The organism is Cerasicoccus frondis (assembly GCA_031296915.1).
Lineage (GTDB): Bacteria > Verrucomicrobiota > Verrucomicrobiia > Opitutales > Cerasicoccaceae > Cerasicoccus > Cerasicoccus frondis.
The window spans coordinates 56833-156626 of the sequence record JAVDPC010000016.1 but is presented as its reverse complement, the minus strand read 5'-3'; the positions used below and the strand labels follow the sequence as shown (position 1 = coordinate 156626).

Sequence of the window (99794 nt, the reverse complement as noted above, 5' to 3'; positions counted from 1 at the left end):
CATGCAAAAGAGCATGAATGGGCTCTCCGAAAAAGTACAGCTTATTTTGAGATAAACTTCGCTGACACCACACTAGGTAGTGTTTTCAAAAGAATCGATTTTATCGCCGTAAACTGTTGACTGATAATGATATATTTAGATTATTGAGGGGTGAAGCAACGCTATCGTCCGACGTTAACCGATGAGGCTTGGGCAGCCCTAAAAAAATTAATGAACATCGGCTGATTGGCAGCAGTACCAAGCAGCGCAATGCAGGCCGTAAGCGACGGCGGGATCGCCTGTTTGTGGAGGCAATATTTTGGATTTTGCGCACGGGTTCGCCTTGGCGTGATTTACCCGATTGTTTTCCACCTTGGCAGAGCGTCTATTCGCGCTTTCGCCGTTGGAATCAGCAAGGTTTGTGGAAGCGCATTCTGGCCAGTTTTCACGATCAAGCAGACACCGAGTTTGTGATGGTCGATGGCACAATCGTGCGTGCGCATCAACATGCCAACTGCGCCCGCCACGAGCAAGATGCGCAGGCGCTAGGCCGCTCCAGAGGAGGCTTGAGCACCAAGTTACACTGGCTGTGCGACTCGCTCGGCTATCCACTGGCCGTTATTGCTACAGCCGGACAACGAGGCGAAGCGACTCAGGCAGACGGACTAATCAACCAATGTCGCAAACCCTTTGAATACCTGCTGGCCGATGCGGGATATGACAGCGATGACATCCGTTTGAGTGTGAAGCAACGCGGAGCCATCGCCGTCATTAAACCCAACCCTAATCGCTCACAAAAGCCCCCCTTCGACAAGCACATTTACAAAGAAAGACACCGCATCGAGAACCTCATGGCAAAACTCAAAAACTCCAGAAGACTCGCCACCAGATATGATAAATCTGCAAAAACCTACCTCGCTTTTACAAGGCTCGCCGCGATCAAAGTATGGATGCTAGCTTAATTTGAAAACACTACCTAGCGCGATTCAGCGTTCTTCGCGAGCCAACCTACACTTTAATTTTTAATTTGCTCACTTTAACAGACACACCCCTACTTCGTCTTCATCACGAAAACGCCATCCCATTTTTCGCCGGGAGGTTCTTCGAGGTAGTAGAGGCAGCGGGCCAGGAGCACATCGCTTGGGGTGGTGGGCGCTTCGGGGTTTTTATCTGAGCGGTTGGGCTCGAGCTCCACGGATTGTTCGAAGAATTCGATAGCGCCGTTGAAGTCCTGTTCAAGGTAGCGGTCAATGCCCTTTTGGTAAATTTCCAGACAACGTTCGGTCTCGTAGTCGAGGTCCTCGAGAAGGCAGACAAGCTCATACATTTCAGCAGGTTTGCTCCGACCTTTGACGAGGATCTTATCCAGATAACGGAAGACACAAGCCTCACTGACCGCCATGCAAGCCTGCCGCGTTTCACCCGTGACCATGATGTAGACGCCATAAGATTTCGCACCGGACTCACTGCGCGCGGCAAGGTTCACAGTGTCGCCCATCATGGTGTAGTTAAAGCGTGACTCCGAACCCATGTTGCCCACGACTGCGAGGCCCGTATTGAGGCCGATGCGCGTCTGCATCTTGGAAACAATTTCAGGCCAGTCATCGCCTTCACTCGCCCACTTTTCGCGAAGATCCAGTTGACGCTTTTGGATGCGCGCCGCCGCCATGCAACCGCGCAAAGCATGATTCTCCACATGGATGGGCGCATTGAACATCGCAACCATGGCGTCGCCAATGTACTTATCGAGTGTGCCACGTTCCTCCTGCAAAATGTCGGTCATCGCCGTCAGGTATTCATTCATCAGCGTCACCAGGCGATCTGCAGGCAACAGCTCCGAAAACGTGGAGAAGCCCTGAATGTCCGAGAAGAACGCGGTGATCTCAACTTCCTCACCACCAAGTTGTGGCTCCTCGCCGGACTCCACCATATTATCCACCAAATCACGTGACAGGTATGCGCCAAACATCCCCTTGATGCGGCCGCGTTGTTTCTCCTCGACCACGAGCTGATAAACCGCGCCAGCCAATGTCGTGGTGATCGCCGAAGCAACCGGCGCAATAAACGGAATGACCAAATGAAACGCACTGAAGGAACCGAAAACTAACGCAACATAGCCAATCAAAACCGCTCCCGCGCTCAGCTTCACCCAAGCGCTGTTCTTTCCAGTATAGGTCCCCAGCGCCGCGACAATGTAAGTCAGGATCAGCGTGAGGATGGCGTGCATCCACCAATCAAGGCGTAGGATAAATTTCCCGGAAAAGATAGTTTTCAACATATTGCCATGCACGGCAACTTTTGGCTCAGGCGTTGAATCGAAGGGCGTCGGCGCCAAGTCTTGTAAAATTGGATCGACAGGCCCAATCAACACGATGGCGTCTTTAAATTTCTGGAAAAATTTTCGGGCGTCTGCCTTGAGCTGTTCCAGCTCTTCCGCTGTTACATCAACTTTGCTGGCATTGGGCGCATCGGGATCGTAAAGCAAATTATTGGCATGCACGAAAATCTCGTCGACGCTCGCGCGTGGATTGAGTTCATGGTCTTTCCAAGCAGAAAACCAATTGATTTCCGTAACTTGCCCGAGAATCATGGGTATCTTTCGAAACAAGCTGCCGTCTTGGTTATAAATGTTTAGAGCGTCGTCCGTGATCTCCAGATTATCTTGGGTTAGATCCAAATATTTCAAAGCCAACTCGACTGAGAAGTGGTAAAAGGTCTGCTCCGTAAGGTAAGAGTATGCACCAATAGGAGAACCTTCCTTACTGTAAATCATTACTGTATCTTCGTCTGGCAGTTCCTTGATCGCAGGCAACTGGACAAATTCTTTATACATCATGAAATCTTCTTTGGGCATGAGCTGGATCTCTTCATTCATCTTGAGATCCATCAGCACTTCGAAGCCTTTCAGCAAGTTTAGCGTATAATATGGGCCATTGGATTTTGTGTAAATAGGCACGTATCGCGGCACTGGTCCTGCGCTCAAGCTTTGCTCAACGGCAATAAGCCCTATCCCATCTGATCCACGGTTAAATCGCCAAATCGGGAAGCTCGGCATTTCTGGAAATGTATTTTCAGGAGTGTGATCGTAATTGATCTTATCGTCATCATATAAATACTCCAAAGGAATTATACTATAGGGCTGCCTAACATATTCACGCGCCTCATTAATATCCAGTTCCTTAAATGTTTTAGGCAGCTTCACACCGGTGTAATTACAAGCCAACACCACACCTGGATACTCATTGAAGAATTTTCCGAAATAGTAATCGTTCTCTTGAAACTTAGTCTTATCCACTAACTCTGAAGGAGTATTCATGGAAAAAACGAAATCATAACCCACGGCTTTCGCGCTGCCAAATTCGAACAGGATCTGCGCAATTTGCGCCATTTGTTCCCGGGGCCATGGACGCTCTTTGAGCTCAGTGATCGCACGCGCGTCGACGTCCGCATAAACAATTTTCACCTCTGGCACTTCCAATGGCCCTCGAACGCGAAAACGCCAGTCCATTGCCAAGTTAAGCAGCGGCTTGGAAAAATCCTGAGCAAAAGGCGCTTCCGAAAAGATTATCCAGAATATCGGAATGGGGAGCAGGCAGAGGAGTAGCTTCAGTCTGCTGCCGGTGGAGTTAGCTGCCATGGTGCAATTCTTATAAGGCTTTCTGCTTACGGGAAAAGCTTAAAGGAATTCGCAGGCGCGACCAGCGTTCAGTTGGCCTTTGGGCCTAAGAGCAACGTCGCCGCAATCAAGGCGCCTCCCCCCAACAGCAGACCGATCCACGGCGAAGCGCCCAGCCCCACTGGCACAAAGCCCAACAACGCCGCCGCCACGGCCGACATCAGCGCAAATGGCAACTGCGTGCGCACATGGTCGTGCGGGGTCACGTCACAGGTAATCGCGCTGACCAGAGTCGTGTCGCTGATCGGCGAACAGTGGTCCCCAAACACCGCACCGCTGAACACCGCACCCACCGCCGCCGCGTAGAACGGCGCTAGCACGGCGGAACTCGCTTCCGGATGGTTCGCGATGAGCGGTATCGCGAGCGGCATCAGGATGCCCATCGTGCCCCAGGAGGTGCCGGTGGAAAATGAAATCACCGCCCCGAAAATAAAGATGATGACGGGCAACAGCGACAGCGGCGCCCAAGCCCCAACGAGGTCGCCCAGTTGCTTGCCGGTATCCAAAGCGGCCAACGTCGAGCTAAGCATCCAGGCGCCCACCAGGATCAATACCGGCGCCATCAGGTGCTTCACACCCGCGCCATAAGCCTGCCCGCCTTCGGCATAGCGCCGCCCACTGAGCGGGAATAAAATCAACGCAACGACCGACGCCACAACGCCGCCAAATACGAGAACGAACGCCCCCGCATTGCTCCCAAAAGCAGCGGTCAGCTTATCGGCGGTCAACGGAAAGTAAGCCGCATCCTCGCCCAATGCGCTCGGCACGCCAAAGGCATACAGACCGATCAGTAAGGTCAGGAGCAGCGTCAGCAAGGCAATTACGCAGAGGGCCAAACCGCCTGAGGTTGCAGTTGATTCGATCGACTGCGCTTTGCCCAAGCCAAGCTTTTGGCGCGCCTCACGTTCGAAATCGCCCATAGGCCCGGGGTTGAAATTGCGCCAGATAACCAGCGCCACCATCAGCAGCGTAAACCAGCAGTAGTAGTTGTACGGCAGCGAGCGCAGAAACCATGCGTAGGGATTGGTTTCCTCGCCGATCAGCGCAAAGCCGTCGCGGATCATCGACAGCTGGTAGGCAATCCAGGTCGATAGAAACGCCACGCAGGCAACCGCCGAGCTTGTCGAGTCAGCAAGGTAAGCCAGCTTCACCCGGGACACTCCATGCCGCTCGGCCATTGGACTGACCAAGCGCCCCACGAGCACACTATTGGCCAGCCCATCAAAAAAACACACGAGCCCCAATCCTGCTGCGCCCGCCTGCAAGCGAGTTGGGCTTTCGCCGCCCCGCAGAAGGTAGCGCCGCAAAAAATACTCCAGTCCGCCACTTCGCTCGAGCACTGCGGCAAAGCCACCGAGTAAGAGCGTAAAGGCGACGGCGCTCATTTTCCATTCGCTGGTAAAATGCGGCGCAAAATGGTCGCCCATCAGCGACAGAAACGCGACCCAAGGTCGCCCTGCGCAGAGGATGATTGCCCCGCCAGCGGCGCCGGCAACCAGCCCGAGCAGCGCATTGCGCGTCAAGTAAACAACGCCCAGCGCGACGATGCTCGGCCACAGCGCCGGGATCAATTGCCCCGACTGACCGCCCCAGAACCAGCCCATCGGCCAACTGATCGCCCACAGGGCCAGCGCAGCGCCCCACCGGGCGCGCGAAAGCGGTTTAGCCTGCCTAGCATCAGTCATGACTCACATCCTCCACGAACATCGCGTTGGGTTGGCATATTTGCACAGTGAGTCAATGAGAGGCAAGGCTGAGGATGGCGCGAACACACTAGAGCACTTTTCATCTAGATTGGCCGATCAGGCCGCAGTGATTTTTCGTGTTCAGCAAGGCGGCTTGAGCGTCGCAGGCTGGAAGCCTGTGAGCGAAAAGCCAACAACGCTGGCGCGGAAAAGCACTCGGTTTAAGGCTTGGGGCCAGATTGGAAGTTCGCGGCGTTGGCATTTCAATCACGGGCTTCCAGCCCGCTCAATCAAAGCCGCCTTGCGCTGCATCCAATCTCTACCCCACCTGAATCGGCCTATCTAGATGAAAAGTGCTCTAACCGATGCCCCACGCTTCGCTAGCTTTCTCCTTTAATCTTTTTCCTCAAACCACCACATCCAGATCTGCCCGGGCGGCGGTAACGAGTCGGCCAATAGTGGCCGTCGCCAGGTTCTGCGTTTCAGCCTCGGCCAAAAGGCGCAGCTTGGGCTCGGTTCCAGAATAACGCACCAAAATGCGACCTTTGCCCGTCAGCTCATTTTCCAGCTCAGCGATCAAGGCGCTTAGCGTCGGGCAATCTTCGAGCGGGATTTTTTCGGAAACTTTAAGGTTTTGCGTCACCTGCGGAAACAGCTCCACCGCATTGACGTGCTCGGACAGCGGGCGCTTGGTTTCGAGCAACAGCGCGACGAGCTGAATTGCCGCCAACAGCCCATCGCCAGCCACGGAGTAGTCGCGGAAAATAATGTGCCCCGAGGACTCACCGCCAAAATTGTAGTCATGTTCCAGCATCCGGTGGAGGACATTGCGATCGCCCACGTCGACGCGTTCCACCTTGCCGCCTGCCTGGATGATGGCGCGGTCAAGGCCCATGTTGCTTTGGATGGTGGCCACGACGGTTTTCTTGCGAAGCCGCCCGGTCTGGAGTCCGTAAAGGCCAAGCACGCCCAGTAATTGATCGCCATGGACAATGCGCCCGAGCTCATCGCACACGACCAGCCGGTCGCCATCGCCATCATGCGCGATGCCGAAATTTGCGCCATGCTTGAGCACTGCCGCTGCAAGCTGGTCCGGATGTTCGCTGCCCACTTCGGCGTTGATGTTCTCGCCATTGGGCTCGGCGCCAATCTGAATGACCTCGGCGCCGAAATGGCGAAACACCTTGGGGGTGGTTTCGGCTGTCGCCCCATTGGCGGTGTCAATCACGACCTTCCACCCTTTGAGGCAGCCCTGATGCATCAGCGAGCGCAATACATTCACGTAAAATGCGCTGCCATCGTAGTCATGCCCGCAAACCGAGCATTTCTCTGGCGGTTTGATCTCCGCATTGTCGATGAAACGCTCGATCTCGGCTTCCGCGCTGGTTGAGAATTTCAACCCACGGTTATCAAAAAACTTCAGCCCGTTGTCCTGAGCCGGATTATGGGAGGCGGTGATCGCCACGCCCATGTCTGCATGCAAATCGCGCAGGCTCATCGCGACGCCTGGCGTGGGCACGACCCCGAGTCGAATCACATGAATCTGGTCAGCGCAAAAACCTTCCGAAAGCAGCGCTTCGAGCTCTTCCCCCGACGCGCGGGTGTCGCGCCCGATGACCACAGTAATCGGCTTGGCCTGGTTGTGCTTGCGCAAAAATGCGGCCACGCCATAACCCGCGCGGCGAACGAACTCTTGGTTGAGCAAGTCGCCGCCAACGCGTCCACGAATACCGTCTGTGCCAAAATACTTGAGTTTCATCCCGCGTAAAACTCCTTCAGTTGAGTGAGCCAGCGGCGCAGGGCGCCCCCCGTTAAAATTTCCCTCGCTACGCCAACGCCTTCCTTGAGCGAGCCACAACGGCCGACGACCCAAAGCGCCGCGCCTGCATTGAGGCTCACGGTGTCTTCCAGGCCTTTCGGCGCCTTGCCCGCCATCAGCTTGTCGAGGATGTGTAGGTTTTCATTGAGATCTCCGCCTTTCAGATCATTGAGACAACCAGGCTCCAGTCCGAGTTCCGCCAAGTTGAGTGGTTGATTGGCATTCCAGAGCACGTTTTCGCCCTGAGCGCCGAGTTGGCCCACCCCCGCGCCCAAGTTGAGCCCGGCAGTGGAAAACTCATCCATGCCAAGCCCTTCGCCCAGATCACAATGAGCCACGAGACCGCTCTTCAGGCCCACGCTTTCCAGTGCATAGGCGACAGGCTGCACCCAGCGTGCCGGGAAAACGCCGAGCAATTGATAGGCAGGCTTCGCGGGGTTAATCAGCGGCCCAAGCAGGTTAAAGATCGTGCGGCGACCTTGCTCGGCCAGCGCCTTGCGCACGGGCATGATCTCTTTAAACGCGGGGTGAAAAGCAGGGGCAAAAAAGAACGCGAAATTAAGCTCCTCCACCGAATGGCGGATGGTGGGCAACGAAGCCTCCAAGTCCACGCCCAAGGCCGCAAGCAAGTCCGCAGCGCCACAATTGGAGGTAATGGATCGGTTGCCGTGCTTCAATACGGGCACCCCTGCGGCGGCGACTACGAACGCCGATGTCGTGGAAATATTAAAACTGCCGGACTTGTCCCCGCCAGTGCCCACAATGTCGATCGCGCGCTCCGCAATCTCTTTCAGTCCGGGATCGCGGGCCATTTCTCGAAAGGCTGTCGCAAAGGCGGCGAGCTCGACCGGGGTTTCCCCACGTTCGTTCATTGTCGTGAGGAGGGCGGCCTTTTGGTCAGCTGGAATCTCTGCGGAAACCAGGCTAAGGGCGGCGCCTCGCGCGGCATCCGCCGACAAACCGTCGGGAGCGGAGGCCAAAGTTGTCAGGTCGACTATGGTGGCTTCAGACATAAGCAGGGCGAGGTACCAGTTATTAGCCGTGATAAAACAGTCTCAAGCTAAAAATCCCCCAGAAGCCGAAAGGCTTGTCCCTCAGGTCAATCGGATATGACGACTTGCAGTCCAAGGGGTATGCAACATGACTGAGTGTGTATGGAAAAACCGCTCACGCGATACGACGTGCTGGGCGTCCAGGTAAGCGCCTGCGACCTCACCACAGCCTGCCGACTAATTCGCCAGCGAGCGGAGAGCGGCGGCAAAGGCTATGTCTGCTTCTGTGGCGTGCATGGGGTAATGGAGTCACAGCGGGATGCGACGTTGCAGGACATTTACAACGGGGCGTTTATCAACAGCCCAGACGGCATGCCGTTAGTCTGGCTGGGGAAGCATCGCTCGGAAAAAAGCGTTGGTCGGGTCTATGGCCCCGATGTCCTCATGGCGCTTTGTGAACAAACCGCCAATACCGGGCTCCGGCATTATTTTTACGGGGGTGGAGAGGGGGTAGCCGAAGCTTTGGCTGCCCGATTGAAGGCACAGTTTCCCGATCTGGAAGTCGCCGGAACTTACACGCCGCCATTTCGCGATCTCACCCCGGAAGAAGAACAGCAGCTGATAAGTGAGGTTGACGCCGCGCAACCGCATTTCTTCTGGGTGGGTCTGGGCACGCCTAAACAGGATAAGTTCATGCACGTCTGGCTAAGCCGCCTCAATGTCAACCTGATGCTCGGTGTCGGCGCGGCATTTGATTTCCATAGCGGTCGCAAGCCTCAAGCGCCCCGGTGGATGCAACGGTCCGGCTTGGAGTGGCTGTTTCGGCTGATCACTGAGCCTAGGCGCCTTGCCCGTCGCTACCTTGTATATAACCCTATTTTCGTGTGGAAAATAACACAGGATTACTTATTTCACCAGCGAAAGTAGAACGATTTGCCCCTACCAACCTAGGTCCCGAAGGGACAAGGGAGAAATAATTAAGGCAAAAGTCCCAAATCAAACTTGGGGCGCGCCTCACGCATTGCCATTTCAAAAAATTTTGCTTGGATAGAAGCTGTGCACACTACACGGCTGTTTTCGTTGTTAGCCCTGACCTCCGGGATTTGGCTTTCTGGCTGCTCCGAGCCCAGAGACGGAGCTTCGCTGTACCCCGACTCCGAAAGCCAGCGAAAAACCATCCGTGCACAATACATTGATCGTGAAGCAGCTGTGGAAGCTTCAATGGAAGCACGCGTTGCTTACGAGCCCAAGCCATCAGACGAGACTCAAGCCATGACGCTCTTGGGCGAAAAGGGTGAAACTCTTTCCACTGCGGCCCTCAAAGAGAAAATCACCACTTTGCTGGCGGAGGAGGATGCCTGGGCAAACAATGTGGCAATCAGCGAGCTATGTGGACAGTATCTGGGCGCGGCGCTGAAGGAAGGGCAGAAGCCCGGCGATCCAGACTATGAGCAGGCGATTTCCTGGTGCCTGGAAACCATCAATACTGCTGGCCGTTTTGCCGAGCGACCAGGCTCCATGACGCGTTGGCAAAGCATTAACCGACCGCTCATTCAGGCCGCTTACCAAACCGCGCTGCTCGGTGACTCGCGACTGAGAGACCAACGATTTTTCGCATTTCTGCCATTATGGAACATGCACCAGCTGCAGCCTTGGCAGCAGATAGATCCTGATAATCCGGCTCTGGATGCGATCACCGGTTCGCTGATGCTCCAGAGTGCGCTTTACCCGTCGCCAGATATTAAATGGTGGCTGGATAATGTTCCTCCTGAACCGATAGCCACGCCTCTTCTGGCAACAGTCGAGCTAGCCGAAGCTTACTCCCCCCCTCCAACATTTGGCCTCTACCCTCAGGCTGCAGTGATGTTCTGGCGCTCCAGTTGGGCCTCCGGAGCCGACGGACTCGTTGCCCGAGGATCGATAACCAATGCCCCCGAAAGCAGCGAAAACGCAGGCCATGTCAGTTGGACTGCGCACGGCAACCAAGTGCTGATTCGGAACGCCAGCGAAACGAAAGCCTTTGCGCTCAATGCTCAACCCGACGAGAGCGAAACGCGCACTCCACAAAAAATTCCACCTGGCAATGTGTTGCGCGTAGGCGACGCCACCCCCCAGCCAGGACGCGCGACGCTCATCGTGCGCGAGCTCAACGCGATAGGAGGTAATTTACGCATTGATGCATCAGATGACTTCCTCGAACTCAGCCTTTGGCATCGCGATCTATTTTGGACGGTGGGCGGTGAGTTCCGCATCATTGACACCGTGCGCTACGACTTTGGGGAGCGTGACCGCACCTCGTTCTATTGGCATCTCAGTGCATCAGAGCCTGTAAAAATCGAAACCAGCCGTAAACGCACCATTGTTGAGTGGGACGACAATGCGATCGTGTTTCAGGGAAATACACCGCTCGATGTTGATCAGTTTCTTATCCCTGGCGCTGATGGCGGGGCCCCCCACGTAGTCCTTTGCTTGCGCACGATTGGGCGCCCGCACTCCCTGCGATTATTAACTCGCGTACTGCCCCGCGAAACATCGGCAATGAAAGAAATCGCAGATAGTGGCTCGGCCAAGCCCTAGTTAGCGCAAATTGCGCAATTCACTGATTTACGGCGAGTTCAGCTTGTGATCCCTCGCTTTTCTGCATACAGTGTATGCATCGAAAGGATAACCCCATGAAAAAGATTCTCGCTTGTACTGACGGCTCGGACTACGCCCGCGTCGTATGCCGTTATTCGGGCTGGTTGGCTCAGCTGACCGAAGCCCGTGTGGATGCGCTTTACGTGTCCAGCCTTTGGGAGTTCGAGCTCCCCTTCCTCATGGATCTCGGCGGAAGCGTCGGCGCCTCCCCCTATCAGGGAATGACTGGCGCACTCGAGGAAATGGAAACGCATAAGGCCCAACTGGTGGAACAAGCCGCGGTTCGAGAGCTGATCGACGCAGGTCTGGACGCTGCCGACTTTGCCTTCAATCATGAAACCGGGCTGCTGGTCGATGCGCTGGATCATTTCGAAACGGGAGAAGACGCGGCCAGCATCATTGTGCTGGGCAAACGGGGTGAGGGCATGTCCCAAGCCAAGGAACACTTGGGCGGAAACCTGGAGCGCGTGGTCCGCGCCGCACGGCAACCCTGCTTCATCTGCAATCGGGAATTTCGCACCATCAAACGTGCATTGCTGGCCTATGACGGCAGCGCCAGCGCCCAAAAAGCCATTGACTGGTTGATTGCCGAACCGGCCTTGCACGACATCCAGTTAGACGTTGTCACCGTCAGCAATGGCCATGGCGATGACCACCTGGCCCGGGCGCTCCGCGTGGTGGAGAGCCGTTTGGAAGACACTGAAATTCATGCAACGTGCCAACTGCTTACCGGCGACGTTGAGGACGAGATTGTGGAGTTCGTCGAAGGCAACGACATAGACCTCCTGCTAATGGGCGCCTATGGTCACAGCCGTATTCGTGAACTGCTGATTGGCAGCACAACCACCGACCTCATCCGTCGCTGTAAGATACCCCTAATGCTCTTCCGCTAGGGAGTGTCCGGGATAGGCTGCTCAATAAGCAGCAGCCTGCCCACTGGCGGACATCCCCAAAATGACAGCCGCAATGATGAAAATCGGAATGGAAATCAGCGATTTCAAAAACGGTGATTTGCAACGATCCCAATACATGATGATGAACACCAAGCCACAGAACGGCACAAAGATATAGCCCAGCCCCCAAAGGATGTGCTCTTTAAATGCAATGATCAGCAGCTGGATGCCATAGATGAGCGCGATCACCAAGGCGATGATGTAGAGAATGCCTGCAACAATTTCCATAAGTAGGTCCTGATTAGAGTTTAACAATACTCGGTTAGCAAAATCAAACTGTCACCCGGCTTTACAATATGCAAGCCTAGGTAGCGCCCCAGTCAAACTCGGGTGTATCCATTAGTTTCACCATTGGATTGGATTAGCTGGCGGGCCTAAAATCCAAGGGAATTCAAAATCTCTAAGGTGTTCTATGCCCGAAGGATACAATTTTGATTGAGCTGCACATGAAGCATAAAAGCACAGCTGAACGCTTGTGGCTAAATCAACGCCAAAGTAGGCTTAAGGGCATGATGAAGGGATTGGGGGAAAATATTACCGCGCTCAACAGCGAAGCCGTTGAAGCAAATGACGCCACTGCGTTTCGCTTGGCGATTATCTTTCTTACGCTGGGCTTTGCCTTAACAGCGTTTGCTTACATTTACTGGTCGATTGACCAGACGCTTATGCTGACCTCTGGTTTAATTGGTCTGGCGTTAGGCTTCTGGAACCTTCGCCAATACCTGCATTCATCGGAAGAGCCTGTATCGCCTGCCAGACTTCCAAGCTAACTTTCAAATCGTATATTCCCCAAAGGGAGGTCCATACCAGGCCTCCTTTTTTATGCAGATCGGGCTTGCTTACAAGCGCACTGAGGCAAGATCAATTCTGAGCGCGGGCATCGCGTCCACTGTCTGATAGTCAGCCAGCGCGCCAATATAAAGATTGAACTGATCCAGATTCTTGGGCCCTTCGGTCCGCAGCAAAAAGCCCAATGTGTTACCCTTCCGGAAAAGATTGTGCACCGATAACTGACAGTCCATCGCTGGCTTGCTGTGCTCTTTAACCTCGGCAATCCATGGCTGGCTGTTATCCCGCCCCTTAAATTTGATCGATGTGTCCACGCCAAGTTCCGCAAACGCCTTACCGGTCGTGACGTCCTGATCCAAATCGAGACTGAAAAAGATGATCGATTCCACTTTCGCGTCAGCTGGAGCCGGCATGGGGTCGGCAAAATCGATGCTCACCAGCGTGTCTGTCTCCGTCATCGGAATGAGCGTCAACCGGACGATATCCAGATAGTGAAAAGGCTTTGCCCCCATGACATCGCCCTCGGGGTCGCTAAAAGTAAACCTGCCGCGGTGCATCGAGTCTGCATGCCTCTGCGCAGCCCTACTACGGGCTTTCTGCCCATCCGACGCTTCGTAGCCGGGGGGAGGAGGAAGGTCAAATTGCGCACTCACGCACACGGCGATCAGGCTCAGGATGACGGTTGGTAAAACATGCTTCATGAATAGGCGAGGCAGCAGCCTCTGCGTCATCATCATCAATGCCGCTGGTTTGTTGTCAACCACAGGGCAATCAGATACGTCCCATTGCCCTTTAATGGAACAAGCGTTGGTAGTTCAATTGATAATGCAAGGACCGCGAACGCTGACCAATCACCCGCGCCGGAACTCCGCCCACAATGGTGTAAGGATCCGTGGACTTGGTTACGACAGCGCCCGCCGCTACGACACTGCCTTCCCCCAAAGTGACGCCTGGCAGGATCGTCGCGCGCGCGCCAACGAAAACATAGTCTTCGATGGTCACGCCCCGTACGCGCCCGGCAAAGCCCGCATCCTGCAAATCGTGATCCGCCGTAATAATCGAAACCTCGGGCGAAATCGACACCGAGGCGCCAATGGTAATGCCTCCGCGCGTATCCAATGAGCAAAACTGATTGACCACACTGCCAGCTTCTATCCGAAATCCCTTCGCTGCGTTGAATCGCAATCCCATCAACAAACTCGGTTTCGCGGGCAGCTCAAAGCCCATCACATACTGGTAATACGCGTTGCGCAACGTATGCGACGGAATCCGGTTTACCCAGAAATTGCACAGGTAAAGTCGAAATTCTGAAAGCGCGCTCATTCAATCAAGGGAAGTAGCAAGATTCGTTTGGTTCAACGCATCATGACATGCGCCCGCGGGCTGGCGAATGTTTTGTTCCAACTTCGTCGAGTTCACTACGACACATCACGGTTTCTCATTGCAACGCCTGGCCTGGCCATTAAGTTGATGAAATCAAGCGATGAAGACTTTCCGTTTCACCATCCCTGAACTAGGGCCCAGCGCCGCTGAAAAACTCAACCGTGAGCTTTACTTGGCTGAGCATAATCGTGCTCAGCCGCCACGGCCTAGCTTGTTTCTCAGCATGGCGGCGATCTTTCTACTGCTCGGCACAGCCGGCCTGATGAACGACATTGCCGAACAGGATTTACGGCCCAGCACTGTGTTTTTCCTCTTGTTTGCACTGGAACGATTTGGCGCTTTTTCACGGGCCAGACGCATTAGTAGCCAAATGAAAGCTGAAACATGAAGACATTTCGCTGGACAGTCCCGCAGCCCGGAACGATCTCGGATCCTGACTACCAATCTAGACGGCCTGCTCCCAGCAATTGCCCGAAGCTCGATTGCGACAGACGCACCGAAATTGCGCACGAAATTCAGCAGATCGAGAACAAACGAGGCTGGGCCTACACTCAGCTGATCCTCGCCGCGGCCTTACTCGCGATTACCTACCACACGTGGTCTGACTTTGAAGAACTGAGCCATGCACCCGCCGGCGTAATCATAATAGTGGTCATTGGCGTGACGAATGCCGCAGTAGGCATTGCCAAGATCCGGGAGCTGAAACTCGCCAAGATGATGCGGGAACTGCAATCTGAGATTGCGCGCCTTGAACGCAAACTAGCCGAGACAGACCGCCACTGAGTAGCTAATGCTTTCGCGGCAAAAGAACACATGAAACAGCTCCGCCACCCACCCGAAACTCGTTCGGAACAAACTGCGGGTAACTCTGCGGATAGTTGGGAATAACCAGCGAGTTACCGACATGTTATTAGTTGTTCGGGCTTGCGCTCAGAGTTATTCCCCTTCAATCTCCAGCGCAAGCTGTTTGAAAACAGGCAGTTACAAGCTTGTTACACTATTGCGCCGCCTATAATAGGGAATAGAAACTTTTATAAAATATTTTCCTAATAATCTAACGTTGCCAGTAAGTCCGAAAACTCCCACTTTTGCTACCCAATGAAGTTCAAGATTCACCGTGATCATTTCGCCACCGGTCTGCAGCAGGTGCTCAACGTGGTGGGCTCCCGCGCCACAATGCCCATCCTCAGCAACGTGCTGATTCAAGCCGAAGGAAATCAACTCTCCCTCACTACCACGAATCTCGACCTTGGCATCCGCTGCCGCATCAAGGCCGAAGTTGAGCAGCCAGGGGGCATCACGCTTCCGGTTCGCAAGCTGGCGACGATCGTCCGCGCCCTCCCCAACAGCGAAGTGGAAGTGGACGCTTCGTCCGGCAATCAAGCCAAGATCACTTCTGGCGGATCCCTCTTCCGCATCATGGGCATCAGCGAGGACGAGTTCCCGCCGCTCCCCTCGTTTGCCGACCAGCACATTTTCAATCTGCAGCAGGACGACGTTGTCGGCATGCTCAAGAACGTCTCCTACGCCCAGAGCAAGGACGAGAACCGCTACATCCTCAACGGCGTGTTCTTCCAGTTCCGCGACAACTCGATGACGCTCGTCGCCACCGATGGCCGCCGCCTCGCTCTTTGCAGCAAGGAAGTGGAAGTCGTCGAAGACAATGCGGGCGACCTCATTTTGCCGGCCAAAACCGTCGACGAGCTCCAGCGCCTCCTAGGGCAGGGCGAAGCCGTTAAAATTACTTTCAGTGACCGTCAGGTTGCATTCGAAATCCAGATCGCAACCGATGACGACAGTGGCTTGGTGGATTCGATCTACCTCGTTTCCAAGATCGTCGAAGGCAAGTACCCTGACTACAAGCAGGTCATTCCGAAGGAGACTGAAAACCGCATCAAGATCGAGCGCGAGCTCTTGGCGGAGTGCGTGCAGCGTGCGGCCCTCGTGACCAGCGACAAGAACAACTCCGTCAAGCTGAAGCTGTCCGACAACCTGCTCGAAATCACTGGTTCATCGCCCGAATACGGTGAATCCCACGAATCGATGGCGATCAGCTACGAAGGCACGGAAGTCACGGTGGCGTTCAACCCGCAGTTCCTGCTGGATCCGCTGAAAGCGCTCGCCCAAGACGAAGTTTACTTCGAGTTTAAGGATGAATTAAGCCCTGGTGTGTTTAAGACGTTGGATAGCTTCCTGTGCGTCATTATGCCATTGCGCTTGAATTAATCCCCGGGCAGACTCCCTAGTGCAAATAATGGAACCAACGCTCCATTTTTGCCGTCTACAGCATTAATGTCCATTGCAACTCAAATTGTTCTCGGCCTGCTGATTCTCTCCATGGGAATCGGGTTTGCGAACAGTCATTGGCAAAGCCCGCTCCTGTCGATTTTCAACCGCTGGTTGCGCTGGCTGTTGTTTGCCTGCACGGTGGCGGCAGCTTCCCGGGAATTTGGCTGGTCTGAACGCCCGTTCTGGGTCCTTGCAGGGGTATCGTTTATGGGCTGGTTTCTTCTGGAAACGCTCTACAACTGGATCGAAGTTTGCGCGGTCAGCAAGGGGCCGATTCCGTTGTTTCCGCGATTTCGCAAAAATTCTGAGGGCGACGAATGGCCGGCTGACAAGCGTTTCATTCTCTTGCGCGACTGGCTGCGCAGCACCGGTTTCAAGAAGCTGGACTCCCTGAAGGCAGAGCTGATTCGCGACTACGTGATTCGCTCCAGCATTTATCAGGACGAGCAAGGACTCGTGCGCCTGCAGGTCATGTTTTTTCCCAACGGAATGAGCTCGCACCAGGTTTGCTACGTGCTCATCACCAAGACCAAGGAAGGCGAGCGCGTCATCACCTCAAACCTGATGATGCCCTTCGGCGGCTTTTATCCGGAGAAGTGGTTCATTGTTCGCAAGCCGCTGATGCGGAAGCTGGACAAGCTTTTGCGTTACCACCGCCGCCGTCTGCTTCGCGAAGGCGTTAACGTTGAAACCTGGGACGATGACGATCCTTTGGACGACATCAACCGCCAGCAAACCAGCTTGGAAATTGCCAACCTGCAGTCTGGCTACCTGCTCCCGCGTGAGTTCCAGGAAGAGCACGGTCGTCTGTCATTCGAAGGGCGTTATCGCCTCTGGAAAGAGCACTGGATGATCAATTACCTCGGCTGCACGGTCGGCTACTAGGCGCCGTCCCGTTGCATCGATAGCTTTGCGCAGTGCGCTAAATAGGTGACTACAGAAGATAGGGCGTTACGTTTACTCATGCTGGGTAACGTTTTCTTGCCAAACGCTGATACGACGCCTAACATTGCCTAAATCTCTGAAAGGCAAGGCTATGAAAAAACTGAAAAAGGGCCAGCTTGCTAAGAAGCTGAAGAAGTATCTCCGCACGCAAAAAGTTAAGTCGCGCGACTATCACGAGGACTTGCTCGACAAGACTTGTGACACACTCACCAAAATCTTTAACACCACTTACGAGCTAACTTCGCCTGTCGTCGAGAAGATCGAAGACAACTTGAGCAAAATCCACGAAACGATCTACTCGGAAGAAGCCGCTGCGGAAGCCGACGCCAAAACCTCTGGTGCTGGCAAAAAAGCCAAAAAGAAAAAGAAGGTAGCGAAAAAAGTCGCCGACAAGCCTGCTAAGAAAGCCACCAAAAAGGCGGCTAAGAAGGGCGCCAAAAAAGCAGCGAAAAAGGCTGTTAAGAAGACGACTAAGAAAGCCGCCGCGAAAAAGACCTCTGCTAAAAAAGCCGTCAAGAAAGCTGCGACCAAGAAAACAGCCAAGAAAGCCACCAAAAAGACGACTCGAAAAGCCGCAAAAAAGACTGCGCCTAAGACCGACAATGCTTAGTTATTAGTCGCGCATGGTGAGTGGACAATCGATGAGAATTGTTCAGCATGGTTGGGATGAAGCTGCGGGTCGAATCGCCACCGGCAAAGCCAACTCTTCTTTGGGATGGCGATTGCGGGTTTTGCATGCGATCGGCGCACCGGCTACAGCGACGCACTGGAGACGCCGTTCGTTACGAGCCTTACCAAAAGATGTTGGCGTGCTTTCCAGAGATCCCGGAGTCGGAGCTCGAACAGGCCGTGAGGTTGGTTGAACCCGATGGCGTGGTCACCCATTCGGCGGAGGCGATTTACCGTGTATTGACGCATGCGCGCGGCTGCACGTGGTTGGAGCGGCTTTATCGTCGCAGCCGAATCTTTGCGGCGCTGAGTGAGTGGGGTTACCGTCGGGTGGCGAACAACCGCTATTTTATCTCGAAGTTCTTCTGAGTGCGGGGAACTGCTGCTTGACCTGACGGCATTGAGGAATTTCACTCTTTCGTTTCATGGCTGCGAAAGATTTCGATGAAGTTGTCGCCTTGATTCGCAAGGAAGACACCCGCTACGATGCGGGCGCCTATCATTTTGTGCGCCTGGGGTTGGACCACACCATCAAATCCCTCAAGGACGAGCCAGAACGCGAAACGCGTCATGTATCGGGCCAGGAGTTGTTGTCCGGCATCCGCGATTATGCGTTGGAGCAGTATGGTCCTTTAGCTTACACGTTGCTCACGCACTGGGGCATCAAGCGCTGCGAGGACTTTGGCGACATCGTTTTCAATCTCGTGGAGTGGGGCGTCCTCGGGAAGACCGAGAATGACCAGCCCGAGGATTTCACCAATGGTTATGATTTCCGCGAGGCCTTCCTGCTTCCTTTCGAACCGAAATCCCGCCGTTTACAAACGGCTCAGGAAGACGATCCTTCCAAAAATTAGGCGCGAGTTAAGCGCTCTTCTTGGCGGCGCTGGCCAAGCTGAGCAGGGTCATGCCAGCCATCAGGAAGTTTACGCCAACGATGATGCCGATGAACCAATGGGCGGCCGATGGCCATTCACTGAAGGCGATGCCCGCGATGATCAGGCCGAATACGCCGTTGATGAATACAATGCCGCGCCCGGGTTGACCGTTGGCCTGAACGGAAGCGATGATTTTAAAAATGCCATCGACCGCGTAAAAAATGCCCAACATGCCAGTGAGCGCGATAACGCCGATTACGGGATTCGCAATAAGGAGGCCACCGGCAATTGCCGCAAGCACGCCGTTGATCAGCGCCCAGCCCTGTCCATGTACGCCCTTATGCGATAGGGCGGAAAAGATTTGTGTCAGGCCACCCAGCAGAATGAGCCAACCAAGGAACAACTCGAGCCCGACCGAGAACAGACCTGGCAACATGACAGCCAACACGCCCAGCACAATCAGGATGATGCCCGCGGTTTTGGCCTTGGCGGCGCTTTGCTTGAGCTGTTCCGGAGTGATGCCGGCAAACGGATTGATGGGAGTAGCCATGGTTGGTGGTTAGTTGTATTGCATGTCGCTGAGCGCCAGAGTCTGCGTCCACAGTTGATCGCCTAGACCGTTGTAAACCGTAACCGTGAGTTGTCGATCGCTCTCTGCGCCATGAAATTTAAGCATCGCGAATTGCCGCTGGAAGGTGGAGCTGCTGGGCACTCGAAAGAAATTGAGCTCGCGGGTGGCGTCCGCCGGACGTTGCGTTAGCGGGCCAAGGCTCAGCTCGTAGAGGTCTGGGGCGTTGGCGCGCACCATCTTGGTGAACTCGCCGAAATCCTTGCCGCCATTGACGAACATGAGGCCGCTGATTCTATCGCTTTTCAGGTCATCAAGCATACCGTCGCGCTCATGCTGGGCAATTTTGTGATTCAGTTGGGAATCAGAAGGACTGAGCGCGGATGAGCCGGTGACGATGATTTTAAAATCTGCGGTGCTCTCTCTGAGCGCTTGCCGAAGCCACGCCAATTGCGCCTCGCCCATGATTTCACGGTTCTTTTCCACGTCAAAATCCAGGCTGCGGTTGGAGCGGTCGTCGAGCAGGAAAAATTCGGCGTCGCCGTAGCGAATGCTGGTCGCCAGACCATCGGCGCTGCGTGCGCTCGGCGGGTTAGCCCAGAACAGTTCAAATACAGATTGCGCGTCAGCCAAGTTGCGGAAGTGCTTGCCGGTGTTCGCCGGGCCGATTTCGCCTTGGCTAACCGTAGCGGCCTGGGGCACCGCGGCGAGGAGCGGCTGGAGCTCGGGCTGGGCGCGGCTTTTGGAATAGCGTGCGATCATGCCTGCACGGGATCCCCAATCGGGCTCGCGCAAGTGGACGTTATTGCCGGCCCAAATCATTAAGTCGGGCTGTTTGGCGAGGATCGCCAGGAAAATTTCATATCCGCCTCCCGGAGTCCGATTGAGCGGATCGTATGCCGGGTCGTTGACAATGTGCCCGCCGCCCAGCGCGACAGTGAAATCTGGCGGCGGCGCGCGGTCGGTGTAATACGGCGTAGTTTTGAATTTCATTTCCGCATCCCCGGCGGCTTTCTTTCCATCCAGCAGCACCTCGTAACGGTAGACCGTTCCGGGCTCCAAAGGGCCTGCGGTTGCTTTGGCCACGAAGCCATTTTCCGGCGTAGTCGTCTGGGCCGAGGTCACCTTGCGCTGAGTGTCTTGGTCCTCGGGCCAGTAGGCGAAGGCGACTTCCGCTGGGCCATCAGTTTGCACCCACAGCGGCATGGAGCGCATTTCGGGCGCGCCTACCATTGGGCCAGCGGCGATTTGAGGAGCCTGCGCGGAAAGGTTGAGCGCCAACGCGGCGAAGAGGGCAAAGAAGCATCGGGGATTAAGCGACATAATCAATTGATCACAGTTACGGTGACCAATCGCGCTGGGTCAAGTGTGTAAGGCTGCTCGACTTGTATGGTTCGAAAAGTTTGGTGTGTACAGGGACACCGCAGTTTACAAACCGATGAACCTTCAAGCCAGTCAGCAGAAGGCTGACTAACGTTCCTTGCCGCGGCGTTCTTCCTCACGGCAGTCAGCCATGACGCGGAGCCAGAGGTCACGCAGGTCAAAAAGGACCTGGAGAACTTCGCCCTGGAAGGCCTGAAGCAGGCGCACGTTCTCACACTTGACCTCCTGAAGGACGGCCATGGTGTGGTTGACGGCGGCAAGGCCGTTTTTCAGGTGGCACACGGCGAGGTTGAAGTCGCCCATGTCGAGCGCATTGATGCCCATGACGGCGTTGAATTCGCCGACGTGAAGGCTGGAGGCAAATCTCGCGCCCATGACAGCGTCTACGGCGCCCTTGGACTGCGTCAGGAAATGCTCCCAGCAGTGGAAGAGGTGTTGATAGAGGCCGTGGCTGACGATGTAGACCGGGTGCTTGTGCACTGAGTAAGGCTCCATGTCATTGGTATCGAGGGCATCTTTTTCCTCCTGTTCGAAGTCTTCGTCAGTTTCTTCGAAATCTGCTCCGCCCCAGTCTTCGACTTCCCAACGCATCAGCTGGGCAATTTCGTCGAGGTGTCCGGGCTTGTGCTTGAGCCGGTGGTAGTGCCCTAGAAAGTCAGCGATTTCTTTTTCGTTTTGCTTCAGATAACGCTGCCAATCAAATTCGTTCCAACTCAGTTCTTCGCTGTTTTCCCAATCTCCGTCGGATGAATTATCAAAATCGTGCGCACTCATGATGGGTTGGCCCTCTCGGGTTAGTGGTTAATCTGAAGAATTATGCGGGAAAATCAACATTCAAATGCGATTTGCCCGCTGAATGTAACTTAGCACAACGCATACCGGGTCTACGATATGGATTAATTTTGACCACATTGCGCGGGCTACGTTCCCTGCGAATGAAACATCCGGCTTGCAGCCGCGAGCTCTCTACTGATCGCGACGTGGTGTTTCGTCGTTGGGTGAGTCCGCTTCCTCTTCTTCCTCTGGCGGAATCTCCACTTTGGGAAAGGGCATGGATTCGGCCTGCCAGAGTGATTCCTCGTCTTCGGGATGCTCGATCTTATCGGGTTTGGGAAAGGGCGCCGATTCTGCCTGCCAGAGGTCAACCTGGTCCTTGCTGTTGGATGTGGCTTTGGGAGGCAAGGGGGGAGGGGCCGGGGTCTGTTGCTCGGTAGTGGATGCTGGAGGCTGAGTCGTCGAAGTTTGCGCGGGCGCTGGCTTAATGGCTGACATCAGACCAAGCCCGGCAAAGCAAAGACCTACTCCGTAAAAGAAAATATGCCCGAACCAACACATGTTGGTGAGCGTTGCAAATGGCTCCGCCCAATCGACCTCGGGCAGAATCATGATCTGCAATACCCACTCCGCCACGCCGCACACTAAGCCGACAAAGCCGCTTATCAGCGCTAGACCGCCGAAAATGAAACGTGAAGTCATGGGAGGGGCTTGCGCCGCTTAGCTCTTGGCCCAGGCGTCTTCCTGACGCTTCAGGTACTCTTTATAGACAGCGAGTAAGACGACTAGCTTTGCCGCAGTAGCCAACGCGCCAAGCACGAGGAGCGGGCCGAGCAAGTTGTTGAATTCAAATGGTGGATACATGAAACTTATCTAAAAGATTAAAGGAAAAAGATTAAAGGAAAAAGCGCTGCGCACTCACAGATGGATTTTGCCCTCTAAGTAGAGTCGTCCGCGGCCGGAAATGAATACCCGTTCCCCGCGCAGGGAACAGGAAAGCCTGCCGCTGCGAGTGGATAATTGCTTCGCGAGCAGCTCGGTTTTGCCCAATTTCTCAGCCCAGTAGGGCGTCAGGGCGCAATGCGCGGAGCCGGTTACGGGGTCTTCGTTGATGCCGTATTTGGGGGCGAAAAAGCGGGAAACGAAATCTACCTCGTCGCCAGGCGCCGTGATGATGACGCCTCGCAGGTCCAATTGGCGAAGCAGGTCGAATACTGGCTCGACCCCACGAACGGTGGCTTCATCGGGCAGAACCGCGAGGTAGTCCATGCCTTGGCGACACTCGATTGGCGTCACCCCAATCGAGTCGACCAGTTCGTGCGGGGGATACCAAGCTTTGGTTGGCGTGGCGGGGAAATCGAGTGTGATCTCCTCACCTTGAGCCGTGACGTGGAGCGGCCCGCTGTTTGAGTAAAACGTCACGCCGGATATGAGCTCTGGTCGCTGGCGAAAGAGCACAAACGCCGTCGCCAATGTCGCGTGACCGCACAAGTCCACTTCGTCCACAGGCGTGAACCAGCGTAAGCGAAAGCCGTCGCCTTCTGGCGCATAGAATGCGGTTTCGGACAGATTATTCTCCGCCGCGATAGCCTGGAGGACTGCGTTGTCCGGCCAGGATTCCAGCGGGCATACGGCAGCGGGATTCCCCTGAAAAGGCGCGTCGGCAAACGCGTCAACCTGATACAGGGGAATGCTCACTGAAGAACGTTGCTACGGGCGCACTTTGGTGCCGCTGGCCACCACGCCGTTTTTCATGACCATCAAGACGCCGTCGCGGACATAGAGGTCGCCCTCAGACCAACCGTCCGGCTTGCCTTCGGGGGAAAGCTCGACGTCGTGGCCAATGCGGGCGTTCTTATCGATGATGGCGCTCTTGATTTTGCAGTTCCGGCCCAAGCCAATGTTGGGGCGCTGCAGATCGGCGTTTTCCGCGCGGTCTTCGTCGGTTTCGTACCAGTCGGCGCCCATCATGACAACGTCAGTCAGCTCAGTGCCATCGCCAATCATGGAGCGGACCCCGATCACACAGTGGTGCACCTTGCACTGAGAGATAATACTGCCGCCGCCAAAGAGCGTGCGGGAAACTTCGGCCTGATTGACCTTGGTCGCCGGCAGGTAGCGGGCGCGGGTGTAAATGGGCGCTTTGTCGTCAAAGAAATTGAAGGGCGGCACATTATCGGTCAGCGCCAGGTTGGCTTCGAAGAATGCCGCGACGGTTCCAATGTCTTCCCAGTAATCGTCAAAGATGTAGCTGTTCATCGAGATCTTGCCCAGCATGCCAGGGATGATCTCTTTGCCGAAGTCGGTCTCGTCGCCGTTCAGCGCATCGCGCATAATTCGGGCGGAGAAGACATAAATGCCCATCGAGGCCAAGACCACGTCCTCCGGGTTGCCATCGAGGGTGGAGCGCAGCTTATCACCGATGATGAGGCTTTCGATCACGGCTGGATCAGTCGGCTTTTCGACAAATTCCTGGATGGAGTAATCGTCGCCCACGCGCATGACGCCCAGGCCGGCGACTTCAGACTTGTGCATGGCCTTGGCGGCGATCGTTAAGTCTGAGCCGAGTTTGTTGTGGTGGTCGATGATCTTCCGGAAGTCCATGCGGTAAAGCTGGTCGCCGGAGAGGATGAGGAAGAGGTCGTTCTTGCCGTCGTTGAAGTGGTGCAGGTTCTGGCGCACGGCGTCCGCAGTGCCCTGGTACCAGGTCTCGCCGGAGTCAGTCTGTTCAGCGGACATGATGTCCACATAGCCGCCGCCGAAGGGGTCAAACTGATACGTCGACTGAATGTGGTTGTGCAGCGACGCGGTGTTAAACTGCGAAAGCAGGTGAATGCGGTTGATGCCGGAGTTGAGGCAGTTGCTGATGGGAATATCGACGAGGCGATACTTGCCTGCCAGCGGGACAGCCGGCTTACAACGTTCTTTAGTCAGCGGGTAAAGCCGCGTGCCGCGACCGCCGCCCATGATGACGCTAATAACATTTTGCTCCATGACAGTTCAGGGTATTCGGGTTTTCCCCACCGTGGGCGATGGGCGTGAAAAAATCCAGACTCTTTTGTTACAAAGGTAGATATTAACATGGCTGTCATTTTATAAAACGTCTGCTTGCTCATTCGCGTGGCAAACTCCAGCATGCCGCCATGGACTTAAAAGTTATCTGCGCTGACGACTCTGTTTCCCACATCGCCCTGACTGGTCGCATGGACCACGCTGGCGCGTCTGCGGTCGAATTGAAATTTTTGGCCAGCACTGCGAGCCGCCAAAAGCCCACCATCGTCGACATGGCCGAAGTGACATTTGTCGTCTCGCTAGGCATCCGCATGATGCTCGGCGCGGCCAAGAGCCTCAAGGCCAACGACTGCGGCATGGCCCTGATTAACGTCCAACCCCTCGTGGCCGAAACCCTCCGCCTCGCCAAACTCGACGAAATTTTCATCCTCGCCGACTCCGAAGAAGAAGCCCGGCAGAAGTTGGGCGTCGCTTAAGGCCAGGTCGCTGCTTACTATTCCGTGAGCTCATGACTCACTAAGGAATGGAATACCCACTCTGCCAGATACAGTCAGATAGGCCATTTTCGCAATGCGAAAATCTATCGATGCAACGGGACGTTGCTTAGGATATCTTCCGGAAACGCGGGTCCTGGATGTTGATCTTAGGCGCCATGAATTCTTTGACGCGTGGGTCGTTGCTTTGCTGGAGCTCCTCGGGGGTGGCGAGGGCGATCAACTTGCCGTCCATGAGGAGGCCAACGCGGTCCGCGATGCCGAGCGCCAAGTCGCGGTCGTGGGAGACCGCAATGCTGGTCACGGAAAACTCTTCCTTGAGCGTGCCGATGATCTCGGAAATGTTGGCTGCGGTGACCGGGTCGAGCTCGGACGTGGGCTCATCGTAGAGCAGCAGTTGCGGCTCCATGACGAGCGCGCGGGCGATGGCCACGCGCTTGCGCATGCCGCCGGAGAGCTCGGCGGGCAGCTTTTGGGCAGCGTCTTCGATGTGGAGGATTTTCAGGACGCGCTCAACTTTGTCTCGCAAGGTGGATTTGTTGTAGAGGCGGTGTTCGCGGGGGTAAAACGCGAGGTTGTCGAAGACGCTCATCGAGTTGAACAGCGCCCCAGCCTGAAAGACGAGCGCCGTGCGAATCGCTTTATGCGTAGCTGGGTCGGCGGCGTCTTTGCCGTCGATCAAGACACTGCCGGAGTCCGGCTTTTCCAGGTTCACGAGGTGGCGGAGCAGGACGGATTTACCCGCGCCGCTGGGTCCCATGAGCACGAAGATTTCGCCCGGCTTCACGTCGAAGGACACGTCTTCGAGCACGACCTGTTCGCCAAAACGCTTGCTCAGGTTTTGGACTTTGACGCCGACGGGTGTGGTGGAAATTTCGGCCATGGCTTACATCAAAATGCGGGTTAACACGTAGTCCAGCAGGAGGACCATGAACATGCTGGAGACCACAGCGCGGGTGACGGAGAACCCGATTTCGCGCGGACCGCCGCGGGTGATCAGCCCCTGGTTGCAGGCGATGAGCACCACGACGAAGCCGAAGAACTCTGCCTTGATCAGGCCGTTCATGACGTCCTTGAACTCAGTGACGCTCTTCAGGTTGGCCCAGTAAACATTGGGGTCGAGGCCGATGAATTCCACATGCTCGGCCACCACGCCGCCGCCAAACCAGCCCATGAGCACGGCGGCAATTGTCAACACCGGCATCATGAAGAGAATCGCCACGAGGCGTGGCATTACGAGGATGCGCTCGGGGGGCGTCTGCATGGTGCGCAGGGCGTCGACTTCCTGGTAAACGGTCATCGAGGCGATTTCGGCGGTGATGGAAGAGCCCACGCGGCCAGCGAGCAAAAATGCGGTAATCAGCGGCGCCAGCTCACGGGCGACGGCCAGGCCGACGATGCGGCCAATGAGCTCCTGGCCGCCAGCGAAGTCCATGCTGTAACCCGTTTGCAGGGCCAGCACCGCGCCAAGGAAGAAGCTGAGGATGGCGACAATGGGAAATGTCAGGTAGCCAATGTGGAAGCTGTAGTCGAACACCCTCCCCAACTGCCGCGGCAGTGACGGCAAATAGCCAATCGAGCGTAGTAGCAGGACGAGGCTGCTGCCAATGGCTTCAAGTATGTTGCGCGCGGTGTTCATGAACTTAGCTTGCTGGTAAGAGGCTATCTAATTGATCTTCCAATTGGTTCAATGGGAAATGGTCGCTGGTTTCATCTTTGCTGATGGATTGGATCCAGGTTTGGGAGATGCTTTCGGCAAAGCGGCGCTCGCCCAAGTAAGCGTCGATCATGCGTAAGAGCGCATTGTGTGCCGCTTCAAAATCTTCTTCTGGTAAATCGACCACAAATAATTGCAGCCCCAACTCACTCGAGCCCTCTCGACGAAGAAGTTGATAATAAACCTCCTCAGAATCGATCTGCAGATCGTCCCAGTCTGTGGATTCCGGCAGCCCGTGCTTAGGCTTTAGGGCAAAGAATGACCAGCCATTCACTGCAGGAGCCCGAGCAACAATGTCATCGACCAAATCAAAGAGCTCGGCATTACCATCAGCCGTGATGATTAACTCACTGGCTCCCGGGTTTGGACAGTACTCAAAATACAGCTCTTCGTTAATTTTGCCGAGTGAATCCAGAATTCGATCGTAGACGGGACTTTCTGCTGTATCGAGAACTTCGAGCTCGTCCTTCGCTTCCATGAAGGTCTCCCAAAAATCGATGATGTCTTGTTCGTTCGTGGTCATAGCTCAATGTCGAACCACAGCAGTTGCAGGGTTTCCTTGCCGTCTTCGTGGGTTCCCTCGCGCTTGTAGCCGAGGAGGCCGCCACCGAGCTGGAACTGGGCGTGGTCTTCAGCGACGTCGTGGACGAAGATGTATGGGTTGATCTCAAAACGAGTGCTGTCTTCGGTTTTTTCCTCCACCATGAAGTCCCACATAAAGCTCTGGCGGGACTCGCCGGTGTTGGTGTTCCATTGACAGCGCCAGAACGCAAAGACCGGCGTGTAGAGGTCGCGCACGGTTTCGCTATGCGGGTAAAAGACCTCGAAAATGCTTAGTAGCTGCGCTTGTTTGAGCCCGGCGCCGTTGTCATATTCAGTGATCCAGGGCCACACGTGGGTTTCGTAGGCCTCGGCTAGGTTGGGGTTGGTGGCGCTGCGCTGGGTTTCGTTGAAATACAGGAAATAAAAGAACTGCGTGCGCTCGATGATCAGGTCTTTCTCGCGGTTGGTGCGGTATTTGTAGGCCGGCCACATGATCCAAGTCTTGTCGACGCCGGTTTTGATCGAGTGCGTGTAGAACGGGGCCCAGCGGTTGGTGTATTCGTTGTCCCCGCGGCCCTGCATGAAAAACGGGTAGAAATAGCGCTCTTCGGTGTAGCCCTTGGTGCGGTCTTCCTTCCAGCCGAAGAAGGGGAACATGATCGTCACGTCGTCCACAAACTCGCCATGCTCGGTCGCCCAGAACGGCAGGAAGCCTTCGCGCACGCGGGGAATCGGCCGATCCATTTGATCGACCTTGCGGTAAATGAGGGGCCAGAACATGAACTGATAGTCCATCTTGCCTTCCTGCCACCAATGGCCCATGAGCGGCCAGAGCAGCAAGCCGCCCGTGCCCTCGCCGTGTAGGGTTTGGACAAAGGGCCATGGCGTGCCCATGCGGGTGGTTTCGCCAGTGGTAATCGTCCAGTAAAGCGGCCAGAGCGCCCAGGTGGTTTTATCAAAGAGAAACTCCTGAAATTCGCCGTAGATCGGAAAAACGCCGTAGTAAGACTTATCGGGCCGACCGGGCTCGTAGTGGAACCACAGGAACGGCACGAAGAGGAAAGTTTCGATGACGTTGTCGTGCTTCAGGCCAGTGCGTCGACGCTGGATGAAGGTGTAAATTTCCCAGCGCACAAGGTTGGGGTCGCGGTAGTGGACGAAGAACGGCGGCACGAAATCGTATTGGTAGACGTCAGTTTCACGGTCGTATTTCTGAATCCAGAATGGCCGCATCGTGGCCATTTCATGGACGCCGTCGCGCTTTTCTTCGAAGACCGGCCCGAGCGCCCGAAAGTGGGTGACGACCTCCTTGGTCTCGGTTTCGCCATCAGGCTGGACCTCGTCGACCGTCCCTGTTTCCTCGAACCAGAGGGGCGACCAGTCAAAGGCTACGCCATGTGCAACGGTTGAAAAAACCAGCAAGCACAGCGCAATTCCCCGGAAAATGTGTCCAGCGTGAAGCATCCGAATGGCGCGAAGCAAAGCACAAGCTTTGCCACTTAGCAATGGCGCGTATGATGAAAATCAATTGCCACATTGCAGGAGTTATTGTCCATTATGCCGTTATGAAAGCAATCTGGCAGCACCCATGCGCATAACCGGAGGACAGGCGCGCGGCATACCCATCAAGGCGCCCGATCGCGGGGTGCGCCCGGCGACGGACTATTTGCGCGAGGCCGTGTTTTCTTCGCTCGGCCCCGCCCGGGTGGAAGGGGCGCGGGTGTTGGATTGCTTTGCGGGCACCGGCGCTTACGGCCTGGAAGCGCTTAGCCGTGGCGCGCAGATGGCGGTTTTTGTGGAACAGGACCGGGGCGCCCAGAAATGCTGGGAGCAGAACCGCGCTGCGGTGGCCAAGGCGCTACAACTGCCCCCCGAATCAGCGACCGATCTCAGGCGTGGCGATTTTTTCAAGATCCTTGCCCGAGGGGGGGAGACGTTTGACCTGATCTTCGCCGATCCGCCGTATGAGCTCTGGGAAACACGGGGCGCCGACATTTTGGAGGCCGTGTTTGGGCGTCTGGCGGATTCTCCTGAAGCGCGCATTGTTTGTGAAGCGCCGGGCGCCTGGCAACCGACGTTACCGGCTGGGTGGACGCTCCACCGCCGCCTGGCCAAGGGCCCGCGCCAGCCCAGCGCATTGATCATTGGCCGCTCTCAGGAGGGCTTTTAGAAGCCAATGCCCTTTTCGCCATCGATGATCGACTTGAGTTCATCGATATACTCGTCGACGATCTCTCTGCTTGGAGTATCGGGGTAAAACGAAACAGCGACTACGCCATTATCCTCTCGATAGAGCATCACGTAGCTGTAGGTTTTTTTCCAAAAACTGACAAAGCACATGATGGCAATCACCAGAGGAAAGATCGTCATCACGAATAAAGGTGCTGCGTCATCATCGGCGGGACCGCCATTCAAGATTCCAGCGATACATGCAGCGAGGATTAATAGGCTCAGAATCCCTGCCAAAAGGTAGCCTATAGCGAAACTTGAATTTTCAATGCGGTTCGAGCTCAACTCCTTGATTTTAATTTCGAAGCTGTTGGTGGAGAAAAACCTCTTCGATATTACTTTTAATACCTTTCCATCATGCTCGAAGATATAGCTGGGCTTGAATCTTCGGGGCTGGCTCAAGGTTTTCTGCATCAGTGAACCCTAGTTGGATTTTGAAGTAAGCCTAGCTCCATGCTAACGGTTGGAGTTGCGCATGTCTTCCTCGGTGATCTCGATGCCCTTGAGCTTCTCATCGTTCACCAGGCTGTCGAGACCGGCTGTCTGCGAACTATCGGAGCCAACCAGTCGCTTTTCGATCTGTTCGCTATTGAGTTTCTGGTTGGTGTAGCCCTTTTCCTGAACGTTGGCAACGGTGCGGGAGGAAAGGAATTCTGCTTCGGATTGCTCATTGAGCACTTCCTTGCGCAAGTTGGAGAGCATGCGACTGAAGGGATATCGCTCCAAGCCAGCATTGAGGATTCGCTCAGCCGGTTCGTAGGCCCTGATCTTGCGCATGGCTTCTGCGGCTTCCCAATAAACTTCCGGCAGGAGTCGATTGCTCTCCATGAACGTCACCAGCTCGTTGTATTGCCCGGCGGACTTTTCGGTGGCGGCCGTTAAGATGAGCTTGTAGGCGGTGAGGATCGGCGCGGCTTCGGGTTGTTTAGGGGCGGCAGGTTCGATGGTGTCATATTCCTGCTTGGCTTCCTCGAACTCGCCCTCGGTAACAAGAGCCTGCACGTAGTAGAACCAGAGCATACCGAGCATGTCTGGGCTCTCCATGCCGACAATGCGCATGAGGCGTCGGACTTTCTTGGAGTCCGGCAAGTCGGTAAATTGTGACGCCAGCGCAGTGATCGCGGGCATGTTGCCGCGGTGAAGCGCCAAGTAGAGGTCGAGCAGGGCATCCGCCGCGGCGGTGTCATTGTTGGAATACATCAGGAGAATGGCGTCCATCTGGGTGTTCCAGGCGCTGGGGTAGTCGCGGAAGAGGCTGTGGTAAATTTGCCGTGCGGCGGCTTCATTTTCCTGCGCCTGCATCAGGTTGCCGCGCATGAGCCTCATTTTGGGGCTATCGGCCAGCTCTTCATCGAGGCTGGCCATGTGTTGCTCGGCATCGCCATAGGCGCCCATTTTCAGGTAGGCAAAGATGATGGTGTCGTCGTAGTTTTGATTGGGATCGGCTTCATTCAGGTGATCTGCGGTATCGATCACCCCGGTGTAATCCGCCTCCATCAATCGGGCGCGTAAGAGTAGCTTGAGCATTGCCAACTGGAGCGGCTTGTTGTCCTCAATTTCATGGAACTCCATGATTTTCGGGACGGCGCGGATCAACGCGGGGTTGTTGTCCGTGTATTGGCAAAGCTTCATGAGGGTCACGAGGTAGTCCGGTTGGTCCGGGTACCCGTACTCCAGCCCGTCAATCAGCAAGTCCACGGCGTCAACGATGAGACCGGCGGCAATGTAAAACTGGGCCAGTTCCAAACGCGCTTTGTAGTCATCGGGGATGCGCCGCACGCCGGACCGATATTTATAGAAGGCCTTCATGACTTGGCCGTTCTTGAGATCTTCCCGCGCCTGAAGGATTTGTGTTTCGCCCTGTTTGCGGACGAGGTTCTTCATGTTGATGGGCGCCTGCAGGACATCCAGATAGGTAATCTGGTTAAATGGCTGTCTGGCGCGCAGAAGATAGGCGCCGAACCCCCCGGCAAAATAGAGCGTAATCGCGATAAACAGCCCAAACCAGACGCAGCGCTTGAGCTCTACTTCGATCGAGATGGCCTTGTTGTGCCGGCGTTGTCCAGGCTGGATGCGGATGCAGTTCCAGCAGCGCCGCAGGCTATTGAGCCAGGTGTCGGATCCGACAAGGACGATTTGTAAGTTCATGCTGGGGTCGCCGGTAGCGGGCGGCTCGATGAGTGGGAACTGATAAAAAAATAGTGGCCAGGCGCCCTGCGGCACACGTGAATCCTGGTTGCCCTTGCTTCCTTCCGGACCTGGGGGAGTTCACCGGTTCGACGTTGCACAGGACCCGGCCACTGACCAACGCAGTCTATATATGGGCGTATTTCAACGTTTTTCTTTCGGGATAAACGGGCTAATTCTCGCTTAAGAATTTGCCTTGCGCTCCCAACTACATTTGTTTGTAGTTAAACACCACTATGCGGGCTACAATGAAAACTCTTATTCCTTTTTCCCTGATTGCGCTTCTCGGCGCAGGTTGTTCCATGAACGACCAGACGACGATTCAGCCGATGGATAACCTCCGCGAGGACTGGAACGACAACGTCGAGATGTCCACCAAGGCCCAACAGGCTGCCTATGCCGCGAATCAGGGCTTCGTGTCCTCCGGCATCGTCTTTCATGACTATGTCCAGAAGGACATGGGGCTGAGCCCGGGTGGCGTTTGGTATCCCACCTATGACATGGCTGAAGGCAAAGTGCCGTTGGAAGGCCCCGCGCCAGAATGCGCTAAGGCCGTATCCGAATGCGCCAAGCCCGAGCCAGCCAAGGCTCAGGAAGAAATGGTCTGCCCAGTGACCGGCCAAAAAGCTTCCAGCAAGCCGATGCATGCGCCCAAGCCAGCCCCAGAGCCAGCAAAGGCAAATGAGCAGATCGATTACGACATGCTCAATCGCAGCATCAAGACGCAATAAGCGCTTGAACTAGTTAGCTTTCTTGCATCCAATCGGCCAATGAAATCATTGGCCGTTTTGTTTTTTGTCTGCGCGTTTTGCGTTGTTGGCTGTGAACAACAGAAGACCGTAACCGTTAACGACGGTTTTGGCATGGAGTTCACGGAAGATTCCAACGCGAATCAGGCCGAAGTTATCGACTAATGGGCAACGTATTTGGTTCACTCTTCCGCATTGCGACCTGGGGCGAAAGCCATGGCGGCGGCATTGGCGTCGTTATCGACGGCTGCCCCCCGCGCCTGCCTCTCAGCGAGGCCGATGTGCAATTCGAGCTTGATCGCCGGCGTCCAGGCCAGAGCGACATCACCACGCCGCGCAAGGAAACCGACACCGCGACCATTGTGTCCGGCGTTTACGAGGGCCTGACCCTTGGCACGCCAATAGCGGTTACGGTGCCCAATGCGGACCATCGCCCCGAGGCCTACGCCGAAATGAAGGCCAAATTTCGGCCTTCTCACGCCGATTTCACCTACCAGACGAAATACGGCATTCGTAATCATGAGGGCGGTGGGCGTTCTTCGGCGCGGGAAACGATTGGTCGCGTTGCGGCAGGGGCGATTGCCAAGAAGATACTGCGCCTTGGCCCCGATCAGCCGGTTGAAATTTGCGCGTACATTGAGCGCGTGCACAACATTTCCATCCCCGGGCAGGACGGCCCGGATGGCCCAACTTTGCCCTTTCCGACGCTCGAACAGGTCGAGGCCAGCGCCGTACGTTGCCCGGACCCCGAAGTTGCCGAGCAAATGATTGCCCGCATCAAAGAGGCCCGTAGCGAAGGCGACAGCGTGGGGGGCGTCATCGTCTGTCGTGTCCGCGGATTGCCCGTTGGCCTGGGTTCTCCGGTGTTTGACCGGCTGGAGGCGGACCTCGCCAAGGCGATGCTTTCCCTGCCGGCAACCAAAGGTTTCGAGGTTGGCAGCGGCTTTGGCGCCGTGGGCCTGACTGGTCGCGAGCACAACGATCGTTACGTCAACCGCGATGGCGAAATCCACACCGAGACGAATCGCTCCGGTGGCGTGCAAGGCGGCATCAGTAACGGTGAGGAGCTGTATTTCCGGGTAGCCTTCAAGCCCACTGCGACCATCATTCAGAACCAGGCCACGGTCGACCTCTCTGGACAGGAAACTGAGCTGATGGGGCGTGGTCGCCACGACCCCTGTGTCGTCCCGCGGGCGGTGCCGATTGTGGAATCCATGACCGCCCTCGTGATTGTCGACCACTGGATGCGGCACCAGGGACAATGCGGCACGTTTAGCTTCGCCTAAGCGCAACCTTTCCTCCGCAATTTTTTTTGGAATAACTCCGCCGCCGACCTGCTCTTATATTCGAATGCACTACGCATTCACCAAGAATAGCAGGTTCAGGTAGGCGGCGACTCCTTCGGGGGTCGCCGTCGTTTTAAAACACTCCTTTGGCCTCGTTGGGCGATTTCCGGAGCAAAAGTGACAGCTCAGTGAAAATCGGCGAGCAACTTGCTTTTCCGATTGGGAAAATGCTGAAATCCCGACAATGTGCGCAGCTGATGGCGATCACTTGCCGCATACTGCTATTGCTTGGGCTGTTGTTGACGACGACAGCCCGCGCTGCGTTTATCCAGATGCCGCCCACCATGCAGGAAGTTTTGCAGCTCGGGGTTTCGTCCTTTTCGGAGGGTAAATACGACGAGGCGGCACAGGCTTTTGACCACTTGGCGGAAAAATATGGCGACGAGCATCAGTATCAGCCTTTGATCCCCACACTGCTGCCGATTCATGGTTACGCCTGCCAAATGAGCGAGCGGCCAGATGACGCCATTAAGCTCTACCTGAAATTTCTCGCCCTGGAAAATCAGACTGAATCCAGCCGCAATTTCGTGCTGTTTAGCCTGGCTCAGGCTTATCAAGCCAATGGCGATCTCGACGATGCCGTGGCGACCTATCAGCAGTTTATCGAGTCGGCGCCGGACTCCCCGGAGGCAGTCCTCAGCGCCATGCGCCAGGCCGAACTTTACTTCGATGCCGGTGATGATCAGGCGGGTATTGACCGGCTGGTCGGTTTTGCGGCCAGTGAGAACGTCCCCCCCACTCTGGGCACGCAAGCCCAGCTTCGCGCCCTGCAAAAAACGCTGGAAGAGCACGATTTCGATCAGGCGCGGAAAATTCTTTTTGGCTATGAATGGCAGGTGGAAGTCATGCCTGAGCTTGCGATGCTGAGCTTTTCTGCGCTTGAGGTCGGCAACCGCCTGCTGGAAGAGCGCAATTATGCTGACGCGATCCGCGCTTACCGGCTCGTGACGCCGCAAAAGCTCTTGGTAGCCGCGCAGCAGGGCCGCCTCTACGCCCTTGAATTAACGTGGAAAGAGAAGCAGCAGGAAGCGGGAGAAGGCTATCACGCTGAGGCGATTTGGAACGACTACTACCGCAACCTCATCCAGCGTGTGCAGTCGCAACTTGATAGTTTAAACAATTCGGAAGACTTTACACCGGGCTATCAGATGCGCCTGGGCCAAGCGTTTCTCATGGCTAATCGCGCGCGAGAGGCCTACATCCTATACCGGCTGCTGGCCGAAGACGAAGCACTCAGCGAAAGCATTCGCAGCTCTGCGCACTACCGCTGGATTCTCAGCGCCAATGAACTGGAAAACTGGGACGATTCGCTGCGAATCGCGCGGATGTTCCTGGAGCGCTACCCGAACCACCCGGAGGCGCCGTCGGCGATCTACCTGATCTCGGTCGCTTATCAGGAACTCAAGGACTACCGCAAAGCCGTCGAAGTTTTAACCGAATTGCTGGACAATTACCCGGACCATAAACTGGCCACGCGCTGGCTTTTTGCCCGCGGTTATAATTCCCTCCTCGCGCAGGATTACCCGCCAGCTCGCAAGGACTTCGAGGTTTGCCTCTTGAAGAACCCCGGCGCCATGCTCGCTGCGCAATGCCGGTTGTGGGACGCCATGAGCTACTTTTTCGAGCGGAATTACGCCGAAGCCATCGTCAAGTATGACGCGGCGCTACAGCAGACCGACAAGGCCAACCCATACTACCCAGAGATGGTTTATCGCCGCGCACAGACGCTTTACTCTGACCGCAAATACCCCGAAGCGCTGGTGGCGACAGACGATTTTATCGAACGCTACCCCGAGCACATGCGTGTTCCGGAAGCCCGGGTGCTGCGCGGAGACATTCTCATGGGGGAGGGGCGCTTGCTGGAGGCGTCCAATCAGTTTGCCCGCGTCACGCCGGAAGCCGAGGGCCTGTTTACTTATGCGGTGTTTCAGCGGGGAAAAATCCAGAAAGCAATGGGCGCGCATGAGCTCATGATCGAGCACTTCACCGACTACGTGCGCCGGGACGACGTCGAGGAAAAGCCGCGCATCGCCGAGGCGCTTTACTGGATCGGTTGGGCCTATGAGCGCGAGGGCGAGCCCGAGCGCGCATTCCCGCTCTTTGTTGAGGCGCTGGCATTGCATGGCAACGAGGTTAAGGCCGGCGAGACGATTGCGATTTTGCAGGCGCTACACAAGCAGCACGCATTGTATCATCAGGGCGAACTCCTGCTTTCCAACGCCAATGGCGGCGCCATGGGGCTGCTGACTGAGCCCGACTTTGTGCAGTGGCTGGAAGACCAGCACAAGCTGGCCGTTGAGCGCGAAGAGTGGACCTGGATGGCCCGGCTCAACCTCTACCGCGCCATGCTTTATGAAAAAATTCGGGACGAGGAGCGCGCCGGCAATGCGCTGTTTGAAGTCGTCAATAAAGCGCCCATCAAAGATCTCGACCCTGAGGCCCTGGCCAAGGCCGGCAGCTTCCTGACAGACCTTGAGATCGAATCGGCCAATGAGTATTTCGAATACCTGATCGAGGAATATCCGAAGAGCATGCAGCTCGGCGCCGCTTATTACGGCATGGCCCGCCTTGCGGTGATGGACGACAATTGGGCCGAAGCCGAAGCCTGGCTCAATCGTTTTGAACTGGAGACTGCCTACCATGCGGCGGGCAACGACGCCAAGCTGCTGCGTGGTCAACTACTGGTGAAACTGGATCGTCCGGACCAGGCGATCGCCGTCTTGCAAGAGCTGCTGCGGCTCAAGTCCGCCCGCGGGCGTCCGCACGCGCAGGCGTTGCTTGGCATCGCGCAGGCCCACGAGCTCAAGGGCGAAACCGACAAGGCCATTGCTTACTATCAGCGGGTCTACACGCTCTACCGGGCCTATCCGGAAGAGATTGTTCAGGCATATGTCGCCAGCGCCCCGCTTTTTGAGAAACGTGGCGATCTCCGCGCCGCTTACAACACTTGGGCCGAACTGGCGAAAGACCCGCGTTTGGAGTCGTTCGAAGCCGAACAGGCGATGGCGGCTGAAGCCATGGCGCGCCTGGAGCCAATCTTGCCGCCCGAGCCGGAAGCCGTAACGGCCGAAGTCCAACCCTCAGCCGAAGAGGAGGCCGCATTGTGAAACTGTTGCGGATCATTTTATTGCTGATGCTGACCATTGCTTCGCTGCCTGCGATGACGATGGAGCAGGTGCAGGCCTCGCTCAGCGAGCCGCAGGGGCTGGTGCTCCGGGGTAGTCGTCCATTGAGCGGAAAGGCGATGGGTATCATTGAGAATCAGCTCATATTCCGGGCGAGTCGTGGGGGGGGATCTTTGGATTACCGTTATGATTTGGACCAAATCGAGCGTCTGCAATTTCCGGGGAACGACGTGGCTTACGCTGCACAACAAGCCATACGTGAAGGTAAGAACGAAGAGGCGCTCAGGCTGATGAAAGCGATGTTCGAGCAGCGTGGCAGTTACTTGAAATACCTGACTCCGGGCGAGCGGGCGTTCTTCTACCAATATGCGGAATTGGAGTTCGAAAAGGGCGATCCTTACCTCGGTTTGGGGGCTGGCTTGGCGCTTCAGGAAACGGTGCAGGACTCTCTGCTTCTACGCAAAGTCGACGACCTCGTGCTGTTGGGCCATTATAAACTGCCGCTCAAGAAAAACACGCGCGAACTTGCTGAAAAATGGATCGCCGAGAGTGAACTCTACGGCGCATCTGCGTTGGGCTTCTATGTATTGGGACAGCTGGATTTCGATGCGCAACAATTCGACGCCGCCCTTTGGCAAGCCTTGGAGCCGGTGACGTTGAGCAGCCAGTTCCCCATGGATTATTTGAACTACTGCTACGCGCTCGCCATCGCCTCCTGCATGGAGCTCGAGCTCTTCGAAGAAGAACAAAAGCTGCGCGCTGAAATGACCGAGCGCGGGCTCAACTGGCCGGACATCGACGTATTGGCCGATTACCAGACGCCAACGCCACCACCTTTAAAAAACGAACCTGACAAATCATGACCGTATCCAAGCTATCTAACCGCGCTTTCTTTCTGGGCAGCGCCGCCGTGTTGACCGCCACCGCGCTCTACGCGCAGGATGAGACGGAGGCTGCGGCGTCCGGTGGCAAGAGCCTGTTTGAGCTGATCGGCGAAGGCGGCTGGGCCATGATTCCGCTGGGCCTCTGCTCGATCTTCATGTTTTTCCTGATCTTTTATTGCTGGAAGGAAACGGTCCGCAAAAAATTCGTGCCAGTTGGCATCGCAGAGCAGGCGTCTCAATACCTGCAGGCGCGCCAGGTCGCCGATGCGCAAACCATTCTGCAAGGCGCCGACTCGGTGCTGACCCGCGCGCTCATACCCGCGCTCAATAAAGCACGTCCGGAGCGTCCCGACGCCAACCGCGCCAAGGTGGAAACCATTCTCGTCGAAAATCTCGAGTCGGAGGAAAACGCCGTTGGCCAGTGGGTGAATTACCTGAACGTCGTGGCTGCGGTGGCGCCGATGATCGGCCTGCTGGGCACGGTCAGCGGCATGATCAGTGCGTTCCAAACGATTGGCCAAGGCGGCATGGGCCGCCCTGAATTGCTCGCGGGAGATATTGGCGAAGCGCTCATTACGACCGCCACGGGTCTCGTGATCGGCATTCCGGCGATGGTTTTTTACTTCATCATGAAGAACCGGCTTGCGAACCAAATGATCGCCACCGTCCAGACCGCTTCCAACCTCATCGACGACCTCGCAGAGGAGCCGGTGTACACTGAACAATAGCGGCTCATGGTGGCGGGCGTTCAGGGTTATGACCGGGCAATCGAACGGTTTGTTGAGTCCAGTCAGCAATTAAATTTCCTGGAAACGAATCGGGATTTTCTGCCGTTTCTACCGAAGGCGCCTGCTCGGGTTTTAGACTTGGGCGCCGGGGCGGGGCAGAATGCGGCGGCGTTGGCGCGCCTGGGATTTCAGGTGACTGCAATTGAGCCGATGCCTGAGTTTCTCCAAGCCGCTCAAGCAGCGTACACTGGTTTGGCGATAGACTGGCGGCAAGACAGCCTCCCGCTGCTTGATAGCCTGGTTGGTGGTGAGGCGTCGTTTCGTTTTATGCTGGTGGATGGCGTTTGGCATCACCTCAGTGAGGCCGAGCGCCGGGCGGCATTCGAGCGACTCGCACCGCTGCTTGTTTCCGGCGGACGCCTTGCGTTGAGCCTGCGCAACGGTCCGCCTGGCTTGGGCCTGAAAGTTCACCCAACGGATGTTGATCGGACAGTGAATGCGGCCAAAGAACTCGGTTTGCGGTGCATTCTTCGCATCGAGGACCAGCCCAGTATATTCAAACACAAACCAGAAGTCCGCTGGGCGCGGGTGGTGTTGGAAAAGTGAGCCGCGCAGTAATCGCACTGCGGAAACTCCGCAGTTTCAGGCCTACTTGACCAGGATGCGAATGGGGTCACCGGCGGTAGGCTGGGGGGCTTGTGTGGGTTGGCCCACGTATTCGCCGCGATGCCAAATCCCGCTCACGGGCGCTTTGCCGGATTCCGGTGCAAAGATCAGCGTGCCTTGACCTTCGAACAGGCCTCCGGCGAATTCGCCGACGTAGCGATCGCGATTGGGGAATTCGTAAACGCCTTCGCCGTGGGGCAGGCCTTGCTCGAAGGCGCCTGCATACCGCGCGCTGCTCGGGTATTCGATAGAGCCTTGGCCATGGGGTAGGTCATCGGCGAAGTTGCCATGAAATTCGCGACCGTCGGCGTAGAGAATTTTCCCGTAGCCGTCGCGCAGGCCCTCCTTGAATTCGCCTCGGTAGATGTTGCCTTCGGCGTCGGTAAACTGTCCCTTGCCATGCCACTTGCCAGCGACGAACTCCCCCACGTATTGGCCGCCGTTTTCGGTGGTCTGTGTGCCAGGCCCCAAGGCGCGTCCCTTGACGAAATTTGCTTCGAGTCGCCCGCCGCCAGGGCTGGTGACAACTGCTTTGCCTTGCGGCGCACCGCGGTCAAACTGCCCCTCGATGCGTACGCCATCTTCGTAGTTAAGGACGCCAACGCCCGCAATTTCGTCGTCGTAAAATTGTCCTTTGTATTCGCCCATGCCCTGCTTGATGTAGCTGCCTTGGCCGGACTTGCGGCCATTGACCCAGTCTCCGTGGTAGTATTCGCGATCATTTTTGAAGACGCCCTTGCCGTGGAGTTCGCCGTTATCGAACTCGCCTTCGTAGAAGGCTCCATCCGGGGTGCGGCGTTTGCCCTTGCCGTCCAGTTGGCCGTTGACGAAGTGCCCCTCTTCTCGCGCGCCATCGGGGTGGATGAATACGCCTTCGCCCTCGATCAGCCCATGGGTGAACTCACCTTCGTAATAACCGCCATGTCGCCACTGGAGTTTTCCCTGGCCATGAAAGAGTCCGCCTTGGAATTGGCCTTCATAGCGCGAGCTGTCGGGCAGGTTAGCGGTTCCCAGGCCATCTTTGGGCTGCCTGTCGCAGCCCACTAGCCAACTGGTCAGGACAAGGATCAACAGGCAACGAATGTCAGAAAAACTCACAGTCAAAACTGAAGCACAGCCCACCGCCAAAAGCAAACTGGCGTTACCGCCGAAGGAAATTTTATTAACTTTATGTGCTATTAAGCGTTGGTTGGGGCATCACTTCAGTAGTGTTCCAGCAACGAGAAAGCAGTGAAGTATTCGGTCAGTATGGAGCATAGGGTCGCCCTGTTTAGTTTACTGAATAACGTTGCTCGGGCTTAGTTGTTTAGTATTTTACTCAAATACGTAACGATTGTTGCTGACTACTCAATATGATCGCGAAACTTAAGTTAAAGGCAAGAAGGACCGCTAGCCGATTGGTTAACAAATGGGCGCTCGTTCAGCTTGACAGCGCCAAACGTCATTTAATCACCGAGATTAAGATGCGCAAACTAACTTACCTGAGTGAACGGAAGCTCGCTTCGATTGTAAACAGCATCAACGAAATCGAGACCTTGAAGTTGGAGGGCGCTTTCATCGAAGCGGGTTGTGCATTGGGCGGTTCTTCGATTTTGATCGCCAAGACCAAGTCAACTCAGCGACCTCAACTGGTTTATGATGTTTTTGGCATGATCCCGCCCCCAACGGATGAAGACTCGGATGATGTACACCGACGCTATCAGAATATCCTCAAAGGTGATTCCGTCGGTATTGAGGGCGATAAATACTACGGGTACGAAAATGACCTGATCACCATTGTCCAAGGTAATTTCGAGCGATTTGGCGTTGATCTGGAAGAACGTAGTGTGCGGTTGATAAAAGGATTGGTTCAGGATACGCTCCTAGTAGATGGGGCGGTGTCGTTCGCACACATCGATGTTGACTGGTATGACCCCGTCATGACTTGTTTGGAGCGGATTTACCCCAAGCTGGTTGTCGGAGGTTGTATCATTTTAGATGATTACATGGACTGGGGAGGCTGTCGTAAAGCCACGGATGAGTACCTGAAAAAAGTTGCGGGCACTTTTCGCCTCGATGATCGATCCGGGGCGCTCAAGATTATCCGAACTTCTAAATAGTTGAGCGTTCCAGCATTAATCAAAGCTGCGTGTGTCGGGGCGATGCACAATTTCCTGTCAGCGCGCTTGTCCGGCAAAAGTGAAGTATTTGCGTGATAATCTTCGGGTTTGTGCATAAGCTATAGACAGTGAAGCCCTTAACCTCCGCAGATTGGCCCCGGATCGCCTTGCCCGGGAGCCGTGTTTTTATTGGCAGCGGCGCTGCTTGCCCTCAGATGCTGATGGAGCACATGCTCGCGGCTCAAAATACATTGGCGGACATCGAGCTTGCGCACATCCGCACCTATGGGCCCACGCCCTGGATTGACGAAAAGCGACGTCATACTTTTAAGGCGAATGCGTTTTTCATGGGGCCTGGGATTCGCGAGGCGGTCAATGCCGGGGTGGCGGATTATACGCCGTGCTTTTTAAGTGAGTTGCCCTCGCTCTTCCTGGAAGGCGTTGTGCCTCTGCGCGCTGCGCTGATCATGGTGTCCCCGCCTGACAACCAAGGCTACTGCTCGCTCGGCGTGAGCGTGGATGTCGTGCATGCTGCCTGCCGTGCGGCGCAGGTTGTGGTTGCACAAATTAACCCCCGGCTCCCTCGGACCTTTGGCGAAACATTTTTGCACACCAGCGAGATCGATTATTATCTGGAGGCTGAGGCTGAACTGCCAGAGTGGACGCCGGATGAGGAGGACGCGGCCGTCGCCAGTAAAATTGGTGAATACCTGGCGCAACTCGTGGAAGACGGCTCGACTTTGCAAGTGGGCATCGGGGACATTCCCGACCGCGCGATCCGGGCGCTGAAGGATCACCGACATCTGGGCGTACACACTGAAATGTTCAGTGATGGCGTGCGCGAGCTCATCGAGTGCGGCGCCGTGGACAACTCGGAAAAGCAACTCAACCGCGGTCACACGGTGGCGTCGTTCTGCGTGGGGTCGCGGGCGCTGTATGACTTTATCCACGAAAATGCGCACATTTCATTTCGACCCACGGAATACACGAACAACATTGCGCAGATTGCTAAGAACCGGAAAGTCGTGGCGATCAACAGCGCCATGGAAGTCGATTTGACGGGGCAAGTTGCGGCGTCGGTGAAGGGGCGTTTTTACAGTGGGATAGGCGGGCTGATGGACTTCACGCGCGGCGCGGTGTTGAGCCCGGATGGGCTGCCAATCATTGCTTTGCCATCTACAGCCAAGGGCGGCCAGGCCTCGCGCATCGTGCCCTTTTTGTCCGAGGGCGCTGGGCTCGTGGGCAGTCGCGCGGATATTCATTTTATTGTGACCGAGCACGGGATCGCCACTTTGCGCGGGCGCAATGTTCGCGAGCGAGCGTTGGAATTAATTCAAATCGCCGATCCAAAATTCCGAGAAGCATTACTGCGCTCGGCGCGGGAAAGGAACCTCATTGCTTCTTACGAAAAACTGGTGCCTCGGCCGGTAAAAGAAATTGGCGGTGTAGAATTTCAGCGCATTCGTATAAGGGAAAAAGACTATGTGTTGAGGCCGTTACACCCGTCTGATGAACGTAATTTACAAGAGTTCTTTTATTCACACACAGCGGAAACAATTCAAAAGCGCTATGGTTATAGCGTTCAACGCATGTCGCGTGAACGCGCGAGTGAACTGGTTGGAGTCGATCAGGAAAAAGACCTTGCGTTAGGTGTTTTTGAGCGCCGTGGGCCACGTCAACGCTTACGCGCAGTGGGTCGCTATTTCCTGGAAGACGATGGGCAAACGGCGGAAGTCGCCTTCGTTGTTCATGAAGAAATGCGGCGCCATGGGCTGGGAAGCCTGTTGCTGCAACGCATGATGGCGATTGCGCATCGCCGTGGCCTTGACTCATTGTGGGCGCTTGTTGCCCCGGATAATACGCCCATGTTGCGCTTGTTTGAGAAGCATCAGGGCAAGCGAGTGGGAGGTCTCTCTGAGGGCATGGTTCATATACGCATACCACTTAGTGTAAGTAATTAAAGTTCGACTTACCGGTAAATTAATAAATTCACGTTGTTTAAAATTAGTGCTTGCGCACGTGTGATCATGCGTTTTGGTTCTAGCCTTTACCACGAAAACCCGATATCAAATTCATGGAAATCGCTGATCAATTAAAAGCGCTCGAAGCTGAGAAAAAAGCTCTCGCAGCGCGTGAAAAAGAACTCAAGGAATTGGCTAAAGAACAGAAGGCCGCTTCGCAAAAGCTGGAGCAGCTCTTCAAGTCCAGCGAATATGAAACCCCCAAGGCGCTCGTTGAAGCCCTCATCGAACACTTTGGCGTGACCTTCCGTGGTCGCAAAAAAGGCAGCACCAAGAAGAAGGCAGAAGGCGCTCCCCGCCGCAAGCGCACCAAGGTGACCGCTGAGCTACGCGACGAGATCAAGGGCGAAGTCGAAAGCGGATACTCGATGAATCAGGTCGCCAAGGCTCGTGAAATCAGCTACTCCGTCGTGTCCAAGATCTGCAAGGGCGAATACGACAACATCTAATTTTCATCATCCCTCCCCTGATGAGCCCGGCGTGACGTTTGTCCGCCGGGCTTTGTCTTATAAGCGCAAGCGTAAGGTTCGCTAACTGCTTCAGTAATGGGTACTTGCCAAAGGGTGTTTACTGGCATAAGCTATGCTTAGATGTGAACGCCATGAAGCTCGTGCAACCAATATGTCGCGACGGGCTGACGAACGCTGACCTCGCGTTTTTGCAGTCGGTCCTGGCGCCTGACGGCTCTGCCGCCGAGGCCTTAATCGCATTACTTGCTGACCCGCCTATGCGGGACCAGTTGCTGGATGAACCGGCCGTCTTTCAGGCCGTGCTCGAACAGCCTTTGCCAATCAACATTTCGCCGCGCCTCTATTTTTACGTGCTCGTGCGTCACCGCTTCACTGAGTGTGGCTTGGAGGACCGCGATCTCGCCGACTACGTGGCGTCGCTCATGGCGGATTCCATGTCCACTTCGCGTGTCTTTAATGGCAATCAAAACGGCAAACGCCAGGCCGCGTTCTATGCTGTCGACGTGATGTCGCAGATCCAGCAGGCAGGCTTTTGCGAGCGCTTTTATTTAACCGTGTGTTTGGCGGAGCGGTCCCTCGTGGTCACCGGGCTGTTCCGCCCGCACGTCGATTACCGGGCAACATATCGTGGCGCGCCTGCGCTCAACTATTATGAAAACATCGGACAGGCGCATTACCGAGCAGCAGGGGATCACCACCTCGCGCATGAGTATTGCCTGACGGATTGCTATCAGGCCCTGGGCAACCGCTTCACCGAAGCCCGCCGCGCGCTCAACTACGTCGCCGAAACCCTGACCTTCATGGGCCAGGACGGCCTCAACTGAAGGCAACCTCCGGTTGCATCGATCGATTTGCGCATTGCGCAAATGTGGTGAGGCAAGGTGGCTCTGATAGAATCGTATTCGTATAACGAGGGAAAAAAAACCGCCGGGCGCGAACCCGGCGGTTGGTAAATAATCTGTTGCCCCTCCGTATTTCGCCATTGGCGAAATCTATGGGTGCAGCGGCACGCTGCCTAGGCGTCGAGCTGGGGGCGTGCGGGGTCCGGCCAGTCGATGTGGAAGAACTTGCCGCGCGGCGTGTCGGTGCGCTCGTAGGTGTGGGCGCCGAAGAAGTCGCGCTGCGATTGGAGCAGGTTCTGCGGGAGGCGGGCGCTGCGGTAGCTGTCGAAGTAGAACAGCGCGCTGCCGAAGCAGGGGACCGGGATGCCGTATTCGCAAGCGGTGGCGACCACCTTGCGCCAGCTGGCTTCGAACTTGGCAACCGTTTCCTTGAAGTATGGGTCGAGTAGGAGGTTGGCCAGTTCGGGATTGCCGTCGAATGCGTCGGTGATCTTCTGGAGGAAGCCAGCGCGGATGATGCAACCGCCGCGCCAGATCTGCGCGATTTCGCCGAAGTTGAGCTTCCAGTCGTATTCTTCTTGGGCGGCGCGCATGAGCTGGAAGCCCTGGGCGTAGGAGCAAATCTTCGAGCAGTAAAGCGCATCGTGAATCGCGTCGATCAGCGCTTGTTTGTCTCCTTCGAAGGTCTTGTTCGGGCCGGCGAGGATTTCGCTGGCGGCCACGCGCTCTTCCTTGATGGCGGATACGCAGCGGGCGAACACGGCCTCAGCGATGGTCGGCGCGGGCGTGCCCATGTCGAGTGCGCTGATGGAGGTCCACTTGCCGGTGCCCTTTTGGCCTGCGGTGTCGAGGACGATGTCCACGAAGTCAGCGCCGGTAGCCGGGTCCTTCTGGGCAAGAACTTCAGCGGTGATTTCGACGAGGAAAGAGTCGAGGAGGCCGTCGTCCCACTTCTTGAAGATTTCAGCCATTTCCGGAGCGGAGAGGCCGAGGAGGTTCTTCATGAGGTCGTAGGCTTCGCAGATCATCTGCATATCGCCGTATTCGATGCCGTTGTGAACCATCTTCACATAGTGGCCGGCACCGTTCTCGCCAATGTAGGCGGTGCAGGGCACGCCACCTTCGACGGGTTTGCCGGGGGCAGCGCCTTCGAGGGGCTTGCCGGTTTCGGCGTCGACCTTGGCGGCGACAGCTTCCCAGATCGGCTGAAGTTCCTTGTAGGCAGATTCTTTACCGCCGGGCATGAGGGACGGGCCAAAGCGCGCGCCTTCTTCCCCACCGGAAACGCCGCTGCCGATGAAGCGCAGGCCCTTTTCGGTGAGATCCTTTTCGCGGCGGATGGTGTCCATCCAGTAAGCGTTGCCACCGTCGATGATGATGTCGTCAGCTTCGAGCAGCGGGATGAGGCCGTCGATCACGGCGTCAGTCGCGCGGCCAGCTTGCACGAGGATGATGATCTTGCGCGGGCGCTTGAGGCTCGCCACGAACTCTTCGAGGGTAGGGCTGCCAACGAGGCCGCCAGGCGTGTTGGGGTGCTTGGCGACGAATTCTTCCATCTTCGAGGTCGTACGGTTGTAGACCGAGATTTGGAAGCCGTGGTCGGCGATGTTGAGCGCGAGGTTCTGACCCATGACCGCGAGGCCGATGAGTCCGATGTCGGAGCTTGCTTCAGGCATAATTAACTTACACGTGTTGGGTGGTGGTTGGAATGCGCGGGAAACCGCGTTAAGACTGACAGCGGGCCATTGTCACTGGCCCTCCCGATTCTGCAATAAAAAAGCGTCTCTGGCCCAACTAGCAGGATGAAATCTATTCATGCGGACGATGAGGTATGGGGGGCAATCTGTGGAGGTCTCCACACTCCGATGATGAGGGTGCTGAATCGGGCGAGGGCTTGTTTTTCCACCACTGCTGAAGCGTCTGGTAAAGATGGTAATCACCCGGGGTGAAGTGGCTGAGTCTCAGTGGTTCTCCCTGGGTTAGAATGATTTTCGCGTGCATGGCATGGGCGCGCTTGCGGGTGGGCCGGTGTGTCCATTGAACATCCAAGACATCATCGCGCAGGATCACTCGTTTCCGCAGGATGGATTTCAGCTCCAAACGCCTATCTTCAATTTTCAGACTGTAGGGTTGGAGTAGTGCGCTCGTTAAAAAATAGAGTGCGCCCAAAATGAGTAGCCACTGAAACACGCCATTTTCGACCCAGGCTAATATCCCCAAAATGAGGGCAAGTAGCATGAATATAGCGTAGATGAAGGAGAAGTAGGGGGAGGCATGGCTTTTAGTAGTGAATATATCGGGGCGTTTAGCAATCACTTGCTGCATGAGTTCGGGGAAGCCTTTCAGCTTTTCGCTGATACCGATAACCGTCTGATTGCCTTTCAAGTTCAGGAAGCCCATGACGAAGTCAGCCTCTTGCATGTCCGACCAACTGAGGTGCACATCTTTTTGAAAGCGCTTCCGCTCTGTGATCCCTTGTGAGTCCAAGATTACCTTTAGCCGCATAAAGTCGACAATGCCACACAGGATGGAGATCATGATCAGGAGCACCGGCAAAAGCAGGAAGAACCGCCAGAAATTCAGTTGAGAGCCGAGAAGGACTAATGAGAAATAAATAGTCACGAAACAGATGGAAAGAACAACCGCTAACTCCCGGATATAACGTCGAGGATAGGCGCGGCGCGGCGCGACGTTGCCTACTCCGGCTGGTTCTCTCCTTTTTCTACTTCTGAGTCTTCTACCAGAACTCGATCGTGAAAAACTATGTGATGGTAGACTTGATCGCCAGCATGCATCATCCCGTCCCTGATACTATCGTAGACTTCAAAATTCAATGCAGCACCTTCAATTAGCTCTTTTTGCATTTCTTTAGTCCACTCGATCATTTTCTTCCAGGGAAGTTCAAGATTCTGAATTAAGATGCTTAAGCCCCGCTCTCCGAAAAAGCCTTCGGCAACGTCAAAATCCCAAGAATGTGTGCCGAATTCTTCTAAAAGCCTATACGCTTCTCTGGCTATCCTTTCTTCCTGCCCTTCTATTTTCGAAGAGTAGGGGAACTTTTCAAAGTATGTGTCGAGCGGTTCGTAGATATCGTTCATTTTTTTAGATAACACCATGTTAGGTTCTTGGGCTCTTGGTAAATGCTGATTTCGGAGCTCATGATCGGCGCCTTATTATTGAAAATGTTATGCCAATGACAGTCCTAACTGGTAAACTTGGGTGTTGGCCTCTCATGCCTGTAATCGTGAGTCGCCAATCATGTGGAGCGTTGGGCATGGGCATTATGTAAATCACAATCTGCCTTCTTACAATTCATTTACTAAGTTTTCACTTGCCGAACAGACAGATCTGTCTATCGTGGATTGCTTATGACAACAGCCACCCAGTCCAGCCCGCGTGAGCGGATCTTAAGCAAGGCGGTTGATCTGTTTTACCGGCAGGGCTATCAGGCCACCGGGATTAATCAGATCATTGCTGAGGCCGGGGTGGCGCGTGCGTCCTTTTACGCGCACTTTCCCTCTAAGGACGATTTATTCGTCGCTTACGCCCAGGCGATTTCCGACAAGGAGATGGAAGAAATGCACCTTGGGTTGGGCACGCTGACGTCGGCGCGGGACCGCTTTTATGGCCTGCTGACGCTCCTGCCGCAGTGGCTCGAAATGTATGACTACCGTGGCTGCCCGTTTCAGCTGATCCTTGCGGAGTCACCTAACGGCGACGAGCGGTTGCACGCCATTTCCCGGCATCACCACGAGGTGTTGATCGATCTGGTCAAAGAACTTGCTCAGGCCTACTACGCGGAGAATTCTTCGCTGCAGCGTGTGGACCTGGATCAGCTGGCGCGGCTGTACATTGTGCTGATGGATGGCGCCATTGCGGCCGCCGTCGCTTACCGCGACCATTGGCCGATTATTCAAGCCATACAGACGATCAAGCGCCAAGTCGAGCCTGTCGCCTGGTAAGTCGCCCGATTAAACTTTCCTTCAGGGAAATTCTTTCCACTCAACTAGACAGATCTGTCTGTCTCTACCAGTAACGAAGACAATACTATGTGCAAGATATGCAACACCATGAGCCGCGACCTCCCCAAGCAAGAGGCCTTCGCGGAAAAATACCTCGGCATGCTCAACGGCGGCATGACCCTGCTGATGATCTCCATTGGTCACCGGACGGGGCTGTTTGACGTCCTGGCCGATGGCGAGTGGCGCACGAGCGCCGAGCTGGCGGACGACGCCGGGCTCAACGAACGCTACGTGCGTGAATGGTTGGGCTGCCTGACCGCAGCCGAGATCGTAGAGCGCGATGCTTCGGTGGGCTCACATCGCCTGCCGCCCGAGCATGCGCACTGGCTCAGTCGTCACTCCGCGACGGAAAACCTGGCGATCTTCGCGCAGTTCTTGCCGGTGCTCGCCAGCGTGGAGGATGACGTGATCGCGTGCTTCAGGAACGGCGGCGGCGTGCCCTACTCGAAGTACCCCCGCTTCCAAGCAGTGATGGCCGAGGACAGCGGGCAATCGATTGTGCCGATCATCACCGAGCAGGTGGTGGACCTCTTCCCGGGTTTGCGAGCGCAATTGGAGGCTGGGATCAAGGTGCTGGACGTTGGCTGCGGCCGCGGAATGGCTTTGACGCGCTTGGCGGAGGCGTTCCCGAGGAGCCGCTTTTACGGTTACGACTTGAGCCTGGAGGCGCTCGACTTTGCCCGTAGTCACGCGGCGGAAAAGCGCCTGGGCAATGTGCGCTTCGAGGTGAAGGACCTCACGCATTGGAGCGAGCCGGAGACGTTCGATTTGATCACGGCGCTCGACGCCATCCATGACCAGGGGCGCCCCGACCTCGTGCTGGCGAACATTCGGCAGGCGCTTAAGCCCGGCGGTCGCTTTTTAATGCAAGACATCGACGCCTCCTCTGAGCCCAATGACAACATCGGGCACCCGCTGGGACCGCTGCTCTACACGATCTCCTGCATGCACTGCATGACGGTTTCGCTGGCGCAGGGCGGCATGGGCCTCGGCGCAGTTTGGGGCGTGCAAAAAGCCCAGGAAATGCTGGCCGAGGCAGGCTTCGACGATGTGAACATCCACCGCTTCGAACACGATATCCAGAACGCCTATTACCTGATGCAGGTCTAGATGAAAAGTGCTCTAGTCGCGTTGGAGCGTCGTTTCTTCAATCAGGGCCTGGCAACTGCAATGCGCCGGGCCCTGGCTGCTTGATCTTTAGGCAGGGGTTCTCGGTTGGCGCTGCCTGCCGCGCACGCCTAGGCCAATCAGCGTCAGGAGCCCGGCTAGGAGTGCGTAGCTGCCGGGCTCGGGCACGGCGGTGACATTGGTAATGTCCCCTTTGACTTCGATGACGGCGCCTTCAAATTCGTAGCTGATGTAGACATTGCCCGTGGCGGCGTTGAAGCCATTCGCGAAAGTCTCCACGCTCGGAATTGTTTCCGAATCGAGTGGTATCGAGCCGTCGAGGTCATAGAAAATGATGCTGTTCAGGCCATCGGTGTCTATGGTGTAATCCCCGATTGTGGTGTCTCCGCTGAGGGCGCCTTCGGTTGGGTTTAAGAACCAGGATGATTCTAATTCCGTATAAAAAATACTGCCGTAGCTACCGTAATTAAACGAATAGTCGCCAACGGTAAATGTATAGCTGATGATGGCGGAGGTATATTCAGTGAGAATCGCAGACTTGGTGTCATCAGGATTAACTTCAACCGCTATTTGGAAGGTGTTGCCGGAGCCAGCCTCGCCATAGATGTCGGTGAATCCTGTGGGTGGCGTGATCGATTCGTTGTCCTGAAGGTAGTCAGTAATCTGGCCGGAGAAGTAGAGAAAATCAGCCAATGCAGGCAAAGGGGTGATGAGTGCAGAGGCAGCCAAGGCGAAAATTGTTTTCATAGTCGGAAGCGATGGAGAGAAGTGCAAATGGAGAGTGAGCGTCCAATATAATTGGCGGCGATCAATGCGACTATTACTAATTGATGAGAGCAGAACAGGCAATTAAATTAACTGCCATATTCTAATAAATTCATGAATGAATCATTAAGAATACATTCATGTTTTATTCATTTTAAATTAAGTTTAGTGGCAATTCGCGGCCTTCAGAACTCGGCCCCTGCGTCCAGCACCTCGCCATCGAGTGAGAAGTAGACGTAGAAATTGCCGTCGCTGGGGCGGAGGGTGAGGTCGCAGATCCAGTCGCCGCTGTCGTCGCCTTCATTGAGGCCGGGGGCCGAAATTTGGATGCGGCAATTGCGTGGCGTGGGCGCGGTGGCGCACTCACACTCGGCGCGGGCTTCGAGGATCGCCTCAAGCACGGTCGGCCAAACGAATTCCCAGCGTTGGTTGAGCTCGTCGATCTGGGCAATGCCGTCGTGCAAATCCTGAATCGACACGCGGTGCTCGGCATTGAGCGGCGCGTTGCCTTCCTCGTCGGGTTCGCCAAAGGACAGGTCCGACGAAAAGCCCGGGATCGCAAACGACACGCGCATTTCGCCGATCCCCGCCACTTCGCCCACGGCAAACAGGCAATGCTCATCAAAATCGATCTGCAGCTCGGTAAACTGCCCATCGGGCAACTGCGCCACTGTCGCGCCGTTTTCGAGGTCGAAATTTTTGGGATTGGGTTCGCTCATTGCTGTTTGTCTTTGGGCGGAATGCGGCCGACTTGGAATTCATTGCCCACGGAGCTCCAATCCAACCCGGGAAAAACGCCCTTCAGGCGGCGGTCGGTCTGGATGATCAAGCGGTCTTCCGGGCGCATTTTATCGACCCATGGTTGCAGGTGGTTGAGGACTTTATCGGCCTTCACGTCGAGGTAAACTTCGAGATCTTCTTCGGGCATCAGGGCGGCTTCATAGCCGAGGATGTAGCGCCAATCCGCCTGAGGGAACTGGTAAAAGTAGACAAAGAAGACGTTCATGTCCGGCGTGTAGACGACCCCACCGGGGCCTGGCAGCCAGTCAGGATTTTGCTCGGCGTGTTGCTGGACCCAGATGTTTTCTTTGACCGATTGCGCCTCGCCCGCATGGTGCATCGTCACGATAAAGGGCGCGCTGATGAAGACGATGCAGGCGGCCAGGACAAGGCGCGCCGGGTGTTTCGCGTCCATTTCGGCTTCGAGGAACGCCTGGATTTCCAGCGCGAGCCAAACCGTCAGTCCGACGAGACCCCAGTCCATCCAAAATCGCCCAACGTAGAGGCCGAGCACCGCGCCGGCGCCCGCCAAAATTAAAGCAGGGTGGCTGAGGCGGACGCCCGGCCACTTCGGCGTGAGGAAGCGCAGCGTGATCATCCCCAGGGTGAACAGCAGCACGACGGGCGGCGCAATGTAGCTGCGTAGCTCTGGCACTTTTTGTGTTTGGAGCGGCACCTCCGACATGGCCCAGAAAACATGCTTGAGGTAGTAGATTAAAATTTGGGCGGGGTGTCCGGTGAGGACTGCGCCGCAAACGATCCCTACCCCGATGGCCACACAGAACGCCAACGCGTTTTGCAGTCGGTCACTGAGGAATCCGCTCAGCACGATGACGCCGCACGGGAACGCCATGAGATACCAGTTTGGGTGAATCCAGGTCTGCAGGGCCGACAGCGTGATGACGCCAGCCCACCAATTCCAATTGGATCGGCGAAACGCGAGCTTATCCCACACGATGAGGTAAACGGCGAGCGCCGCTTGGGTAATCACAAACGGGCGCGCCATGAAGACGCGGTCAAAACCGCTTTGGTCTAGCAGGTAAGCGACGAAAACCGCCAGAAAATACGCTTCCGGGCGGCGCATGAGCAAGAGAGGCCCGCCTGCGTAGCAGGTGTAGGCAATGATCATGGAGAAGACCAGGAGGGTGTCGGGCGAGCAATGGGTTAGCTGCTGGAGGACGCCCAGTAGCCAGTGCCAGCCCGGGTGGGAGTCGTTGCCCTCGTAGACCCCATCGCGCACCAGGAAGATTTCGCTCCAATCTTTGCCGCTGAACACCTTGCCAACGTGGCGCAGGGCGTCGGCGCTTGGAGAAAAGCCGTCGGCGCCCATCCACATCACCGTGAAGGCGGCGCTGAGCAGGAGGATAATGGGCAGAAAGCCACAGACTCGACCAGCGATTGGATCGAGCCGGCTCCGCAATTGCTCCATATACGTCGACATGGCCAAGCATCAAAGCGGATGCCTGTTTTTCTGCAAACTCTTTAACGAGAACGCGTCGGAGGCTAACCATAAGAGAGAGCCAGGGAGGGGGGGGGGGGGTAATTGCGTAAATCATTGACTGTCAGAGAACAAGAAGCTCACCCGGACGCCGCTGATGCAGCGCAGACTGAGTGGCGACCGGGTAAGCGGCCGCGCGAACGCCCCGTTGTGTCGGGCGACTGAACGTCCTGACGCTGCCTCGCAGACTGGCATAGGCGCGCACAAATCTTGCCAACGGAAGTTGGATTAAAACCTCGGGGCGTCGCCGGGCCAGTTGCTGTCACCCACTGGTCGACGAATAAGCCCCATCGTACGGTTCAAGACCTGCGCACGCTCGAATGCGCGCACACATCGGGACTGGACTAACTGCCTGCTAAGGCGGATGGGCAATGATGGAGGGAGAGTAATTCATGGCGATGTTGATTGGATTGGAAAAGTAATCAAATAAACACTAAACGTTGCAGTGAACAACGCCAGCAAAAAGTGAACGCCCGATCATTTTTATTGGCTGCCTTTTACGCCGCTATCAAGAGGCCCTGCAAAGGCTTTTTGAACGGTTGGGCCGGGTTGGAGTTCCGCCTTCAGGCGGCCATGTTGCCTCACCTTACTGGCATGGCCGCCTGAAGGCGGGACTCCAACCTTGAGCGACGGCATTATTTGGGGTAGCGGACGGGCTTTCACTGAGTCGCATCGGGAGCTTGCGCCTTTTGGCGGATACCTCCTGTCATCATTTTCATAATGCACAGTCGCACGCCATATGCCCCATAGTAGACGATTGCGAGTAGGGGCAAAGTACAGATGATGTAGATAATCAGCAGTGAGGCGGCAACGTTCTGTCCAGACATCAGGAATACTAGTGGCAGGAGGAAGGCGACCGTCACCAGGAAGTTCTTGTTCGCTGACCGGGCTAATGATGCGGAAACGAGCATCGGCAGAAACGAGGCCGTCGCAATCCCAGCACAGTAGTGATATCCCATTGCCACGATCATGCTGCTGTTTTTTACGAGGGGGGAGACGAGCTGATCGAGGTGGAAGAATCGGAGAGGCCAGTTGACAAGATAGCCGTGCTCTATGGAATCAGCGATAGGGCGCGCAAAGTGAGACATGGCAATAATAAGCAGGAAAAGCAATGTGGCTGTGATCGGCGGTATAATCGTTTTCATGCTCTCTCAGAAATGTTAAAGGCAGGCCTGGCGCAAAGAGCAAGGTGCAAACTTTGCTCCCCTTTGCGCAATCTTGAAGGTGCTGCCTTCCCTCGGTGACCTTCGTAAATAACGCCACTTTGCGGGATCTTTACTCCGAGCATCACGCCGCCCCTGAATCGGTTTGCTGGCAAAGGTGGCGCGGAGCGTCCCCGCTCCGCAAGGATCGCAAGGCCATAGGGAAGGTTCGGACGGGGCTTGTTGCGCCAAACCGCGCACGCGAACTGATTTAGCTATTTGCTCCAGCTTGCGGAGCGGGGACGCTCCGCGCCACCTTCGGGGCTACAGTCTTATGCTATTATCTACGTTTGACCCCTTCTCTAGCTACTACTCCTTCTCCAGCTACTCAACATACTCTAATGCGTGGATGAAGAGTTAGCTGCCTGGATCGGCTGGCCGGTTGCTTCGTGAGATTAAGGACTCATGAATGCCTCTTGGATAATCAGCAATAACATCAAATGTCTTCATTCCTATCAACATGGTATCATGGGTAACATAACTGATGAGTTTCTCACTTTCGTAGTGAGCCATGAAACCGAATTCTTGTTCGATATCGTCCCTTTCCCAAGTGGTACAAGTTCTATCAAAATGCTGAGAAATTTCTTCAATGAGCTTATTGTCTGAATTCTGATCAAGCTTTACGACTATTGGTGCTTTACGAACAGCAGCTCTAAAAACGACTCCAATGATAAAGGCTGATAAGCCAAAAGTTCCTTGCATTTCGCTGCCACAGCTATCGACGCAAGACATAGGTGGATCGTTTGTTGCGAGATCTCGTGTGGCGACTCCCCAATAGCCACCCCAGCAGTTGTCAGCGAAGATCAGCTTCTCTATCTCTTCCGATTCTGCGCAGTCAGTGTTCTTCCATTCCTCGGGCAAATAATCTGGGCTAATCCGAAACTTTTCTAAAGGCAAAAACCTATTCTCATCATCTACGAAAGAGTCGAGGTTTCCTCCAAAATGGAGATAAAAACCGCGAAGCCTTTCAGGCAGTTTCGCTCCAAGTCTACTTTCTGTTTCGCAAATTCTCTTTTCCGACACGCCGCCGCCATCATCATTAAGACTCGCCCATTCGGTCAGGAACAATCGTAAACTCCTCAAGTAGGTTTCTCCTTCGGATGGGATCCGTCTGAAGTATGATTTCCGGTTCATTTCTAAGATTAGTTGGCCATCATGGAGCGCCGTTTGGCGCGGAGTAGAGGTCGGCTTATCTCGGTTGGTTCTAATTTAATCAGTCAGTGGAGACTCGTGCTCCCAGCAGCCTTTGATTTTCAACTTTCCATTAGCAAGATCATGGAGTTCGCCTTCAATGAGCTCAGCGTTCCAAAGGATAATAAAGCAATTGAATTCCTTTTCTTTGCCGCAACTACGCTCCAGCTTTTCGATGAGAGCCTCCTCCTCAATGCCATTCAATATTGCTAACTCTCTGATTGTTTTCTTTTCCTGAGATCCTTCAGCATAAAGATAATCATGATCGTAGAAACGACCTAAATCCTTTGAAAAATCAGAATGAGGTTCGTGATCTAAACGGCCACCAGGTTCGTCTAGATATTCCTGAAGTTGATCCTCATTCAATTCACCTGCGAACAGAATGAACTTATGGTCGACTGGGAAGAATCGCGGGTTATCAATAAACATTGTTGGGAGAACTTAGAGTGATGTACGATCTTTGTCGCAGGCGGTGGTTGGTGACAGGGGACTGGTTGTCCCCCGTCACTTGTACGAAATGCGCGCCTTTACTTCTTCTCCAGGTGGCCGCCGAATTGGTAGCGCATGGCGGAGCAGACTTTGTCGGCGAAGGCGGATTCTTCGCGTGAGCGGAAGCGCTGATACAACGCGCTGGTGAGGACGGGCGCCGGAGTCGCGGACTCGATGGCGGCTTCGATTGTCCAACGGCCTTCGCCACTGTCGGAGACTTTGCCGGAGAATTTATCCAGCTTCGGGTCGCCGACGAAGGAGATCGCGGTGAGGTCGAGGAGCCAGGAGGCGATGACAGAGCCGCGGCGCCAGACTTCGGAGATTTCGCCGAGGTCGAGGTCGTAGTCCAGGTCGCCGTGCATGGAGGGCGCGGTTTCGGCGTCGACTTCTTTGGCTTGTTTGTCGCAGTTGGCGGCGGAGAGGATGTCGAGGCCTTCGGCGTAGGCGGCCATGATGCCGTATTCGATGCCGTTGTGGACCATTTTGACGAAGTGTCCCGCGCCGGCGGGACCGCAGTGCAGGTAGCCTTTGTGAGCGGTGCCGCCTTCGGGGCGCCCGGGCGTTTTCTCGGCGTCGCCCTCACCGGGGGCGATGGTGGAAAAGATTGGGTCGAGGTGCTCGACGGCGGCTTTTTGCCCGCCAATCATGAGGCAGTAGCCGCGTTCGAGGCCCCAGACTCCGCCGCTGGTGCCGCAGTCGATGTAATGAATGCCGCGTGGCTCGAGCTTGGCGGCGCGTGCGCGGTCGTCGCGGAAGTAGGAGTTGCCGCCGTCGATGATGATGTCTCCCTCGTCCATGAGGTCGGCGAGTTCGTAAACGACTTTTTCGGTGATGGCGGCGGGGATCATGACCCAGGCCGCGCGGGGTTTTTCGAGCTTGTCGACGAATTCCTGAAGCGTGCGGGCGCCGGTAGCGCCTTCCTTTTCGAGTTCGGCGATGGCGTCTTCGTTGGTGTCAAAGACGACGCAAGTGTGTCCGTTTTTCATGAGGCGGCGCACGATGTTGGCGCCCATCCGGCCGAGGCCGACCATTCCTAATTGCATAGTAGTTCCTTCGTTGAGGTTGGTGGTGGTGCTGTAGAGAAACTGACCGGCGTGGTGCGCAGTTGATCCGCCGTCGGCAAAATAAAGGCAAAGCCTTCGCGGCTGAGCGCCTCCAGCACGCCGGTAATGGCGGCCAGACGGACTTGGGGCGCCACGGCGGGCCCCTCGTGCATGAGGACGATGTCGCCCGGGCGGGCCTGCCTTTGGACGTGGTCAATGATCGCCTGCGGGTCCTTGCCCACGCCGTCGCCGCTGCGGATCGACCACGCCACGCAGCGCAAATTGCGTTCGCGCAGGATGCGGCGCAGCCAGAGGTTTTTAATGCCGACAGGCGGGCGGAAAAAGACGGCGTCGCCACGGGTTTGCTCGATGGCGTCGAGCGCGCGGTCGACCTCGGCGGCGGTGTGGCGGCGGCCAAACGTCCAAAACGTGAACCGCGGATGCGTGTTGGTGTGGCAGCCGATTTCGTGCCCGGCGTCGCGGATGGCCTGGACAAGCTCCGGGTGGCGGGCCGCGCGTTCGCCGATGAGGAAAAAGGTGGCGCGGGCGTTGTGCTCAGCCAGCAGATCGAGCAGGCGCGGGGTGTCTTGCGGGTCGGGCCCGTCATCAATGGTCAGCCAGACGGCTTTGTTTTCCGGTTCAAACGCGGTGGCGACATCGCAGAGCCCTTGCCAACTGGGGATGAGCATGTGGAGGACGACGAGGCCTCCGCCGCTGAGAAAAATGGTCCAGCCGAGCAACGCCATATCGGCGCCGAAGACCATGATGAGTCCGGCTAGCTTGAGTCCAATGCATGCTGCCAACAGCCGCCCCTTCATAGCGCGTGGCTAGAGTGTCACCCCGGTTCGGCGCACACAATACATATTTACCGCGAATATCATTACCCCAAGCAATGCGCCGATCACAACGTCGATGAACACGTGCTGTTTGGTGGTCATCGTGGAGAGGATGATGGCCAGGCCCCAGAGGAAATTAACCGCGTGCAGCCAGGCTTGCGCTTTGACGGTGCGCAACATGGCGCAGGACCACAGCATGGCCAGCACCGTGTAGCTGACGTGCATCGAGGGGCAGGCGTTGCCCGACATGCTCTCCCCTTTCAGGAAGGCAATCCAGGCTGGGTATTGGCTCCAGTCGACGTCCCAGGTGGGCGAGGCGGTGGGGTAGCCTACAAAGATGCCCAGCCCGATAACCGCCATGAGCAATGCGCCGAGAAAGTAATTCCAGAGCGCTGCGCGCGAGGCCATGAGCACGGAGGGCATGCAAATATAGATCCAAAGGGAGAAGTAGACCCAGGTCGTCCAGGGCAGGAGGGGGGTCCAGTCATCCGGCGGCATGGCTGGCATAATCTTCACCGGGAAGATCGGGTGCTGCATGACGTAGAGGTAGACGAACATGAATGAGCTGATCGCGACGGTGTGCCCAACCAGCTTAAGCCATTGGTGGGTGGGCAGGCGTTCTTTCCAGCTCATCGACATGCGTGCCTAGCACGGACGATTTTGAGCGGGGTGACAATCCGTAAACAGCCGACTGAGCTGCCGGTTTGCGCTTGCCGCGCATCGATCTGGTCGTAATAAAACCTGCCATGCTCCGATTTGCCGAAGAAATAACCCTGCTTGCCCTCAACGACGAAACCGGCGTCATGCACCGTAACGTCACCCGTCGCGCCTTCGACTTTTCGATTGCTGGCGCCTTGATGATGGAGTTGGCGTTCATCAACCAGATCGACACGGATACGGAAAACCTGATCTTGATCGACACCAAGCCCACCAGCGATCCGCTGCTCGACGAGGCGTTGTCGATCATCAGTGGTTTGGGCGCGCAGCCGAGCATTGTGGCCACGCTTGAGGCCTTGGCCGCCAAGGCGGAGCACTTCGAGCCGCGCATTTTCGCGGGCCTCGTGCACAAGGGCATTCTGGAGGAGCGCGAAAAGAAGTTTTTATGGATCAAGGGTGAGCGGACTTACCCGATGATCGACGGCAAGGAAGAGACGGAAGTACGCACGCGCATCCGCATGACGATCCTCGCCGAAGGCGTCATCCCGGACCCGCGCGACGTGGCGATTATCGCGCTGATGGAAGCGACGAAGCTCTACCGCGTGGTCTTTATCAACGACGAGCTGAGCCACTGCCGGAAGAAGATCCACCAGTTTGCGAAGATGGATTTCATTGGGCAAGGCATTGCGGAGGCGCTTTCCAAGGCGGCCGACATCCGCGAAGAGGCTTAACACGGCAAGCGTAAGGCCGTTATCTGGCGCCCATTTTCTCACTTGCGGGGTGCAGGGAGGACCGACATTGTATTTTACCATGAAAGTCTGTGATTCTCTTATCCCGCGGTCACGAATACTTGTTGCAGGGCTCAGCGTGCTCGCGCTGTTCTCAGGCTCGCTTTCCTTTGCGGAGACCGAAACGGCTCGCCAGAGCAGTGAGCATTTTGAGCGGGAGATCGTCAAAACCGTTAGCGCGAACTACCTGCTTTATTTACCGGAAGGCTACGACGAGGACGCCACGAAGAAATGGCCACTGATGATCTTTTTGCACGGTTCTGGCGAGCGGGGGGACGACTTAAAGAAAGTCGCCAAGCACGGGCCGCCCAAACTCGTGGAGCAGGGCAAGGAGTTTCCCATGATCATCGTGTCTCCCCAATGCCCGCATGGCGGCTGGTGGAGCGTGGAAATGCTCAATGCGTTCTACGATGACATCATGGAAAAATACCGCGTGGACGATGATCGCGTCTATTTGACCGGCCTCAGCATGGGCGGCAATGGCGCCTGGAATTGGGCCGTGAACAGCCCGGAGAAGTTTGCGGCGTTAGCGCCGGTATGTGGTTGGGGGCCAGACGTCAACTACAAGGCCTTGGCCAATATGCCGATCTGGGCCTTCCATGGCGATCAGGACCAGGCCGTGGCGCTGGAGAAGGGGCGCCGCGTGATCGATGCGGTGTCCGAAGCTGGCGGGATGCCTGAGTTCACCGTCTATGAAGGCGTGGGGCACAATTCCTGGGATCCGACTTACGAAAACGAAGCCCTTTACGACTGGATGCTCTCCCACTCCCGCCAAGAGCGGCTCAAGTTGAAAGAGGAGTAGGGCTGCTCGCTCTGTGGAGCGGCCAATCTAGATGAAAAGTGCTCTAGGTGAAACATCGCTGCTTTAGTCGATTGAGCGCGCAGTTAGTGGCGAGTCGCTGATGATCTCGATTTTGCGGCCTTTCTCGATGTAGCCGATGTCGGCGCGGCAAAGATGCGATTCTCCGTCGATCTCGATTTTGCCCAATGGGCGTAGCGCGTGTATGACTACGCCAGTTTGTCCGATGCTGGGAGTTTTGGGCTTTGTTGCCTGTGGCGCTCTGGAAAGTGAGGAATACGGTTTTTGATCTTTGTTTGGCAGCAATGATATCACAGCCAAAAGCCCGAAATCATACATTATTCTAAGCACGCCTCCAATGATGAGCACAGGTAGAATCGCCTTGGGGAAAGCGATCAGGAGAGCAATGACCGCGACAACCGCCGCTATGTATATTACCGATTCATCCATACGGCTGGCCTAGCGGCCGCCAACTAGACGCGTTTGGGCGGCCAGGTAATCTTCCGGCGTGATGATGCAGTCGAGGTGTGATGGGTCTTTAGGCGCGACCATGTGGATGCCGGAGCCTTGCTCACTGAGGATTTTTTTCGGCGAGCGTTCGCCGGATTTCGCCGCAGTCAGGAGCTTTTCCTTAAACTTGTTTTCGTAAATGGTGCAGAGCGGCTCAGGGCCGCCGTCAGCGGCGGTAAAGCAGGTGGCGAACTTGTCCTTGTCGCGCGCAGTGATGATCTCCTTGACGGTGAAAATGTTGACGAATGGCATGTCAACGCCCAGCACGAGCCAGTCTTTGTCGCGATGGTAGAAGAAGGCGGAGAGGATGCCGCCAAGGGGCCCGATCTCGCCCATGCGGTCGATGATGGGATCGGCGCCGACCGTGTAGTCCTGGTCGTCGCGGACGGAGATGAAGACCTTTTCACAGTAGCGCTTGAGGATGCCAATGCTGCGATCGAGCTGGAGTTGGCCTTTAAAGACCAGGGTGGCTTTATCGCGGCCTAGGCGTCGGCTGCGGCCCCCGGCCAACACCAGGCCGTAGAGATTTTCCTGAACAAATGACATGGCAATGTGCTATTCATCGGTGGTCGGGACAATCGCCACGACGTCGATTTTGGTGAAATCTGGTTTGGACTTATACGATTCGAATGTTGCGGCCTCGCTTGCTGCGCGATCGGGAGAAAAATCGGGCAAGGTCTGGTCGGTTGCGACAGGCACAGCATGAGTGTTCTCCACGCTTTGGCAACCCGTTACCAGCATTAGGGCCCCTAAAATTATCATGAGGGGGCCAATTGCGCACATTGGACGGATGAAAAGGGCTGTTATTTCGCGGCCTCCGTCGCTGCGGGCGTATGCTCGCTGATGATGGACGACACGAGCTGCTTTTGCGCATCGGTCAGCGAACCACTCTGCATGACGCTGTTGAGTTGGCTGATGGCGCTCTGGTAGTCCCCGCTTTGGAGGGCCTGCGTCGCGGAAGTCACGGGGCCGGATTCCGGCAACTGGCGCTTCAGCGCCAGCACCTCAACGTCGTTGCGGAGGGACTTGGCGAGGTTCATTTGCTCGGTGGTGAGCTTGGCGTCGGTGAGCTTGCTGAGATCGGTCAGGGCAATGAGGTCCTGCTTCTGGGCGAGCGCCGTCATGGAATTGGTCAGCAGTGACTGGAGCTCGGGATTGCTGCCGAGCATGGACTGCAACTGCTTGGAGGTGTCCAGTGCGCTGGCGAGCATGGACTGCATGGAAGCGGCCTGCTTGACGGTGTCAGCGTCTACGCCAACGGCTCCGGCGGCGGCGCTCATGGCGCTGGTCTGGGCCTCTTCGGCTTGTTGGTTGGCGCTCTCCTTGAGCTGGTTGAAAAAATTCGCCTGGGCGGCGGAAATGGTGAAAGAAAAAATAAGAAGCGTAGCGATGTGTTTCATGATGATTTCCTTAATAATTAATTAAATGTGAAGTTGGATCATTTCAAATGTAAAAGCCAGTAAAAAGCTAGCGTTGATGCAGGTTGCCGGTGGGCAAAATAAGGCGCCCGAGGGCATTATGAGGCCGGATATACTGGCAACCCCTGAGGCGACTTCGCGGGGGCGGGGGCCCAGTGTGAAGTCCGCTTTTACCTGAATTAAACATACGGCTAGATGTTTGATTTTCAAGGACATAGGGAATTCCCGATTGATTTCTTTTTTGTTATTTTCGGGCTTATCTGACAAGCTAGTAATCATGAAATACAAGAAGCCAGACCTTTCAGCACTCAACCATGCCCCCCTCCAACATAGCGTTCCTGCCTATACGGCAAAGCATGTTGAGGCGACTGGTTTGATGAAGCTGAGCGGGGTGCGCACCAACACGCATGAAGTCGCTGAGCGTGTGGGATTTTTCCGTCGCGTTTTGGGCCGCAAGTCCGCCTAGAAATATCGCACGTGCGCTTGCGGATGGCAAAAAAGCCTCTAATTAAAGAGGCATGATTCGCACTTTCCTGACGCTCGCTTGCACTTTGTTTTTTTTCTCTGCGGTCAATTGCACTGCGGAAGAGCTCCAACTGGGGGCTGAGTTGCCCGCAGTGTCGACCATCGATCAGGATGGGGCTGAAATTAATTTGGCGGATTACGCCACCAAGCCGTTTGTGCTGGTCTACTTCTACCCAAAGGCGGACACCGGCGGCTGCACCAAGCAAGGCTGTAGCCTGCGAGACGCCTATGCCGAACTCACGGACATGGGGGTGACGGTGATTGGCGTGAGCACGGACTCCGCCGCCGAGCAATTGGCTTTCCGGAATAAATTTCGCTTTCCGTTCGCCTTGGTGGCGGATGAAAATCACGCTGTGGCCGAAGCATTTGGCGTCCCGATGGTTGGCAATGGGCAACGGACCGCCCGGCAGGCTTATTTGTTTGAGGAGGGGAAACTGGTTTGGCTCGACAAAAAAGCGTCCACCGAGAAGCAGGCGGATGACGTCAAGGCGGCGATTGCGGAGATCCAGAGCAAAGAAAAGGCGATGTAACGCACATCGCCTTTGGAAAACTTCTTTGTTGAACGCAAATTAGCGGAACAAGGATACGCCAACCATCATTGCGGCGCTGAGCGTGAGGCAGAGGAGGCCGGCGCCTTTGAGCCCCCAAACGATCTTGGGCAGGTGGCCGAAGTCTTCGTCTTTGAGCGGGCGCATGGTTTTGGCCAGCATGTAGTTCTGGTAGCGCACTGCCAGCGCATCACGAGGCGCAAACACCAAGTAACAGCCCAATGCGGCTGAGCCGATTGCGAGGACAGAAAAAGTTAGCCAAAAGACACCTTCGATCATGACATTGCAGATTTGAAGTTAAACAGCTGCTTAATAAAATGGTTTTGGTCTGTAAATACAACAAAAAGTGTTCCGCTGCACCGTTTTAGCATTATCTATACGCTTGATATAAGGCTCATCGATCAATCCAAGCAGCGATAGTATTCAGTAAAAAAGAATTCAGGCTGTAGTTGTGCAACCTGCGAAAAGCTGACTGCAATGCTTGCGTGGGCTTCAGGAATTGGCCGGCTTCCAGGACTTCAGTTCGCTCATCAGGTCGCGTGTGTGGGCGGCGTCCTCAAATCGCTCTTCTTCCACGGCGGATTCGAGTTGGCGTTGCAGCTCCTGAATGCGGTTGGCGATGAGTCCTGGGCTATAGGCGCTGCGGGGAATTTTCCCCCGGTGCACGGTGTCTGCATGTAGCCGCTTGAGCGCTGGGGCGATTTTATCCTCAAAAGCCTGATAGCACTCCGGGCACCCGAAGCGCCCGGTGCGTTTCCAATCGCGCAAAGTAAAGCCGCAGCCGTGGCATTGTGCGCCGTGGGTGTGGCTTTCTGCTTCATGGCCAGCCTCGGCGGAATCCAGAAACGCATAAGCTCCGGGCGCAAATACGCCCAATTCATCGGCATGCTCGGCGCAATAGGCGCTGCTTGCCGCATGGCCGGTTTTAACCAGATTGATGAACACGCTGGCCGGGGCGCCACATTTTAAGCATTTCTTTTTCCCGCTCACGGTACAATATATGTCAGCATTCCCTGGATATTTCAATGAATCTAAGCAGGAACTTAAAAATTTTGGCCTTTTTTTATTTTCCCGGGAACCTTTTATTCGGGGATAAGTCTTATAAACGTAACTGATTTAACCTTAAATTTAGACTTATTGAATTTTTTTAGAAAAAGCCGTTGACATTGGCACAATCGAAGCTAGAGTTAGCAGCATAATCAACTTTCTCCTACGGGAGATGGGGTAACAAGCAACGAGATAAAGTAGAAAACAATGGCTGGCGGTTTAGGGGTAGGCCGCCAGCCTTCAATTTCCGAAAGCGTCTTCTGATAAAGAAGGCGCTTTCATTTTGTCCGCAGGTCGGAATCGCCAATTCGAGCCGGAAATCGTTACGGACAGATCATCTTTTTTATTTAACGCAAAAGTGATTGAAAAAAATTAACCAGCTGTCTTTACTGTAAGTCTGATTTTTATGTCGAAGCACCAATTCGTTAATTCAACGAACCTTAACCAAAGCGAGCCCCCGCGCTGTGGCGGGCAACTGCAAGCATCCGATTCTTAATGGGAAAAGCGCCATTTGGAAGAGGACGCGGCCGCAACTTTAACCGCGGCCCACGCAAAAACGAACGCATTCGCGTGCCTGAAATCCGTGTCATTGGCCCGGATGGTAGACAGGTGGGCGTTATGAAAACCAAGGAAGCGCTGGACCTGGCGAAACAGGCTGGTCTGGACTTGCTGGAAGTTTCGCCGAACGCGCGCCCGCCGGTGTGCCGTATCTTGGATTACGGCAAATACCAGTACGAGCAGAGCAAACGGGAAAAAGACAGCAAGAAGCACCAGTCGGCCTCGCGCCTGAAAGAGGTGAAGTTCCGCGTGCGCATTGAGGAGCATGATTTCATGACCAAGCTCCGTCGCGCAGAGGAATTCCTCGATCATGGCTCCAAGCTGAAGATTACGCTCATGTTCCGTGGGCGTGAAATGCAGCACCAGGACCTGGGTTTCGAGGTGGTCAACCGCGCCATTAAAGACTTGGCGCACATTGGCCAGTCGGACAGCCCGCCCAAACTGGTTGGCCGGAACATCACCACCACGATGTCCCCCCTGCCCTCCAATAAAAAGCAGCCGCTCAAATACAGCCACCACCACGGAGAAGACCCGGACGAGGAAGAAGAGGAAGAACACGGGCACGAGTGATGATCCCTCGACTCGGGCAGCTTGACGCCACTGATTCCGCGCCGTTGCCGCGTAGGCGATCCATTCTCCTCCACGTCACCTGGCTCATGCTTGTGTGCATGATGCTGGGTGCGCCCGTGGTCAGCGCGGTCACGCTCAATGGGTATGCCTATGTGTCGCTGCCTGACGTGGCGACACGGTTTGGCATGGACCATAAGTGGCGTATCCGTGGCCAGGAGGCGGCGATCAGCAGCCAGTGGTCGGACCTGCGGTTCACGCTGCATCAAAGCCATTTCAGCTACAATGGGCAGAAAATTTACCTCGTGGAGCCCATCGCCCTGTATGGCGGCAATCTGCATGTGGCCGAGGTTGATTACGAAAACACGATCAAGCCGCTTTTCTTCCCGCAGCAGTATGACCCCAAGCCAAAGCTTTACCACATCGTGCTCGACCCAGGGCATGGCGGCAAGGACAGCGGTGCGCAGAACTCGAGCCTTAAGCTCAAGGAAAAACACCTGGCGCTGGACTTGGCCAACCGCGTGAAAAGCCGGTTGGAGCGTTATGGCTACAAGGTCACCCTGACGCGGACCAACGACGAATTTATCGACCTGAGTGAGCGTCCGCAGATTGCGAATCGACTCAATGCGGACCTATTCGTGAGTTTACACTTCAACGCCATCAATTCAGCGAAGGTCGATGGCATCGAAACTTATGTTTTCACGCCAGCGGGCCACGCATCGACCAACGCGAAAAGCGCGGACAGCCGGAGCTATCCTGGCAATCAGGATGCGCCGTGGAGCATGCTTGCCGGTTATCATATCCAATCTCAAATGATTGAGAAAACACGGGCTGACGACCGCGGCCTGAAGCGCGCGCGTTTTGCAGTCCTGAAGACCTTGAACTGCCCGGGCGTGTTGGTGGAAGGCGGTTTTGTCAGTAACCCGACGGAGGGGCGCAACATTGGCAGCGCGGCTTATCGGGATAAGTTGGCGGACGCCATTGTCAGCGGCATATTAAACTACCAAAAAGCGATTAACCGCGCGCGCGGCATCGACTCATGAACGCGGCGCAACTGCTCTACATTGCCATTGGCGGCGCTTTGGGCGCAGTTAGCCGGGCGTTGGTGGGGCACTGGCTGAAGAGTGATTTCCCCTGGCACACCTTTACGGTGAATGTCGTGGGTTCGTTCCTCATTGGCGTGGTGTTGGGGTGGTTCAGCATCAAAGCGGATGCGCCGCATGCGCTGAGGTTTCTGTTTGCGACGGGGTTTTGCGGCGCGTTTACGACGTTTTCCACGTTTAGTTTTGAAACGCTGGCCCTGCTGCAGGAGCAGCGCTATGGCGCGGGCCTGGGCAACATTGCGCTCAACGTGATCCTGTGCCTGGTGGCGACCTACTTGGGAATCAGGCTGGCCATTAGCCTGGGCAGCGCCTAACTTCTGGGCAATGCGTTTACTGACCCTGATCGCTAGCCTTCTCCTCTCTCTCACGCTGACTGCGGTCGAGCCCCAGCAGGTAGTGGTCGTCGCCAATTCCGACGATCCTGATTCGCTCGCCATTGCGGAGTATTACATGGCCAAGCGGAAGATTCCGGAGCAAAACCTCATCAAGATAGCTACCTCGAAAGCGGAGCGCCTGACCGGGCAGGAATTCGTCGACCAGATCTTCAATCCGCTGCGTGAGGAGCTCGTTGAGCGCAAGTGGATTAATGGGGTGCTGGCGGATGATTACGATAACGCTGGTCGCCGCAAGATGGTCCCAATGGGGCATCATATTGGGTTTCTCGTGCTGTGCCGTTTGCCTTATCAGGTGCACGGTTATGAGCAGGACGCCTTGACGGGATTTGGCGGGGAAATGCAGGGGGCGATGGCCAATAGCCAGGCGTCCGTTGACAGCGAGTTGACTTACATTGCCGTCGTCGACACGCCGCTGGCTGGCCCGGCGAAGAATCCACTTTTTGGCGAAAAAGCGCCGGATTACATGCGGCTGAACAGCGTGGTTAAGGTTGCGCGGCTCGACGGGCCCAGCGTGCCGGCGGTTAAGCGACTCATTGACAGCGCGCTCGAGGGGGAGGCCCATGGCCTGAAAGGGCGCGCCTACATCGACAAAGGAGGGCCGCATCAGCAGGGTGAAGGCTGGCTGGATCAGGCGACGGTGCTCATCAAGGAGCTGGATTATCCCGTCAGCATCGATACCGAAAAGCCGCGCTTTTCCTGGACAGCACGCCTCGATGCCCCGGCGATTTATTTTGGCTGGTGGACGCATGAGCCGGATGGCCCGTTTGAAGACCCGACTTATCGCTTTCCTGCTGGCGCGGTGGCGATCCACATCAGCAGCTTTTCCGGGCAACATTTGCGTAAGCCGAATTTGCGGTGGGGCGGCGGTTTGGTCGAACGCGGCGTTGCGGCGACAGTGGGCAATGTCTACGAGCCGTACCTACAACTGACGAATCAGCCGCAGCTTTACCTGGAGGGGCTAATGAACGGCATGTCCACCGGAGAGGCCGCGTATTACTCCCTGCAAGGGCTGAGCTGGATGACCATTGTGCTTGGTGATCCGCTCTACCAGCCCTTTAAGGTGAAGCTGGATGAGCAGCTCAAGGAGCTCGACGCAACGAATGAGCTCGACCAATATGTGCTTCTGCGCGAGGCGGAGGTCATTCGCCAGGAGGAGGGGGATAACGCGGCGTTTGATTACCTGCGCCGCAAGTATCACTACGCTCCGGGGATGGCGATCGCCTACGAAATCGCGTTGGGCTGGGAAAAGCGCAATGAGCGCGCCAAGGCCGTTGAGCTGTTGAAATTTGTGCCCGATATGCCTGTTTTCGCGCCGGAAAATGCGGGTCTGGCGTTCCAAATTTCCGAACTGCTGGTGCAGATGGGAGAGCGCGAAATGGCCTATCATATCTTGCGGAGCTTGGCTGAAGGCGCTCACACGCGTAAAGCAAAGCTCGCGTTTTTGCCAAAGGCGATTCCCCTCGCCAATCAGTATGGTGATCGGGTGCTGGCAACGAATTGGCAGTCCGAAATCGACGCCATCAAGGAGGCGATGAAGAAAAAATAAGGCGCGGAAGAAATCCACGCCTCAGTTTCATTTATCTGCTTGAAAGGTGGAGCCCGGTGTCCCTACCGGGCTCATTGTTGCCTCTCATTCAACAGGATGGAACAGCCCGGTAGGGACACCGGGCTCCACCTGAAGATGAGCTGCTGCCACTTTAGAGCGGGCCTTCGAAAATGGCGTCCGCCAAGCCGTATTCGATGGACTCCTTGGCGTTCAGGTAGAAGTCACGATCCGTATCCTTGCGGATTTTGTCGATGGGCTGGCCAGAGGCTTCGGAGAGGATGCGGTTGAGCTCTTCGCGAAGCTTTTCCATTTCTTCGGCTTGGATGTTGATGTCCACCGCCGGCGCCACGATGCGGCCCATGATCAGCGGTTGGTGAATCAATACACGGGAGTGCGGGAAGACGAAGCGTCGGCCCTTGGTTCCGCCCGAAAGCAGAATGCTGCCCATGGAGGCGGCCATGCCGTGGACGATGCAGCTGATCGGCGAGCTGATGATCTGCATGGTGTCGTAGACCGCCATGCCAGCGGTGATCGAGCCGCCCGGGCTGTTGATGTAAAACTTGATCTCTTCGCCGGGTTTTTCCGCTTCGAGATAAAGCATTTTTTCCATGATGGTCTTCATGGACTCATCATTGACTTCGCCCCAGAGGAAGATCTTCCGTTCCTCGAGGAACTTCTTTTCCATCTGCATCTGGATGCCACCCTTATCGGCGTCTTTCTTTTTCTCGTCGCCGCAGTCTGAAACAGGAGTTTTCGCTATGGATTGGATCATGGTAGGTAATGTGATGCGGAAAGTGCGGAATTTCCAATCAAAAAGGTAAATTGCCAGCATCAAGTAGCATAGGCGTCCCGCCTGTGCTTTGATCGCGTTGAGTCATGGGGGCTGGGGGTTAAATCAGCCCCAGCTCCATCTTGCCTTCTTCGGTGATCATGTCCTGGGTCCAGGGTGGGTCCCAGACAATGTCCACCTGGGCGGAGTCAACGCCGGGCACAGACTCAACGCGGCCCTTGGCGTCTTCGGCGATGGCCGGGCCCATGCCGCAACCGGGCGCCGTCAACGTCATCTGGACCGAGACGTGGTATTGGTCGCTCTCAGACATGACCTGCATCGAGTAAACGAGGCCGAGGTCGACGATATTGACCGGGATTTCCGGGTCGTAGACGGATTTGAGCGCATCCCAAATAGCGTCTTCAGCGGGCGGTCCGGCGTGTTCGGCTGAGCCGTCTGCGGCCTCCGTTTTCTTGGCGCTATCAGGCGTTTCTTCGCCGAGGGCGTCAGCGTCGTTTCCGAGGATGCGGAACATGCCGTAGTCGCAGACCACGGTGAAGTTGCCGCCGAGGCGATGCGTGATGTCGACCTTCGAGCCGGAAGGAAGGGTTACTTTATCCCCGGCCGGGATGACCGTGGCTTCGACGTCGCGGGAAAGGACCCGTTGGTTATTGGCGCTCATGATGGTGAGTTGTCTGATTTTGGATTTTTCTCGTTGGTATCAGCCTCAATTTGAGGAAATGGAGTTACCTTTTCTCCGGCAAGATGAATCGTCTGCGTCGGAAACGCAAATTCGATGCCCGACTCGTTGAATTGCTTCATGATCTGCTCGTTGATGTTCTGGCTGAATTCCAGGAAGTCCCAATAGGCGGGCGGGTGATACCAGTAGATCATCAGGATGTTGAGCGAGGAGGGGTTGAACTCGTTGAAGAATACGCGAGGGGGGAAGTCTGGCTGGTTGATGCATTCGTTGGGGTGCTCGGTTTGTTCGCCGGGTGTGTAGCCCTCGGGGACGGCCAGGAGGTCGCGGATGATTTCCACGGCGCGTTGGATTTTCTCCTGCGGCGTGTCGTAGGTAATGGCGATGCTGGTGACGCGGCGAATGTATGGGCGCATGCCGATGTTTTCGATTTCGGCGTCGGCAACTTTGTCATTGGGAATGGTGGTGACGTGTCCATTGAGCAGGCGGATGCGGGTGGAGCGCAGGCCAATTTCCTCGATGGCGCCGTCTGCATCGCCGATCTTGACGCGATGGCCCACGCGGAAGGGCTTATCGAGCAGGATCATGAGTCCGCCAAAAATATTGCGCAGCATGCTTTGTGCGGCCAAGGCGACGGCCAGGCCAGTCACGCCCGCGCCTGCGATGACGGTTGCCAGGGAAAAGCCCACGTGTTGCAGGCCCTGGATCAAGATTGCCAGGCAGGCGATGATGCTGAGCAGGCGGATCCCGATGCGGGCTAAATGCGAGTCAAATGACTCTGTTTTAAAGCGCTCCGAGCGGGCAACGACATCCGCCACAATGGTTCCGGCCATAAACGTCATCGCGATTGTGGAGGCGAGCACCACGGAGAACAGCGCGTAAACAAAGACCTGGAACACATCGCCCGTGATGAAGATTTTATCGTCCACCAAGTCATAGGTTACATAGCAGGCCAAGACTGTGTAGGCTGGCGTGATCAGCCCCAGAATGTGACGCGTCGAATCAGGGCGGTTACGCCCCAGGAGCTCAACGATCCATCTGACGAGGAAGATGCTGGCGAGGGCCAGACAGATCACGATGAACATCGAGAGCCATTGCCAGACCGTTTGCTCGTAGATATCGACTAACATCCACTCGGGCAGCGAATTGATGATGGCCGTGGGGATGACTGGGTTGGGCGTCAGGAAGAAGTAATAGTAAAAGTCCTCGGCGGCATGGGTCTTGTAGGGCATCTGGCGCAGGTCGTTAAAGAGCGGGCGCACCTCGCGGAGCGTCTCATCGCTAAAGACGTAGTGACCGGCGTTTTCCCCCTCGTCGACGCGCACGACTTCAAACGGCATTTCGGGCATTTGCCAGCGGGCGGGAAAGCCTTTATCGATGGCTTCGTGCATCATCTCCTCGTCCGGAATCTCATTCAGAGGGGGGAGGCCGACCCGGTCGATTACCTCGCGCAGGTAGATGGCGCTGGCGGTTGCGTAATCACGTTGCATGGACGGGGCCACTTGGCGCAGGTCGAAAAAGTCCTCCATCTGGGCGAAGAGATAAAACACCTCGATTCGATCCTGCGGCGAGTAATTCTCCGCCGATATCAGGTCGTAGAAGCGCTGGGTCATCTTCAGGAAGCTGACCATGGTGTCTCGCGGGCTGCTCGTGTTGGGCGGATGCATCACGAAGGCGCCCTCGGGACGTGGCTTGGTGGACGCCAATTCCTCCAGCAGAGGCAGAATCGCCTCGGGGTCCTCAAGCGGCGTGACCGGATTGTAGTCTGCCTTATCTGCAGCGCCCAATCGCAGCTGTAGCGTTACCAGACTGGCAAGGATGATTAAGGTGAATGCAAAACGCCCCATACTGGCATAAACCAGTACAGGGCGTTTACCTTAATTGCAATTTTGGAAACTCACTTCTATTTGCGGGCTATTGAGCAAATTTAGCCTGCACGAGCTTGCGGACGTTCTCGCGGAGCTCTTCGTTGCTGATCTTTTCGACGATTTCTTCGAAGAAGCCGAAGACGAGCAGTTGGTAAGCGGTTTGTTGCGGAATGCCGCGGGCCATCAGGTAGAAGAGTTCGTTCTCGTCGACCTGGCCAGTGGTGGCGCCGTGGGAGCACTTCACGTCGTTGGCCTCGATCTCCAGGCCGGGCAGGCTGTTGGCCTCGGCGGTCTTGGAGAGAAGCAGGTTGCGATTCGTTTGATACGCGTCGGTCTGCTGGGCGTCTTTGGCGACCTTGATCAGGCCGGAGAAAATTGTGCGCGAGTCATCGAGCAGCGCGTTCTTAAAGAGCAAGTCGCTGACGGCGTTGGGCGCTTCGTGTATCTGCAAGGTGCGCTGGTCGAACTCCTGTTCGCTCTTGGAGACGGTCAGGCCATACATTTTCACGTCGGCGCCAGGGCCGACGATGCGGGTGTGGTTCTGCAAACGCGCGTACTGGGAGCCAAGGTTGACGGCGATGGTCTTTACCTGGCTGTCGCGGTCGGCGATGTTGGCCTCCAACTGGAAGGAAAGCGCCTCATCGTTGAAGTTCTGCACGATCTTGCGGAAGACCTGCGCGCCCGGGCCTGCGTAGATGGTGCCTACGCCGCAGGAGAGGGTGGAGCAGCAACCTTCGTCGAGGCTGCCATAGTAGTCCACAAAGTCGACCTTGGCGTTGTCTTCGACGACGAGCAGGGTGTGCGGGAAGATCGCTTCGTTGCACTCGACCGACCAATAATAAGCGCAAATCGGCTGCTCGATTTCCACGCCCTTGGGCACGTAAAGGAAGCTGCCGCCGTGGAAGAACGCGTTGTGCAGGGCCAGGAGCTTTTCCGAGCCGAGCTGGTTTTCTTCCTCCAGGAAATACTTTTTGACGAGGTCGGGGTGCTCGATGACCGCTTGGCAAAGGGGCATCCAGATGACGCCCTTGGCGGCGAGCTCCTCGCTGACGCCTTCGAACTCGAGCAGGAAATTATCACCGAAGACGAGTTTCCCTGAAGGATCGCCCACGATGTTGCTGCGTTCGATGGCGGCTGCTTTTTGCTCTGCGGTGGGCTCCTGAGCCGGGCGATAGCCGTCGAGCTTGAGCTTGCGCAGATCGGTGAAGCGGTAGCGCTCATCGCTGCGCGTGGGCAATGGCAATTCCTGATAAGCCTTCCAGCTTTGCTCCTTGAGCTCCTGCACCCAGGGCGCGTTCAACCAGAACGCATCCAGGTGATGGCGGAAGTTCTCCTCGCTGAATTTTTCGGTGTCGGTGGTGGTCGTGACGACTGACATGGTAGGTAAATGCAAAATTAAGAATTCAGAATGCAGAAACCGGTTGGTTGAAACCGGTGCTTGATTAGCCGACCGAGCCTTCCATCTCCAGGTCGATCAGGCGCTTCAGCTCGACGGAGTATTCCATGGGGAACTCGCGTGCGAGGTCGTTGATGAAGCCGTTGACCGCGAGCGACATTGCCTCGCCCTCGGGTAGGCCGCGCTGCTGCATGTAGAAGATCTGCTCGGCGCTGACCTTGGAGACGCTGGCTTCGTGCTGGACGGAGTTGTGGTCGCCGCGGACGGTGATCGCCGGGTAAGTGTCGGTGCGCGAGTTGGTGTTGATGAGCAACGCGTCGCACTCAGTGTTGTTCTTGCAGTTGGTCAGGCGCTTGGGAATGTGGACCTGCCCGCGGTAAGTGCTGCGGCCCTCGCCAATTGAGATGGACTTCGAAATGACGTTCGAGGTCGTGTTCGAGGCGGCGTGGATCATCTTTGCGCCGGTGTCCTGGTGTTGGCCGTCGTTGGCCAACGCGATGGAAATGACTTCGCCGCGAGCGCGCTCGCCCTTGAGCACGACGCCGGGATACTTCATGGTCAGGCGGCTGCCGATGTTGCAGTCGATCCAGCGGATCTCGGCGTCTTCCTCGGCCATGCCACGCTTGGTGACGAGGTTGAAGACGTTGTTGGACCAGTTTTGCACGGTGATGTACTGGATCTTGGCGCCCTTCAAGGCAACGAGCTCCACGACGGCCGCGTGCAGGGTGGCGGTCTCAAACTTCGGCGCGGTGCAGCCTTCCATGTAGGTGATTTCCGAACCCTCGTCAGCGATGATCAACGTGCGCTCGAACTGGCCGAAGTTTTCCGCGTTGATGCGGAAGTAGGCTTGCAGCGGCTGGGCGACCTTCACGCCCTTGGGCACGTAAATGAAGCTGCCGCCGGAGAAACAAGCGCTGTTGAGAGCGGAGAACTTGTTGTCGCCGATCGGGATAACTTTGCCGAAGAACTTTTTGAAGATTTCCGGGTGCTCGTGGAGGCCTTCGTGCGGGCCGACAAAGATCACGCCGAGCTTTTCCATCTCCTCCTTCATGCGGGAGTAGGCGGCCTCGGAGTCGAACTGCGCTTCCACGCCGGCGAGGAACGCACGCTCCTGCTCGGGGATGCCGAGGCGTTCGAAGGTTTCCTTCACGTCGTCGGGCACGTCGTCCCAGGTGCGGGACGGTTTCTGGCCCTTGGACAGGTAGTAGCGGACGTCCTCGAACTTGATGGTGTTGAGGTCATCGCTGGCCCAGTGCGTGGGCATGGGCTTGCCTTCGAATATCTTGAGCGCCTTCTGGCGGAATTCATTGATCCACTTGTCCTCCCCCTTGACGTTGGAGATGTAGTCAATGGTGTCCGGCGACAGGCCGATGCCGGCGTCGTAAGCGTAGTCTTCTTTAAAGGAGAAATCGCCCTTGCTGCGGTCGATGTTGATTTCTGGTGTCTCGGTGCTCATGGCTGAAATAGGGTGTGTAAAGTGTGTAGGGTGTGAAAGGTGAGTAAGGTTATGGTTGGGCGAATTCTAGTTCCTCCGGTTCGCGGACTTCGAATTTAGCTCCACGGATGTCGCTGCTGCGAAGGTGCTTGATCAGGCCGTTTATGCGGACTTCGATTTGAGATGCTTGCTGATAGAGTGAATTGAAGGTCTCTTGCTCCATGTAGTTTACGTCCAACATGACGTATAATTGACTTTTGAGCTCGGCTAGTGAGGCGCGAGCGACATGTAGAAACTGGGAAAATTCACGGTTTCCTCCACGCCCAAATCCTTCTGCGATGTTTGACATGACAGAAACCGCGCTGCGTTGGATCTGGTCGCGTAGCCCAAAATCTTTAGCTGCAACGCCATTGCTGGTCACCGCGTAGACATCCCGGGTCAACACTCTGGCTTTTTGCCAGGCGTCAATATCCTCAAATGTCTTCCAGGTCGCCATCAACTTTACTCACTTTACTAACACTACCTACAATACTAACCGTTGAATCCGCTACGCCGTAGCGGATGCCAACTCCTCCTTCACCCAGTCGTAGCCCTTGGCTTCCATTTCAAGGGCCAGGTTCTTGTCGCCAGTCTTGACGATGCGGCCATCCCACATGATGTGGACGACGTCCGGCACGATGTAGTCGAGCAGGCGCTGGTAGTGGGTGATGACGAGGAAGCCGCGGTCGGGCGAGCGCATGTTGTTGACGCCTTCGGCAACGATCTTCAGCGCGTCAATGTCGAGACCAGAGTCGGTTTCGTCCATAATGACGTATTTCGGGTCGAGCATCTTCATCTGAAGGATCTCGCAACGCTTCTTTTCACCACCGGAAAAACCGTCGTTGACGGAGCGGCTGGAGAAGCTGCGGTCGATCTTGAGCTCGTCCATGTGCGCACGGAGCGTCTTGTAATAGTCCGTGGCGACGATCTTTTCGCCCTCGGGCAGGCGCGCCTGCAGGGCTGCGCGGATGAAGTTGGCGATGGTCACGCCGGGGATTTCCACCGGGTATTGGAACGCCACAAACAAGCCGAGACGGGCAATTTCGTCGGGCTCCATGCCGACGACGTTTTCGCCGTCGAGCAGGGCTTCGCCGCCGCTGATTTCGTAATCTTCATGGCCAGCGAGCGCCTTGGCCAAGGTGCTCTTGCCGGTGCCATTGGGGCCCATGATTGCGTGGACTTGGCCTGCGGGCACTTCCAGGGAGAAGTCGCGCAGGATCTGCTTTTCGCCAATGTTGACGTTCAGGTTTTTGATTTCGAGTGACATGACTTTTTAAAGTTCGGAGGTTCGAAAGTGTGGAGTTGGGGGTGTTGTTGGATTGAGGCGGCTGATTGAAGACGGAAATCCTAGCGCCGAAATGGCGCACGCTTGTTTATAAAGAATTGGTGTCCAGGTCTTTGGGAGCGTATCCAGTGAAGGTCAACTTGACTTTTTTCGCTTCAAAGCCGCGGGGGAGGATCTTGCTCACAGTATTTTGGAAATCTTCGGGCAATAAAATGTCGTAAACCCGGCCATCCGCCTCGTCGAGAAAGTGGGCGTGTTCGCCGTCATTCGGGCAAAAGCGGCTGGGCTCGCGCTCGTAGTTGAGCTTCTTCACCAGGCTGCAGTCAACCAGGGTTTCCAGGCAATTGTAGACGGTGGCGAGGGAGATGGTGGGCATGACTTCCTTCGCGCGGGCGTAGACTTCGTCGGCTGTCGGGTGATCACGCCGCTTGAGCAATACCGCGTAGATTTGTTCGCGCTGCCGCGTGGAGCGCAGGCCACTGCGGGCTAGCGCATCCTCGAGGTTAGCTTTCGCGGTATTGGTCAAATTTATCATGCCGAATAACTAAATTGGAATGATTCCAAAAATCAATCCAATTTGAGAACTAATTTCATTCCAAATAGCGTTTTGGGCCGCTCGCAGCCGACAAAAAAACGTAAAACACCTAATTGTTGCATTGGATTAAGCTAATCTTAATCCTCACATGCTATTATAGCCTTGAAAAAAACGCGATGATACGACTGAATGATTTTAACTAGTCTAGTCCTCTCATGAAAATTTCCCACCTTACAGTCTTGGCGGGCCTTGCACTCGCCGCTCCTCTAAATGCCGCCACCACCGAAATCTTGGGTGGGATGGTGATCGACTGCCCTGCGGGTAGTGATACCGCAATCGGTATTCCTTTTACGCGACCAATAGCATTTCAGGGGACAGTCCTGTCGGTTAGCGAAAATCAGATTATTCTGAATGGAAGTCCAGATTGGAGCATCGATGAGTTCGTATACGAAGATGGCGTGCAAGACGACCACTACTATGTTCTTTTCGCTACTGGAGCAAAGGAGGGTGCCTTCTATACTATTACATCAAATGATTCTAACTCAATTACCGTCGACCTAGACCCTTATGGTTTAGGTGAGGACGATGATCTGGCTGATGTTGCGACAGGTATGGAAACAGGGGACACTATTAAAATCATTCCCCACTGGACCCCTGGTGCTTTAATCGATTCTGATGGGCCGAATGACATAGAGCTGCTATTGTATAGCAATAATATTGCAGGCACCAATCTAGCAGCATCAAATTCTTACCAGCATTACACTGGATATGGCTGGTATGATGGTGGCACTCCTGTTGAAAATAATATACTTTTTCCTTATGAGGCTTTGACTCTGCGAAATAGCAGTGGCTCGGACTACCAACTCGTAATAGCAGGGGGGGTTCCTATGGAGGCACATCGTTCAATTCTGCGAACGATTGATAGTGGCGTACAGCAGGATAATCGCATTGTATTTCTCAGTCCAATCCCAGAAATGATTGGTAATGTAGACCTTAATATTGCCAATCTTACTGAGCTTCTTATCTTCGACAATGATTTGGCTGCACAGAACAAAGCACCATCAAACTCAATAATTTACTACGAAGGTTATGGTTGGTACGATGGTGGTACCCGTGTCGATGATCCTACTGATGTTCCCAATCAATTTTTCTTACAACCGGGACAAAGCTACATTCTTCGTAAGCCAGCCGCTAATGCAGAAAATGTAGTTTGGACAGCAGTTCAATCTTACCTTTCCGAATAACAACCTCGATACTTTCCTGATATGAATCGCTCTAAAGCTTTAGTTGCTTTACTGTTTTTACCAGTTGTTGCCTTTGGCACAGTTGGCATTCAAATTCGTTCCGGTAATTTTGCTGATGAATCTGGCATTGCTTCCAGTGGAATGAGCTACGCCATCGTAGTCGATACTGGTGGGGATGGGTTCTTGGAGGGTGCTTACAATTCTTTTGATATTTCGAGCCTTGGAACTGGGGGTGGAACCTATTTGCAAGTTGGGGGCGTTGATACAGATGACTGGTATACTTTTGGTTCTACGCTGAACGAGACCGAGACGGGGCCTCCAATTGCGTTTTTGCCAGGATATGCTGATGAGGTTTCAGATGTGCCTCTTTCTTCCTCGGGGTCCCCGATCACTTCTGGTATGACTTTTGCTATTATTTGGTTTGCAAATGATAGTGCGACAATTTCTTCACCATATGGTTTTTACGAAGACAGCAATCTAGTTCTGCCTAGTGACTCGTCCATCGTCAATTATAGCGGATTTATTGGCGATGATCTTAAAATTGCGAGTTATACTATTGCTGCCGTGCCCGAACCGCAAACATACGCATTCATTGTAGGCTTAGTCGGATTGGTTTTTGCTGCTCAGAGGCGTCGACGTTAACACCTACTTTCAGACATTTTTCTTAGTGCTCCGCTAGTTCGGGGCATTTTTTTTCATGAAAAATCGATTTATTATTCTACATTTTGCGCTTCTGTTGATTGTTTCGTCAAACTGCGGTGCGCTGAATGTATTCTCTTATATCGATGAAAGGATGTTTGAGGCTATTGAAGATCAGGAAGAATCAATTTCACCACGAATCCTGACGATAATTGACAAATACCGGCATGCGGTCGTGGGCAATAAGCAAGCTGATCACATTACTTCACTGCTAGTTACTGGCTCTTTAGAAACTAAAGAAGGCGTGTCTACATTCCGGTTCTTGCTTTTGCGACCGAATCTTCTTCGATTCGATGTTATTAGTTCCGATGGATTTACTGCACAGGTTTATGATGGAAATTGGGGGTGGTTCATGGAAGAACGAGGAGGTCACAAAATGGTGCGTTGGATGAGTGAATCGGAGAGTGAAACAATGTGTAGAGATTCCGTATTTTTCAGTTATTTGATGGATGCCTCTCGCCAGGATATTTCTTTTTCTTTGCTATCTAGTACTTCTGAACTTATCGGAATTCAAGCTGAGTTAAAAGGTGGCGACTGCATTAATTACTGGTTGGATCCAGAAACTTTTTTAATCTCTAGGGAAGTAAAAGTGAACGCTGGTGAATCGGGCTTTCTGGTAATTGATTACTCGGATTACAGAGAAGTTAATGGCTGCATGTTTTCTTTTTTGGCAATACATTCACTATACGGGCGTAAGGTTACTGAAGTAAAAATTGATCATATATCGACTAATGCGGATATAAGTCTTATCCCTTTTACTGCTCCTATTCTGAATAAGCCACAGAGCTATTCCAAGGAGATAGATATGTTGGAAGAAGTTGAATTTGCTAATTAGGCTTTTTCCATTGCCACCCTGCACCCAGCCCATATCCCCAATTCCATGGACATCGAAATCTTTCCTAATCCGGCGCCGGGGCGCAATTATGTCATTCAGCATGTGGCGGAGGAATTTACCTCGCTGTGCCCCAAGACTGGGCATCCGGACTTCGGCAAGATCGTGCTGACCTTTGTGCCGGACGCCACCTGTGTCGAGCTCAAGGCTTACAAGCTCTACTTGCAGGATTTCCGCACGAAGGGGATTTTCTTCGAGGCCGCGTCGAATGCCATTTTTGATGAGATGTGGACGCTGCTTGAGCCCCGTTGGATGCGTTTAGAGGCGATTTGGCGCGGGCGCGGCGGCATTCGTTCCAATGTGATTGTCGAAAATGCCAAGCCTGACTACGAGGGTCCGATTGCGCCGTATTTTGAATAAATTTGCACGTTCGGATGTGAGAGTGCTCGAAGGTTGGGGAGGTGAGATGCTGAATGCCTTCACTCCATCTATTTAGCCTTCGAACATCCGAACCTTGGAACGTTCAAACTTTCAAACTCCGAACGTTTACAGCACATTATAAAGCTTGTGCATTTGCCAGCCGGCGCGAAAAGGGGCGCCACGTAGGCGGACGGTTTCGGCGATGAGTGCGAGGATTTCCGGGTTTTCGCGTTGGCCCCACTCGGGGTGCAGCCAGACGTGCCGGTCCTTGCGGGTGAGTTCGGGGCCGAGTTCGCGCTCCCAGTAGGCGATGCTGTCCTCGTTTTCGACAATGAGTTTTAGTTCATCCGCGCGCTGAATTAGCTCTGGCAGCGGCGCCTTGTAGAGCTTCGGGCTAACCGTGACCCAGTCGAATTCCCCCTTCAGGGCAAACGTGCCGCTGGTTTCGATGTGCGCGCGGAGCCCGGCTTCGTGGAGGCCGCTTGTGAGTGGGGATAGGTCGTGAATTGCAGGCTCGCCGCCGGTAATGACGACAAAATCCGGTCGCGCCTCGACTGCTAGCTGAATCAATTCGGCGGCGGACATTTTGGGCACTTTAGCGGGACGCTGATCCGGGCGCCAGGTATTAGCAGAGTCGCACCAAGGGCAGTGCACAGGGCAGCCGTAAGTGCGTATAAAGTAAGCCGCGCGCCCGACATGGCAACCTTCACCCTGAAACGTGCTAAAATGCTCTACTATAGGGTAATAGGTATTCTGTAGTTGTAAATGAAATGTCATATTTGTCTTTACAGGCGGTAGGGTTCGACTTTCTACTCATCTTCGCCCCATTATTTTCCCTTATCTCTAGATGACTTTACCGCAGATCAAGAAGTTTTTGAAAACCGCCCGGAAGCAAGACCGTTGGTGGGTTGCGGTGGGTGATAACGTGCTGGATGAGACCCAGACGATGCCGGACATAAAAGCCTTGAGCGAGAAATATCCGGATTGGGAGATTTGCTTCCTGCACGAAGACATGGCGGGCGATGACGCCGAGTGGATTTTGCTGACGGACGATGAAGTCGAAGGCGAGGGCAATCCCTTTCGCCCGGCGGGTCCCATCGAGACGATGCTTGGCGAAGTGTCCAAGCTGAAAAAGGATCTCGATGATGCGCATCGCATCGTGGACATCTTGCGCGAGTTTACGACCTTCAATGAGCAATATGCATCGCGTAAGGAGGAGCTGGACGAGCGTGAGCGCTACCTCCAGGAGTCCGAAGAGGCGCTGATGGAAAAAGCGCAGGAGCTGGAAGTCTTGCGTGTGGAGCTTGAGCACAAGCAGGAAAAAGCCGCTAAAACGGCCCGGACTGCTTAATCGCTGAGCCCGGTTACTGGGGGCGATCTGGGGCATACTTTGCCGCGTTTTTGCTGTCTTCTTCGATTTCCACTTCCGTCACCCAGGCGCGGCCATTGGTGTCGTCGCGGACTAAGCGGTCAAACACTTCGTAGACGTGAATGGCCAGGCCCTCGTTGGAGCAGTCGTCCACGAGGTAGACCTTCCACGCTTCCGGCGCGGCGTTCACGAGAGTCTCCAGTAGCGGGTCGTCTTTGCGAAAAACACAGGCGTGGTCGAGGTTTTCGTCGATCCACTTTTTGAGAAATCCGAGCTTCCCGTAGTCGACCACGAAGCCATTTTCGTCGCGCTCCTGGCAGGCGAAGGTGACGGTGATCGACCAATTGTGCCCATGGATGAATGCGCAATGCCCGTCGTGAAACGGCTGGCGATGGCCAAAGGGGACGTCTTTATAAGTCTTGCGGCAGGTGATCATGCAGGCCTCCAGGATTGGGCGATGAGCTCATCGACGGTGGGTGCGCCGTCATCGTAGGGAGTTGGGTCGTCGACTTCGGCCAGGTAAAATGCCTCGCGCCGTTCGATGCAGGTGCCGCAGCAGCCGCAGTGCTTGTCCCCGCCTTCGTAGCACGACCAGGTGTCGGTAAAGGGAATGGCGAGTTCCTCGCCGCGCTTGGCGATGTCGGCCTTGGTCCAGGTGACAAATGGTCGGTAAAGCTTAACCTTATGCCAGTCCGCGAGCTGAATCGCCTTGTCGAGCGCGTCGGCGAACTCGCGTCGGCAGTCCGGGTAAATCGCGTGGTCGCCGGAGTGCGCGGCGTAGGCGACGACATCGGCCTGGCGACTGATCGCCCAGCCCGTGGCGACGGAGAGCATGATCATGTTGCGGTTGGGGACCACGGTGGCCTTCATCGTGGTCTCGGTGTAGTGGCCCTTGGGGACGGCGGTGTTGTGGTCCGTCAGGCTGTTGTCGCCGAGGAGCGGTGCGAGCGAGGTCAGGTCGGCCACGCGGTGCTCGATGCCCAGCGCGGCGCAGTTCTTTTTCGCGCACTCGATTTCGCGCGCGTGGCGTTGACCATAGTTTATGCTCAGCGCGCCGATTTCTCCGCCGGCCGTATGGAGGTGGTAAAGCAGGACGGTCGAGTCGAGACCCCCCGAATAAATAATGACAGACTTCATGAGCGCATTCAGTATTTGTGCCGTGATTGGCGTCTCCCTGGGAATGGCTTAGCAGGGCAAAGGGTAAGTTGCCGCCAAGAGAGCGCGTTGTCCATCGAAAACCCGCTTTTGTCGCGTGCCGGACAATGCATTATCCAGACTTGCGCCTGGGCGGCCAAGCGTCTTAGTTAGCCGCTTCGATTGCAAAGCTCACCACCAATTTTACTCGCTTGAAAACCCGCCACTTCGCCTTAGGTCAGGCCCGCCGTGCGCCGTTTGCATTGGCCCGCCGATCACTCCGGCAGTTTTGAAGCGCTCATAAACAAACCTCATGGACATAGCACTTGTGACCGGCGCCGAGCGCGGCATTGGCCTGCAGATCGCCCGGAAATTAATTGAACTCGGATTTCGCGTATACGGATTCGCTCAGGACTTTTCGAAGTGCCCCTTCGAGCATCCGGACTTCATCGGCGTCAGCGTCGACCTGACCTCGCGGGAGGAGCTGGAAAGCGCCTTCGCACAGATCATCGCGCGGAACCCGATGATCAACGTGGTCGTCAACGCCGCGCGCCATACGCCATCCGAAGCCTTTGAAGCAACGCCGTTGGAGGAGCTGGAATACGCCCTGCAAACCGAGCTGCTGAGCGCGGTTTACCTGACGCGCCTCGCGCTGCCGACGCTCATCAAATACCACGGCTACGTGATCAACATCGCCTACAACGGGCAAGGTCCGGCTGCGGGCGCCACTGCCGCCGCCACGCAAGGTGGCCTACATTTTTTCGGTCAACAGCTGTTTGAAGAGGTGCGCGACACGGGCGTCAAGGTCAGCACGCTTTATCCGCAGGCCAACGTTGGCGAGGCCGACCCGAAGGCGCGCATCCAAATGGAGCCGCAAAGCGCCATTGAGAACGCGCTCTTTGCCCAGGCGGTGGAGACCGTCCTCCGCTTCAAGGAGAACAACTGCGTCAGCCAGATCGTAATTCGCCCGCAAGGCACACGCGAGGAGCCCAAGATTCCAGTGGCGGTTTCGCCATTGCCCAAGGCCGCGCACCGTGTGCAGTTGCCCGAGCGCAAGAATTTCCCCGTCGAGCCCGAGCCAATCCCCACGCCGCCCCGCGAGCGCCCTGCCGATGCCCCACCCCCCGGTGAGGACGACGATTGGGACGAAGATGAATGGGAAGAGGACGACGAACTCGACGAGCTTCTCGAAGAATCGCGCCGCCTGATGCAGAAGCAAAAGGAAGAGGCGAAAAAGCAGCTTGATCGCACCCGCGACCGCAAGCAGAAGCAGAAAGATCGCGGTCGTGATCAGCAGAATCGTGATCGTGGCCGTGAACAGCAGTCGCAGGAGAAATCCGACGACGCGCAATCAGGGGATGGCCCTGGCAATGGCCAGCAAAGTGGCGACCAGCCCCAGGGTGACGATCAGGAGGGCGGCAAGAAGCGCCGTCGCCGCCGTCGTCGCGGAGGTCGCAACCGCCGCAATCGCGAAGGTCAGGGTGACCAGCAGGGCGGCGAGCAATCCCAGCCTAGTCAGCCAACACAGGGTGGCGAGCGTGAAGGCGGTACGCCGCGAGGCGACCAACCGAAGCGCGAAGATCGCCGAGCAGACGACCGTCGCCGTGAGGACCGCAAGCCACGCGAGCCGGAGCAGCGCCGCGAGCCACGTTCCCCCAGCGAGTTGGTTAAGCCCAAGCAAACAGAGCAACCCAAGCCGGTGGAGCCGAAGGGTGAAAGCAAGCCGAAGCCAGCTGCTGAGCAGCCCAAGCCGAAGCCTGAACCCGCCGCTAAGCCCGAACCTGCTGAACCGAAGCCTGCCAAAAAGGCGGCGAAGAAGGCTGCCAAGAAAGCCGTGAAAAAAGCGGCCAAGAAGGCGGCGAAGAAGGCCGCCAAAAAGGCGACTAAGAAAGCGGCTAAAAAAGCAGCAAAGAAGGCGGCGAAGCCAGCGGAAGAGTAATCTTTTGAACGGACTCGCCAAACGGACATTTGTCAGTTAAGCATTTGGGAGCTTCATTACGTTCTCCACACTGCCATGACATTTGTCCGTTTCTGTTTGTTCAGCGCTTGCGCTGCCTTGGTCACGCTGCCGGCCTTCGGGTTGGACAAAGCCCAGGTCACTGCCGAGGCCAATCATGCGGAGTCGACCGCAACTGGTGGTTGGGGCGATTATCCCGCGTCGTTGGCCATCGATGGCGAAGTCTCGGGCAAATCCTCCTGGCGTGGCGAGATCCAGCCCGGCGCGGAGGGGGAGCCAGATGTGCCGCCCACGATCACCTTTACCGGTCAAGCTAGACGGGGTCACGATTATTTTCCTCAAGCACTTTGAGCGTGTCTACACGATCGATATCCTCGGCGCTTCCAGCAACACTGCGGACTGGAAAATGCTCGCCGAAGGCGTCCAGAACCCGGGCGAAGGCGAAAATGAAACCGTTTTCAGCTTCAAAACCACCCGGTTGAAGAAGCTCAAAATCGTCGGGCACGGCAACTCCGACGCCAAGTTCAGCGACTGGACGAACATCATTGAAATCTACTTCAATGAGCCGGAGTAGGGGCGGGGATTCACTCAGTTAGTTTGAGCAGCTCGACTTGGCCGCTTTCCAAGTGGTAGACGCCGCCGACCACCGTTAGCTTCCCTTCGGCCACTGCGCGTGGCAGGATTTTGCCCGCGAGCTTGATCTGTTGCGCGGCGACGCGGACATTTTCATCGATCGCTTTTTCCAGTGTTGGGTCGCCGTCGGCGCTGGCAATGGCGACGGCGGGCTCGATGTTGTCGAGCAGCGTGTCGATGGATCCAGGAAAGGTCGCGCTGTCGCGATAGGCTTTGATGCCGGCGTCCACTGCACCGCATTTTTCGTGGCCGAGCACCATGATGAGCTGACACTCGAGCACGGCGACGGCGTATTCCATGCTGGCTTGGCCTTCGCGGGTCAGGGTGTTGCCAGCCAGTCGGATCACAAACAAATCACCCACTCCGGCGTCGAACAAAATTTCTGGCGCCACCCGGGAGTCTGAGCAACTCAGGATAATCGCCATGGGCCGCTGGTTGGCGGCGACTTTGGCGCGTGCGGCCTTATCGCGGTCCGGGTTGATTTTCTCACCCTTCATGAAACGGGCGTTGCCATCCAGCAGCTGGTGTAGCGCCGTTGGGCCGTCGATAACGGTCAAGGTTGAGTCGCGGCGATCAGTTTGGGCGTGAGTCGCCTGAGTGGTGGACAGCAGGAGCGCCGCGATTACGCAGCAGATGGGGAGGCGGCAGTGGAATTTCATACCGATTCCATAATCCAGTTACGAGCGCGCAGCAACGCCATTCGATGCGGCTATTGATTCACCAAATAATTGCGGGCCAGTTTTTGAAAGCGTTGGGTTTCGGCGGCAGCCCAGTCGGCGCTGTTGCCGAGCTCGGCGGCCAGGATGTCGGCCACCGTCCGTGCGCTGTCATGAGCGGCTTGGGCGTTGAGGAATAGCGCGCGTAGTCGGCGGGCGAGCACGTCTTCGGCTTTGCGCGCCATCTCGTGCTTCACTGCCCAGTGGACTTCGCCCACGGTGTAGGGGAGGTCGGGGTGGAGCTGGGCGGCCAAGTCGTGTCGGCTGGCGTTTAGCTGGCTGATCTCGGCGCCGTCGCTGCCGTAAAGGCTCATGAGCGCGTGGTCGGTGCTGGGCGTATCGGTGGCACCGTGAATCTTCAGCTCCGCCGTCACGCAAGGGCGGGATTCCAGGCCGGCAATCATTTCCGCTTGGTCAATGCAGTCCTCGGCCATCTTGCGGTAGGTCGTCCACTTGCCGCCACAGATGGTCACCAGTCCGCTGTCGGCGACGACGATGGTGTGGTCGCGGGAGATGGACGCGGTGTTGCCCGAGCCGCCGCTTTTCACCAGCGGTCTTAGGCCGGCAAACACGCTGAGCACGTCACTGCGTTGCGGATCGCGCGCCAGGTATTGCGCGGCGTTGGCCAGAATGAAGTCGATCTCTTCTTCGAGCGCGCGGGGCTCCAGGTCGATGTGGTCCAGCGGCGTGTCGGTGGTGCCGACGACGACGTGTTCATGCCACGGCACCGCAAAGAGCACGCGGCCATCGGTGGTGTGTGGGACCATCACTGCGGCGTCGCCCGGCACGAATTCCTTGGGCAACACGAGGTGCACGCCCTGGCTGGCGGCGATCATCTTGTGCGCACTGGGGTCGTCCAAGTGGCGTACGCTGTCGGTGAAGATGCCGGTCGCATTGATGACTGCCTTGGCGCGAATGTGGAAATGCTGGTTCGTCTCGACGTCCTCACACTCGACGCCGGAGATGATGCCGGCTTCCTTTTCCAGGCCGACGGCTTTCACGTAATTAATCGCAATGCCGCCCTGATCGAACACGGTCTGCGCGAGGTTGATCGCCAGGCGCGAATCGTCGAACTGGCCGTCGTAGTAAATGACGCCGCCCTGCAGGCCTTCCTGCTCCAGCGTGGGGATGCGCTCCAGGGTTTCGGCGCGGCTGAGGTTTTCCGATGGTTCGAGGCCGAGGCGACCAGCGAGCATGTCGTACACCTTCATGCCGATGCCGTAAAACGGCCCCTCCCACCAACTGTAAATCGGCACAATGAACGCCTGATGGCTGACCAGGTGCGGGGCGTTTTGGCAGAGGCGGCCGCGCTCTTTCAGCGCTTCGAGGACGAGGGAAATGTTGCCCTGCTTCAGGTAGCGAACGCCTCCGTGGACGAGCTTGGTGCTGCGGCTGGAGGTGGCCTTGGCAAAGTCCGCCATTTCGATCAGCGCTACGGAATGCCCGCGGCTGGCGGCGTCGACCGCGCATCCAAGCCCGGTGGCGCCCCCCCCGATAATGACGAAATCAAAGGGCTCGTCGTGGTTCTTGAGACGGTCGAGGGCAAGGTCGCGATTCATGGGGGGAGTAACAAGGGTAGATTAACACATTTAAATCACACGCGCCGGTTGTCGACTTCTTCTTCGATGGCTTCCTCGGCTTCGCAGCGCAGTTCGTGGCATTCGCAGACGAGGGCTTCGGAGAGGTTGTATTTGTGGAGTTTGCGGCGCATGATGTCCAAAGCGCGGTTGACGGCGCGAACCTTGACCGCGCCGCGTTCGCCGGGGTGAACCATGCGGATGCACCACGTGCCGACCGGGCTGTGGTAGCCGATGTAAACCGTGCCGACTGGATTCTCCGGCGTGCCGCCACAGGGGCCGGCAAAGCCGGTTACCGACAGCGCGTAGTCCGTGCCCAGGCGCTCGGCGGCGCCATCGGCCATTGCCACGGCGCATTCCGCGCTGACTGCGCCATGCTGCAGGATAATGCATTCGGGCACGCCAAGGAGCTCCATTTTGGACTCGTTGCTGTAGCACACGATGCCACCCGCGAAGACCTTGCTGGCGCCGGGGATATCCGTGAATGCATTGGCCAAGAGTCCGCCGGTGCAGGACTCGGCGACGGCGAGGGTGCGCTCATGGGCGCGCAGGAAATTGAAAATCGACTTTGCCAGCGGGCAGTGGCCAAAGCAAACGAAGTCATGCCCCAGGGCTTCGCGGCATTCATCGCCGACGGCGCGGAGCAGGGCGAAATCGGAGTCCGGGCCTTCTTGGCTCAGGCGCACATCGACCATGCCCTGGTGGGCGCAGTAGGCGATGTGGATTTCCGGGCGCCGCTCAAGGATGGGCTGAAGTTTGATTTCGAGCGCGCTCTCGCCAACGCCCATGGTGCGGATTTGCAGGTAGGCGTCTTCGAGGCTGCAAAAGCCGTCATCACAAATGCGGGGCAGGACCTGCTCGTGAAACATTGGGCGCAGTTCGGAGGCTGGTCCCGGGAGCATGAAGAGGCGCTTGCCTTGGTGCTGCAGGTAGATGCCGGGCGCCGTGCCATGCGGGTTGGGGATGATTTCCGCGCCGCGCGGCAAGTAGCACTGCTTGAGATTATTCTCGCACATGACGCGGCCAATGCGGTCAAAACGCGCCTGGATGTGCGCCTCGATGTCGGGCTGGAAATCCAGCTCCAGTCCGAGGAATTCGGCAATGACTTCGCGGGTGTTGTCGTCGCTGGTGGGGCCGAGGCCGCCCGTGGTGATGAGGATGTCCGCCGTCTCCCAACTGGCCGAAAAGGCGTCGATAATTTCCTCGCGGGTGTCGCGGCAACTGACATTACGACGGAGGGCGAGGCCATGGCGCGCCAACTCACCCCCGATATAGAGGAGGTGTCCGTTTTCGCGGATGCCGAGTAGGAGCTCGTCACCCAAGGTGATTAGGTCGACATTGGTTGTCGTAGACATGGTGAAATTGGTTGGGTGTAGATATGGTTATAGTCAAAGGAGAAATCGGCATCCTGCAACCCGTGGCGGGATTTTTGAGGTTCGAATGTCGGAAAGTTTGAAGGTTCTAAAGTTGAGGGGTTGAACGTTTGCGGGTGATGAAGCAGTTATGGAGGTTTGCGAAACGGAAAGTTTCTCATTCCAATTAACTTTCAAACCTCCGAACTTCCAAACCTTCGAACCCACATGTTCTCCAGCGAGCTCAAGGAAAAGGTCCGTCGATTGCCCAACGGACCGGGCGTCTACCTGATGAAGGATCGCTTCGGGGGCGTGCTTTACGTGGGCAAGGCCAAGAGTTTGAAGAAGCGTGTTTCGACCTATTTTCAGCCGTCGCGCAAACAGATGATCGCCCAGCCCAAGGTCGCCGCGATGATCGACTTGATTCATGACTTCGACATCATTCAGGTGCGCAGCGAGCAGGAGGCGCTGCTCCTGGAAGGCAAGCTGATTAAGCAGTATAAGCCGAAATACAACACCGACTTTACCGACAATAAGCAGTTCCTCATGGTGCGCGTGGATGTGTCCAACGAGCTGCCCCGCTTCCGCCTGACGCGCAACAAGCTAGAGGACGGCGCCCGGTATTTTGGGCCGTTTGCGCACAGTGGACTGCTCCGGAAGACCCTTGCCGAAATGCGGAAGCGCTTTGGCATCCTGCTCGGCGACGCCAAGCCCAAGCGGCTGGAGGACGGTCGTTGGCGGCTTTATGACGACGCTCGCGCGGAGATCTACGAGCAAACCGAAGACGTGACGACCGAGGAATATCAGGATCGCGTCACGGCTGGGCTGGCTTTTCTGGAGGGCAAGACCCGCGAATGGGTCAAGGATATCGAAGCGGAAATGCAACAAGCCGCCGCCGATCAGCGCTTTGAAAAAGCCGCCCACCTGCGCGACGTCATGTTTGCGCTTAAAAAGACGCTGCGGCAGCAACGCCGGTTTGTCCGCGAGCCCCGTCTGGCGATGCCGCGAGCCGATGAGGCCGCCGACATGCTGAAGAAAATTCTGGGCATGAGCCGCCGTCCGCGAACCTTGGAGTGCTTTGACATATCGCATATTTCCGGGAGCTTTGTCGTGGCCTCGATGGTCCGTTTTACCGACGGGATGCCGGACAAGGCGAACTACCGCCGCTTCAAGATCAAGAGCTTCATTGGCAACGACGACTTTCGCGCGATGGAGGAGGTGGTGGGCCGCCGTTACCGCCGATTGCACGAGGAGGAAAAACCATTTCCGGACATTGTGGTGATCGACGGCGGCGTGGGGCAGGTCCGCGCCGCGATGAAGGCGTTCCTGATGCTGGAGCTTGAGCCGCCCATGCTGTTCGGTCTCGCCAAGCGGGAGGAAACCATCGTCTTCGGGGACGACCGCGAGCCGATTAACCTGCCGGACTTTAACCCGGCGCTACACCTGCTCCAGCGCCTACGCGACGAGGCGCACCGCTTCGCGAACAGCTTCAACGCCGAGCTGCGCAGTAAGAAAATCCGCGAAAGCGTGCTCGACGAATTTGAGGGCCTGGGGCCAGTCCGTCGGGAGGCGTTGCTGGAACATTTTCGGAGCTTTGAGCGTCTGCGACAGGCGTCGGTGGAGGAGTTGCAGGGCGCTCCAGGCATTGGCCCAAAGCTCGCGGCGCAGCTTCACGACTTTCTGCGCAAGGATTGAGTTGGGGCAGGGTGAGAAATCGCATCGCCGAGTGATGTGAAGCGATTGACAATCAAGGTTATAGCGCCTACCTTGTGCGTATGGTCATCGTGGATACAGGTCCGCTGGCTTTCCTTTTATTGCCAGGCGAAATGAGCGATCTCGCACAGGAGGCCTATGCGCGTGATCCTGCCTGGGCTTCGGCTCCGATTTGGCGCTCGGAATTTCGCAACATCGTAGTGCGCTACGTGCGGGAGGGACGCTTGGCGGCCAAGGTCGCTCAGGAAGTCCTCCGCGCTGCTGACGACAAGATGCACCCACGCCAATACAACATCGACAACGAGTCGGTGCTCGACCTGGCCCTGCAGACAGGCCTCTCCGCCTATCAATGCGAATACCTTGCCCTTGCGCACGATCTGAATCTGCCCCTGGTCACCACGCAGTATGAACTCGTCAAGGCCGCCCCGCAAATTGCAGTGATGCTGCAGGATTACGTGGATGGCTAAGTAAGCGGGGCGCGCCCAGTCGGAGGGATTGGCCTAAACGTATCCTTTAGTTGATGATAGCCTGGTTTTTTTCTCGCCTTTGCGGACACGATCAGTACTAATTCTTGTCAGCATTATATGAGGCGTCGCAGTTGTGTGGCGCAATGCACGCCACTGATGTTAGTGGCAATCGAGCGAATGCGGCCTATTGGTATTTTCGCCAAGGAACTGGCCGGGTTTAATGGCCCGAATTAAGTGCATTCATATCAGCATGCTAATCCCGCCTGAGGCGCTGTGCCTTGGGGAACAATCTAAGTAACCCCTCTGTTACCATATGCACTATCTCATTATAGACTTGGAAGCGACCTGTTGTGATCGCAACAGCTTCCCTCGCCATCAAATGGAAATTATCGAAATCGGCGCCGTAATGGCGGATGCTGATGGTGAACCTGTTTCTGATTTCCAAACGTTTATTCGGCCTGTTCGGCATCCGCAGCTGACACGCTTTTGCCGCGATCTAACCAGCATTACTCAGGCGCAGGTGGATGCGGCGCCGACTTTTCCCGAAGCTGCTCGCGCCCTTCGTGAATGGGCCAACCAATGGCCTGACCACGAGTTCTGCTCTTGGGGCGCCTATGACCGGAAACAACTCCGTCAGGACGCCGATTACCACGGTGTGAGCATGCCGGTTTTTGCAACTCATCGTAACCTGAAGGAGGCGTTTTCCACCAAGCTGGGCGTCAAAAAGCGCTTTGGCATGAACCAGGCCTTGGATAAGCTTGGCCTATCGCTGGAAGGCGTTCACCATCGTGGCATTGACGATGCCCGTAACATCACCCGTATCCTGCGCTACATTGAAACCGGCGTCGCACGCTGAACTATGAAGACGAATCGCAGGAGCGCACTTTCAGGATGGGCAAAGATTTTTGCGGGGGTGAGGATTGTTGGCGTTATTGCCTGTCTGGCAGCTGCGTATTTTCTCGCGCTGACTTTTCATCTCGTGCCACGTTTTGAGCGGGATGCTCTCGGGAACCGTCCTCGTGATGTGGTGGATCAATACGTTGAGCTCTGCAGAGCTGGGCAGTTTGAGGCCGCTGAAAAGCTGTGGTCAGCTGGATCGGTGGCCTACGTTAATCAGTCGTATCTGACGGATGGCTTTAACGGAGTATGTCAGGAAATTGCCATGCTCGATTTGAATTACCACTGGGCGTCGTATGGCAATACGAAAGACGTGGTCCACCTGCAGGCGAGGGATGGCTCGCAGGAAAAAATCCGTAATTTTTACTTCGTGCAGGAAGCAGGCGTTTGGCGTCTGGACTGGCCAAGGTGAACACGCAAATGCTTCTCTGCGCATTTCGCGAATCTCTCCGGTCCAGCCGGAGGCTGGTTGCCCTAGGCTTCCTCGAACTTGCGTTCGAAGAGTTCGGCCAGTTCGTTGAGGAGGTCTTCGGCGCCGGGGCCTGAGGCGATGAATTTGAGCTTTGAGCCCTGGCCTGCGGCGAGCATCATCAGGCCCATAATGCTGCGCCCATTCACTTGCTCGTCGTCTTTGTCGACCCACACGTCGACATCGTTAAATTTATTCGCCACGCGTACAATCATCGCGGCAGGACGGGCGTGTATGCCCATCTTGTTCTGAACCGTAAATTCGCGAGCCATCTCGGAACCCGGTGACGCTTTATCAGGCGACTGCATCTATCTTAATACTATACGGGGGAATGTGGATTGTAAAACAATATTCTGAAGAATGAAGCGTAGCAGTAAAGCATTATTATTTAGGCTATTCCCAGAATAAATTTTGTGAAAATTACCATTTTACGCACGCCTTACTGTATTTTTCGTGGAATTGGGTGGCTTCACGAGAAATGATTTCCATTGCCACGGGGAAAAATGAGGCCTAGGTGATACAGTAATTCAGTCCTAACGTACCACCCGTCATGAATTTACGTCTTACTATATTCTCTTGCTTGACCGCGCTGAGCGCACTTTCCCTTAACGCTGAATCCGTAGTAACGGCTTCCCATACTTACACGCTCACCGGTAAGCCGCAGACTAACGACGTCTATGGCAGCTTCGATCACTCACATTTTGAAGCGGGTGATTCGCTGGTGCTTATGGGGATCAACTGGACTTTCCAGCAGACCGTGACCGCCAAGGGCATTGCCATTTTTGACCTGGAATCCAACAGCTTACGCGAGAAGCTCAAGGCCGCTGGAGAGAACAAGCTGCTCCTGAGCTTCATCCTCGACAAGATCGAAGGCGCGCCACGCCCACTTCGCATCATGTACATCGGCACGACGAACGACATCAATTCAGATCGCAGCCTGAGAGCGCAGTTTCAGCGTCAGCCGATTCACCAGATAAACAATGCTTTGCGTAAGGGCTCCAGCACTGGCGTCCAAACTTACGACGTCACCCCGCTGATTGGCCGTGACTTCAGTGACCGATACATGGTCATTCGCTTTGAGCAGGAGGGCGAACGCCGCCAAGTTCATTCCAACGACGGCTCAACCGTGACGTCAGATCTTTATGATTTCCGCAACAGCGCTGACAGCGTGCGCCTGACGATCACCGATCAGAAGGACCCCAATGCAGTAGCCAGCCAATACAGTGAGGATGGCTACTACGCGCCAATCCAAGACATGCCTGCGAATCCAATCCAGGATATGCCGGCAAACCCGATTCAGGACATGCCCGCCAATCCGATCCAGGATATGCCAGCGAATCCCATTCAAGACATGCCGGAAAATATCCTGTCGGACATGCCGAGCAACTTGATTAACGATGGGCCGGTTAGTAACGACTCGATGGACTAGAGTTTGCCGGTTAGCAAATTTTGAGCGCCCGTTGGTTCCGCCAGCGGGCGTTTTACTGTACGGGTGTTTTAAATTTTTCGAGCGCGTTTGGCGCTCCGTGCTTTCGGCGTTATTCCATGGCGGCTAGTAGGGCAAACTGCGCCGCGATGGCGGTGATGAGCAGGATGAGCACGAGGCCGGAAAAGAGATCGCCCCGGAGTTTGCGTTCAGAGACATTGCTGCTGGCTTGGGCAGAGTGCGTCGGGGTATGGGGCGAATCGAAGCGGGAAAGCTTGTCGGTTATGTCGACTGGGGAAGTCATTTGTTAGGTGCTTTTGGTTACCGCCTTGGATTAGCGGCGCTGATTGCGTTGAGCAGAAATGCTGGTAAACAGGTTATTCCTATAATTTCTAGTGTTGACGCTTATCAGCTTTCAGTCAACTCATAGGCCCCTTTCATTCACTCTCTGACTTTACCCGACACTCGGAATGGCTCATTTCCGCAAGTTTCTTCTTCCAGCTGGTTTCCTTCTCACCGCTGCGCCATTGATGGCCGCAGGGGGCGGTGGCGTCAGCCCGTATGCCTACGAACTTTTTTCCGTCTTCGGACTTCCCGTAACCAATGCAATGGTTACAGGCTGGGTTATCTCTATATTGCTCATCATAGGGATTAAGCTGCTGGTTGGCACACCCAAACTGGTTCCTTCTGGCGGGCAGGCCGTGGTTGAAAGCATGCTCACGGGCGTGCTCGACATCATGGAGCCGATCATTGGCAAAAAGCTGATCAAAAAGGTCTTCCCGCTGCTGATCACGTTGTTCGTCTTCATCTTGATTAACAACTGGAGCGGCTTGCTTCCGGGCGTTGGCTCGTTTGGTCACTTCGTTGTCGACGGTGAATATGCAAGCGTGGAAGCCGCCGAAGCCGCCCAGCATGCTGGCCAAGTGATTCGCGCAAAGGACGGCCAATACGTGCTTGGTCACTTCTATTACTATTTCCGCCCCGCCAATGCCGACCTGAACACCACACTGGCGCTGGCAATTATTTCGTTCATCGCGTGGATTTGGTATGTGCTGCGTTACGCAGGCATCAAGCTGCTGATTTACGACCTCTTCGGCAACAAGGCCGAAAAGAGCGAAGTCCCCGGCGCGATCTACTTCTGTCTCTTCATTGTCTTTGCGGGTGTGGGCTTGATTGAGTGCGTTTCGATCGCCTCTCGTCTGGTCTCCTTGCCGTTCCGACTCTTTGGTAACGTCTTCGGCGGCGAAAACCTGCTCACGAGCATGCATGGCATGATCGCGTGGGTGGTGCCGGTGCCGTTCTTCTTCCTCGAAATCCTGATCGGCCTCGTGCAGGCGCTGGTCTTCACCCTCCTGACCGCTGTTTACATCGGCCTCATCGTGAACCACGGCGACGACGAGCACCACTAATTTCCCTTTCTATAATAGATACACAATTTCCCGGCTGGGACCATTGACCAACGAGCGTGGGCAGCCGGGTTTAAAAGAAACACCAAAAACACCTAGTTAAAATGATCGAAGCAATCGCACAAATTACTGGCGACATTCACCTCGGCCTTCAGGGCGGACTCGGCTGCTTGGCAGCTGCTTTCGGCGTAGGCATGGTTGGCACCAAGGCTGTTGAAGCCGTTGGCCGCAACCCCGGCGCATCCGGTAAGGTCCTGGTTCAGTCCATCATCGGTATGGCGCTCGCAGAAGCGGTCGCGTTCTACGCACTGTTCCTCGGTCGCAGCTAAACTACTTGCGTGGGGCGGCGCGCGTCGCCCCACGATCTTTTTCCTCCCTCACTTCCACGTAAAACCAAGACCCAATTGCCATGTTCAGCAGCTTGTTAACAATTGCCGCCGCAGACGCCCACGGCGCGAGCTCCGACGGAGGCACCGTTGAGCAATTAGCCAGCTACTTCCACGTTGAGCCCGCGCTGCTCATCGCCCAAGGCCTCAACTTCATCATCGTGGCCGTGGTCATTTGGAAGTTCGCCTTCAAGCCGGTAATGGCCTCCATGGATGAGCGCCAACGCAAGATCCAGGACGGCCTGCAATACGCAGAAGAAATGAAGGCTGCGCTCGCGAATGCCGAAAAGGATAGCGCTGAGAAGATCCGCGAAGCTTCCGAAGAGGCGTCCAAGATCGTGGCCGAAGCCCGCGAGAACGCCCATAAATTTGAGGAAACCCAAAAGGCGGAAGCCGTTAAGTCGGCTGAAGGGATCATCGCCAAGGCGCATGCTGCCTCCGAGCAGGAGCGCAAACAGATGCTGACCGATGTCCGCAAGGAAGTTGCCGAACTCGTTGTCGCCACCTCCGCCAAGGTGTTGGATCGCGACCTCTCCGCCGAAGAAAAGGGACGCTTCAGCGAATCCGCCGCCAAGGAACTTTACGCCAACTAATCAATGGCCAAGGACAAACACATTAAGGACTTCGCCAAGAAGCTCGTTGCCCTGTCCCTCGATGAGGACGGCCAGGCAACGAACGAGCGTGTGTCCGCAGTGCTGGAAGCCCTTGGGCTGGAGCCGCCGAGTAATCTCAAGGCGCTGCTTAAGCAGTACGCACACTACCTCGAAGTCGAAATTGCCCGCGGCACTGCCAAGGTGGAGTTTGCCGGTCCGCTTGGCGCGAACCAACTGGCCGAAATCGAGCAAAAGTTTACCAAGGAATACAATCGCAAGATCGTCGCGACTACCCAGGAAAATCCGAAGTTGATCGCCGGCGTCCGCGTTACTGTTGGGGACGATGTTTACGACGCATCCGTTGCCACCCGCCTCGCTCAACTTGAGCTCAACGTCACCTAAGCAACTGTTTGCTTCGTTTCATACTTCATAATTCTTAATTCATAATTTCAAAGAAAAGCCATGAGTTCCGTTCTCGAACAGATCCAACAGGAAATTGCCAAGCTCGAAACCAAGACCGTCAAAACCAATGTCGGTAAGATCACGAGCGTTTTCGACGGCGTCGCCAAGCTCGACGGCCTGTCTGGCTGCATGTATAACGAAATGATCGAGTTTCCCGGTGGCGTTTACGGCATCGCGCTGAACCTCGAAGAAGACGAAGTCGGCGTCGTTGTCCTCGGTGACTACTCTCACCTGAAGGAAGGCGACGAAGCCAAGGCAACCGGCCGTCTGCTGTCCGTGCCCGTGGGCAAGCCGCTGCTCGGCCGCGTGGTCGACGCTCTCGGCCAAGCTATCGACGGCAAGGGCGCCATTGAGTCTGACACCACTTTCCCGGTTGAAAAGATCGCTCCCGGCATCATCCCCCGTAAGTCTGTCGACCAGCCGGTGCAGACCGGTATCATGGCGATTGACGCGATGATTCCGATCGGCCGTGGTCAGCGCGAGCTCATCATTGGTGACCGCGCGACGGGTAAGACCACCATCGCGATCGACACGATCATCAACCAGGCCAACATCAACAACCAGCACAAGAAGGAAGACGGCAGCTTTGAAGAAGGCTTCCGCCCGATGTATTCCATCTACGTCGCCGTTGGCCAGAAGCAGTCCAACATTGCCCGCACGATTAAGGCCCTGGAAGACACCGGCGCCATGGAATACTGCACGATTGTTGCTGCTCCGGCTGCGGACAATCCGGCCAACCAATACATCGCTCCGTTCGCCGGCGCCGCCATGGGTGAATACTACATGGAAAACGGCATGGACGCGCTGATCGTTTATGATGACCTTTCCAAGCACGCGGCTTCCTACCGTCAGATCTCGCTGATCCTGAAGCGCCCTGCTGGTCGTGAAGCTTATCCGGGTGACGTTTTCTACCTGCACAGCCGCCTCCTTGAGCGCTCCGCTCGCGTGAACGAAAACAATGGCAACGGCTCGCTCACCGCGCTGCCGATCATTGAAACTCAGGCTGGCGACGTTTCGGCTTACATTCCGACCAACGTTATTTCGATTACCGATGGTCAGGTGTTCCTCGAAACCGACCTCTTCAACCAAGGCATCCGCCCGGCGGTTTCCGTCGGTCTGTCGGTTTCCCGTGTGGGTTCTGCCGCTCAGGTCAAGGCCATGAAGCAGGTTGCCGGTAAGCTGAAGGGTGAGCTCGCCCAGTATCGTGAGTTGGCCGCGTTCGCGCAGTTTGGCTCCGACCTTGATGCTCAGACCAAGGCTATCCTCGAAAAGGGTGACCGCCTAGTTGAGCTCTTCAAGCAGCCGCCGCTCTCGCCGAAGAAGGCAGAAGAGCAGATCGCGCTGATCTGGGCCATGCAGGAAGGCTACTTCTCCGACATCGAAGTCAAGAAGGTCACCACCGCAGTTCAGTCTCTCCACGAATTCCTCTCCACCGCCAAGCAGGACGTCCTCGACGCCGTGCGCGGCGGCGGCAAGATCGGCGACGAAGTGGCTGGCAAGCTCAAGTCCGCAGTCGAAGAGTGGAAAAGAAGTTTTAAATAAAACTTCTTTCTAAGTTATGAATTTTGAATGCTGAATTATGAAAGGAGGACGTGAGTGAGGCAGATGTAGTTAAGCGAAACGATTTAGATGAGCGCACTTTCAAATACGCACAACGAATCATTCGACTCTTCTGCAAATTACCAAAAAGCACCGTCGCCCAAACCCTTGGCAAACAACTGCTCCGTTCTGGAACATCCGTAGGAGCAAATTATAGCGAAGCGGTCAAAGCTAGGTCCAAAGCGGAATTCATTTCAATTCTTGGCATTTGCCTAAGAGAACTAAACGAATCGCTTTACTGGTTACGCCTCCTCAAAGCCGAAGACATCTTTCAGCAGTCTCAACTCAGTCCGCTCATCAAAGAAACGAACGAACTTATTTCCATCTTCACCACGATTTCAAAACGCACTAAGACCTCGACGAAGTAATTTTTTCATAATTCATAATTCTGAATTCATAATTTTTATCCCTCATGCCTAGCACCAAAGAAATTCGCGGCCGCATCAAGTCGGTCAAGAACACATCGCAGATTACCCGCGCGATGCAGCTGGTGGCGGCGTCGAAGATGAAGAAGGCGCAGGATGTCGCCATGGCCGGGCGCGCTTACGCCGTCCTGCTGGCTGAAATTCTGGAGTCGGTCGCCAACCAGGAAATTGCCGATTCGCACCCGCTGCTTAAATCACGTGAGGTCAAGCGTCGCGGCATTCTCGTGATCGGTACGGACAAAGGCCTCTGCGGACCGCTCAACGGCAACTTGTTCAAGGAGATCATGGCGATCAAGGACGACGCCGTCTTCGTCACCATTGGCAAGAAAGCCACACAGTTCATCTCCCGCACCAAGCGCCCGCTGATGGCGGACTTCCCGCTCTCGGACAAGGTCACTTACGCCGAAGTGCGCGCGATCGTGAACTACATGCTCGAGCTTTACGAAGAGGGCAAGATCGACACGATCGAGATCCTTTACAGCGCATTCGTCAACACGCTCGTTCAGCAGCCCACGCTGATGCCGATCGTTCCGATGACGGGCATTCACGACCTGATTGAAGACGTGAAGAAGCGCAACAAGATCGAGCTCTCGGACACGAGCAAGGACGAGCGCGAAATGATCTTTGAGCCCAGTGCCAAGGAAATTCTCGAAGAGCTGCCGGCCCTTTACGTCAAGCAGCTCATCTACCAAAGCTTGCTCGGCGCCAAGGCGTCCGAACACAGCGCCCGTATGGTGGCGATGAAGTCGGCGACGGATAACGCCAAGAACCTCGTCAGCGACCTGACCCTCGAATACAACAAAGCCCGCCAGGCTGCCATTACCCAGGAAATTCTGGAAATCGCCGCCGCTACGCAATTCAACTAATTTAACAACACACCTCATTTGACCCATGGCAAACATCGGTAAAATCGTCCAAATCCTCGGCGCTGTCGTAGACGTACAGTTCTCGTCGGAAAACGTCCCCGAAATCTTCAACGCACTGCAGATCACCTACACGCTGCAGGGCAAGGAAACCCGTCTGACCATTGAGGTGCAGCAGCACTTGGGTGAAGGCGCGGTGCGCGCCGTTGCGATGAGCTCCACCGAGGGCCTCGTGCGCGGGATGGATGTCCTCGACACCGGCAACCCGATCACCGTTCCGGTCGGCGAGCCCGTTCTCGGCCGTATTTTCAATGTCACCGGCGACACCGTGGACGAACGCGGACCCTGCGAAACGGAGAAGCGTTACCCGATTCACCGTCAGCCACCGGCCCTCGTCGATCAGGACGTGGAAGCCAACATCCTCGAGACCGGCATTAAGGTCATCGACTTGATCTGCCCGTTCATTAAGGGTGGTAAGGTTGGCGCCTTCGGTGGCGCAGGTGTGGGCAAGACCGTGGTCATCATGGAGCTCATCAACAACATCGCGAAGGCGCACGGTGGTTATTCCGTGTTTGCTGGTGTGGGTGAGCGCTCCCGCGAAGGAAATGACCTTTACTGGGAAATGTCCGAAGGCGGCGTTATCAACCAGGAAGATCTTTCCAAGTCCAAGGTGGCCCTCGTTTACGGTCAGATGAACGAACCGCCCGGCGCGCGTATGCGTGTGGCGCTGTCCGGTCTGGCCATGGCCGAATACTTCCGTGACGAAAAGAACCAGGACGTGCTCCTGTTCGTCGACAACATCTTCCGCTTCTCGCAGGCCGGTTCCGAGGTGTCCGCTCTGCTCGGTCGCTCGCCGTCTGCGGTGGGTTACCAGCCGACGCTGGCTCAGGAAATGGGCATCCTGCAGGAGCGCATTACCTCCACCAAGAAGGGGTCGATTACGTCCTTCCAGGCCGTTTACGTTCCGGCGGACGACTTGACTGACCCGGCTCCGGCTAACACCTTTGCTCACCTGGACTCCACCATCGTTCTGGAGCGCCGTATTGCCGAGCTCGGCATTTACCCGGCGGTTGACCCGCTGGCTTCGGTGTCCAACGCGTTGGCTCCGGACATCGTCGGCGAAGAGCACTTCCGTGTGGCCCGTGGCGTTCAGTCCGTGTTGCAGCGTTACAAGGACTTGCAGGA

The 99794-nt window shown here is 55.9% G+C and carries 111 protein-coding genes and 1 other RNA gene (1 of these 112 running past the window's edge); 56 read left to right on the top strand and 56 right to left on the bottom strand.

Annotated features, from left to right (window positions below; genetic code table 11):
• The first annotated feature begins 188 nt into the window (after positions 1–188).
• On the top strand, positions 189–941 hold the full coding sequence (locus tag RBB63_RS13475; RefSeq protein ID WP_309385102.1) for an IS5 family transposase: 753 nt from the start codon (positions 189–191) through the stop codon (positions 939–941).
• An 89-nt stretch (positions 942–1030) separates the two neighbouring features.
• On the opposite strand, the gene RBB63_RS13470 is transcribed toward RBB63_RS13475, so the two are convergent.
• The 4 genes from RBB63_RS13470 to trpD form a co-directional block, all read right to left on the bottom strand.
• Positions 1031–3616, bottom strand: coding sequence for a CHASE2 domain-containing protein (locus RBB63_RS13470; protein ID WP_309385100.1), 2586 nt, complete (start codon positions 3614–3616; stop codon positions 1031–1033).
• A gap of 68 nt (positions 3617–3684) precedes the next feature.
• Complete coding sequence (locus tag RBB63_RS13465) at positions 3685–5340, bottom strand: Na+/H+ antiporter NhaC family protein (RefSeq protein WP_309385098.1); 1656 nt, start codon at positions 5338–5340, stop codon at positions 3685–3687.
• Positions 5341–5746: 406 nt separating this feature from the next.
• Positions 5747–7099, bottom strand: coding sequence for a phosphoglucosamine mutase (glmM, locus tag RBB63_RS13460; RefSeq protein WP_309385095.1), 1353 nt, complete (start codon positions 7097–7099; stop codon positions 5747–5749).
• Complete coding sequence (gene trpD / locus RBB63_RS13455) at positions 7096–8172, bottom strand: anthranilate phosphoribosyltransferase (RefSeq protein WP_309385093.1); 1077 nt, start codon at positions 8170–8172, stop codon at positions 7096–7098. The genes glmM and trpD overlap by 4 nt, the downstream gene beginning before the upstream one ends.
• A 141-nt stretch (positions 8173–8313) precedes the next feature.
• Between trpD and RBB63_RS13450 the strand changes: the two genes are divergently transcribed.
• The 3 genes from RBB63_RS13450 (at position 8314) to RBB63_RS13440 (ending at position 11681) form a co-directional block, all read left to right on the top strand.
• A complete protein-coding gene (locus tag RBB63_RS13450; protein ID WP_309385090.1) occupies positions 8314–9078 on the top strand; it encodes a WecB/TagA/CpsF family glycosyltransferase in 765 nt (254 codons plus the stop codon).
• A gap of 129 nt (positions 9079–9207) precedes the next feature.
• A complete protein-coding gene (locus tag RBB63_RS13445) occupies positions 9208–10728 on the top strand; it encodes a hypothetical protein (RefSeq protein WP_309385088.1) in 1521 nt (506 codons plus the stop codon).
• A 95-nt stretch (positions 10729–10823) separates the two neighbouring features.
• Entirely contained in the window at positions 10824–11681 is an 858-nt protein-coding gene (locus RBB63_RS13440; protein ID WP_309385086.1) for a universal stress protein, read from the top strand.
• Positions 11682–11702: 21 nt separating this feature from the next.
• Here RBB63_RS13440 and RBB63_RS13435 read toward each other — a convergent pair whose 3' ends face one another.
• On the bottom strand, positions 11703–11969 hold the full coding sequence (locus RBB63_RS13435; RefSeq protein WP_309385084.1) for a hypothetical protein: 267 nt from the start codon (positions 11967–11969) through the stop codon (positions 11703–11705).
• Positions 11970–12187: 218 nt separating this feature from the next.
• On the opposite strand from RBB63_RS13435, the gene RBB63_RS13430 reads away from it, so the two are divergent.
• Positions 12188–12511 carry a hypothetical protein gene (locus RBB63_RS13430; RefSeq protein WP_309385082.1) on the top strand — a complete coding sequence of 108 codons (324 nt, stop codon included), beginning with the start codon at positions 12188–12190 and terminating at the stop codon, positions 12509–12511.
• Between the two features lie 69 nt (positions 12512–12580).
• Here RBB63_RS13430 and RBB63_RS13425 read toward each other — a convergent pair whose 3' ends face one another.
• Together RBB63_RS13425 and RBB63_RS13420 are read right to left on the bottom strand one after the other, a co-directional pair.
• Entirely contained in the window at positions 12581–13231 is a 651-nt protein-coding gene (locus RBB63_RS13425) for a hypothetical protein (protein WP_309385080.1), read from the bottom strand.
• A 91-nt stretch (positions 13232–13322) separates the two neighbouring features.
• Positions 13323–13853 carry an acyltransferase gene (locus tag RBB63_RS13420; RefSeq protein WP_309385077.1) on the bottom strand — a complete coding sequence of 177 codons (531 nt, stop codon included), beginning with the start codon at positions 13851–13853 and terminating at the stop codon, positions 13323–13325.
• A gap of 160 nt (positions 13854–14013) precedes the next feature.
• Between RBB63_RS13420 and RBB63_RS13415 the strand changes: the two genes are divergently transcribed.
• From RBB63_RS13415 to RBB63_RS13385, 7 genes are all read left to right on the top strand, one after another.
• Positions 14014–14301, top strand: a complete 288-nt coding sequence (locus tag RBB63_RS13415) for a hypothetical protein (protein WP_309385075.1) — start codon at positions 14014–14016, stop codon at positions 14299–14301.
• Positions 14298–14696, top strand: coding sequence for a hypothetical protein (locus RBB63_RS13410; RefSeq protein ID WP_309385073.1), 399 nt, complete (start codon positions 14298–14300; stop codon positions 14694–14696). The genes RBB63_RS13415 and RBB63_RS13410 overlap by 4 nt, the downstream gene beginning before the upstream one ends.
• Positions 14697–15011: 315 nt before the next feature.
• On the top strand, positions 15012–16139 hold the full coding sequence (gene dnaN / locus RBB63_RS13405) for a DNA polymerase III subunit beta (protein ID WP_309385071.1): 1128 nt from the start codon (positions 15012–15014) through the stop codon (positions 16137–16139).
• Positions 16140–16205: 66 nt separating this feature from the next.
• On the top strand, positions 16206–17087 hold the full coding sequence (locus RBB63_RS13400) for a hypothetical protein (RefSeq protein WP_309385069.1): 882 nt from the start codon (positions 16206–16208) through the stop codon (positions 17085–17087).
• A gap of 151 nt (positions 17088–17238) precedes the next feature.
• Positions 17239–17757, top strand: a complete 519-nt coding sequence (locus tag RBB63_RS13395) for a hypothetical protein (RefSeq protein WP_309385067.1) — start codon at positions 17239–17241, stop codon at positions 17755–17757.
• Positions 17758–17804: 47 nt separating this feature from the next.
• Complete coding sequence (locus RBB63_RS13390) at positions 17805–18185, top strand: thiol-disulfide oxidoreductase DCC family protein (protein ID WP_309385065.1); 381 nt, start codon at positions 17805–17807, stop codon at positions 18183–18185.
• A gap of 56 nt (positions 18186–18241) precedes the next feature.
• Positions 18242–18670 (top strand): Minf_1886 family protein, encoded by a 429-nt coding sequence (locus RBB63_RS13385; RefSeq protein WP_309385063.1) that lies wholly within the window; start codon positions 18242–18244, stop codon positions 18668–18670.
• A gap of 7 nt (positions 18671–18677) precedes the next feature.
• Here the strand turns inward: RBB63_RS13385 and RBB63_RS13380 are convergent, their stop codons facing one another.
• The 7 genes from RBB63_RS13380 to RBB63_RS13350 form a co-directional block, all read right to left on the bottom strand.
• Positions 18678–19241, bottom strand: coding sequence for an HdeD family acid-resistance protein (locus tag RBB63_RS13380; RefSeq protein WP_309385061.1), 564 nt, complete (start codon positions 19239–19241; stop codon positions 18678–18680).
• 9 nt (positions 19242–19250) lie between these two features.
• Positions 19251–20582, bottom strand: coding sequence for a DUF7800 domain-containing protein (locus RBB63_RS13375; RefSeq protein ID WP_309385059.1), 1332 nt, complete (start codon positions 20580–20582; stop codon positions 19251–19253).
• Positions 20583–20729: 147 nt separating this feature from the next.
• On the bottom strand, positions 20730–21416 hold the full coding sequence (locus RBB63_RS13370; RefSeq protein WP_309385058.1) for a hypothetical protein: 687 nt from the start codon (positions 21414–21416) through the stop codon (positions 20730–20732).
• 192 nt (positions 21417–21608) lie between these two features.
• Positions 21609–22118 carry a hypothetical protein gene (locus RBB63_RS13365; RefSeq protein ID WP_309385056.1) on the bottom strand — a complete coding sequence of 170 codons (510 nt, stop codon included), beginning with the start codon at positions 22116–22118 and terminating at the stop codon, positions 21609–21611.
• A gap of 18 nt (positions 22119–22136) precedes the next feature.
• Positions 22137–22280, bottom strand: coding sequence for a hypothetical protein (locus tag RBB63_RS13360; protein WP_309385054.1), 144 nt, complete (start codon positions 22278–22280; stop codon positions 22137–22139).
• A gap of 54 nt (positions 22281–22334) precedes the next feature.
• Complete coding sequence (locus RBB63_RS13355; protein WP_309385053.1) at positions 22335–23114, bottom strand: PhzF family phenazine biosynthesis protein; 780 nt, start codon at positions 23112–23114, stop codon at positions 22335–22337.
• A gap of 12 nt (positions 23115–23126) precedes the next feature.
• On the bottom strand, positions 23127–24410 hold the full coding sequence (locus RBB63_RS13350) for a glucose-1-phosphate adenylyltransferase (RefSeq protein ID WP_309385051.1): 1284 nt from the start codon (positions 24408–24410) through the stop codon (positions 23127–23129).
• 149 nt (positions 24411–24559) lie between these two features.
• Here RBB63_RS13350 and RBB63_RS13345 point away from each other — a divergent pair, with 149 nt between their 5' ends.
• A complete protein-coding gene (locus RBB63_RS13345; protein WP_309385048.1) occupies positions 24560–24904 on the top strand; it encodes an STAS domain-containing protein in 345 nt (114 codons plus the stop codon).
• A gap of 127 nt (positions 24905–25031) precedes the next feature.
• On the opposite strand, the gene RBB63_RS13340 is transcribed toward RBB63_RS13345, so the two are convergent.
• Genes RBB63_RS13340 through RBB63_RS13325 form a run of 4 tightly spaced genes read right to left on the bottom strand, consistent with a single transcriptional unit; the run spans position 25032 to position 28646 of the window.
• Positions 25032–25805 carry an ABC transporter ATP-binding protein gene (locus RBB63_RS13340; protein ID WP_309385043.1) on the bottom strand — a complete coding sequence of 258 codons (774 nt, stop codon included), beginning with the start codon at positions 25803–25805 and terminating at the stop codon, positions 25032–25034.
• Between the two features lie 3 nt (positions 25806–25808).
• Positions 25809–26561, bottom strand: coding sequence for an MlaE family ABC transporter permease (locus tag RBB63_RS13335; RefSeq protein WP_309385041.1), 753 nt, complete (start codon positions 26559–26561; stop codon positions 25809–25811).
• Positions 26562–26565: 4 nt separating this feature from the next.
• Positions 26566–27162, bottom strand: coding sequence for a hypothetical protein (locus RBB63_RS13330; protein ID WP_309385039.1), 597 nt, complete (start codon positions 27160–27162; stop codon positions 26566–26568).
• Positions 27159–28646, bottom strand: coding sequence for a hypothetical protein (locus tag RBB63_RS13325; protein ID WP_309385037.1), 1488 nt, complete (start codon positions 28644–28646; stop codon positions 27159–27161). The genes RBB63_RS13330 and RBB63_RS13325 overlap by 4 nt, the downstream gene beginning before the upstream one ends.
• Positions 28647–28770: 124 nt before the next feature.
• Between RBB63_RS13325 and RBB63_RS13320 the strand changes: the two genes are divergently transcribed.
• On the top strand, positions 28771–29352 hold the full coding sequence (locus RBB63_RS13320) for an RsmD family RNA methyltransferase (protein WP_309385035.1): 582 nt from the start codon (positions 28771–28773) through the stop codon (positions 29350–29352).
• Here RBB63_RS13320 and RBB63_RS13315 read toward each other — a convergent pair.
• The 3 genes from RBB63_RS13315 to ffs form a co-directional block, all read right to left on the bottom strand.
• On the bottom strand, positions 29349–29825 hold the full coding sequence (locus RBB63_RS13315; protein ID WP_309385033.1) for a hypothetical protein: 477 nt from the start codon (positions 29823–29825) through the stop codon (positions 29349–29351). The genes RBB63_RS13320 and RBB63_RS13315 overlap by 4 nt on opposite strands.
• A gap of 42 nt (positions 29826–29867) precedes the next feature.
• Positions 29868–31559 (bottom strand): tetratricopeptide repeat protein, encoded by a 1692-nt coding sequence (locus RBB63_RS13310; RefSeq protein ID WP_309385031.1) that lies wholly within the window; start codon positions 31557–31559, stop codon positions 29868–29870.
• 52 nt (positions 31560–31611) lie between these two features.
• Positions 31612–31710: signal recognition particle sRNA small type (gene ffs / locus RBB63_RS13305), an RNA gene on the bottom strand.
• A gap of 136 nt (positions 31711–31846) precedes the next feature.
• Between ffs and RBB63_RS13300 the strand changes: the two genes are divergently transcribed.
• The 7 genes from RBB63_RS13300 (at position 31847) to RBB63_RS13270 (ending at position 39036) form a co-directional block, all read left to right on the top strand.
• Entirely contained in the window at positions 31847–32329 is a 483-nt protein-coding gene (locus RBB63_RS13300; RefSeq protein WP_309385029.1) for an META domain-containing protein, read from the top strand.
• Positions 32330–32368: 39 nt separating this feature from the next.
• Positions 32369–32512: a hypothetical protein gene (locus tag RBB63_RS13295; protein ID WP_309385027.1), complete on the top strand. Its 144-nt coding sequence runs from the start codon at positions 32369–32371 to the stop codon at positions 32510–32512.
• Positions 32512–33633 carry a chorismate synthase gene (aroC, locus tag RBB63_RS13290; RefSeq protein ID WP_309385024.1) on the top strand — a complete coding sequence of 374 codons (1122 nt, stop codon included), beginning with the start codon at positions 32512–32514 and terminating at the stop codon, positions 33631–33633. The genes RBB63_RS13295 and aroC overlap by 1 nt, the downstream gene beginning before the upstream one ends.
• Before the next feature lie 227 nt (positions 33634–33860).
• Positions 33861–36800 (top strand): tetratricopeptide repeat protein, encoded by a 2940-nt coding sequence (locus RBB63_RS13285; RefSeq protein WP_309385019.1) that lies wholly within the window; start codon positions 33861–33863, stop codon positions 36798–36800.
• Complete coding sequence (locus RBB63_RS13280; protein ID WP_309385017.1) at positions 36797–37681, top strand: hypothetical protein; 885 nt, start codon at positions 36797–36799, stop codon at positions 37679–37681. Before RBB63_RS13285 ends, RBB63_RS13280 begins: the two co-directional genes overlap by 4 nt.
• Entirely contained in the window at positions 37678–38430 is a 753-nt protein-coding gene (locus RBB63_RS13275) for a MotA/TolQ/ExbB proton channel family protein (RefSeq protein WP_309385015.1), read from the top strand. The genes RBB63_RS13280 and RBB63_RS13275 overlap by 4 nt, the downstream gene beginning before the upstream one ends.
• Before the next feature lie 6 nt (positions 38431–38436).
• Positions 38437–39036 (top strand): class I SAM-dependent methyltransferase, encoded by a 600-nt coding sequence (locus RBB63_RS13270; protein ID WP_309385012.1) that lies wholly within the window; start codon positions 38437–38439, stop codon positions 39034–39036.
• A gap of 42 nt (positions 39037–39078) precedes the next feature.
• Here RBB63_RS13270 and RBB63_RS13265 read toward each other — a convergent pair whose 3' ends face one another.
• Positions 39079–40194: an MORN repeat-containing protein gene (locus RBB63_RS13265; protein ID WP_309385009.1), complete on the bottom strand. Its 1116-nt coding sequence runs from the start codon at positions 40192–40194 to the stop codon at positions 39079–39081.
• A 254-nt stretch (positions 40195–40448) separates the two neighbouring features.
• On the opposite strand from RBB63_RS13265, the gene RBB63_RS13260 reads away from it, so the two are divergent.
• The 4 genes from RBB63_RS13260 (at position 40449) to RBB63_RS13245 (ending at position 44510) form a co-directional block, all read left to right on the top strand.
• A complete protein-coding gene (locus RBB63_RS13260) occupies positions 40449–41195 on the top strand; it encodes a TylF/MycF/NovP-related O-methyltransferase (protein WP_309385001.1) in 747 nt (248 codons plus the stop codon).
• A gap of 128 nt (positions 41196–41323) precedes the next feature.
• Entirely contained in the window at positions 41324–43156 is a 1833-nt protein-coding gene (locus RBB63_RS13255) for a GNAT family N-acetyltransferase (RefSeq protein WP_309384998.1), read from the top strand.
• A 113-nt stretch (positions 43157–43269) separates the two neighbouring features.
• Positions 43270–43665: a hypothetical protein gene (locus tag RBB63_RS13250; RefSeq protein WP_309384996.1), complete on the top strand. Its 396-nt coding sequence runs from the start codon at positions 43270–43272 to the stop codon at positions 43663–43665.
• Positions 43666–43817: 152 nt separating this feature from the next.
• Positions 43818–44510 carry a hypothetical protein gene (locus RBB63_RS13245; RefSeq protein ID WP_309384994.1) on the top strand — a complete coding sequence of 231 codons (693 nt, stop codon included), beginning with the start codon at positions 43818–43820 and terminating at the stop codon, positions 44508–44510.
• A gap of 191 nt (positions 44511–44701) precedes the next feature.
• Here the strand turns inward: RBB63_RS13245 and gndA are convergent, their stop codons facing one another.
• The 3 genes from gndA to RBB63_RS13230 all read right to left on the bottom strand — a co-directional run bounded on the left by gndA (position 44702) and on the right by RBB63_RS13230 (position 47626).
• The gene (gene gndA / locus RBB63_RS13240; protein ID WP_309384992.1) at positions 44702–46204 is read right to left on the bottom strand and encodes an NADP-dependent phosphogluconate dehydrogenase; all 1503 of its coding nucleotides are present in this window, start codon (positions 46202–46204) and stop codon (positions 44702–44704) included.
• Between the two features lie 133 nt (positions 46205–46337).
• Positions 46338–47066 (bottom strand): hypothetical protein, encoded by a 729-nt coding sequence (locus RBB63_RS13235; RefSeq protein WP_309384991.1) that lies wholly within the window; start codon positions 47064–47066, stop codon positions 46338–46340.
• A gap of 158 nt (positions 47067–47224) precedes the next feature.
• Positions 47225–47626, bottom strand: coding sequence for a hypothetical protein (locus RBB63_RS13230; RefSeq protein ID WP_309384989.1), 402 nt, complete (start codon positions 47624–47626; stop codon positions 47225–47227).
• 270 nt (positions 47627–47896) lie between these two features.
• Here RBB63_RS13230 and RBB63_RS13225 point away from each other — a divergent pair, with 270 nt between their 5' ends.
• Positions 47897–48490 (top strand): TetR/AcrR family transcriptional regulator, encoded by a 594-nt coding sequence (locus RBB63_RS13225; protein ID WP_309384986.1) that lies wholly within the window; start codon positions 47897–47899, stop codon positions 48488–48490.
• A gap of 87 nt (positions 48491–48577) precedes the next feature.
• Entirely contained in the window at positions 48578–49660 is a 1083-nt protein-coding gene (locus RBB63_RS13220; protein ID WP_309384984.1) for a class I SAM-dependent methyltransferase, read from the top strand.
• 87 nt (positions 49661–49747) lie between these two features.
• On the opposite strand, the gene RBB63_RS13215 is transcribed toward RBB63_RS13220, so the two are convergent.
• The 9 genes from RBB63_RS13215 to RBB63_RS13175 all read right to left on the bottom strand — a co-directional run bounded on the left by RBB63_RS13215 (position 49748) and on the right by RBB63_RS13175 (position 58115).
• Positions 49748–50425 (bottom strand): PEP-CTERM sorting domain-containing protein, encoded by a 678-nt coding sequence (locus tag RBB63_RS13215; RefSeq protein WP_309384982.1) that lies wholly within the window; start codon positions 50423–50425, stop codon positions 49748–49750.
• A gap of 203 nt (positions 50426–50628) precedes the next feature.
• On the bottom strand, positions 50629–51162 hold the full coding sequence (locus RBB63_RS13210; protein WP_309384980.1) for a hypothetical protein: 534 nt from the start codon (positions 51160–51162) through the stop codon (positions 50629–50631).
• Positions 51159–52664 (bottom strand): hypothetical protein, encoded by a 1506-nt coding sequence (locus tag RBB63_RS13205; protein ID WP_309384978.1) that lies wholly within the window; start codon positions 52662–52664, stop codon positions 51159–51161. Before RBB63_RS13205 ends, RBB63_RS13210 begins: the two co-directional genes overlap by 4 nt.
• A gap of 716 nt (positions 52665–53380) precedes the next feature.
• Positions 53381–53866 (bottom strand): hypothetical protein, encoded by a 486-nt coding sequence (locus tag RBB63_RS13200; protein WP_309384976.1) that lies wholly within the window; start codon positions 53864–53866, stop codon positions 53381–53383.
• 414 nt (positions 53867–54280) lie between these two features.
• On the bottom strand, positions 54281–54991 hold the full coding sequence (locus RBB63_RS13195) for an SMI1/KNR4 family protein (RefSeq protein WP_309384974.1): 711 nt from the start codon (positions 54989–54991) through the stop codon (positions 54281–54283).
• A gap of 141 nt (positions 54992–55132) precedes the next feature.
• The gene (locus RBB63_RS13190; protein WP_309384972.1) at positions 55133–55543 is read right to left on the bottom strand and encodes a hypothetical protein; all 411 of its coding nucleotides are present in this window, start codon (positions 55541–55543) and stop codon (positions 55133–55135) included.
• 98 nt (positions 55544–55641) lie between these two features.
• Complete coding sequence (gene gnd / locus RBB63_RS13185) at positions 55642–56646, bottom strand: phosphogluconate dehydrogenase (NAD(+)-dependent, decarboxylating) (protein WP_309384970.1); 1005 nt, start codon at positions 56644–56646, stop codon at positions 55642–55644.
• Complete coding sequence (locus tag RBB63_RS13180; RefSeq protein WP_309384968.1) at positions 56637–57464, bottom strand: polysaccharide deacetylase family protein; 828 nt, start codon at positions 57462–57464, stop codon at positions 56637–56639. The genes gnd and RBB63_RS13180 overlap by 10 nt, the downstream gene beginning before the upstream one ends.
• A 9-nt stretch (positions 57465–57473) precedes the next feature.
• Positions 57474–58115: a phosphatase PAP2 family protein gene (locus RBB63_RS13175; protein ID WP_309384966.1), complete on the bottom strand. Its 642-nt coding sequence runs from the start codon at positions 58113–58115 to the stop codon at positions 57474–57476.
• Positions 58116–58228: 113 nt separating this feature from the next.
• On the opposite strand from RBB63_RS13175, the gene RBB63_RS13170 reads away from it, so the two are divergent.
• Complete coding sequence (locus tag RBB63_RS13170) at positions 58229–58870, top strand: GOLPH3/VPS74 family protein (protein ID WP_309384965.1); 642 nt, start codon at positions 58229–58231, stop codon at positions 58868–58870.
• Between the two features lie 79 nt (positions 58871–58949).
• Positions 58950–59729, top strand: a complete 780-nt coding sequence (locus tag RBB63_RS13165; RefSeq protein ID WP_309384964.1) for a carboxylesterase family protein — start codon at positions 58950–58952, stop codon at positions 59727–59729.
• Positions 59730–59792: 63 nt separating this feature from the next.
• Here RBB63_RS13165 and RBB63_RS13160 read toward each other — a convergent pair whose 3' ends face one another.
• From RBB63_RS13160 to RBB63_RS13145, 4 genes are read right to left on the bottom strand one after another with little or no spacing between them, the layout of a single operon-like run.
• Positions 59793–60176 carry an NfeD family protein gene (locus tag RBB63_RS13160; protein WP_309384963.1) on the bottom strand — a complete coding sequence of 128 codons (384 nt, stop codon included), beginning with the start codon at positions 60174–60176 and terminating at the stop codon, positions 59793–59795.
• A 9-nt stretch (positions 60177–60185) separates the two neighbouring features.
• The gene (locus RBB63_RS13155; protein ID WP_309384961.1) at positions 60186–60782 is read right to left on the bottom strand and encodes an NTP transferase domain-containing protein; all 597 of its coding nucleotides are present in this window, start codon (positions 60780–60782) and stop codon (positions 60186–60188) included.
• A 9-nt stretch (positions 60783–60791) separates the two neighbouring features.
• Positions 60792–60998: a hypothetical protein gene (locus tag RBB63_RS13150; RefSeq protein WP_309384959.1), complete on the bottom strand. Its 207-nt coding sequence runs from the start codon at positions 60996–60998 to the stop codon at positions 60792–60794.
• A gap of 41 nt (positions 60999–61039) precedes the next feature.
• Entirely contained in the window at positions 61040–61636 is a 597-nt protein-coding gene (locus RBB63_RS13145; RefSeq protein WP_309384958.1) for a hypothetical protein, read from the bottom strand.
• A gap of 295 nt (positions 61637–61931) precedes the next feature.
• Between RBB63_RS13145 and RBB63_RS13140 the strand changes: the two genes are divergently transcribed.
• Positions 61932–62120 (top strand): hypothetical protein, encoded by a 189-nt coding sequence (locus RBB63_RS13140; protein WP_309384957.1) that lies wholly within the window; start codon positions 61932–61934, stop codon positions 62118–62120.
• A gap of 52 nt (positions 62121–62172) precedes the next feature.
• Complete coding sequence (locus RBB63_RS13135) at positions 62173–62709, top strand: peroxiredoxin (RefSeq protein WP_309384956.1); 537 nt, start codon at positions 62173–62175, stop codon at positions 62707–62709.
• A gap of 39 nt (positions 62710–62748) precedes the next feature.
• On the opposite strand, the gene RBB63_RS13130 is transcribed toward RBB63_RS13135, so the two are convergent.
• Positions 62749–63006 carry a hypothetical protein gene (locus tag RBB63_RS13130; RefSeq protein WP_309384954.1) on the bottom strand — a complete coding sequence of 86 codons (258 nt, stop codon included), beginning with the start codon at positions 63004–63006 and terminating at the stop codon, positions 62749–62751.
• A gap of 213 nt (positions 63007–63219) precedes the next feature.
• A complete protein-coding gene (locus tag RBB63_RS13125; protein ID WP_309384953.1) occupies positions 63220–63717 on the bottom strand; it encodes a UvrB/UvrC motif-containing protein in 498 nt (165 codons plus the stop codon).
• A gap of 552 nt (positions 63718–64269) precedes the next feature.
• Here RBB63_RS13125 and infC point away from each other — a divergent pair.
• Genes infC through RBB63_RS13105 form a run of 4 tightly spaced genes read left to right on the top strand, consistent with a single transcriptional unit; the run spans position 64270 to position 67943 of the window.
• Complete coding sequence (infC, locus tag RBB63_RS13120; protein WP_309384951.1) at positions 64270–64902, top strand: translation initiation factor IF-3; 633 nt, start codon at positions 64270–64272, stop codon at positions 64900–64902.
• Positions 64902–65942, top strand: coding sequence for an N-acetylmuramoyl-L-alanine amidase family protein (locus RBB63_RS13115; protein ID WP_309384949.1), 1041 nt, complete (start codon positions 64902–64904; stop codon positions 65940–65942). Before infC ends, RBB63_RS13115 begins: the two co-directional genes overlap by 1 nt.
• Entirely contained in the window at positions 65939–66316 is a 378-nt protein-coding gene (gene crcB / locus RBB63_RS13110) for a fluoride efflux transporter CrcB (RefSeq protein ID WP_309384947.1), read from the top strand. Before RBB63_RS13115 ends, crcB begins: the two co-directional genes overlap by 4 nt.
• Positions 66317–66326: 10 nt before the next feature.
• Entirely contained in the window at positions 66327–67943 is a 1617-nt protein-coding gene (locus RBB63_RS13105) for a TIGR03790 family protein (protein WP_309384945.1), read from the top strand.
• A gap of 151 nt (positions 67944–68094) precedes the next feature.
• On the opposite strand, the gene RBB63_RS13100 is transcribed toward RBB63_RS13105, so the two are convergent.
• The 8 genes from RBB63_RS13100 to RBB63_RS13065 all read right to left on the bottom strand — a co-directional run bounded on the left by RBB63_RS13100 (position 68095) and on the right by RBB63_RS13065 (position 75970).
• Positions 68095–68715, bottom strand: a complete 621-nt coding sequence (locus RBB63_RS13100; RefSeq protein ID WP_309384943.1) for a ClpP family protease — start codon at positions 68713–68715, stop codon at positions 68095–68097.
• 118 nt (positions 68716–68833) lie between these two features.
• A complete protein-coding gene (gene sufT, locus RBB63_RS13095) occupies positions 68834–69394 on the bottom strand; it encodes a putative Fe-S cluster assembly protein SufT (RefSeq protein ID WP_309384941.1) in 561 nt (186 codons plus the stop codon).
• Positions 69391–71259, bottom strand: coding sequence for a mechanosensitive ion channel family protein (locus RBB63_RS13090; protein WP_309384939.1), 1869 nt, complete (start codon positions 71257–71259; stop codon positions 69391–69393). The genes sufT and RBB63_RS13090 overlap by 4 nt, the downstream gene beginning before the upstream one ends.
• Positions 71260–71326: 67 nt before the next feature.
• The gene (gene sufD / locus RBB63_RS13085; RefSeq protein WP_309384937.1) at positions 71327–72658 is read right to left on the bottom strand and encodes a Fe-S cluster assembly protein SufD; all 1332 of its coding nucleotides are present in this window, start codon (positions 72656–72658) and stop codon (positions 71327–71329) included.
• A 64-nt stretch (positions 72659–72722) separates the two neighbouring features.
• Positions 72723–74132: a Fe-S cluster assembly protein SufB gene (gene sufB / locus RBB63_RS13080; RefSeq protein WP_309384935.1), complete on the bottom strand. Its 1410-nt coding sequence runs from the start codon at positions 74130–74132 to the stop codon at positions 72723–72725.
• Between the two features lie 49 nt (positions 74133–74181).
• The gene (locus RBB63_RS13075; RefSeq protein ID WP_309384933.1) at positions 74182–74607 is read right to left on the bottom strand and encodes a four helix bundle protein; all 426 of its coding nucleotides are present in this window, start codon (positions 74605–74607) and stop codon (positions 74182–74184) included.
• Between the two features lie 51 nt (positions 74608–74658).
• Positions 74659–75417 carry a Fe-S cluster assembly ATPase SufC gene (gene sufC / locus RBB63_RS13070; RefSeq protein ID WP_309384930.1) on the bottom strand — a complete coding sequence of 253 codons (759 nt, stop codon included), beginning with the start codon at positions 75415–75417 and terminating at the stop codon, positions 74659–74661.
• A 106-nt stretch (positions 75418–75523) separates the two neighbouring features.
• Positions 75524–75970 carry a Fur family transcriptional regulator gene (locus RBB63_RS13065; RefSeq protein WP_309384928.1) on the bottom strand — a complete coding sequence of 149 codons (447 nt, stop codon included), beginning with the start codon at positions 75968–75970 and terminating at the stop codon, positions 75524–75526.
• Between the two features lie 215 nt (positions 75971–76185).
• On the opposite strand from RBB63_RS13065, the gene RBB63_RS13060 reads away from it, so the two are divergent.
• Genes RBB63_RS13060 through queF form a run of 4 tightly spaced genes read left to right on the top strand, consistent with a single transcriptional unit; the run spans position 76186 to position 79165 of the window.
• Complete coding sequence (locus RBB63_RS13060; RefSeq protein ID WP_309384927.1) at positions 76186–77214, top strand: TIGR02597 family protein; 1029 nt, start codon at positions 76186–76188, stop codon at positions 77212–77214.
• A 21-nt stretch (positions 77215–77235) separates the two neighbouring features.
• The gene (locus RBB63_RS13055; protein WP_309384925.1) at positions 77236–77856 is read left to right on the top strand and encodes a hypothetical protein; all 621 of its coding nucleotides are present in this window, start codon (positions 77236–77238) and stop codon (positions 77854–77856) included.
• A 55-nt stretch (positions 77857–77911) separates the two neighbouring features.
• Positions 77912–78748 carry a hypothetical protein gene (locus RBB63_RS13050; RefSeq protein WP_309384923.1) on the top strand — a complete coding sequence of 279 codons (837 nt, stop codon included), beginning with the start codon at positions 77912–77914 and terminating at the stop codon, positions 78746–78748.
• Positions 78749–78793: 45 nt separating this feature from the next.
• On the top strand, positions 78794–79165 hold the full coding sequence (gene queF / locus RBB63_RS13045; RefSeq protein ID WP_309384921.1) for a preQ(1) synthase: 372 nt from the start codon (positions 78794–78796) through the stop codon (positions 79163–79165).
• 126 nt (positions 79166–79291) lie between these two features.
• On the opposite strand, the gene RBB63_RS13040 is transcribed toward queF, so the two are convergent.
• Positions 79292–79942, bottom strand: a complete 651-nt coding sequence (locus tag RBB63_RS13040) for a 7-carboxy-7-deazaguanine synthase QueE (protein ID WP_309384919.1) — start codon at positions 79940–79942, stop codon at positions 79292–79294.
• A gap of 70 nt (positions 79943–80012) precedes the next feature.
• Here RBB63_RS13040 and RBB63_RS13035 point away from each other — a divergent pair, with 70 nt between their 5' ends.
• Positions 80013–80516 carry a hypothetical protein gene (locus RBB63_RS13035; RefSeq protein ID WP_309384917.1) on the top strand — a complete coding sequence of 168 codons (504 nt, stop codon included), beginning with the start codon at positions 80013–80015 and terminating at the stop codon, positions 80514–80516.
• A gap of 13 nt (positions 80517–80529) precedes the next feature.
• Here the strand turns inward: RBB63_RS13035 and RBB63_RS13030 are convergent, their stop codons facing one another.
• On the bottom strand, positions 80530–80970 hold the full coding sequence (locus tag RBB63_RS13030; RefSeq protein ID WP_309384915.1) for a 6-pyruvoyl trahydropterin synthase family protein: 441 nt from the start codon (positions 80968–80970) through the stop codon (positions 80530–80532).
• The gene (gene queC / locus RBB63_RS13025; RefSeq protein WP_309384913.1) at positions 80967–81671 is read right to left on the bottom strand and encodes a 7-cyano-7-deazaguanine synthase QueC; all 705 of its coding nucleotides are present in this window, start codon (positions 81669–81671) and stop codon (positions 80967–80969) included. The genes RBB63_RS13030 and queC overlap by 4 nt, the downstream gene beginning before the upstream one ends.
• A gap of 310 nt (positions 81672–81981) precedes the next feature.
• Between queC and RBB63_RS13020 the strand changes: the two genes are divergently transcribed.
• The 3 genes from RBB63_RS13020 (at position 81982) to RBB63_RS13010 (ending at position 84199) form a co-directional block, all read left to right on the top strand.
• A complete protein-coding gene (locus tag RBB63_RS13020) occupies positions 81982–83607 on the top strand; it encodes an SDR family NAD(P)-dependent oxidoreductase (protein WP_309384911.1) in 1626 nt (541 codons plus the stop codon).
• Positions 83608–83703: 96 nt separating this feature from the next.
• Positions 83704–83976: a hypothetical protein gene (locus tag RBB63_RS13015; RefSeq protein ID WP_309384909.1), complete on the top strand. Its 273-nt coding sequence runs from the start codon at positions 83704–83706 to the stop codon at positions 83974–83976.
• The gene (locus tag RBB63_RS13010; protein ID WP_309384907.1) at positions 83906–84199 is read left to right on the top strand and encodes a hypothetical protein; all 294 of its coding nucleotides are present in this window, start codon (positions 83906–83908) and stop codon (positions 84197–84199) included. The genes RBB63_RS13015 and RBB63_RS13010 overlap by 71 nt, the downstream gene beginning before the upstream one ends.
• Positions 84200–84209: 10 nt before the next feature.
• Here the strand turns inward: RBB63_RS13010 and RBB63_RS13005 are convergent, their stop codons facing one another.
• The 3 genes from RBB63_RS13005 to RBB63_RS12995 are packed head-to-tail and all read right to left on the bottom strand — an operon-like array spanning position 84210 to position 87906.
• A complete protein-coding gene (locus RBB63_RS13005; protein WP_309384905.1) occupies positions 84210–84917 on the bottom strand; it encodes a carbonic anhydrase in 708 nt (235 codons plus the stop codon).
• Positions 84918–84967: 50 nt separating this feature from the next.
• On the bottom strand, positions 84968–86533 hold the full coding sequence (locus tag RBB63_RS13000; RefSeq protein WP_309384904.1) for a glycerol-3-phosphate dehydrogenase/oxidase: 1566 nt from the start codon (positions 86531–86533) through the stop codon (positions 84968–84970).
• A gap of 35 nt (positions 86534–86568) precedes the next feature.
• Positions 86569–87906 (bottom strand): CinA family nicotinamide mononucleotide deamidase-related protein, encoded by a 1338-nt coding sequence (locus RBB63_RS12995; RefSeq protein ID WP_309384902.1) that lies wholly within the window; start codon positions 87904–87906, stop codon positions 86569–86571.
• A gap of 225 nt (positions 87907–88131) precedes the next feature.
• Here RBB63_RS12995 and RBB63_RS12990 point away from each other — a divergent pair, with 225 nt between their 5' ends.
• The 4 genes from RBB63_RS12990 to RBB63_RS12975 all read left to right on the top strand — a co-directional run bounded on the left by RBB63_RS12990 (position 88132) and on the right by RBB63_RS12975 (position 91392).
• The gene (locus RBB63_RS12990; protein ID WP_309384899.1) at positions 88132–89598 is read left to right on the top strand and encodes an excinuclease ABC subunit UvrC; all 1467 of its coding nucleotides are present in this window, start codon (positions 88132–88134) and stop codon (positions 89596–89598) included.
• 131 nt (positions 89599–89729) lie between these two features.
• Complete coding sequence (locus RBB63_RS12985) at positions 89730–90083, top strand: type II toxin-antitoxin system VapC family toxin (RefSeq protein ID WP_309384897.1); 354 nt, start codon at positions 89730–89732, stop codon at positions 90081–90083.
• Positions 90084–90396: 313 nt separating this feature from the next.
• Positions 90397–90939, top strand: coding sequence for a 3'-5' exonuclease (locus RBB63_RS12980; protein WP_309384895.1), 543 nt, complete (start codon positions 90397–90399; stop codon positions 90937–90939).
• Positions 90940–90942: 3 nt separating this feature from the next.
• Entirely contained in the window at positions 90943–91392 is a 450-nt protein-coding gene (locus tag RBB63_RS12975) for a hypothetical protein (RefSeq protein WP_309384893.1), read from the top strand.
• Positions 91393–91454: 62 nt separating this feature from the next.
• Here RBB63_RS12975 and RBB63_RS12970 read toward each other — a convergent pair whose 3' ends face one another.
• Positions 91455–91757, bottom strand: a complete 303-nt coding sequence (locus RBB63_RS12970) for an HPr family phosphocarrier protein (RefSeq protein WP_425503898.1) — start codon at positions 91755–91757, stop codon at positions 91455–91457.
• Positions 91758–91999: 242 nt separating this feature from the next.
• Here RBB63_RS12970 and RBB63_RS12965 point away from each other — a divergent pair, with 242 nt between their 5' ends.
• Positions 92000–92878 (top strand): hypothetical protein, encoded by an 879-nt coding sequence (locus tag RBB63_RS12965; protein WP_309384889.1) that lies wholly within the window; start codon positions 92000–92002, stop codon positions 92876–92878.
• Between the two features lie 109 nt (positions 92879–92987).
• Here RBB63_RS12965 and RBB63_RS12960 read toward each other — a convergent pair whose 3' ends face one another.
• Positions 92988–93179 carry a hypothetical protein gene (locus RBB63_RS12960; protein ID WP_309384887.1) on the bottom strand — a complete coding sequence of 64 codons (192 nt, stop codon included), beginning with the start codon at positions 93177–93179 and terminating at the stop codon, positions 92988–92990.
• A 166-nt stretch (positions 93180–93345) separates the two neighbouring features.
• On the opposite strand from RBB63_RS12960, the gene atpB reads away from it, so the two are divergent.
• From atpB to atpD, 8 genes are all read left to right on the top strand, one after another.
• Positions 93346–94284: a F0F1 ATP synthase subunit A gene (atpB, locus tag RBB63_RS12955; protein ID WP_309384885.1), complete on the top strand. Its 939-nt coding sequence runs from the start codon at positions 93346–93348 to the stop codon at positions 94282–94284.
• A 101-nt stretch (positions 94285–94385) separates the two neighbouring features.
• Entirely contained in the window at positions 94386–94610 is a 225-nt protein-coding gene (locus RBB63_RS12950; RefSeq protein ID WP_309384883.1) for an ATP synthase F0 subunit C, read from the top strand.
• 80 nt (positions 94611–94690) lie between these two features.
• The gene (atpF, locus tag RBB63_RS12945) at positions 94691–95260 is read left to right on the top strand and encodes a F0F1 ATP synthase subunit B (protein ID WP_309384881.1); all 570 of its coding nucleotides are present in this window, start codon (positions 94691–94693) and stop codon (positions 95258–95260) included.
• A 3-nt stretch (positions 95261–95263) separates the two neighbouring features.
• Complete coding sequence (locus RBB63_RS12940; protein WP_309384879.1) at positions 95264–95662, top strand: F0F1 ATP synthase subunit delta; 399 nt, start codon at positions 95264–95266, stop codon at positions 95660–95662.
• 60 nt (positions 95663–95722) lie between these two features.
• Entirely contained in the window at positions 95723–97264 is a 1542-nt protein-coding gene (gene atpA / locus RBB63_RS12935) for a F0F1 ATP synthase subunit alpha (RefSeq protein ID WP_309384877.1), read from the top strand.
• Positions 97265–97314: 50 nt separating this feature from the next.
• On the top strand, positions 97315–97689 hold the full coding sequence (locus tag RBB63_RS12930) for a four helix bundle protein (RefSeq protein WP_309384874.1): 375 nt from the start codon (positions 97315–97317) through the stop codon (positions 97687–97689).
• 44 nt (positions 97690–97733) lie between these two features.
• Entirely contained in the window at positions 97734–98612 is an 879-nt protein-coding gene (gene atpG / locus RBB63_RS12925; protein WP_309384872.1) for an ATP synthase F1 subunit gamma, read from the top strand.
• A gap of 25 nt (positions 98613–98637) precedes the next feature.
• Positions 98638–99794: the 5' portion of a F0F1 ATP synthase subunit beta gene (gene atpD / locus RBB63_RS12920; RefSeq protein ID WP_309384870.1), read on the top strand. The gene runs 262 nt beyond the window's last position; only the first 1157 of its 1419 coding nucleotides appear in the window; its start codon is at positions 98638–98640; its stop codon lies off the right edge, out of view.

Coding starts and splice junctions, on each gene's coding strand:
- RBB63_RS13470 (WP_309385100.1), bottom strand. CDS start 3,616: ATGGCAGCTAACTCCACCGGCAGCAGACTGAAGCTACTCCTCTGCCTG.
- RBB63_RS13465 (WP_309385098.1), bottom strand. CDS start 5,340: ATGACTGATGCTAGGCAGGCTAAACCGCTTTCGCGCGCCCGGTGGGGC.
- glmM (WP_309385095.1), bottom strand. CDS start 7,099: ATGAAACTCAAGTATTTTGGCACAGACGGTATTCGTGGACGCGTTGGC.
- trpD (WP_309385093.1), bottom strand. CDS start 8,172: ATGTCTGAAGCCACCATAGTCGACCTGACAACTTTGGCCTCCGCTCCC.
- RBB63_RS13450 (WP_309385090.1), top strand. CDS start 8,314: ATGGAAAAACCGCTCACGCGATACGACGTGCTGGGCGTCCAGGTAAGC.
- RBB63_RS13440 (WP_309385086.1), top strand. CDS start 10,824: ATGAAAAAGATTCTCGCTTGTACTGACGGCTCGGACTACGCCCGCGTC.
- RBB63_RS13435 (WP_309385084.1), bottom strand. CDS start 11,969: ATGGAAATTGTTGCAGGCATTCTCTACATCATCGCCTTGGTGATCGCG.
- RBB63_RS13430 (WP_309385082.1), top strand. CDS start 12,188: ATGAAGCATAAAAGCACAGCTGAACGCTTGTGGCTAAATCAACGCCAA.
- RBB63_RS13425 (WP_309385080.1), bottom strand. CDS start 13,231: ATGAAGCATGTTTTACCAACCGTCATCCTGAGCCTGATCGCCGTGTGC.
- RBB63_RS13420 (WP_309385077.1), bottom strand. CDS start 13,853: ATGAGCGCGCTTTCAGAATTTCGACTTTACCTGTGCAATTTCTGGGTA.
- RBB63_RS13415 (WP_309385075.1), top strand. CDS start 14,014: ATGAAGACTTTCCGTTTCACCATCCCTGAACTAGGGCCCAGCGCCGCT.
- RBB63_RS13410 (WP_309385073.1), top strand. CDS start 14,298: ATGAAGACATTTCGCTGGACAGTCCCGCAGCCCGGAACGATCTCGGAT.
- dnaN (WP_309385071.1), top strand. CDS start 15,012: ATGAAGTTCAAGATTCACCGTGATCATTTCGCCACCGGTCTGCAGCAG.
- RBB63_RS13400 (WP_309385069.1), top strand. CDS start 16,206: ATGTCCATTGCAACTCAAATTGTTCTCGGCCTGCTGATTCTCTCCATG.
- RBB63_RS13395 (WP_309385067.1), top strand. CDS start 17,239: ATGAAAAAACTGAAAAAGGGCCAGCTTGCTAAGAAGCTGAAGAAGTAT.
- RBB63_RS13390 (WP_309385065.1), top strand. CDS start 17,805: ATGGTTGGGATGAAGCTGCGGGTCGAATCGCCACCGGCAAAGCCAACT.
- RBB63_RS13385 (WP_309385063.1), top strand. CDS start 18,242: ATGGCTGCGAAAGATTTCGATGAAGTTGTCGCCTTGATTCGCAAGGAA.
- RBB63_RS13380 (WP_309385061.1), bottom strand. CDS start 19,241: ATGGCTACTCCCATCAATCCGTTTGCCGGCATCACTCCGGAACAGCTC.
- RBB63_RS13375 (WP_309385059.1), bottom strand. CDS start 20,582: ATGTCGCTTAATCCCCGATGCTTCTTTGCCCTCTTCGCCGCGTTGGCG.
- RBB63_RS13370 (WP_309385058.1), bottom strand. CDS start 21,416: ATGAGTGCGCACGATTTTGATAATTCATCCGACGGAGATTGGGAAAAC.
- RBB63_RS13365 (WP_309385056.1), bottom strand. CDS start 22,118: ATGACTTCACGTTTCATTTTCGGCGGTCTAGCGCTGATAAGCGGCTTT.
- RBB63_RS13360 (WP_309385054.1), bottom strand. CDS start 22,280: ATGTATCCACCATTTGAATTCAACAACTTGCTCGGCCCGCTCCTCGTG.
- RBB63_RS13350 (WP_309385051.1), bottom strand. CDS start 24,410: ATGGAGCAAAATGTTATTAGCGTCATCATGGGCGGCGGTCGCGGCACG.
- RBB63_RS13345 (WP_309385048.1), top strand. CDS start 24,560: ATGGACTTAAAAGTTATCTGCGCTGACGACTCTGTTTCCCACATCGCC.
- RBB63_RS13340 (WP_309385043.1), bottom strand. CDS start 25,805: ATGGCCGAAATTTCCACCACACCCGTCGGCGTCAAAGTCCAAAACCTG.
- RBB63_RS13335 (WP_309385041.1), bottom strand. CDS start 26,561: ATGAACACCGCGCGCAACATACTTGAAGCCATTGGCAGCAGCCTCGTC.
- RBB63_RS13330 (WP_309385039.1), bottom strand. CDS start 27,162: ATGACCACGAACGAACAAGACATCATCGATTTTTGGGAGACCTTCATG.
- RBB63_RS13325 (WP_309385037.1), bottom strand. CDS start 28,646: ATGCTTCACGCTGGACACATTTTCCGGGGAATTGCGCTGTGCTTGCTG.
- RBB63_RS13320 (WP_309385035.1), top strand. CDS start 28,771: ATGCGCATAACCGGAGGACAGGCGCGCGGCATACCCATCAAGGCGCCC.
- RBB63_RS13315 (WP_309385033.1), bottom strand. CDS start 29,825: ATGCAGAAAACCTTGAGCCAGCCCCGAAGATTCAAGCCCAGCTATATC.
- RBB63_RS13310 (WP_309385031.1), bottom strand. CDS start 31,559: ATGAACTTACAAATCGTCCTTGTCGGATCCGACACCTGGCTCAATAGC.
- RBB63_RS13300 (WP_309385029.1), top strand. CDS start 31,847: ATGAAAACTCTTATTCCTTTTTCCCTGATTGCGCTTCTCGGCGCAGGT.
- RBB63_RS13295 (WP_309385027.1), top strand. CDS start 32,369: ATGAAATCATTGGCCGTTTTGTTTTTTGTCTGCGCGTTTTGCGTTGTT.
- aroC (WP_309385024.1), top strand. CDS start 32,512: ATGGGCAACGTATTTGGTTCACTCTTCCGCATTGCGACCTGGGGCGAA.
- RBB63_RS13285 (WP_309385019.1), top strand. CDS start 33,861: ATGCTGAAATCCCGACAATGTGCGCAGCTGATGGCGATCACTTGCCGC.
- RBB63_RS13275 (WP_309385015.1), top strand. CDS start 37,678: ATGACCGTATCCAAGCTATCTAACCGCGCTTTCTTTCTGGGCAGCGCC.
- RBB63_RS13270 (WP_309385012.1), top strand. CDS start 38,437: ATGGTGGCGGGCGTTCAGGGTTATGACCGGGCAATCGAACGGTTTGTT.
- RBB63_RS13260 (WP_309385001.1), top strand. CDS start 40,449: ATGATCGCGAAACTTAAGTTAAAGGCAAGAAGGACCGCTAGCCGATTG.
- RBB63_RS13250 (WP_309384996.1), top strand. CDS start 43,270: ATGGAAATCGCTGATCAATTAAAAGCGCTCGAAGCTGAGAAAAAAGCT.
- RBB63_RS13245 (WP_309384994.1), top strand. CDS start 43,818: ATGAAGCTCGTGCAACCAATATGTCGCGACGGGCTGACGAACGCTGAC.
- gndA (WP_309384992.1), bottom strand. CDS start 46,204: ATGCCTGAAGCAAGCTCCGACATCGGACTCATCGGCCTCGCGGTCATG.
- RBB63_RS13235 (WP_309384991.1), bottom strand. CDS start 47,066: ATGATCTCCATCCTGTGTGGCATTGTCGACTTTATGCGGCTAAAGGTA.
- RBB63_RS13230 (WP_309384989.1), bottom strand. CDS start 47,626: ATGAACGATATCTACGAACCGCTCGACACATACTTTGAAAAGTTCCCC.
- RBB63_RS13225 (WP_309384986.1), top strand. CDS start 47,897: ATGACAACAGCCACCCAGTCCAGCCCGCGTGAGCGGATCTTAAGCAAG.
- RBB63_RS13220 (WP_309384984.1), top strand. CDS start 48,578: ATGTGCAAGATATGCAACACCATGAGCCGCGACCTCCCCAAGCAAGAG.
- RBB63_RS13215 (WP_309384982.1), bottom strand. CDS start 50,425: ATGAAAACAATTTTCGCCTTGGCTGCCTCTGCACTCATCACCCCTTTG.
- RBB63_RS13210 (WP_309384980.1), bottom strand. CDS start 51,162: ATGAGCGAACCCAATCCCAAAAATTTCGACCTCGAAAACGGCGCGACA.
- RBB63_RS13205 (WP_309384978.1), bottom strand. CDS start 52,664: ATGTCGACGTATATGGAGCAATTGCGGAGCCGGCTCGATCCAATCGCT.
- RBB63_RS13200 (WP_309384976.1), bottom strand. CDS start 53,866: ATGAAAACGATTATACCGCCGATCACAGCCACATTGCTTTTCCTGCTT.
- RBB63_RS13190 (WP_309384972.1), bottom strand. CDS start 55,543: ATGTTTATTGATAACCCGCGATTCTTCCCAGTCGACCATAAGTTCATT.
- gnd (WP_309384970.1), bottom strand. CDS start 56,646: ATGCAATTAGGAATGGTCGGCCTCGGCCGGATGGGCGCCAACATCGTG.
- RBB63_RS13180 (WP_309384968.1), bottom strand. CDS start 57,464: ATGAAGGGGCGGCTGTTGGCAGCATGCATTGGACTCAAGCTAGCCGGA.
- RBB63_RS13175 (WP_309384966.1), bottom strand. CDS start 58,115: ATGAGCTGGAAAGAACGCCTGCCCACCCACCAATGGCTTAAGCTGGTT.
- RBB63_RS13170 (WP_309384965.1), top strand. CDS start 58,229: ATGCTCCGATTTGCCGAAGAAATAACCCTGCTTGCCCTCAACGACGAA.
- RBB63_RS13165 (WP_309384964.1), top strand. CDS start 58,950: ATGAAAGTCTGTGATTCTCTTATCCCGCGGTCACGAATACTTGTTGCA.
- RBB63_RS13160 (WP_309384963.1), bottom strand. CDS start 60,176: ATGGATGAATCGGTAATATACATAGCGGCGGTTGTCGCGGTCATTGCT.
- RBB63_RS13155 (WP_309384961.1), bottom strand. CDS start 60,782: ATGTCATTTGTTCAGGAAAATCTCTACGGCCTGGTGTTGGCCGGGGGC.
- RBB63_RS13150 (WP_309384959.1), bottom strand. CDS start 60,998: ATGATAATTTTAGGGGCCCTAATGCTGGTAACGGGTTGCCAAAGCGTG.
- RBB63_RS13145 (WP_309384958.1), bottom strand. CDS start 61,636: ATGAAACACATCGCTACGCTTCTTATTTTTTCTTTCACCATTTCCGCC.
- RBB63_RS13140 (WP_309384957.1), top strand. CDS start 61,932: ATGAAATACAAGAAGCCAGACCTTTCAGCACTCAACCATGCCCCCCTC.
- RBB63_RS13135 (WP_309384956.1), top strand. CDS start 62,173: ATGATTCGCACTTTCCTGACGCTCGCTTGCACTTTGTTTTTTTTCTCT.
- RBB63_RS13130 (WP_309384954.1), bottom strand. CDS start 63,006: ATGATCGAAGGTGTCTTTTGGCTAACTTTTTCTGTCCTCGCAATCGGC.
- infC (WP_309384951.1), top strand. CDS start 64,270: ATGGGAAAAGCGCCATTTGGAAGAGGACGCGGCCGCAACTTTAACCGC.
- RBB63_RS13115 (WP_309384949.1), top strand. CDS start 64,902: ATGATCCCTCGACTCGGGCAGCTTGACGCCACTGATTCCGCGCCGTTG.
- crcB (WP_309384947.1), top strand. CDS start 65,939: ATGAACGCGGCGCAACTGCTCTACATTGCCATTGGCGGCGCTTTGGGC.
- RBB63_RS13105 (WP_309384945.1), top strand. CDS start 66,327: ATGCGTTTACTGACCCTGATCGCTAGCCTTCTCCTCTCTCTCACGCTG.
- RBB63_RS13100 (WP_309384943.1), bottom strand. CDS start 68,715: ATGATCCAATCCATAGCGAAAACTCCTGTTTCAGACTGCGGCGACGAG.
- sufT (WP_309384941.1), bottom strand. CDS start 69,394: ATGAGCGCCAATAACCAACGGGTCCTTTCCCGCGACGTCGAAGCCACG.
- RBB63_RS13090 (WP_309384939.1), bottom strand. CDS start 71,259: ATGGGGCGTTTTGCATTCACCTTAATCATCCTTGCCAGTCTGGTAACG.
- sufD (WP_309384937.1), bottom strand. CDS start 72,658: ATGTCAGTCGTCACGACCACCACCGACACCGAAAAATTCAGCGAGGAG.
- sufB (WP_309384935.1), bottom strand. CDS start 74,132: ATGAGCACCGAGACACCAGAAATCAACATCGACCGCAGCAAGGGCGAT.
- RBB63_RS13075 (WP_309384933.1), bottom strand. CDS start 74,607: ATGGCGACCTGGAAGACATTTGAGGATATTGACGCCTGGCAAAAAGCC.
- sufC (WP_309384930.1), bottom strand. CDS start 75,417: ATGTCACTCGAAATCAAAAACCTGAACGTCAACATTGGCGAAAAGCAG.
- RBB63_RS13065 (WP_309384928.1), bottom strand. CDS start 75,970: ATGATAAATTTGACCAATACCGCGAAAGCTAACCTCGAGGATGCGCTA.
- RBB63_RS13060 (WP_309384927.1), top strand. CDS start 76,186: ATGAAAATTTCCCACCTTACAGTCTTGGCGGGCCTTGCACTCGCCGCT.
- RBB63_RS13055 (WP_309384925.1), top strand. CDS start 77,236: ATGAATCGCTCTAAAGCTTTAGTTGCTTTACTGTTTTTACCAGTTGTT.
- RBB63_RS13050 (WP_309384923.1), top strand. CDS start 77,912: ATGAAAAATCGATTTATTATTCTACATTTTGCGCTTCTGTTGATTGTT.
- queF (WP_309384921.1), top strand. CDS start 78,794: ATGGACATCGAAATCTTTCCTAATCCGGCGCCGGGGCGCAATTATGTC.
- RBB63_RS13040 (WP_309384919.1), bottom strand. CDS start 79,942: ATGACATTTCATTTACAACTACAGAATACCTATTACCCTATAGTAGAG.
- RBB63_RS13035 (WP_309384917.1), top strand. CDS start 80,013: ATGACTTTACCGCAGATCAAGAAGTTTTTGAAAACCGCCCGGAAGCAA.
- RBB63_RS13030 (WP_309384915.1), bottom strand. CDS start 80,970: ATGATCACCTGCCGCAAGACTTATAAAGACGTCCCCTTTGGCCATCGC.
- queC (WP_309384913.1), bottom strand. CDS start 81,671: ATGAAGTCTGTCATTATTTATTCGGGGGGTCTCGACTCGACCGTCCTG.
- RBB63_RS13020 (WP_309384911.1), top strand. CDS start 81,982: ATGGACATAGCACTTGTGACCGGCGCCGAGCGCGGCATTGGCCTGCAG.
- RBB63_RS13010 (WP_309384907.1), top strand. CDS start 83,906: ATGTGCCGCCCACGATCACCTTTACCGGTCAAGCTAGACGGGGTCACG.
- RBB63_RS13005 (WP_309384905.1), bottom strand. CDS start 84,917: ATGAAATTCCACTGCCGCCTCCCCATCTGCTGCGTAATCGCGGCGCTC.
- RBB63_RS13000 (WP_309384904.1), bottom strand. CDS start 86,533: ATGAATCGCGACCTTGCCCTCGACCGTCTCAAGAACCACGACGAGCCC.
- RBB63_RS12995 (WP_309384902.1), bottom strand. CDS start 87,906: ATGTCTACGACAACCAATGTCGACCTAATCACCTTGGGTGACGAGCTC.
- RBB63_RS12990 (WP_309384899.1), top strand. CDS start 88,132: ATGTTCTCCAGCGAGCTCAAGGAAAAGGTCCGTCGATTGCCCAACGGA.
- RBB63_RS12985 (WP_309384897.1), top strand. CDS start 89,730: ATGAGCGATCTCGCACAGGAGGCCTATGCGCGTGATCCTGCCTGGGCT.
- RBB63_RS12980 (WP_309384895.1), top strand. CDS start 90,397: ATGCACTATCTCATTATAGACTTGGAAGCGACCTGTTGTGATCGCAAC.
- RBB63_RS12975 (WP_309384893.1), top strand. CDS start 90,943: ATGAAGACGAATCGCAGGAGCGCACTTTCAGGATGGGCAAAGATTTTT.
- RBB63_RS12970 (WP_425503898.1), bottom strand. CDS start 91,757: ATGCAGTCGCCTGATAAAGCGTCACCGGGTTCCGAGATGGCTCGCGAA.
- RBB63_RS12965 (WP_309384889.1), top strand. CDS start 92,000: ATGAATTTACGTCTTACTATATTCTCTTGCTTGACCGCGCTGAGCGCA.
- RBB63_RS12960 (WP_309384887.1), bottom strand. CDS start 93,179: ATGACTTCCCCAGTCGACATAACCGACAAGCTTTCCCGCTTCGATTCG.
- atpB (WP_309384885.1), top strand. CDS start 93,346: ATGGCTCATTTCCGCAAGTTTCTTCTTCCAGCTGGTTTCCTTCTCACC.
- RBB63_RS12950 (WP_309384883.1), top strand. CDS start 94,386: ATGATCGAAGCAATCGCACAAATTACTGGCGACATTCACCTCGGCCTT.
- atpF (WP_309384881.1), top strand. CDS start 94,691: ATGTTCAGCAGCTTGTTAACAATTGCCGCCGCAGACGCCCACGGCGCG.
- RBB63_RS12940 (WP_309384879.1), top strand. CDS start 95,264: ATGGCCAAGGACAAACACATTAAGGACTTCGCCAAGAAGCTCGTTGCC.
- atpA (WP_309384877.1), top strand. CDS start 95,723: ATGAGTTCCGTTCTCGAACAGATCCAACAGGAAATTGCCAAGCTCGAA.
- atpG (WP_309384872.1), top strand. CDS start 97,734: ATGCCTAGCACCAAAGAAATTCGCGGCCGCATCAAGTCGGTCAAGAAC.